The organism is Enterococcus sp. AZ171 (assembly GCF_051714005.1).
GTDB lineage: Bacteria > Bacillota > Bacilli > Lactobacillales > Enterococcaceae > Enterococcus_B > Enterococcus_B pernyi.
Genome location: NZ_JBIORA010000001.1, coordinates 288,130 through 403,472 on the forward strand (window position 1 = coordinate 288,130; position 115,343 = coordinate 403,472).

Here is a 115,343-nt window from a genome sequence, read left to right on the forward strand (position 1 = left end):
CCAGAAATGTTACGAGCAGCCAAAGAAATGGGTGCGCCGATCATTATCCAAACAAGTGTGGATACGGCGAAATATATTGGGATGAATGTCTTAGTCAATGTAGTGAAAACGATCGCTGAAGAAGAAATGGTGGACGCTGTTCTTCATCTGGATCATGCGCGTGATTTCTCTGATATCAAGCAAGCAATCGATAGCGGTTATACTTCAGTAATGTATGATGGTTCCCATTTACCTTTTAAAGAAAATATCTTGAAAACAAAAGCAGTCGTTGAATACGCCCACGCTCGTGGTGTCTCAGTGGAAGGGGAGCTAGGGACGATTGGTGGGACGGAAGAAGGAATCCATGTGGCAGAAGATGATAAAGTGTATACGAAACCCGAAGATGCGGTAGAATTCGTAGCAGCAACTGGAGTAGACGCATTAGCAATTGCTATTGGAACAAATCATGGACAATTCAAATCAAAAACAGAAGTCAATCTACCACTCCTGAAAGAAATCGACGCAGTAGTCGATGTTCCCTTGGTCATCCACGGCGGTACTGGAGTGAAAGAGGAAGATTATCCAGAGTTGATCAACCATGGAATCCGTAAATTCAATGTTGGGACAGAGCTACTTGTTAACTGGACGAAAACAGCAAAAGAAAGCTTTGGGGAAACAGAAGTCAGCCGATCATTACGCCACAACGTGATTCCAGCCAACGAAGCAGTAAAGTCAATCATCAAACATAAAATCGGCCTGTTTTTGAATACAGGAAGTGAGATCTATGCAGGAAAGAGCTAAAATGAAAAAATATTTGTTTCTTTTGGCAGGAAGTCCTGGGACAGGAAAAACTTATTTGATGGAACGACTGTTCGAACGTTTTCCAACGATGTATCGTCTTACCTTAGATGAAGTCAAAGAGTATTACGCTGAATCAATTGGGTTCGATAATTTAGCTGAACGAGCAGAGCAAGAAAAAAACAAGGTGTATCCATTCTTTTATCAGGCATTGGAACTGTACATGGAAGCAGGGAAGAAAGTGATTGTTTCAGAGTATCCTTTCAGTGTTAAACAAAAAGGACCATTAGAAGCCTTATCAAAAAAATATGGATATGAAGTGATCACGATTCGCTTGCACGCAGACTTTGATGTACTATGGCAACGACGTTATAAAAGAGATCGTGATCCTGAACGTCATTTGAGTTATATCATGGACCATTATCATTATGGGGATACATTGGACGATCGATCGTTAGGAACCAATCATATCACCAAAGAAGAATTTAGAGCTGTTATAAATGATCGAAAGTATGAACACTTTGAACTTGGAACGCTTTATACATTCGATGTGACTGATTTCACCAAAGTGGATTATACACCGCTGTTAGACGAATTAGAGTGGCGAGTGGCGAATGACCAATAAAAAATAATATCTAGTTGATTGATTCAAGTTTTGAATGAATCGTAAAAAGTGAAAGCCTATCCTCCTATTTATCGAGAGATAGGCTTTTTCATTTTTATTACTAGATTTCTGTGCCATATGTCAAAGTGACTCTTTGGTGGATAACCAATCTGATAATTCCTTTAAGACTGTTTGGACTTGGGGCTCGTTTGTTTGTTTCAAAAAGTCATGTTCTAAATCATAAACAGGTTTGAATCGACTATTCGGGATCTGTTTGCTTATCCTTTTACTTGAAGCAAAAGGTACTTCTTGGTCTGAGGTGCTGGCGGTACTATAGCAAGGAGGAAAAACTGCAAGTTCTGTTTCACTAATGGCATAATCCGACCAATCCAGTGATTTCGGTAAGCGATAGTAATCGGCTAAGATTCCTTGTTGTCGTCCATAGTAATAAAGTAAGGCGCGACCCATCAGTGGATCGTCTGCCGTGGGTGTTTGTTGATCAATGTCTATAAGCATTTCTTCTGTTAATGTGTGTGTGGTGGGAGTGGTTTGTTTCTTCAGAAATTCAAAATCAGCATAGCCATAAAAATTGATTAGGAAATTGGGTGAAAGCCCTCGATCCACACACAAATATTTGGTTAGGTGGAACATCAAATAACTTCCGGCAGAACGCCCGCAAATACCAAAGGGGTGTTCATGAATGATTGTCTTTTTTAAGGCATCAAAGCTTTCATTTAGTTTTGCAATGATTTCTGTTACAGATGTATTTGGTGCCAACAGGTAATCAAGAGCTAGCAGAGTGTAGCCATGAGCTAAAAAGAGATCTTTTAGCCTATTGGGTATGTCACCTTTTGATCCGTAAATCAATCCGCCACCATGCAAATAAAGGATATATTTCGGTGTATCACTCTGAGCAGGATAAATGGTTACTGTAATGTCATCGAGTAGTTGTTTGGTTTCTTTCATTTGCCTGTCTCCTCATTTTGATAATATAGGTGCCAATCTCATGATTGATCATTTGTAACGGATTTGTTAAATCAATTGATAGATAATTGGAAATTTTGTGGAGACGATAACGAATCGTTTTAGCATGTAAAAACATTGCTTCTGCTGTTTGTTTGTAGTTCCGATTGTGTTGTAAAAAACAATAAAAAGTTTCAAATAAGTCATAGTCTGTTTGAGCCAACTGCGCCAATTTTAGAGGGATTGCTTCTTGCAATGTTGCTATCTGATTTTCTCGAATAAAATGTTTGAATATGCCGATATCTTCGGATGTCACAACAGGACCATTGTAAAATGAGGTATTGAAATTCAAAATATCCAAACATTCAAACAACAATTCCTTGATTTCCTGTCGTGGTTTTGCTTGGCTGATGGCAAATGTTACTTGTTGATTTTCTGCGAGTATTTCTACCATCAGACGTGAAATCTGATCTTTAGTGATAGGCCCTTCCGATTGAGCAAAGTTGAATAAAACAGCTGAATATTGATGTTGGTCAAAGAAAATCGCCTCTTTTTTCAGTGTCCGTAAAAGTGTAAGGATGCGATTTTTCATTAATTGCGTTTGCATCTCTTTAGTTGAAAAGACGATTGTCTGGTAAGTATCTTTTGACTGCATATGCGCTTCTTGTAGCAAGCTATCTAGTTCTTCAGGATTTCGTGGTGTATTTTGTAAAATCGCATCAGCTAAATTATTTAAACGAGTATAGCGTTCTTTTTTCAATAGGCTTTCTGTATTGAATTTTTCTTGCAAGGCGTCAATGGCATTTTCGATAATGACTAGGTCGGTTTCTTTGATTTGTTGGTTGTTCAGATAAACAAGCAATAAGCAATTGAGAGAATAGTTATTGAAAATCGCAATCTCTAATGCATAGCGTTTTTTCGAGTCTGTTTGAGCATAAAGTGTCAGTAAAGAATAATCGTTTTTCATGAAATCTGTTTGTGGCAGCGATTCACGTGAGAGTACGATGGCATCGGTTGGAATCATCCCTTCGCAAATTTCGATTTCTTTATCAAGCAATTTTAAGGAAAAAGGAAGTTCGATGATTTGATAAAACTCTTGCATGATCGTTTCTAAAGAAGAAAACTGTTTTTCTAGACGGTTGAATCTTTGGCGTGCTTCATAGTAGGTTCGTAAAGTATGGGCATGTGCATTGAGTAACGGCTCATAAATCGTTAATAGAATTTTTTCATAGCTGATCTCTTGACTGATTTTGATCAATGGGATTTCATATTTGAAGCATAACTCAATAAACCATTCGGGGATCACCTTGATAAAACGATCGGTTTTTAACACAAGACCGCTGATCCCGATTTGACACATCTTGATGAAAAAATCTTCCAGTTCTTTTTCTGACAAGTCGTTCAATGCATAAAACGAGGTCAGGATCAGCTGATTTTGTTTGCTCCAATTTTCGATATCAATGGCTTCTAAGACCATTGCAGTTTCGACTTCATTATCTAAACCAATCTCATTCGTTAGAATCTTCCCTTTTTTTAGTTCACCTAGCAATAATAACTCCCTTAATTTCATCATATTCTCCTTTTTTCCTTTTATGGATAAAAAGTATAGCATTCTTTTAGAAATACGTCCGATGAAAACACTTTCTTAATCTTCTACAATGACAGTGTATGAATGAATAAGGAGGGGCATTATGTTAGAAACGGTTGTTTTACCAAATAATTATCAAGATTCCATCAACTTGATGCTATTGACTAATCAAATCAATTCGCTTGAGGAAGTCAACATGAGCCAGATCATGATGGGAACGGATGCTAATAAAGATATTTTGAATAACACGTCACTTTTAACAGAAAAGGCACAAACTGCGTCTGCGAACGATTTAATGATCGTGGTAGAGAGTGAGGATGAATCAATCATGGAAAAGGTACTGCCAATGATTGATGATTTTTTAGCGGATCTATCAGCAAAAGAGACAGCACAACCGAATAAATCAGTGACCACGTGGAAAGAAGCATTGAAACAATTACCAGATGCAAATGTCGCCTTGTTTAGTATTCCGGGGGAATACGGCGTAGCAGAAATGGCACGTGCGTTGAAGAATAATCTGCATGTTTTTTCATTTACGGATAATATTGCGATCGAAGATGAAGTCCGTCTGAAAAAACTAGCGCATGAAAAAGGATTACTGATGATGGGGCCAGATTGTGGGACAGGTATTTTATCGAGTATCCCAATTGCTTTTACGAATGTTGTCGCACCTGGAAATATTGGCGTAGTTGGTGCATCTGGTACGGGTATCCAAGAAGTGACGACAATCATTGATCGTCTAGGTGGAGGTGTGGTTCATGCCATTGGTACCGGTGGTCGTGACTTGAGCGACAAGGTGGGAGCAATAACGGTCAAAGATGCAATCGTGGCACTTGAAAACCATGAACCAACAGATGTGATCTGTGTGATTTCTAAGCCACCTGCAAAAGAGGTACGTGACGAGGTAGTGCAATTATTGCAGAGTATTTCAAAACCAGTCGTCGCTATATTTTTAGGAGAAAAACCAACGAATCACGAAGGAAAAGTCTATCTGGGACACACGTTAGAGGAAACTGCCCGTATCGCTGTGGATTTAGCAAACGAAGCAACAGTGAAAAAAAATTACTTTGAAGCACTAGAACAGCCGGGTGTCTTGACGCTTGCTAAAGAAAAAGTCGTCAAAGGGCTATATTCTGGAGGAACGCTCGCAGCTGAAGCAGGCATGCTGATTTCAGAAGCATTAGATTTAGGTGGTCTGGTCAAAGAAGATGGGTATATCTTGAAATCTCAAGGGTATGAAGTGATTGATTTAGGAGATGATCGTTATACACAAGGTAAACCACATCCAATGATCGATCCGGAAGTCCGGATCCATAAAATAGAAGAGTACGCCAAGGAAGAAGAAACTGGCGTCATCTTATTTGATATTGTTTTAGGATATGGTGCCCATGAAGACATGGTGGGTGCATTGTTACCAACGATCCAATCTGTGCAGTCAGAAGCGGAAAAAGCAGGACGTGAACTTTATTTCGTGGCGACAGTGTGTGGGACGAAGAATGATCCACAAGACTACCAAAAATCAGTGGAACGCTTGAAAGAAGCAGGTGTTTTTGTCGCAGAGAGTAATGCTAAAGCGGTTCAACTGGCGTTGTTGTTAAAAGGCATCAGATTGTCTGAAGCAGATAAAGAAGTCTTAGCATATGATGGAAAAACAGTTTCTGTACCACAACCGAGTGAGCAAGTCATGGAGTTGTTGACGACGAAACCGCGTGTAGTGAATGTCGGTTTGAAAAGCTTCAACGAATCGATTGTCACCTATGGTGGACAAACAGTCCAGTTGGATTGGCGGCCTCGCGCGAGCGGTAACAAGAAAATGATCAAAATTTTAGATGCGTTGGAAGAGCATCAGGAGCAAATTGATGAAGAAAATCAGAAAGTGACAGAAAAAATCAAGAACGCACAGCCGTTTCTGGTCGATGTGGTCCCTGCAAAAACGGTGATTCCTGAATTAAATGATCCAAAGCAAAAAACACTATTGCATGCAGGCCCGCCAATCACTTGGGAGGCGATGACCGGACCGATGCGAGGCGCGTGTCTAGGTGCAGCGTTATTCGAACGTTGGGCAGAAAACGAAGAAGAAGCATTAGCACTTTTTGAAGCAAATAAAGTGCGATTCATTCCTTGTCATCATGTACAAGCAGTAGGACCGATGGGAGGGATCACTTCTGGTGATATGCCGGTCTTCATTGTTGAAAACCGGAAAGAAGGCAATCAAGCCTTCTGTATCTTGAATGAAGGTATCGGTAAGGTATTACGTTTTGGTGCGTATTCCCAAGAAGTCGTTGATCGCTTAGATTGGATCAAAGAAGTACTAGGACCAACAATCCATCAAGCATTGGCATTCACCGAGGAAGGATTGAATCTAAATGTTTTGATCGCCCGGTCGATTACGATGGGGGATGAATTCCATCAAAGAAATATTGCTGCTTCTTTGAATTTCCTGAAAGAAATCGCTCCATTGATCATTCAAACGGAGATTCCTGAAGAACAAAAATATGATGTAATCAAGTTCTTAGCAGATACGGATCAATTTTTCTTGAATATCATGATGGCTACGGGAAAAGCAATCGTCGATGGTGCGCGCCAAGGGACTAAAGGAACAATCGTGACAACGATGACACGTAATGGTGTCGATTTTGGTGTCCGAATCGCAGAAACAGGCGATACATGGCATCTAGCGCCTGTAAATACACCAAAGGGCTTGTACTTTACAGGATTCAATGAAGAAGATGGTAATCCCGATATTGGCGATAGTGCTATCACTGAAACTGTCGGTGTAGGTGGAATGGCCATGGTCGCAGCACCAGGTGTGACCCGTTTTGTTGGTGCAGGTGGTTTTGAAGATGCGTTAGCAACCTCAAATGAAATGGCGAAAATCTGCGAAGGGCATAACCCAACGTTTTCGATACCAACTTGGGATTTTCAAGGAACTTGCTTAGGAATCGATATTCGCAAAGTGGTGGAAACAGCAATCACTCCTGTTATAAATACTGGGATCGCGCACAAAAATGCTGGAGTGGGGCAAATTGGCGCAGGTACAGTTCGGGCACCACTCGCTTGCTTTGAACAAGCCTTAGAGGCCTATGCTAAGGAGCTAGGGATCAACGTTGAGTAATCAAGAAATTCAAATGAGCGAGTATCTATCTCCACTTTTGCAATTTGGAAAAATAGGTGTGATCCACAGCGTATTTGAGCATTCCTTTAATGTTGAAATCAAGCAACAATTGATCAATATCGCCTGTTTTCATGACTATCTATCTAGTTTTGGTATCAATCTTCCTGAAGATCGATTTAACACACTTGCTTCGGCTCTTCAAACAGGAAATCGTGTAAAAATAAGTGATGATGTATTGACGATTTACAGTATTTCAAGTGTCAGACAAGTGACATTAAAACCGTGTCGGCTGGTTCCTCTCAACGTCTTCACGTTAGGGCTATCGAAAAAACAACTACTTTTATTGAAACCATTTTTGGCTGAAAAAAACTGGCAGACAAAAATCGGGTTACCGGTAGATAAACGTGCATCCACGCTGTTTGCTCGAATGGCACAACCAAACAGAGAGTGGACGACAACTGAATGGCAAGAAGTCGTTGGTTATCTTTTAGGCAGAGGCAAAGGGTTGACGCCTAGTGGTGATGACCTATTGATGGGTTATCAGCTTGTTTTAGGGACTGTTTCAGATCCCAGAGGAATCGCGCTAGCGGTTGCTCTGGGAGAAGCCCAAACGGCAACGACTGCAATCAGCCAAGCATATCTAACTTGTGCGACAAAGGGGTACGCCAATTCACTAGTGTATCAATTATTTTCAGACTTAGCACAAAACCAAGAGGAGAAAATAGAAGAACAGTTAGAGAAAATCATGAGAATTGGTCATTCTTCGGGAAAGGATCTAACTTTTGGTATTTGGTTGGCGCTACAAGCAATCGAAGGAGAAGAAAGTGAGGGTGAAACATGGAAGCGAGTAAACAAAAACAAGCAGTAAGAGTCAGTGATACTTACTGGATCAAAGTAGTAGCAATCTTTTTTATTGGTTGGATCTTGATGTATGCCACACGAACGATTTTTAACCCGATCATGGGAGTGGTCGGGGAAGAATTCGGTTTAAGCAATACGCAATTAGGCTTAGCAAATAGTATCTTCTTTCTGACATATGCCATCGCTCAGATTCCTTTTGGGATCGTCGGAGACAAAATTGGACGAAAGTTAGTCATCACAGTGGGATTTTTACTTTTGGCAGTAGCGACATACTTCACCGGATTAGCCACGACGTTTATTTTATTCTTAGTGATTCGTGCCATCGCTGGGATCGGGCAAGGTGCTTACTACGGTCCACAGTTTGCCTTGTCGACAGAAGCGATTCCAAAGAGTAAACGGACGATTGGAAATGCCATCATTAATAGTGGTATGGCTTTTGGAACATCAGGCGGTTATCTTCTATCAAGTAAATTGGTCTTAGAAAACGGGGATGATTGGAGCAAGCCATTTTATCTGATGGCGATTCCTACATTGATTGTCGGCATTTTGTTTTATGTATTGTTGAAAGAAAAAGTGATCCGTCCGGGTGAAGAAGCAGAAGTGGAAGAAGGTCCAAAAGAAAAAATTTCTTTGAAGCAGATTTTTACAAATCGTAACTTAGTAGCAGCCTTTATTTTATGTTTTACCAGCATTTATGCTAATTTTGTGATTCTTACTTGGTTGCCGCAGTTTTTGATTGCAGAACGTGGATTTACTGGAGCGAGTGTTGGCTTTATTTCTTCTTTGGTCCCTTGGGCATCGATACCAGGCGCCTTACTCTTTGCACGGATCAATGATAAGACAGGAGCGACGAAGAAACTAGTCTTTGTTTTGGTTCCATTAGCAATCGTTTCGGTTTTTGCTATCGCTTTTGTTACCAATCGTACCTTATTGATCACAGTGCTGATTCTTTATGGATTGACTGGGAAATTAGCACTTGACCCGATCATGGTGACGTTTGTCACGAAACATGCACCAAGAGCAGCCTTAGGAACGACGTTAAGTGCGTATAATTTTATCGGGATGTCAGGATCGATTTTAGCTCCTTACGTTACTGGTTATTTAGCAGATACTTCAGGTTCGATGCAAGTTGGTTTTTACCTCTCTTGTGTCTTGTTGATCATCGGGTTGATTCTCTTTGCCCTATTGGCAAAAGAGGATCGTACACAAACGCTGAAGTAATAGAAAGAGGTGTAGGAAAGACATGGGATTAAATGTGATTGCTTTAGGTGGGAATGCTATTTTAGAAACTGATCCAACCGATAAAGGACAAAAAGCCATAGTCGAACAGGCGGCTGAAGCTATCGCAGCTTTTGTTGAACAAGGAGAACAAGTCATTCTTTGTCATGGCAATGGTCCGCAGGTTGGCAATTTATTATTGCAGCAACAAGCAGGAATAAGCACAAAAAATCCTCCAATGAGCTTGGATACATGTGTCGCAATGACACAAGGAAGTATTGGCTATTGGTTACAACAAGCGTTAACCAATGCGTTTACGCAACATGGGATCACCCAACCGGTCGTTTCCATCGTGACACAAGTGTTAGTTGATCCGAATGATCCATCGTTTCAGAAGCCAACGAAACCGATTGGACCATTTTATACAGAAGAGGAGGCAAAAAAATCGGTACAAAAAAATGAAGGAACATACGTGGAAGATGCAGGACGTGGTTATCGTAAAGTCGTTGCATCTCCTCAACCAAAAGAAATTGTGGAAAAAGAAGCACTTCAAGCGTTAGTAGCAGCTAATGTTGTCACGATTTGTGCAGGTGGAGGTGGTATCCCAGTAATTGAATCATCTGGGCTTTATCAAGGCGTGGAAGCGGTCAATGATAAAGATTTCTCAGCAGCCGTATTGGCAGACGCTGTGGGTGCCGATCGTTTGATCATTTTAACTGGTGTCGAGCATATCTATATCAACTATGGAAAACCAGAAGAACAAGCCTTAGAGACGATGACTCCCGAAGAAGCAAAAGAATACGTAGCTGGTGGTCATTTTGCAGCTGGAAGTATGTTGCCAAAAGTAGAGGCAGCGGTCCGTTTTGTTGCAAGTGATCCAAAACGTCAAGCAGTCATTACTTCCATTGAAAAATTGAACCATTTGACTGAAGGTGCGGGAACAGTGATCCAACAAACGAGGTAACGAGTGATGAAAAAAAATGCCATGATCATTCAAATTAGCCTTGCATTGGCTTTAGGTATTTTGGTAGGGATGTTCTGGCCAATGAGTGCGTCTGTGTTAAAACCGATTGGCGAAGTATTTTTACGACTGATGCAGATGGCGATCCCATTATTGATTCTTGGTCAGATCATTCAAGCTTTAGGTAGTATTGATTTGAAGGAATTAGCAAGTATTGGGACACGCACCTTGCTCATCTTTGGGATTTCCTCCTTATTGGCAGCTTTATGGGGTGTGTTATTGGCTGTTTTGTTTACGCCTGGATCTGGCATGGAACATATAGAGCGATTAAGTCCTACGATCGAGGCGCAAGAGCTGTCGATTCAAGAAACGTTTCTCCAGTTTGTGCCTAAAAATATTTTTGAATCCCTTACGCAAGGTTCGATTATCCAAATCATTGTTTTCGCGATTTTTTTTGGCCTAGCCTTGAATCAATATGGACAAAAACAGCCCCAATCGAAGTTGTTTCAACTAATCATTGATTTTAACGAAGTGATTATCCAAGTCATCAAATATGTGATGCATTTTGCCCCTATTGGGATATTTGCCTTGGTGAGTAGCAGTATCAGCCAATTAGGCGCACAAGTCATTCTGCCAATGGTAAAATATCTACTGGTGTATAGCTTAGCTACAGTATTGTTCTTACTGGGATGGTTAGTTGTTGTCAGTATATACGGCCGATTACATCCGTTAAAATTGATCATGAATATGAAGAATATGTCGATCATGGCACTTGCAACGACTTCTTCAGCCATCACTTTACCAATCGAATTAGAAGAAACACAACATAAATTAGGGTTGAGTAAGCGAATCAGTCACTTAGTCTTACCATTAGGAATGTCATTGAACAGTAATGGTTCAGCAATGCACATGGCACTGACGGTGATCACGATCGCCCAGATGTACCAAGTAGAGTTTCGATGGACGACCATGGTCTATCTTGCGATTTTAGCCACTTTTATTTCTTTAGCCAATGCGGTAGTTCCTGGTGCGGGGCTCGTTTCTTTAGCCATCATCGTGCCGCAAATGGGGTTACCTATTGAAAGTATTGCCATTTTTGGCGGTGTTGAATGGTTGGTAGGGATGTTGCGTACGATTTTGAATGTCAATTCTGATGTGTATTCAGCAATCCTCGTGGCGAAATCAGTCGATGAAATCGATTATGAGATTTTTAGCCGTGGCTAAATGAATAAAAAGAAAGGGGTTGCAATTTTAAAAAATACTTGTTATAGTAAATGTAAATAAAACAGGCATGTGACTGGTAAAGCAGGCAGGACCTAAAGAAAGACACACAAAGAATCCTTTGTTGTTATTTCTTATGGTCTTGCCTGCTTTTTTCTTTTTTGTCTGCGCAGCGAAAAAGAAAAACGAAAGAAGGAGTGGAAAAAATGGATCATCAAACTTTAGCAAAGCATATTTTACAATTCGTTGGCGGAAAAGAAAATATCATTCATTTGGAACATTGTTCAACTAGACTTCGTTTTACGTTGAAAGATGTCAAACAAACAAATCGTGAAGAGTTAGAACGCTTAGATGGGGTCATTGGTGTTCGGAGCAATGCTCAATTCCAAGTAATCATTGGGAATGAAGTAGTGGAAGTTTATGACGAATTAGCCAAACTGATCGGAGAAATTTCGGCAGATCAGAACATAAACAAAGAAAAGAAACCTATTGGAACAATTTTACTTGATTTTATCATTTCAGTCTTTCAACCGTTGGTCCCTGCGATTGCAGGTGGCGGTGTCTTAAAATCACTTTTACTGCTCTTATCTTTATTGGGTGTGATGGATGCAAACTCATCTACTTACCTGCTATTGAATTTGATCGGAGGAGCGCCTCTTTACTTCTTACCGATTTTAGTTGCGATGACGACGGCAAGAAAGCTAAAAGTCAATGAAATCGTAGCTGTTTCAGCAGTGAGTGCTTTGCTTTTACCAGAAATGGCAACCCTTCTAGCAGACGGAACCTCCTTTCTAGGGTTCTCAATTGAAAATATTGCGTATGCTTCTCAAGTCTTCCCAGCAATCTTAACGGTGTTGTTTTACAGTATCGTCGAAAAATATGTCACGAAAATTTCTCCGAAGCCGATTCGTATTTTCTTTGTTCCGATGGTTGCTTTATTAGTGACTGTCCCAGTTGCACTGCTGATTTTAGGACCGTTAGGCTATAACGTTGGTAGCGCATTCTCATATTTGATCGTCGAGTTATATCAACGATTAGGCTGGTTAGCGACAGGCTTACTTGCCGCAGTTCTACCATTGATGGTCGTTACTGGCATGCACAAAGCGATGATTCCTTATGCTGTTTCTTCAATGGGAGAGTTAGGAAAAGAGATGCTCTATTTACCGGCTTCTTTGGCACATAATATCGCTGAATCTGGTGCATGTTTTGCCGTAAGTTTAAAGACAAAAAATACAAAATTGCGACAAACAGCGATTTCTGCAGGAATCTCAGCTTTATTTGGTATCACTGAACCCGCATTATATGGGGTCACGATCTTACACAAACGGGTATTGAGTATCGTGATGGTTTCTAGTTTCATCGGCGGGATATTTGCCGGGATCATGGCTTTAGAAGCCTTCGCATTGGTTGGACCAGGGATTGCGAGTATCACGATGTTTGCTAGTGCAGATCAACCGATGAACCTTGTCTGGGCATTTGTCTGTACAGCTCTTTCTTTTGTCGTGTCGTTTGTAGGTGGCTTGGTATTTTTTAAAGATCAAGAAGAAGCAACTTCACAAGAAGAGAACGAGAGTCGTAGGGGAGGAACTTGGGGTATCGTGAGCCCAGTCAAAGGTCAAGTGATTCCTCTTGAAACAGTCCCAGATGATGTCTTTTCTAGTGGGATGGTTGGCGAAGGTGTCGGAGTCATTCCAGAAGAAGGTATTGTTTTTTCTCCTGAAGAAGCACAAGTGACCATGCTATTTGAGACAGGTCATGCCATCGGCTTACGAACGGTGAGCGGAGTAGAATTACTGATTCATGTAGGAATCGATACAGTCAAGTTACAAGGTGAAGGCTTCCAGGCTTTTGTTAAAGAAGGTCAGATGGTACAACCAGGCGAGCGTTTGCTTGCGTTTGATATTGAAAAAATCAAACAAGCAGGATTTGATCCAGTCGTTGTGGTGGTCGTGACCAATCAGAAGGAGTATCACATCGATCATCAAGTAGAAAATCAATCAGTGACACCCGAAACTGAGTTATTGATGATTTCTGCTTTAGTAAAATGAAGAAATGAAAGTGAGGAATAGAAAAATGGATATGACACAAACAGGTTTTCCCGAAGGATTTCTATGGGGAGGTGCAATTGCAGCAAACCAAGTAGAAGGAGCATGGGATATTGGTGGAAAAGGGCTATCTGTGGCAGATGTTGCAACTTATAAAACTAATGTAGACAACAAAGATTACGCAGCCCATGTAGGGGTGACAATCGAAAAAGTAGAAGAAGCAATAGCCGACCCTACAGACAAGTGGTTCCCTAAACGACGAGGGGTCGATTTCTATCATCGTTACAAAGAGGATTTAGCTTTATTTGCAGAAATGGGGTTTACTACATTACGTTTGTCGATTGCGTGGTCCCGACTCTTTCCAAACGGGGATGAAAAGACAGCTAATCCTGAAGGTGTCTCATTTTACAAAGAAGTTTTTAAAGAAATGAAGCGCTTAGGAATCGAACCGATTGTGACCTTGTCTCATTATGAGATGCCATTAGCATTAGCGATGAAAGGCAACGGTTGGATTCAACGAAGTGTGGTGGATGACTTTGTTCGATTTGTAGATACTTGTTTTGACGAATTTGGGGAGTACGTTCATTACTGGTTGACGTTCAATGAAGTGGATAGTATTTTTAGACATCCATTTACGACTGCCGGGATTTTGACTGATACGATCGAACCAGACAAAATCGAAGCGGTTATCTATCAAGCGTTACATCATCAATTTGTGGCAGGGGCTTTAGCAACGAAACATTGCCATGAAAAGATCCCTGGTAGCCAAGTTGGTTGTATGTTGACCAAATTGATGACCTATCCGTTGACGAGTCGACCAGAAGATGTGGAACGAACATTGAAAAAGAATATGAACAATCATTTTTATGCGGATGTTCAAGTCAAAGGTACGTATCCGCCACTCGTTTTGAAAGACTTAGCCAACCGTCATATCACGATCGACATGTTACCTGGTGATAAAGAATTATTGAAAGAACATACGGCAGACTTCCTATCGTTTAGTTATTATATGTCTATGTGTGAATCCGCAGATCCAAAGGCAGAGCGGACACCGGGGAATACCGTTTTGGGTGTTAAAAATCCTTATTTAGAAGCGACAGATTGGGGCTGGCAAATTGATCCTTTAGGCTTGAAAATTTCTTTACTAGAATTATATGACCGTTATCAAGTACCCTTGATGATCGTTGAAAATGGCATGGGGGCTTTTGATGAAGTGATTGACGATGAAATCCATGATCCCTATCGAATCGCCTATTTTACTGCACATTTCAAAGCAATGAAAGCAGCCATCGATGAAGGGGTTGATTTGATTGGGTATACAAGTTGGGGACCTATTGATTTAGTCAGTGCCGGAACCTCTCAAATGTCAAAACGTTACGGATTCATTTATGTAGATGCAGATGATGAAGGAAATGGAAGTTATGATCGCTTGCGTAAAGATTCATTTTACTGGTATAAAGAAGTTATTGGAACGAACGGTCGATCCATCGAGTGAAGGAACTGTTCGATGCGCTCAAGGAGTAACCATGAGCGAAGGAGGATATCATGAGGAAAATACTAAAGGTGCTTAACTCCAGTGTGGTATTGATCGACAGCAATCAGCAAAAAATGATTGCTTTAGGAAAAGGGATCGGTTTTGGCAAAAAGCCCGGTGAGATCATCTCGGATGATTCGATTGATGAGATCTATCTGCCCTATGATGAAGGCAAAGCCATGCAATTATTGGATTTGATCAAAGAGGTTCCTTTGACCTATTTTGAATTAACGAAAGCAATGGTCTCCAGTATGGAGAAACGACTAGGGAAACGGTTAAACTCTAGTATTTATTTAACATTACCTGATCATTTACATTTTTCAGTTGAACGTATGGCCAAAGGAATCATCATCACCAATCGGTTATATTGGGAGATCAAGAATTACTATCCGGAAGAATATCAAGCAGCGGAGCAAGCGCTAATGATCTTCAATGAAAAATCCGATGTCGAGTTACCCATTGAAGAAGCGGCAAATATCGCCTTTCATGTCATTAATTCATTGTCTCAAGAAAGTCAGGGAACCGATAGTATGAAGCAAGCGAAAATGATTGGTGGCATCGTCAACTTAGTAAAATATTCGATTCGAATCGACATTGCTCCAGACTCGATCCATTATAGTCGTTTTATCACTCATGTTCGTTTTTTCGTTGAACGGTTGTTTGCGAATAAAATGCTGGATGGACAAGATGATGGGCTATATCAGCAAATGTGTACCTTGTATCCATTGGCGATGGAAAATGCAGACAAAGTAAGGCAGTATATCCAGAAAATGATCCAACAGGAAATCACGAAAGAGGAAGTTACCTATCTAGGTGTGCATATCAATCGATTGATGCGGCACCCTGATTGAAAAAAATAGACAAGATTGCGTAATGAATAGCAGCAAGCCAGTGATCCTTTCTGGTAGCTGCTTTTTTTTAAAACAAATAGGAGGAATAGGATTTTTTAGCGAAATATATGTTTATAAAGTACCAGATAACCTGTTTTTTGGATCGGATCGTGTGGTAGTTCACAATTGTATCTGATTAGTTATATAACGTAGTTGATTTGAAAATTAACAAAAATAATCGAGGTTATATTAAAAAAACGGGTTGTTTTTAGTGTATAATACTCCTTAGTGTCGTACGACAACCCATCTACTAGGGCTTAAAATGGATAGATAACGCTTACGTTTGTGAGTAATCAATCAGGCTATTTGAAATAAATCAAAGGAAATGGGAAAATGAGTCAAGTAAAATAGTTTTTCAAGCGAATGATCAGTCATAACTAGTGGACATTGTGAATGATTGAATGATCGTGAGAGGAATTATTTGCTTATTCGTCGTATAACCAAATTAAAGGGGGAGAACAAAGAAATGAAGATAGCAATTGCTGGTGCAGGTGCAATGGGGAGTCGGTTTGGACTCATGTTGCAAAAAGGTGGAAATGACGTGACATTGATCGATGGTTGGAAAGACCATGTAGAAGCGATCAAAGAAAACGGATTGAAAGCTAACTTTAACGGTGAGGACATCGTTGTCGATATCCCAGTCGTTCTTCAATCAGAGATCAATGACGTAGAAAAAGTTGATTTGATCGTCTTATTCACGAAAGCAATGCAACTAGAAAAAATGTTGGAAGATATCCGTCCAATGATCAAAGATGAGACAAAAGTTCTTTGTTTATTGAATGGAATCGGCCATGAAGATATTATTGAAAAATTTGTACCAATGAAAAATATTTTTATTGGTAATACAATGTGGACGGCAGGCTTAGAAGGTCCTGGACGTGTGAAATTATTCGGTAGTGGTTCAGTAGAACTACAAAACTTAGGAGACGGTCAAGAAGAAGCTGCGAAAGAATTGGCAGAAACTTTAGCTGACTCTGGTTTGAATGCGAAGTATTCAAGTAATATCCATTACTCGATCTATCGTAAAGCTTGTGTCAATGGCACGATGAACGGCTTATGTACGATTTTAGACGTGAATATGGCAGGACTTGGTCGTACTTCTACAGCTCATGATATGGTTGTTGCTATCGTAAATGAATTTGGTCAAGTAGCAAAAGCCGAAAATATTGATTTAGATGTGGAAGAAGCAGTCGCCCACTGTGAAACTTGCTTTGATCCTGAAACGATCGGTATGCACTTCCCATCAATGCATCAAGATTTGATCAAAAACAACCGTTTGACAGAAATCGACTATATCAACGGTGCGATTTCACGTAAAGGAAAGAAATACGGGATCGCTACGCCTTACTGTGACTTTTTGACAGCGCTCGTGCATGCAAAAGAACAGATTTTAGAGGCGAAATAGGAGGAACAAATAAATGGATACGACGAATAAATTAACGCCAAGAATTTTTTTGAACAAAGTATTAGCTGGAACAGCAACAGGGATCATCGTAGGACTGATTCCAAATGCTGTTTTAGGAGCTATTTTAAAGTATTTCAGTGAATATCCTGTTGCTGTGACGATCGCACAACTAGCTGTGATCTTCCAATTAGCGACACCGTTGATCATTGGTGGTTTGATCGGGTTACAATTTGGGTTTAATCCGATGCAAATGATGGTAGTAGCTGGTGCTGCATTTGTCGGCTCTGGTGTTGTCCGCTTTATGCCAGACCTTGGTGAAGCAGGAGTATATGTAGGGGCAGGTACAGGAGATATCATCAATACGATGATCACTGCAGCGATTGCTGTTGGTCTGATCCTATTGATCGGTGACCGCTTTGGCTCAGTCGCAATCGTATTGACACCAATCGTAGTCGGTGTGGGCGCAGGTCTTATTGGGTTTTATTTATTCCCTTATGTGACAGCGATCACCTCTGCAATTGGTGAAGGTATCAATAACTTTACGACATTGCAACCTATTTTGATGTCTATTTTGATCGGTTGTTCATTTGCCTTTTTGATCATTTCACCGATTTCAACAGTTGCGATTGGTTTAGCGATCCAATTGGATGGAGTTTCTGCAGGAGCTGCTGCTATGGGTGTTGCAGCCACAACATTTGTGTTGATCGTCAATTCTTGGCGTGTCAATAAATCAGGTGTCACGATCGCGATTGCGTTAGGTGCGATGAAGATGATGATGCCGAACTTATTCCGTAAACCGATCATCTTGCTTCCATGTTTAGTAAGTGCGGTTATCACAGCGATACCTGTCGCACTTTTCTCTGTATCAGGAACACCAGCTTCTGCGGGCTTTGGGATCGTAGGTTTAGTTGGCCCTCTTGCTTCATTAGATGCTGGACTAAATATCGTGATGGTGTTGATTTGTTGGTTCGTCGTACCAGTCGCGGCTGCTTTATTTACGCAATTAGTATTTGAAAAAATCTTGAAACTTTACGACCGGGAAGAAGTCTTCAAATTCTTAGGTTGATCAAAATTATAAAAGAAAAAAACGCAAAACAGAGAAATCTCTGGATTGCGTTTTTTTTTGAGAAGAAGATGGTGTTATCTGCTATACTGACACTAAATGAAAACAATGGATCATTTGATCCAATAGAAGGAGAATACATGAGAAATATAAAATTAACGATCGAATATGATGGAAAAAGATATTCTGGTTGGCAGCGACTTGGTAATGATGAAAAAACGATCCAAGGAAAAATCGAAGCGATCATTTCGCAAATGACCGGGGAAACGATTGAGATTATCGGTTCTGGCCGAACAGACGCTGGAACACACGCCAGAGGTCAAGTAGCTAATTTCAAAACAGCTAGTACAATGAGTCGAATGGAGATGCTGGATTTTCTTAATCGTTATTTGCCAAGAGATATTGTGGTAAAAAAAGTGGAAGAAGTACCTGAACGTTTTCATGCTAGATATAATGCAAAAGGGAAAAAATATAGTTACTACGTTTGGAATGCTCCAATTCCAACAGTGTTTGAAAGAAACCATAGTTTTGATTATCCGAAGGCACTTGATTTGGAGAAAATGGAAGAAGCTTGTCGGAAACTAGAAGGAAAACATGATTTTATTGGATTTTCAGCATTGAAAAAAACAAAAAAATCAACAGTACGTACAATTGAAAAATTATCGGTCCAACAAGAAGGTAATATGCTTCATTTTACATTTGTAGGGGATGGTTTTTTGTATAAAATGGTACGGATCTTAATGGGAACGATTTTAGATATTGGTTCAGGTAAAGCTGAATTATCTTTGATCGATACGATTTTTGAAACGAAAGTCAGACAGCAAGCAGGCGAGACAGTTCCCGCACATGCGCTTTTTCTAGATGAAGTGTATTATTAAGAGACGTTAAATGATTCAAAGAAAATAGGGGAAAAGCAATCTCAGCTTTTTCCTGTTTCCTTGGATCGGCAGTGGACACTTTGGGAGGGGGAGACCCGATGAAGAAAGAGGAAGAAATCACCACTCTCTACAATTTGATTTTAAACCCAAACACGCGAGACTGGGAGCGACAACAACTAATGACAGCGAAAGAAGAGTTAGCAACTTCTGTTTCTCTAAAAGAGGTACTTGAAAAGTTGGAAGTTTCTTTGCGACCATTGGCTTTACGACAAAATCTAACTCCAGATGTCATGGATTTCTATTTGCAAATGGTCGGCGATCCGTTAGGGGAAGCGCGGTATGATTTTTCTAAACACGAACTGACAGATCCGACAGTTCAAGAACGAGCAGTGTTTGCTGGCGGTTGTTTTTGGTGTATGGTAGAGCCTTTTGAGAAAAAAGCAGGAATTATTTCTGTGATGTCTGGATACACAGGCGGGCAGTTTGATTCCCCTAATTATGACCAAGTCAGTGGCGGCTATACCGGTCATGTGGAAGCAGTGGAGATCATATTTGATAAGCGATTGATCAGTTATCAAGAGCTAGTCGAGATTTACTGGCAAGTAACGGACCCGACGGATGAATTTGGACAATTCCAAGACCGCGGAGAACAATATCGTCCAATCATTTTTGTTCAAAATGAAGAGCAACAAAAAACTGCTGAAGCGTCGAAACAAGCATTAAGCGCATCAGGTCGCTACAGAAAACCGATAGTTACGGCTATTTTACCAGCGACAGCTTTTTGGCCGGCAGAAAATTACCATCAGCAATTTTATCGGAAGCAACCAAAACGTTACAAAAAAATAAAACAAACTCGTCGTCAATTAGCATTTTTGCAAAAAATGACTACCAATTGGGGAAAAAAAGCGAAGAACTAAAACAAGCAACATAATTTTGGTAGCGTTTTCTATTGAAGAGATATAAATTTGAAAGTAATCTATGGGGACTTGAAATAGAGATGGCTAAAAAATCTTGGTCAGTAGTCATCTGCTATCCTTGAAAATGAAAAACGGCATTCCAGAAGTAACTCTTTATTTTTTGGAGTGGAAGACTTCTGTGATAATCATAAAATAAGGAGTGAATGAAATGTATGTAGCTGATAAAACGCGTTATGAAAACATGGAGTATCGTAAAAGCGGTCAATCTGGATTAAAACTGCCTTTACTTTCCTTAGGATTATGGCAAAATTTTGGGGAATATGATCCCATCAGTAATCAGCGGGAAATTTTAAAGGGGGCTTTTGATTTAGGCATCACCCATTTTGATCTAGCCAATAATTATGGTGGACCTGCTGGAGCAGCTGAAACAAACTTTGGACGACTTTTTAAAGAGGATCTCAAACCCTATCGAGATGAACTGATTATCTCTAGTAAAGCAGGCTATTATATGTGGGATGGGCCTTACGGCAATTGGGGGTCTCGTAAGTCGATCATTGCCAGTTGTGACCAGAGTTTGCAACGTATGGGTTTGGACTATGTGGATATTTTCTATCATCATCGTCCAGATCCTGAAACGCCTTTGGAAGAAACCGCAGAGGCATTGATGCAATTAGTTCGACAAGGAAAGGCCCTTTATATCGGTATCTCTAACTACAATGGGGCGGACACGCAGAAAATGGCGGAAATTTTACGCAAAAAAGATGCGCCCTTCGTGATCCATCAAATGCGTTACAATCTGTTTTCAAGAGAATTGCTTGAGACGGACTTAGCACCTGTCCTTGCTGAAAATGGACTAGGTGCAATCACGTTTAGTCCATTAGCACAAGGCTTGTTAACGAATCGCTACTTACATGGTATTCCTGAAGAATCACGTGCGCATCGAAAAGAAATCCCTTTTCTTTCAGAAGAACAGATTGCACCGACACTACGTAAAATTACACAGTTACAGGAAGTGGCGGAAGCGAGAGGACAAACATTGGCTCAGATGGCATTGGCGTGGAATGTGCGACAACCATCAGTGACAAGTGTTTTAGTCGGTGCTAGCCGTTTGAGTCAGTTGCAGGAAAGTGTCAAAATGAAAGATAATCTCGTCTTTGCACCAGAAGAACTAGCAACGATCGAAACGATTTTGGCAGAAAATTAACGTGTGAGAAAATCACGTTGAAGTGGATACAACAAAAGCAAGCGTGTCTGGGGGATTAGTCCTCATGCATATTCTAAAACCGAATAAACGGCAGGGACAGAAGTAACCTCTTCGGAAATAAGGCGCCAGCCACGAAAATTTGTAGAACAATTTTAGTGGCTGGCGCCTTGTTTATCGAGGCTGAATACTTCTGTTCCGACCTCCTCTTGCTTATGCTATCATATCTTGTGTTTGAGAGGTGATGTAGAGACAGACGGCGTAGCTTGTTTTTCTTCATTTTTACTTGGTACAATAGCTTACCTTCTTGTTCTTCTAAAGTGAAGATTTTATCGTCTTGCTTTTTTGTTCCTTTTCTATTTGTTTCAAATTCGTTTCCGACGCAGCAGAAAGAGCCTTAACATACAAAATACGTCTATCCTCTCCGGTTTGTATTAAAGATTCGGGGGACGAGTAGCTATCGGTTCCTGTTTTGTTTTCTGACACTATCGCTGTTTCTAGCGTTAGCTCACTTATTTTTTTTGTGAATGGTTCATTTGCGCAACTACTTCTGGACTCAGCCAAAAAATCTCTGTAGGAGAATGTGGCTCGTTTCCCAAATGCAAGGTCAGTTCATTGTCATGTACTTTTATAGAATCTCCTGGGATTCCGATGATTCTTTTAATGATTTCATCCGTAGAGGATCGCTGAATAGCGATGATGATATAACGTGTGAGTGCCGAAAACTTGTCTACGATCACAATATTGCCGTTGGCTAAATTGATGTTCCAGTAACTTGACGAAAGTGATAGCGATGAAGTGAATAAGTAAAAACGACACATAAAAGCAGCCATATTAAGATATATGGCCCAGACTGTAGACAAAAAGGAGTGGCTTAATTGCCAACTCCTTTTTATTAGTCTTTGTAGAAATTTGAAATAAAAAGCCATAGGCTTTTTTGCTTTCCATAGCCATGAGGCTAGTTTTTTTAAATTCATGGCAGCAAACGTAAGCATCGTGTGCGTGGCGACTTTTTCGAGACCTCGATATTTTGTCCAACGCATACCATGCTTTTCTTTTGCATCTGCAAATATTCGTTCAATAGTTTGTTTTCTCTTTTTATAAATTTCTCTATTCAACGCCGTATGGCGTTGGTGTTCAAGTTCATCCATAAGATCCGCCCAAACATGTCGAGTTACTATTTTTTGATGTTTTGTACTCAAAGTACAGTTTTTAAGTAATGGACAACTCCTACAGAATTTTGGATTTGATTTATAGGTTCGATAACCATCACGAGTGATAGTTGAAAATAACAACGGTTGATTATTGGGACATAAATAGCAGTCAAAATAGGCATCATAAACAAAGTCTTTTTTACGAAACATTCCTTTTACTCCATGAGGTACAGTATATGGAAGAATCGGGTAGAGTTTCAAGTGTGACAGAAAATGAACAAATTTAGGCGTCTTATATCCTGCATCAGCGACAACACGCTTTATATTTGGAAAAGCTCTTTTCGACTGTTTGACCAGATCGATTGCGACTTGGCTGTCATGTACATTTCCTGGTGTGATTAATGTAGATAAGATAAAACCATTATCTTCACAGGAAGTATGCGCGGAATAAGCAAATTGTTTTTCTCGTTCACCTTTAACATAGTAACCACTTTCTGGATCTGAATGACTTATTTTTTGAAGACTCAACTCACTTTCTGTGTCCCATGTAAAAGGACGTTTTCCTACAGCAATACGTTCTTTATTTATTTCATCTTCTAATTCATCTTGATAAGCTTTAGCTTGACCGTAGGTCATTTCTTTTGTGAACTTATGTTTATTGGCATTTGCCTTAATATGAGTAGAATCAATATAAAGGTTGTCTTCCGTAACGAAGCCAGCTTTTACAGCTTGTTCTAGAATATGAGAGAAAATGTCTTCAAATAAAGTTGTTTCTCTAAATCTTCGAACATAGTTTTTACCAAAAGTAGAGAAATGCGGGATAGGATCCTCGAATGAATAACCTAAAAACCAACGATAAGCAACATTTGTTTCAACGTCTTTAATGGTCTGTCTCATCGAACGGATACCAAATAAATATTGGATAAATACTAATTTAATTAAGACCACTGGATCAATACTGGGACGACCATGGGTCGAATACGTAGATTCTACAATGGGATAAATGAAATCAAACTGAATCGCAGCATCAATCTTTCGAACTAAGTGATCTTTAGGTACAAGATCATCAATTGTTAACATAGCAAATTGATTTCTACCTTCAATCGATTGTTTTCTCATCATTAGAATCACTCCCAGAATAGTTTATACAATGAGTATAAAACAAAAAAACTGCAAACAACACTCCAAATTTAGGAGTTTGTCTACAGTCTGAGCCATATTAAGATATATGGCCCTTTCTTTTTTTGAAGTTGACCATTTGCCCAGATATACAAGAAAACAATCCCCTTTTTTTACTTGAATGGTCCTGTTAGTTATTCCAAACGATTTTTTGGTTCTTTGACCTGTTCAACAAACTCGAGAATGGTCTGATGGGCATTTATTCGCGCATTTTCTAGTTCAAATAGTATGTAGACGCAAAAGGTCAATGCAATAGTTAGCAAACTGTTGATGATCAAAAGTTAAAAAAATGGTTTTTTCAATAATTTCAGTTTATAAATACTGATTTTTTAGATAAAATCGTATGGGCTTACAAACGACAAAAATTTGAAGTCTTGGCAAAAAAACGTGTTACTTCTATAGAAGTGTTACAAGAATTGAAATTTATGAGAAGAATCAATGCGATTGAATCAAAAAATCAATCAACGAAGTAACTACTTGTTGATTAATTCTAGCAAGCAATCATTGAAATCTACCAAGTGAGGAGCAGACTTACTTTTTACTTGGTGGTTTCTGGTGTTCCATTCTTTTTTTGCACACTAAAAATAGTGTGCGATAGAAAAATTAGAGTGTGTTTGATAAAAAACAACATGAAAACCCTTTTATATCAAAGTGGTAAAGCGATTTCAAAGTTGGCACGATACTTGCATTATATAAAAATGTAAGAAGAAGAAAAGGAAGTGTTCAAAATGGAGAAAAGAACAATCATGCTTGTCTGCTCTGCAGGAATGAGTACAAGTTTATTAGTGACAAAAATGCAAAAAGCAGCAGAAGAAAAAGGTGTAGAAGCGGACATCTTTGCAGTTTCAGCATCAGAAGCTGATAGCCAACTAGAATCAAAAAATGTAGATGTTTTATTATTAGGGCCACAAGTACGTTTCATGCAAAGTCAATTTGCTGAAAAACTAGCACCAAAAGGGATTCCGTTAGATGTTATCAACATGCAAGACTATGGCATGATGAACGGGGCAAAAGTATTGGAACAAGCAGAATCATTGATCAATAAATAAAAACAAGAAAAAGAGGAAAGAAAATGGAAGATCAAAAAAATTTAGAAGCGATCATGGGTTTGATCATGTTCGGTGGCAACGCAAAAAGCGATGCAATGGAAGCGATTGCTGCTGCGAAAAAAGGTGACTTTGAATTAGCAGATGCAAAAATCAAAGATGCAGAAGAATCATTGGTTCAAGCGCATCATTCGCAAACAGGGTTATTAACACAAGAAGCACAAGGGGAACATATGGAAGTTACTTTGTTAACCGTTCATAGTCAAGATCATTTGATGACATCGATCGCGTTTACAGATTTAGCAAAAGAAATCATTGATCTATACCGTCGTATAGATGCTTAAATAAAAGTTTTTTAAAGGAGAAAAGAGGAAAAGATATGGATAGCTTTGTAGCATTTATGGAGAAACACTTTATACCAGTCGCATCAAAAATCGGTGCACAACGCCATTTAGTGGCCATTCGTGACGCTTTTATGGTCAGTATGCCATTAATGATCTTAGGCGCTTTAGCTGTAATGATCAATAACTTGCCGATCCCTGGATTCCAAGAATTGATGAATTCGATTTTTGGTGGTGAAGCATGGAAAGGATTCGGTGCGGCTGCTTGGAACGGAACGTTTGCGATTCTTTCTGTTTTGATTGCGTTCTTATTAGCTTATCATTTAGCAAACGGTTACCGTAAAGATGGCGTATCTGCTGGAGTGATTTCATTAGGTTCATTCTTCGCACTAGGCGGCGCTTTAGGTATGAGTTCAAACGGATTATTTATTGCAATTATTGTCGGAATTATTTCAACAGAGATTTTTGTTCGTTTAAGTGGAAATGAAAAATTGATCATCAAAATGCCAGACGGAGTGCCACCAGCAGTAGCAAAAGCATTTGCGTCATTATTACCAGCAATGATCACGATCTCATTTTTCGCACTAATCGCTGCGATTTTTGCAGCATTCGGTGTTGCTGATATTGTTGGCGCATTCTACACGGTGGTTCAGGAACCATTTATGGGGCTTGCTAACTCTTACCCATCTGCATTATTGCTTGCATTTATTACACCGTTCCTTTGGTTCTTCGGATTACATGGAGCAAACATGGTCGATCCATTGATGCAAACCATCAATGCGCCAGCGATCCAAGCAAACGTCGAAGCGATTGCCAACGGTCAAAGTGCACCATTTATCGTCAATAAACCTTTTTTTGACAGCTTTGTCAATTTAGGTGGTACAGGTGCGACACTAGGATTACTGATTGCGATCTATTTAGTAGGACGTAGAAACAAACCTTATATGGTCGTAACGAACTTATCGATTGCACCAGGAGTATTCAATATCAACGAACCAACAATGTTTGGTCTACCAATCGTTTTGAATCCAGTGATGTTTATTCCATTTATTTTAACACCAATGGTTTTAGTAACTGTTGCGTACTTTGCGACATCAACAGGACTTGTACCAGCAGCTACAGTAATGCCACCATGGGTAACACCACCAGTGATCGGCGGATTTTTAGCAACAAACAGTTTTTCAGGCGCAGTGTTATCTGCGGTCAACTTACTGATTTCAATTCTGATCTATCTACCATTCGTTAAAGTAGCAACGATCCAAGAAATGAAAAAAGACGCATTGAACGCGTAAGAAATAATAAACGGAGAGCAAGTGATTGCTTTCCGTTTTTTTTTTTTACTACTGTTATCATTGCTATTTTTCAGAAAGCAACGTATAGTTTTTGTAAGTATTTTTTTTGAATAGGAGGATAGCGTATGAATACAACAGATATTCAAAAAAGGATCGAACGATTCCAAGCATATGGGAACACACTTCCAGGAGCTAGGGTATATTTTCGTGAAGATTGGGAAACGCTTTATTTTGATTTGGATGGTAAACAGTTTGGGATGATGAGTCCAGAAGAGAATGAAAAAGCATTGATTACGTTAAAACATTTTCCAGAAAAAAACGAGGAATTACGAACGATGTACCCTGGGATCATTATACCTGGTTACTATGCCAATAAGAAACATTGGAATTCGATCATGTTAGGCAAAGATGAATTGTCAGACGAGGAAATCGAGAAAATGATTTTGATTTCTTATAAATTGGTACTAGCTAAATTCGCTAAAAAGAAACAAGAAGAAATCAAAAACTCAGTGATAGAAAGTGATTGAAAGCTTGAAGGGGCATCAATCATTTTCTAGTCGATGAAAAAGGTCTGGAAATAGGGACACCCTATTTCCAGACGCTTAATAAAATTTGTGCAGATGGACTAAGAATGTTTGGATCGATGATTCGCCTCTACCTCTTTGTCACAGAAATAATCAACATCATCGGACGTCTTAATTCGTCTTTCATACCAGGCATATCTAACATATGTGACGGTGGCGTTGGTTCAAGCACATGGTTGATTTGAAAGTCATTAGACAATAATGTCTCAAGATAAGTTGTAATCGTTCGATGATATTTTTTTACAGAAGATCCTAGGAAGTTTGTGTCACGCTCCCCTTCGTCAAAATAATGATTAACTGGAAAGTGCATGATCTGACCGTTGTCTGTATAAATCCAGTCTTGCCGACCATCTGCTGTGAAAATAGGATGTTCAACTGAAAAAAGAAATTGCCCATTCGGTTTTAGGAAGTGATGGACATGCTGGACGAGTTGTTCCCAATTTTCTACATAATGGATAGCTAAAGAACTGAACACGAAATCAAATGAGTCTTTCGCAAACCGGATCGTTGAAATATCGTCTTGCATATAACTGATCGTGGTATCGTTTGTTCGAGCTCTAGCTTCTGCTAGCATCTTCTCAGACAAGTCGACACCAATGATTTTTTTTGCCCCTTGCGAAGCAGCGTAACGACAGTGCCACCCATAGCCACATCCAAGATCAAGGACTGTTTGACCATGGAGATTGGGGAAGATAGATGCAAGCGTTGGCCATTCTCCAGCACCTTGTAAGCCATTTTTGCTACGAGGCATTTCTTTGTATCGGTCAAAAAATTGTTGATCATCGTAAATATTTGTCATGTTTGATTCCTCCATGTAATTTTTTTATTTGCTTAAACTACATGGAGTCCGTCTCTTTTGTGTGCAATCATCTCGCTCACTCCTTTGACATCTATTCTAGCTTAGGTCGGAAGAAGAAGCAAAAATTCAAACATAGATAAACATGCTTAGGCATCTATTTTACACGACGCATGAATAATGAATGGAGATTTAAAAGTTGAATATGTATCAATGGATCAAATTAAATGAACACCCAGATTTACTGGAAGAAACCGCAAGTTGGTTTTCCTCAAAGTGGGGCATCCCTGCTGAGGTTTATGCGGAAAGTATACGTACTGCAATCATCGAGAAGGAAAGTATTCCTCAATGGTATGTCATTCTCGATGAAAAAGGTGCAATCGTTGGAGGAGCAGGTGTCATCGAAAATGACTTCCACGACCGCCCAGATTTAGCACCTAATCTTTGTGCTTTATATGTTGAACCGGAGCATCGGAATCAGGGATTAGCAAAATGGATATTAGAACAAACCAGAGAAGAGATGCATCGATTAGGGTTCAAGAAACTTTATTTGATGACAGACCACACCTCCTTTTATGAACGATATGATTGGTCATTTTTAACTATGGTCAAGGAAGAAAGTGGAACAACTACCCGGTTGTATCAAATCACTACAACAACATAAAGAGAAGCATGAGATGTTGAATCAAATCTCATGCTTCTCTTTTTTCGCTTGTTCTCTTCGTTGTTTCTTTTCATCGTAAATAAAGACATTTCGCACGATACGTAAGATGGGGCGAGTGGTCAAGAAGATGGCGCCTGCTAAATACAAGTAATTACTGTAATAATCAGGGATTTTCGTGAGTAAAGCAATACTCCCTAAGACATAAAAAATCCCTGTGAGTAAATCAACCGCTAAAGAAATCAATGTGTAACGATTTTGAAAATACAAGCGAAAACGCCGTCCGCGGATCTCAATATCTTCTTCTTTGCCAATCTCGACATCATGGGTATTTCGTTTGATTCTTGGCATATAAAATCACCTAACTAGTTTTTATTTCTACGGTTTCAAGACAACTTTGATATTTTTATCTTCTTTTTTATCAAAAATCTCGTATGCTCGAGCCGCTTCTTCTAACGGCATCGAATGAGTGATGATTTGAGTTGGATCAAACAGTCCTTCTGCAATCATGTCATAAATTTTTGGCATCAAATGGACAACTGGTGCTTGCCCATGTTTGACGTCAATATTGCGCATAAAGAATTCTTGAAGTGGATAGGAAGAAGCAGGTGTCATATAAACACCAGTGATTTGCACTGTACCAAATTTTTTCACCGCTTTAGCAGCCATTTGGATAGGTGAGATCGTTCCACTTTGTAAGCTAACTAAATTTTTAGCTTTTTCTTTTGTTGGCTCTAAACCATCCATTCCGACACAATCAATGATGACATCTGCACCGCCACGAGCTAACTCATATAAATCATCTCCGGCTTGGTTCACGTCGTCTAATAGATAGGTTTCGATTTGATTATAGCGGACTGCTTTGTCTAATCGGTGTTTGACTGGATCGACCGCAATGACACGTTTTGCTCCTGCCATCACAGCAAATTTTTGTGCAAATAAACCAACAGGACCTGAACCTAAGACGACGACTGTATCATCTTTTTTAACCCCTGCATTTGCAACGCTCCAATAAGCGGTGGGTAAAATATCAGATAAAAATAAAACTTTTTCATCAGGTAAATCATTATCTGGAACGATAAATGACGTAGAGTCGGCGAAAGGTACCCGAAGATATTCTGCTTGCCCACCCCAGTGATTTCCGTTCAATTTACCAAAACCGAATAATCCGCCGTATAATTCTTCCTGATTGGAATTATCACACTGACTTTCCATATGGTTTGCACAAAAATGGCAATGGCCACAACTAATATTAAAAGGAATAACGACACGTTGTCCTTTTTTCAACTTCTTCACTTCAGAACCAACTTCTTCAACAATCCCCATAGGTTCATGTCCAACGACATAGCCTTTTTCCATAACGGATTCCCCATGGTGATAAAGATGGAGATCAGATCCACAAATCGCTGTTGCAGTGATACGGATGATTGCATCGGTTGGTGCTAAAATTTTTGGATCATCAACATTTCTAATTTCCATTTTTTGCTTTCCTTGCCAAGTGACTGCTTTCATCGTAGTGCTCCTCTCCTGTTTTCATTAATAAAACTAACGATAGTTATTTATAAACTCATTCTAAGGGAATGTTACTTTTTTTCACAATGAAACGCGCTTTTAGTTTTAGTTTAAAACAGTAAAATAACTTTTGACGAAAAAAGGAAGTTGTAGTTTTATTGACTGAAAGTTATAATTATAGTAGTTGATTTTCAACAAAATAAAACGTAAAAGAACAATTTTTTGTGCTGACCTAGGAAAGGAGAGAAATGAGAAATAGTCGATTAATCAAAATAATTATAGGAGTTGTGTGTACAGTCTGGCTCTTTTTTTTGTCGATTGGCGGACTTTTTTATACGTCTTTAGCAAATGAAGGATTTATGAATGAACAAATCAAACAAGCAAACTACATACAAAAGGTAACGAAAGAGATCAATGGTCGTGTCCAGAGCTATCACCAAGAAGCAAGAGTCACTCCAGAGGTGCTTGCCGACAGTATATCTGAGGAATTAGTCAAAAAGAATATCGAGCATTTTGTCAAAGAAACTTATCGTGACAAGCAACCAAGCTTGATCCAAGCAACGGAGCTGGAAGAACATATCAAAGAGACGATCCATACATATAAAACAGAACATGAGATCAATATTGAAGAAGGGATTGCGGGAGAAGAACTCGCTTTACATATGATCGGCGGGATCTTTGAACGAAGTGTCCAACCAAGTTATCTGCATCTTTTTATTCGAGGAATCAATGACCTGAGCCACCAGGTACTTCACTATGCTTGGGGCATTGTGAGTGTGAGCCTATTGATCTTAGCAGGGTTCATTTATTTCAATCCAGGTTCTATCCGTTCGCGTATCAAAAAATTTGCGTGTAGTCTGATGGGCGCTGGACTGATAAGTCTAGCATTTGCCGCAACTTTATACTATGCGCAGATTTTGCAGACGGAGGAGCAAATGGAGTCACTTCAAGGCTTGATACGAATATATCTCACTAACTTTACCCTGATTGTTTTATTGATCGGAGGAAGTGAGATTGTTGTGGGCGGCTTCGCATGGCTCCTTGCAAAAAGAGAAAACAAAAAAAGAACTGTCGGACAAAATCAAAAATAGCAAAAAAACAAAAGTCTTCCGCCTATTTCCATAGGTGGAGGACTTTTGTTTTAGGACTGAAGTAGCACAGGAAAGTGAATTCCTTTAGTGAACCTCAATCAAACATTTTTTTCGCTGCACGCATCAACGTAGGGATATCTTTGTCATAACGTGGTGTTTTCACCAAACGTGACATTGGAATACCTGCAAAATGGAATGCCGCAATTTCTCCTGAACGAACAGCACTTTGTTCGGTAAAGATCATTTGATAAGGCTGTTCAACGAACTCACCAGTAAAGGCAAGGTTTGTTGAATGTTTAGGAATGACTTTTGGTCGATCACTTTTCGCACGATTGTTAAATAAGGCAGAAGCATATGGCATGTAAACCGGAATATTATTGATGACACTATCGTAGATTTCGGTTTCTTTTTCGCGAATGTTTACTGGACCAGGATCAACTTTTGAAAGCTGACCAAGTAATTCTTCTAACATTTCTTTTCCGTTCATTTTAATATACTCTTTGTCGACAAATTCACCACGACGTCTTGGATACAAGAAGTAGCCCCAAATCACTGTTTCATTCGGTTTTTGTGAAGTGAAATGCGGTTGGTGATGCACGACGATCGACATATTGACATCTTTTTGACCAAGTGGGGTAATCGGTGTTGTTGAAATAAATGAATTCAACGCATTACCTGGTTCTTGTGTCGTGATACGTGTGATCTCATTTAGCAACACATGATTTTTCGTTGTCAACGTAAAGCTGACCCATTCACTTGCATCACGATCTGCGAAAAATTTATCTGGATTGCCTAAATTGTAGAATTTTTCACTGGCTTTTTTCCACAAACTCGAAGCAGCACCGTAATCCATATTTTCCTCTGCGGGTGTTTCGTAGTCGCCAAGTGTTGCCGAATCAGTGATCGAACCATTTGTAAATAATACGCCAGTATCTCCATCAACGACGACATGTTCTTCTTCTTGTGTTTTTGTATTGATCATCTTCAAGCCAGTCACAGTGATTTCATCTTGCATCGCTGTTTCTTTGAATTCCCAGTCAACGACACGACGATTCAAAATGATTTTACAACCTTGTTCTTTCAAATAATTGATCAGTGGCAACATAATACTTTCGTATTGATTATAGCGTGTTCGATTGACCCCAACTAAATGCTCGATTTGAGTAAACTCATAAATCATTTGGTGCATATAGCGACGTAATTCTTGTGCAGAACTACGTGTTCGAAAAGCAAAAGTCGTTTCCCACATAAACCAGAAGTTTGTTTCAAAGAAATGGGGATCATCTTTGAAATACTCAGCAATCGTCACATTATCTAATTTTTCTTCTTCTGAATCAGGCATGGCGATTAGTTTCGTTAATAATACGCGATCTTTATTATTGAAGCCTAATTTACCGCCATCAACGATTCCCTTGCCACCTTCCAATAAGCGAGCTTTATCAAATGTCGGATGTTTGGCATCGAAATCTCGTGTATCTTCTTCGGCTGTCATGCCCGGTTCTGTGGCAGAAGGGATACGACTGAGTAGATCCATCAAATCGACATACGTACGGTAATTCAGCATACGTCCACCACGTGCAACGTAGCCTTTTTGATTTTCTAATGGGTGATTTTTGTTCCAATATTCATCAGTCACTGTGTCCACAGGAGCGCCATCATTTGATCCATGGTCATCTAAGGAGTAGAAAGTGATTTGATCTCCACGCCATTTGCCTTCTTGGATCAAATAAACAGCAGCTGCCATATTCGCGATTCCTGCACCAATCATAATTGCTTTCTTTTTTTGCATCATGCGTTCCTCCAATATTTACCAATTCATTTTCACAGCGATTTTTCTAGATGGATTCAAATTCATCATAAAGGTGACGATCATCTTCTAGTAAGCCTGTTTTTTTGCCAAGATAAACAGCACCTATAGCGACTAGTCCTAAGCCAATGCCTACTTTCAACCATTTCTTGCTCATAAAAAAACCTCCTTTTGGTTTGTGAACTGTTTCTACTTCAAAGCATAAAGCGTTTAGAAAAATAAGCCAAATGATAGGGTAAGGAAGCAACCTGGATTTTTGACAGTTTAGAGGAAGTGTCTGTTTTTCACAATAAAGTGTAAGAAAATGTTAAATGAATCAAAGAAGAATTAGTGACGATCACTGAGGCAAAAAAAGGGGAAAGAGATAATGGCTGAAAAAAATAGAACCAACATTTGCTGATTTCTTGAAAAAACTTCGTAGTTTCTGGTTTAGAGAGAAAGAATATGTTTCATCGACTAATAGATACAAGTAATTGAATCTCATTTTTGTTATTTAAAAAAAGGTGGTTTGATTATTTAAAATATTCTTCCAGTGGATAATCAACTAGGATCAGTCATTTTGGTTTTTTTTATTATTATGATGATTTTGAGAAAAGAGTGTGATAGGATGAATGAAAAGGGTATCATAGTTGTTTTTGTATAGTTTTTAGACGGATGAAGTCAAAAAAAGCGCCGAGACAGCGCTTGCTCCTAGAAGCTGATGACGGACAAAGCCTTATTTTAACTTGCTATATTGAATTGAATGCTTCCAAAACGGTGCAATTACACTAAATGACGTTGCTACTGTTTTAGAGCTATGTTGAATTGAATGCTTCCAAAACAGAATAGAAGCTTCTTCTATTGACAACATTGTTTTAGAGCTATGTTGAATTGAATGTTTCCAATAGAGTATAAGAGTCCATTACACTATGAACGTTTTTAAATCTATATTGAATTGTCTGCCATTACTAGCTATACTGGATCTCAGTAAAAAGATGATAGTGGGATTCACTAATAAAAAAGTACAGAGTCAGAAGAAAACACAGACACTTGTGTTTTCTTTTTTTGCTCAAACTGGACGAAACTCTTTACTCTTAGTAGGATAGGAGTAGAAGAAAAAGTGGGGTGTAAAGATGTTTAGTGAAACGTTAGTCCATTTGTTGGAATGGGTGACTGCGATTTTGAATATTTTCTCGATTTTAGTCTTGTTGGTTGGTATTTTTTTAGTTTTAAAAAATTTGATGTTGGAACGTCCCTTGATTAAAGATTATGCGACGCGTAATCGGCGCAATGCGGATATTCGAAAACTACTAGCTAGTTACATTTTGTTGAGTTTAGAAGTACTGATCGTGGCAGATCTCATCGAATCTGTCATTAAACCAACTTGGACAGACATTTTAAAATTAGCATTGATCATTATCATTCGCACGATCATCTCTTATTTCTTAAATTTAGAAATTGCGAGTCATGTATCGCATGAAAGAAGGGAAGTTTGATGGAGATCAGTTGGATGACACTGCTTTATCCATATCTTGAATGGTTGGTCTTGATTTTAGATATTTTTGCCATTGTGGTCTTATTATGGGGAGGCTTTCTTTCAATCAAAGATTTTTTGAAAGATTCCTTGAACCCGTCATTCAAACAAAATGAACGGATTCATCAAAATAATGGCATCAAAAAAATGCTGGGTGGGTATATCTTGTTGAGTTTAGAGATATTGATTTCTGCTGGGATCATCGAGTCGATCATCAAACCGACATTACAAGATATTTTTCAGTTGGCCGCATTAGTTGTGATTCGTACGATCATCTCTTACTTCTTGAATAAAGAAATCGGCCCAGCAGATGTCTAAGTTTGCATCATCATAGGCAGAATGGGTAAATGATATTAGTGATCACGTCTCTTAAAATTGAATAGTTTTTCAGAAAGTAACGATTATAAAAAAAGCTAGAAAAGCCAAAATCTTGTAGGATGAATTTTTGGTTTTCTAGCTTTTTTTATGGAACTGTCTAGCTTTTCACACACTTTATACGACAGAATAAATGTGTGCAAGAGTTACTATTACGAAAGTATGCCTTCCTCATGAACTACTTTTTACAAGCAGTATAATTGCTTGTTCCACTGTTTCGACTGAGATTGGAATAATTTGTTCCATGGACAAGGCCACAGGTGTGTAGAGTGTACGTTCACACAACAGCCGGTTAGATGAGGCTGCCACAAAATCGATAGCTTCTTTACTTAATTGTTTATAAATCATTGGCTCGACGGAAATGTCACATGTCGTAACAGCCTCTAAAGCTTCGCGATAAATCAGGTATTTGATATCTGAGTTGGTCACGATCCGCACAGTTAATTTTTGTTTATCTAAGCGTAAAATGCCAGTCAATTCAATAACGAATGACCGCAGACAATTTGGATTGATCTTTAATTGATAAGGAAGTGCATGGCTCCAATCGCTAACGATCCGTTTTACTTCTTCAAATAACTCTCGTTGTTCATCGGTCAATAAATAAAATTTTTCAGGTAAGAACAATTGATAGTTTTTCCAAGCAGAACGCAAAATACGTATCAAAGCACGTTCAAAAGCTTTGTTTCCAAGAAAAGCATGATCAAAATGTTGTTCAAATTGTTGGATCAATTGTTTTGTCTCTGGATTATTTTCAATAAATACCTGATGCAGTTGGGCAAAATCCTGCTCGATTGCTTCATACGAATCAAATCCATAATCACATAAATTGAAGAGTATCAGAATAAAATAAAATTCATTTGGTTGAAAAAATTGCTTAAACGGACTTTCTTCCCAAGCTGCAAGAACGAAATGATAAATCGGTCTCTTTTTGATTTCATCGATGAAGGATTGATCGATTGATAGTGGGGCATTTTTTTGATAGAACAGACTGATCAGAAAGCCTGTTTGCAAAATCTCTTGGGTATCCCGATCATAGATCCGCCCACTTTTTTTCGTGACTGCTTGAATAAACTCTTGCGCTTGGACATCAAAGGAGCAAGGAAGAGAGAGGTCAGGCAATGTGCCTGTCCGATAGCTCACATTTAGCAAAACCAAGCGTCTTTCGATGTCAGTAAAGTGAGGGGAATGATGTTCAATGGCGATATCGCATGCTTGAAAGTAGTCTAACACTTGTTTCTTCAATGCGTAAGCTTTGCTGACTGAAACAAATTCGAGTTCGGTCAATTGGATATAATCTGGTTCATCTTCTAAGTAAAGAAGGCAAGTTTTTAAAAATAAAGACGGCCGAGAGAGTCGTTGCATCAATTGGAAGCGAGAAGTTGTTGGTGCGAAGTATAAAGAATAGGTTTCTTTTTCTTTTGATTGATAAATGATTTGGTCGCTCAATTCTCTACTTAATGATTTGATATCATTCAACAGAGTGGTTTGACAAACATGTAACAAAGTAGCTGTCGTTGGAAGATGGACTTCCTTATTTACATAAAACTGTCCACAAAGAAAGAGTTGGCGTAAGAGATTTTTCTCAAGATAATGTTCAATCATGGGGAATCCTCCCTATTTGTATAGTCATGCACAAGCACTTAGCTATTATGCCATGTTTTTTGTAGATACGCATCTATCACCCAATCTTTCTTAGCAAACAAGATGCTAAATTTACTTATTTTTGTTATTGTATCTGTTTTAATTAAAAAAATTGGGAACTGATTGATAAAAAGAACCAAATAGAAAAAACAAATATGAATATTTTTCAACGAATAAGTGCATTTGATTTCTTTTTTTTGTTCGTGACTTAAACGTTATAATCAATAAATTGAACCATTCTTAGATAGGGAGTTTAGTCACATCGTTCGTTTTTTTGAGCTAAAAATACAGAATAATCAGACTTTATTTTTTTGTCTTCAAAGTAAGAAATATAAAGATATGTTATTAAAAAAATTTTTTTAAAATTTGAGCGTATAGTCAAACACGTAAACTGATCAAGCAACAACAGCCGGCTGAGTATTTCCTGTGATCAGGTAACAAGAGAGGAGAAATGAATCATGAAAGATATGGACATCAAAGCCGTCTTTATTGGCGACAAAGCAGAAAATGGCCAAGTGTATAAAATGTTATTGAATAAGATGTTGGATGAACATTTAGGTTGGCGTGAAAATTATTTACCAGCTGACCTTCCCGCAATCAGTGAAGCAGACAAATCAACAACGTCTTATCTTACGACTCGACAACATATGATGGAGGTCTTAGATGAAGTCAGTGAACGAATGCGTGCCGGTTCAATTCCTTGGCATTCAGCCGGACGTTATTGGGGACAAATGAATGCAGAAACATTGATGCCAGCTTTGTTGGCTTATCACTTTGCGATGCTTTGGAATCCTAATAACGTGGCATTGGAATCCTCAATGGCCACGTCACAAATGGAAGCAGAAATCGGAGAAGACTTTGCGAAGCTGTTCAGTATGCCGAATGGTTGGGGCCATCTGACAGCGGATGGTTCAATTGCGAATTTAGAAGGTCTATGGTATGCCCGTTGTATCAAATCGATTCCTTTAGCGGTCAAAGAAACTTACCCTGAAAAAGTGAAAGACCTATCGGATTGGGAATTACTTAATCTATCTGTAGAAGAAATCTTAGAAATGATCGAAACATTTACTGATGAAGAATTAGATCGAGTCAAAGCTGCATCTTCACGAAGTGGGAAACACATCCAAGAATTGGGCAAATGGCTTGTTCCTCAAACCAAACACTATTCATGGATGAAAGCATTAGATATTTGTGGTGTCGGGTTGGATCAAATGATCGCGATCCCCGTTGATGACTGCTACCGAATGGATGTCCAAGTATTGGAAAAGACGATTCGTGAACTAGCTATCCAACATATCCCCATCCTAGGTGTGGTCGCTGTTGTAGGTACAACAGAAGAAGGACAAGTCGATCGTGTCGATCAAATCGTTGAACTTAGAGAAAAATTGAAAGATGAAGGCATTTATTTCTACCTTCACGTGGATGCAGCTTATGGTGGCTATGCCCGTTGCTTGTTCATGAATGAAGCGTATGAATTTGTACCTTACGCATCATTAGCAGAATTTTATGAAGAACATCATGTTTTCCATCATGAAGTGAAAATCGAACGAAGTGTTTATGAAGGATTCAAGGCAATCAGTGAAGCCGAATCAGTGACTGTTGATCCCCATAAAATGGGCTATGTACCTTATGCGGCAGGAGGAATCACGATCAAACATAAAAGTATGCGGAATATCATCTCTTATTTTGCACCTTATGTGTTTGAAAAATTCGTTAAAGCACCAGATATGTTAGGTGCTTATATTTTAGAAGGTTCAAAAGCTGGGGCAACGGCTGCGGCAGTTTGGACGGCACACCGAGTTCTGCCTTTGAATGTCACTGGCTATGGTCAATTGATTGGTGCATCGATCGAAGCCGCTCAACGTTTCCGAGAATTTCTTGATCAATTAAGCTTTACTGTCAATGGGAAAACAATCGAAGTCTATCCATTGAATCATCCAGATTTCAATATGGTCGATTGGGCATTCAAAGTCCAAGGTTGTACAGATTTAAAAGAAATCAACCGTTTGAATGAAGAAATGTTTGATATGTCCTCTTATATGGAAGGTGATGTGTACGCAGAACGCTTTATAACTTCTCATACGACCTTCACGCAAGCGGATTATGGCGATTCTCCAGTAGCATTTGTTGAAAGCATGGGTGTTCCAAAAGAGGAATGGCAAAAAGAACAACAAGTTACTTTGTTGCGAGCTGCGATCATGACTCCGTATTTAACCGATGACAACATCTTTGCTTATTATACCGAAGCCATCAAACACGCAATGGAAGAAAAACTAAGAGAAGTTCTTGCGTAGTTTTAGTGATAGAAAGAAGGATCAATCATGACAGACTCAAAATCTACCAAACAACTGTCAACGTTAACGTTTATTGGGATGACTTGCGCTTTAGTCGCAAGCGTCCGCAATATTCCTGATGTCGCTGCCACTGGTTGGACGATGTTGTTTTATATGTTAGTTGCTGTACTCTTTTATGCGTTTCCGATCTCTCTGATCTCAGGAGAGTTTGCAGGGATGTTTCCTCAAAAGGGAGGGCCAGAACTGTGGGTCTCTCAATCCCTCGGTAGAAAATGGGGATTTGTCGTCTCTTGGCTTTTATGGGTTCAAATGTTTCCAGGGATGGTCATGGTTGCCTCAGCACTTGCCCCATTGTTTGGCAACATGGTCAATAACGTCCCATTGGGCTTGAATAGTAAATTCACATTGCTCGTGATTTTAGTCGTTTATTGGATCATCACACTATTGAACTTAAAATTCGACATGGCAAAAATTGGCGGGAAAATCGGTGTCTGGTTGGGGTTGTATGTCCCGTTGGCATTGATGCTCCTATTAGGTGCCGCAGCATGGATCAAGATCGGTATTATGCCAAATGGAACATTAGGGAAATTTTCTTGGGATCTTTTAGTTCCCGATCCAAGTACTGCAAAATCATTCGTTTATTTTGCACCGATCATGTTCATTTTTACTGGAATCGAAATGTCTTCTGTTTATATCACTCGATTGGCACATCCAGTTAAAACTTATATACGCGGTATTTTCGCTGCGTTAGTCTTTTTATTTGTGGTAAATACGCTGAATGCGTTAGTCGTTGCCAATGTGGTACCAAAGGGTCAAATGGAGTTGAATAATATTGCTCAATCCATTTCGATCGATTGCCAAATTCTTGGCTTGCCACATATGATTGTGAACCTATTCAGCTTACTTGTATTTGTCGGTGTCGCTGTACAATTGTCTGCTTGGGCTTCTGGTCCAGCCAAAACTGTTACAGAAAGTGCAAGAAAAGGCGCGTATCCTCCTCGTTTCAATTTTTGGAAAACCAATGAATTTGATGTGTCAAAAGCGGTGATCTTGACACAATCCATTATCATTTCTGTATTTGCACTATTCTATTTATTGATTCCCGGAGTCAATCAAGCATTTTTGATGTTAGTAAATGCAACGACAGTGATTTATTGTATCGTCTATCTTATCATGGGTGTCGCATTCTTACGTTTTAGAAAAACAAATCCAACTATCCCTCGTCCATTTCGCATCGGTAAAAAAGAGGGAAATGGGAATCTCGGTGCATGGCTTGTTGTGTTAGTCTTATTTGCAGCAATCGTTTTTTCTGTCGGACTTACATTAAAAGCTGGTACATGGATCGACTTTGTGGCTGTCGCATTGATCAGCGGCATTCTTTTTGTTGCCCCATTATGTATCGAAAAAATTAGAAAACCTTCTTGGGAACAAGAAATAAAGAACAAATTGAGTGAACAAAAATCAACGAAGCAATCGGAGTAAAGGCAAAAATTTTCGTTTGAAAAGCAAACCTAGAAACCTGGCTCATATTAAATCACACTAATTATTTCATGTTTGCCTGAAATAATCGGCATAAGAAACCCTCCTTTTTACGTATAATAAGTATTATCAAATGAAATACAGGAGGGATTGCCGATGACATGGTACAAAGAAACTGCTGAAGAAACAATGAATAAATTAAAGACGACCAAAGATGGTCTTTCAAATCAAGAACGTACCAGTCGTTTAGAAATACAAGGAAGAAATGAAATAGAGGTAAAAAAGAAAGTCAGTCCGCTTCGGAAATTTTTGAAGCATTTTACGGATTTGTTGATGATCATCCTTATGGTGGCTTCTGTCTTGAAGTTTTTAACGGGTGATTATATTGAAGGTAGTATTATTTTACTTGTAGTGATCATCAATAGTTTTGTTGGTTATTGGCAAGAAAGAAAAGCAGAAGAGTCACTCAATGGGCTAAAAAGTTTAATGAGTCAAGACGCAGTGGTTCTTTCTGAAGGCGTCAAGAAAAGTATCCCTGCCACTGAGATCGTGCAAGGGGATATAGTTAGTTTAACAGCTGGAGATGTCGTGCCTGCCGATATTCGTTTAGTCGAAACATATGGTTTGATGATCGAAGAAGCTGCGTTGACCGGTGAATCCGATGCGGTCGAGAAAATAAGTGAGCCGTTAGTCGACGAATTAGGCGCAGGAGATCAACTCAATATGGCTTTTTCAGGTACACTTGTCCAAGCTGGATCGGCACTTGGTGTCGTCGTTGAAACAGGGAATACGACGGAGATTGGAAAAATCAATCAAGCATTACAATCAGTCCAACAACAAACAACCCCTTTGGTTCGCAAGATCCATCAGTTAAACAAGCAAATCTTCAGAGGAATCGTTTTTCTAAGTTTATTCTTGATTTTCTTTACCTCATTTAGGTATGGCTTAGAGTGGAACTTTTTATTCTCAACAATCATTGCGTTGATCGTTTCTATGATCCCAGAAGGCTTGCCAGCGGTATTGACGATGATCCTCTCACTTGGGGTCAATGAAATGGCACAAGAACAAGCGATTATCAAAGGATTACCTTCTGTTGAAACACTTGGTTCAATGACGGTGATCTGTTCAGATAAAACGGGTACGTTGACCAAAAATGAAATGACTGTTGTGGAAACAATGACAGAAGATGAGACACGCTTACTTGAAATCATGAAAAATTGTCAAGAAGTGCAAACGAAAGAGGATCAAGTAGTGGAAACGTTGAGTGGCAATCCAACTGAGCTAGCTTTATTACGATACACAGCTGAACAGAATCTTCCCCTAAAAACGTCGCTTGCTAAATTGCCATTTAGCTCAAGTTATAAATATATGGCAACATTGCATGAAGAACAGGACCATGCAGTAGTGTTTGTCAAAGGAGCGCCAGAAGTTTTATTATCGAGATCTTCTTTGTCACAATCAGAACAGCAACAATGGATCAACCAAGCATCACAACTAGCGAAAAAAGGCCAACGTGTATTAGGGTTCGCCTACAAGCAAATGCCTATTGAGCAAGAGTTAGACCATGCACAGTTGCAACAACTGACATTTGTTGGGAATGCAGGAATCATTGATCCACCAAAAGAGAGTGCGATCCAAGCGGTAAGAGAATGTCAGCAAGCAGGGATCTCAGTGAAAATGATTACCGGTGACCACAAAGACACAGCCCAAGCAATTGCGGATCAAATCGGATTGAAGCATACGAGTAATGTCCTTGAAGGAATCGATATCGATCGACTCTCTGATCAAGATTTAGCGAAGAAAGTGAGCAAAGTCGATGTCTTTGCTCGAACGACTCCGGAGCATAAATTGAGGATCGTAGAAGCTTTGCAGAAGAATGGTGAAATCGTTGGGATGACCGGTGATGGTGTCAATGACGCGCCCGCATTGAAGCGAGCAGATGTGGGAATCGCTATGGGGATCAAAGGAAGTGAAGTCAGTAAACAAGCCGCAGATATGGTCTTAGGCGATGACAACTTCCATACGATCGCTAAAGCAGTCAAAGAAGGACGGCGGATTTTAGATAATTTACAAAAAACGATCAGCTTCTTCTTACCTACATCTTTAGCACAAGGCTTGGTGATCATCTGGGCATTACTTGCGAATCAGCCATTGCCTTTGACACCGATCCAAATCTTATGGGTCAATATGGTGACAACAATCACGTTATCCTATGCTTTAGGTTTTGAACAAGCAAGTAAAGACACGATGAGTCGGCTACCAAGAGATCCTAACCAAGGGATTTTGACGAAGTACAATGTTTTCCGGATTTTCTATGTGTCCCTCTTGATCATTATCCCAGCTTATTGGTTGGCAATGCAGTTTGAAGGTCAAGCCTTACAACAAACTGTTCTTTTACAAAATATTGTTGCTGCCCAAGCCGTCTATATGATCAATTGCCGTGAGCAAGTCGATGCTTCATTGAATAAAGGCTTCTTCCAAAATAAATTCTTATTTATTTCATTAGGTATTTTATTTGTCCTCCAAACTGGAGTCATTTATCTACCCTTTGCGCAACAAGTCATTGAAACAACAAGTTTGAGCTTTGCTCAACATTTACCAATCCTTGTAAATGTACTTCTATTATTTACAATCGTAGAAGTCGAGAAACGAATCAGTAAAACATGGATTAAAAGAAAAGAAAGAGAAGCTTTTGCCGGTAACTGAGAATCGTCGATCGTTTAAGAGATAAAGTCAAAGCGACAGTCTTCCCCCTAGGTTACTGTAGAGGAAGGCTGTCGCTTTTTATGGTTTAATACTTGGAGCTGAACGCTTCTTTTAAAACCTGATAAACGGTGTTCGAAAAGCTGACCTTCAACATTAAGCTAAAAAATCAAAAAATATGGGGAGCTATTTTCTGATTTTCTATCTTACTGCTCAGGTCAAAGCGCTTTTCTCACAACCTTACAAATAACTTCTAAATGTGAGTTCGGTCAATTGGTCGAGCTCATTTTTTGTTGGTATGGTAGAGATGTAGATGATTGGTATCGGGACTTGGTCGAGGGGGGTGTTTGAGACGAACAAGTCGTTTTTATGGAACGTGATGTCAGAAAGTTGAGATAATTCTACTGGAATCAATTGAACTCGTTTCCCAAAGTAATCATTTAATTCTTGTTGCAAAAAGGCTTTCCAAGAGGGTTCGCCTTGAAAGAAGAAATACAGGTTCAATTTATTTGGACGAACGGATAAGATTGCTTGTTGGATCAAGAAGGATAGTAGGCGTAGAAAGTATTCGTCTTCTTGAATAGGCAACTCTTGTTTCAGTTGCTCAAGTAATTCTTGTTTGAATGGGTACAACTGCGGATATTGTTGCTCATATTCTTCCAAAAAATAGTGATATTGCAAATTCAGCTGCTCGATCAAGATAGATGATTCATGGTATTTCAACAGTAACAAAATCAGGTTATCAGCAAGTTTTGTTTCGTTTAGTTTTTCTAAGTGCAAGGTATCAGCTAAATCCTGAACGAATTGTTTGATCTTGCCTGAAAAAGGATAACTTTGCAAGATATCTGCCACGGGTTCTTGGTATTGATTGTTGTAATTCCAACTTTCTAAAAAGCAAAAGAAAGCAAAAATCAATTCATCTTTTTGTAAATACACGCCTTCTAATTCATAAAGTTCGGTTAATTCAGTAGCATACGTGGAGTAAAGAGTATCTTCAGGTTTAAAGAAAGAGTCCTTGATACGGCAATTTGCCTTGACACGTATCGTGTTGATGAAAAACCAGCAAATTCCAAAGATCTCTTCTGTTTCAACAGAAAAAGGGGTTTGCTTCAAGCGTTTCAAAAAACGAAAGTAATGGGATTCATGGATGGAATAATCTTCAAAAAAATAATTATTATGAGTAAATGGCATCAAAAGACGATGATAAAACAAGCGGATCGCATTCTCAGAACCACTCATCGTACTTGTATATTTTGTCAGCTTGATCTGTAACCCATAACGAAGGAGTTGGCGATTGACTTTTCTTGTATGACGTTTCAGCGTTTCGTAAGAAAGTCCATTGACTGCTAAAAAATTGGTTGTGGAACATTCTTTTGTAAACAATAGTTCTTTGATCAATTGTACACTAACGGATTGTTTTAGAAACAATTCCCACAGATCATTGGCAAGTAGATTTTTTTGATTGAGTAAACGAATCCCTGACTGATCACTATCGATCAACCAGCCATCAGGTAATTGTGAGCGGATGACTTGTAAGTCGGAAAAAATCGTACGTTCCGTTGTATTGGTTTCTTCAGCAAGCTCATTGACAGTGAGTTTGGGATGGTTCAAAAGTAGTTCAATCAGCGTGACTTGTCGTTGTAAATCTTTTTCAGTGATGATTTGGTGCATGAGCGAGTACATCCAACATCCCTCCTTTTAAAACAAATTATAACACAATCCTTGACTTACATAAGCGGTTTCTTGTAGTTTTGGAGTAAGAGATAGCAACGCGGATTTATCGAAAGGAATGAATCAAAATGGCAACAAAAATCGAACAATACAAACGCTTATTAGCGATAGCAGAAGCCGGTCTCTTCTATGGCAAAGATCCATTTGACGAAGAACGTTACCAAGAATTGAAATCGATTGCTTTATCTTTATTGAGTAATGGCGAAAAGGAAATCGAAGAACAGCTTGCTTTTATTTTAGACCAAAATGAAGGATATCCCACACCAAAAGTCGATGTGCGTGCCTTCATCAAACAAGAGAATAAGATACTGCTAGTGGAAGATAGTCATACAAAAGAATGGGCATTGCCAGGTGGTTTTGCAGAAATCGGCTATTCACCAAAGGAAAATATTGGAAAAGAGGTGAAAGAAGAAACCGGGCTAACGGTGACGGTGGATCAACTACTGGCAATTTTTGATACCAATACCCGAAAAGATATTCCACAAGCCTTTCAATACTATAAAGTCATTTTTAGATGTTCGATAATCGGAGGTTCTTTTATCACGAATAATGAAACTTCAAATAGTGCCTTTTTTGCATTGGATGATTTGCCTATCCTTTCCCAAAAACGGACGACAGAAGAATAGCTTGTGATCTTAGCGAAAGGTGATTTGCCTTACTTTGAGTGATCAATATATTTTTGTTGCATTTGCAACAAAAATCAGTACAATAAAAGTACAACTAAAGGAGAGAAGAGATGGCTGAGATCATAAGAGAAATTGGCGCGATAGCACGAGCGTTAGATTCGATCAGTAATATTGAGTTCAAGGAAGTCGCTTTGACGAGGGGGCAATACCTGTATCTCGTTCGCATTTGTGAAAATCCAGGCATCATTCAAGAAAAAATAGCCGAAATGCTTAAAGTCGATCGAACGACAACTGCCCGTGCGCTGAAAAAGTTGGAAAGTAATGGCTTGATTCGACGGGTAACTGACGAACAGAACAAGAAAAACAAAAGGTGTTACCCGACAGGCCAAGGAGAAGCACTTTATCCGATGATCATCCGAGAACACCATTATTCTACGAAAGTCGCTTTAGCTGGCTTGTCTGAAGAAGAAATCCAACAGTTGGAAAGATTATTGACACACGTAAGGAAAAATATCAGCGAAGACTGGAATTTTGTAAAAAAGGGCAATAAACGCCTGTATTGAAAGGGATGTTGGAGTGGAGAAGGTAGAAATCAGACCGATTGTGGGGAGTGAAGTGGAACGTCTCCAAGCTATCAGCATTGAAACGTACACAGATACTTTTGGTGAATATAACACGCAGGCAGATATGGATGCATATCTTTCGCAAGCGTATGATTTGCAGCGATTGACAAAAGAACTGATCCAGCCAGACTCAGCTTTTTTCTGGGCGCTAGATCATGGCGAAATTGCAGGTTATCTAAAACTGAACATAGGAAAAGCACAATCCGAGGAAATGCCTGAGGATCATCTAGAAATCGAACGGATCTATATTCGACCACCCTATAAGAAAAAAGGGATCGGCACTCACTTGATGAACTGGGCGTTGGCTCAAGCGAAAGCACAGGGAAAAACAGCTGTGTGGTTAGGTGTGTGGGAACATAATGATCCAGCCCAAGCTTTTTACCGTAAGCATGGTTTCATACACCAAGGACAACATGTGTTTTATATGGGCGACGATGCACAGATCGATCATATCTTAGTCAAAAAAATCAATGAGGTGTAACGAATGAAAAAATTTGTAGCAGATCCATCATTTTGGGAAGTGTTCCCAGAAGCAAAAATCGAGATCCTAACGGTAGAAGGGATCAATAACGAAGTCGTTGAAGAAAACAAAGCAGATTATTATGACAAATTGAATCGTGCTGCTAAAGAAGCAAGAAATTATTTAACAGAAGAACCTTTTAGTCAAAATGAAGTGATTGCACAATGGCGTCAAGCGTTTACCCAGTTCAAGACAAAAAAAGGCGCACGTTCATCGATCGAGGCACTGCTAAAAAGAGCCAGTCAAGGTCGCGAATTTGTCCCGATCAGTCCGTTAGTGGATATCTATAATAGTATCTCTTTGCGCTTTGGCGTACCCTGTGGCGGAGAAGATCTTGACACAATCGTTGGGGATCTTCATTTGGGTAAAGCTCAAGGTGGAGAAAATTTCTTGCCATTAGGCGCAGAAGCAGATGCGCCCGCATTACCAGAAGAAATCATTTATTATGATAAAGAAGGCGCAGTTTGTCGCTGCTTTAACTGGCGTGAAGCGCAACGGACCATGTTAACGAAAAAAACGACGAACGCTGTGTTGGTGATCGAGGCAGTCAACGCACAACAAGCAGAAGTTGCCGGAAAAGCAATGACTGCTTTACAAGAAGACATTGAACGAACATTTGGTGTAACGAGTACTAGACAAACAGTGACGAAAGAACAACCAGAAATCACTTTGTGACCGGACACGTAGTAAATAACCAAAACGATGGAGTCACTCGTAATCTTCAAACAAAGCAAACTTGAAGATTGCGGGTGATTTGTCTTTTGATAGCTTAACACGAAAATAAGCAACGTTTGCTCGATCATCTTGTGCTTAATAGCAGTGACTTCCACTAAGTGTGTTTCCGCTTTCGTGCTATAATGAAAACAAGCTTTTATTTAGAGGAGGCGTTGTCAAATGATCCATAAATCTCGTGTCATGCTATATGTTGAAGATGTCGCGTTAGTCAGTCGGTTTTTCGTTGAGCAATTGAAGGCAGAAATCGTTGAAACGTTGGAATTGCCAGAGGAATATCAAAGCATTGTCTTACGTATGTCGAAAGAATTGGAGTTGGCTATTTTTCCTCGGACATTCGTTGAACGATTTTCACCAGAAGTGTTAGGTCCACCACCGTCTATGATTTTCTTTACAGATAAGTTTGATGAACTTTACGAACAAATCGAAACAGCTGGTGAAATTTTGGAGAATAATGGCTTGTTGACGTTTAACTTTTCCGATCCTGAAGGAAATTTTTTTGTGATTGCAAAATTAGAATCGACAGAAAAAGTAGATGAAAGGGAGACAGAAGATGAAAATCTCGATCACTGAAACACTTGAAGATTATTTCAAAAAGCAACGGATGAAAAAGAGTGATAAATTGAGAATGAAGAATTTGAAATCTGGGAAAAATCCTGCCAAAGGATGGAATAAAATGGTCGATACAGGCTTCGGTGGTTTAAATTCTTTAGATTATCGTGGGAAAGGGAGTAATTTACCGATCAGCCAAATCGACAATCAGCAATTTCGTGCGGAAGAACAAAAGCGAATCGGTAAAGAAACCCATATATAGAAGCTTCTTCAACTATTGTGTACTTAGTTTTATTTATTAGTAATCGACATACTTTTCTCTAAATGAAAGCGGAATAGGTAAATAGTAATGTTCGGATTTTTGATTAAATCCGAATTTTTTGTTTACTTATTTCTATATTTGGGATAATATTAAACACGTTGTTTTATTAATAAATCTAATATAGTAAGAACTTTTTTATAAATGTTCGGTTTTAGGGGGATGAACGATGAAGGAAAAGATACTTTCCTACTTCGAGATTGACGCACTGAATACGACGGTGAAACGTGAGATACTGGCTGGGTTTACGACATTTATCTCTATGGCATATATCTTATTTGTCAATCCAACAGTACTTGGTGCTTCGGGGATGGATGAAGGGGCAGTGTTTACTGCGACAGCATTAGCCAGTGCCATTGGCTGTATTTTGATGGGGGTCGTTGCACGCTACCCGATTGGAACAGCACCTGCGCTAGGAATCAATGCCTTTTTTGCTTACTCAGTCTGTTTAGGTATGGGGATTCCATGGGAAACAGCATTGGCAGGGGTGTTTGTCGCTTCGTTGATTTTTATTTTGATCACCATTTTTAAATTACGTGAAATGATCATTGATGCGATTCCAACAGACTTGAAGTTTGCGATTTCTGGCGGGATTGGTTTGTTTATTGCCTTTCTAGGCTTGAGTGAAGGTGGCTTGATCGTGGCAAATGAATCAACTCTTGTTGGCTTAGGTTCATTGAGTGTCGGTTCCACTTGGTTGACGATTTTTGGTTTGATCGTTACTGCGGTATTGTTAGTTCGTCGCGTACCAGGAGGGATTTTTATCGGAATGGTAGCTACCACGCTTCTAGGACTAGTCACTGGACTGATTCCTATGCCTTCACAACTTGTTGCGGCAGCACCTAGCTTGAAACCTACTTTCTTAATTGCATTGAAACACGTTGGTGATATCAATAGCTTACAAATGTGGGTAGTCGTTTTGACGTTCTTGTTAGTGACATTCTTTGATACAGCTGGAACATTGGTTGGCCTAGCAAACCAAGCCGGTTTCATGCAAGATAACAAAATGCCACGTGTTGGGAAAGCATTGGCTTCGGATTCTACTGCGATGTTAGCTGGTTCATTGTTAGGAACATCGCCAGTTGGGGCTTTTGTTGAGTCATCCGCAGGGATCGCCGTTGGTGGACGATCTGGACTAACTGCAATCACAACAGGGATTTTATTCTTGTTCGGGTTGTTTTTCTCACCATTATTATCAGTCGTGACTTCTCAAGTGACTGCACCTGCGCTGATTTTAGTTGGTGTGTTGATGGCCCAATCATTACGTCAGATCGAATGGGGAAAAATGGAGATTGCGATTCCTGCTTTCTTGATCTTGATCGGTATGCCGTTGACTTATAGTATCTCAGATGGGATTGCATTAGGATTCATCTTTTATCCAATCACCATGCTAGCAGCAAAACGTGGCAAAGAAGTCTCACCAATCATGTACGCGCTATTCTTTGTCTTTATAGGATTCATGTGGATCTTGAATGTTTGATTGATTTAGGTAGAACTTGAGTGTTCATTCGCTTTTAAAAGAGTGTGGGACAGTCCAGTTGCCCTTTCTCAAAAATAAAAAACGAGTCTGATTTTGATGTTTTTTTGTCAAAATTGGACTCGTTTTTAGTCATATACACACTTTTTATCCATGTGTTGCCCTAATTTCCTTAGATCTAGTGCCATGAGCGTCAATCTGATATCACTCGCCCACGTTAGTGAAAAATTTAGCACCCCAAGTGAGCCTTTAGATGACCGGTCACTGGTTCGACGAGTTTGTGACAGAAGTGTTTTGACCTGAGCAGTAAGATAGAAAATTGAAAAATTACTTTTTATATTTGACAATTTTTTAGCTTAATGTTGAAGGAGCCGGTTTGCAAACACCGTTTATTCGGTTTTAAGGTATGCAACAAAAAATGAATTTTATTTTTTGTCCCACCCACAAATCGAACCGTTGAAAAATAAGGACTAGAATATGACGACATGAAATGAATCGATCTTTACGATAATAATCGTTTGAAATATATGTGGTCTTTTGAATACACGGATAAAAACTTTGTTAACTACGTAGCAGCAACCCCACAGTTCAAGTTTATACGATTAGTTGAAGAGATAGTTCTAACGACAATCGGCAATTTCCTTAACTATGTACCTGATCAAAATAGGTTAGAAAAAATTCGTCCTAGCTTGATTGCTAAATAATGCAAGAAGAGGTAGTAAATAAAGTGACGATATTTAATAGATACAAAGATGATAAATATTTTTAATATTATAATTAAGCTAACTCGATAGGTAATATTTGCTTGTCGAGTTATTTTAATGTATTTTTTCAGTTATTTTATAAAAATAATATCTTTAAATAACCCTATTAAGCGGAAATGTCATTAAAACAGCATGTTTTGATTAATATATTTTTCCGCTATATAAGTATGTTATTGTAACGATTGTAACAAATACAATTTGAGAAGTGGAAAAATGAAAAAGAAAATTACTGTTTTAGTTCTTAGTCCTTGCATGTTATTATCCACGTTGGTTCCAAGTAGTGTTGCATGTGCAGAAGAATTTATTGATGAGTCAACTGTAGTGGAGACTGTACATACTCCAGAGATGCCCCCTGGGGTTTACGCTGAAGTACATGAAGATGGAAGTATTTCTGTTGTAAAGACAGACCCAATGCTCAAAGCTAATGTATCTCGATGGGGTAGTTCAATCTACACGAACGTTGCAGTTTCTACTGGTGTAGCAACTAATGCAATTAATACAGCATTTTATTCAGGAATTGGTTCAGTATTGGGAATTTTTGGGGTAGTACCTCTGTGGGCTTTACAAGGACTATTAAATGCGGTTGGTTGGACTCAAATGGGATCTAAACCTGGTGCGTCGGTCGCTAAACTTTGGGATAAGAATAAAAATGGGTGGATTGGGTTCTATTTCCAAAGAGGTTACGATGCTGCTGGCAAAGAAGTGGCTACTAGGTATAGTACACTTTAAATATGAAATTCAAAAAATTTACTGAAGACCACCCATATTTAACCGTAATCTATTCGGGATTAATTGGAAGTGCATTTGGGATTACTGTTGAATATATCGTTAATCGAGATTTCAGACCTAGTGGAATTTATAGTCTAATATTTTATTATGTAATTGGATTATCTTCAGTAAAATTTAAGTCCAGAAAAAAATGAGTACTGTAAAACCCAAAATTATTAATTAATCGTTTAGTCCAACAGGGTATACTTTGTTGGGCTTTTTAGATTTCTTGATATATTTGAATTATAAAATACAAACTATGTTGGGCTATAGAAACTAAAGTATCAGTTAGAATTGCTGTTAATTTTGATAAAATGTTTGTTGGAATATAACATGAAAAGGAAGGGAGGTAAGGGACATAGAAAAAATCGAGTTAGAAACAATTGATATCACAGAATCAGCAAAGAAGTTTTCCGAATTAACTAAAGAGAAAAAAACATTATTTTTAAATGGACCATGGGGATCTGGAAAGACCGAATTTCTAAATAAAGTGGGAAGTGAAGCAACCGGAAAAAAATTTATATACTTGAATTTATGGGAGTTAAAGGATGAGAGAACGGTCATTCATATAGGATTTAGCCAATTATTTTCTGGTTGTTATATATTTACTAGATTTCTTTTTATACTGAGTGTAGCTATATCAATTTTAGCAACTCCAGCTATTAAATTAGGATTAGAAGAAGTATTCCTGGGCTTTATTATAAAAATAGCCGGAAGTATAGCTTTAGTAGTAGCAGTTGGCCAGTTCTTAAAAGTCAAATCAGATCAATTATTTTATTCCATATTAAAATTTCATAGAATAGATATATTTCTTCAAGATAAAGTATTAGTTGTAGATGATTTTGATCGTGTGTCTGTAGATACACAAAAAGAAACATATAAATTATTCAATATATTGCATAATCGATTGCCAATAATTTTTGTGGGTGATATTAATAAAATAGCTATGAATGGAGACAATTATTTGCAAAAAATTATTGATAAAAGAATCGATTTACCCTATGTATTACATTCTCGAGATATATGGGCCAATTAATTTGGTGGGATAGAAGAAAAATTTAATCTTAGTTTACCAGAGGGGTTAATAGAATTATTCGTTCACGAAAATAGAAACCTACGCGATAGGTTACAATTCAATGATTATCTAAATCAGGAGTTATTATTAAACGCTAAAAAAGATCGTGTGCAATGTGCCCAACAATTAGTGGTAATATACATGTATTTATTTCATTATAGCAAATACTCTTTGTTATTAAGGAATAGGCAGCTTTCGCCTAAAAAAGATTATCTCGAAAGAGTTTTTTAGTGAACTGCTACAAGATAATGATGACTCTCCCGTGTCATTTGCTAAAAGTAGAGAGATATATTTTATATCAGAACCTGTACAAAGAATCTTACCAAATACAAGAAAAATATTACTACAAGCAGAAGGAGAATCTGGGACAGGGACGTGGATCTATCGGTTTGGTGATGCAGAAACAGCAAAAGAAAGTGTAGCACTCAATGTACCAAAAGGAGCGAATCCAGAAGCAACTACTTATTCGACCAAGTTGACGTGGGAATTAAGTAGTGTGCCTGACAATTAGAAAAGCATTCCATTTTCTCTCCTCTTACTATAAATTTACACACTTTGATAAATCAAAAAATTGCTATCCAGAATGATGATCTAAATACTGCAGCTAGATCCATAAAAATAAAGACAAAGGGAAAGGAGAATGTAAGATGAAACCACTCTAACAAAGGATGAATATCTACGCCAGTTTCAAGAAAGAATGTCACATGATAAAAAAGAAAACGAAGAACTGAATACGTATTTAACACAACAGTTCGAGGAACTCAATCAATTGATAAGCACGATTTCACCAGACAATTTTTGGGAAAATCTCCCTAAAATTATAGGGATTGATGCGAAACTAACACTAATGGCAGAAATAATTTGTTACGACTATAGTAAATTGCCAATAAAAGAGATTCTGCGGCTTGTGGAAACGGACTACCGTACGTATTTTTAGGAACTTTGTGGCAATGATCTGAGTGCAAACAATAAATATTCGATGGTATTTAATATAGTATAAATTTCTAAGAAAAGGAAACACTTAAGAACTATTTAGGTGTTTCTTTTGTCTACAGTATGTGAAAAGATAATTTCTTATTTTTTAGTATAGATATTAATAAGGATTCTATAGTGTTTAATTAAAATTTATTTGTTACTAACCAAACTATAGTTTATAGAAACGAACACTAATTAAAGCATATTTTATTTTTGATTATAAACGATACCTTATTGTATATATAAGTTACCTGTTAAATATAGAATTTTTGTTTTTTTGTAGCTCTACTACTATTTTGCCCAGTTTTTTTATACCATAATCTATGTCACTGAAGGTAACTTTTGAAATACTTAAGCGAATTAAATTAGTTTCTTGAAATTTTGGTATAAAGCAATCATCTAAACTATTAACTAAGATTTTATTTTGTTTCAGAACATCAGCCAGTTCTCTAGAGGAGATATTATCTGGTAATTTTAAAGAGAAATAAAAACCAGTATCTGGAATGTAGGGATACATATTAGGAGGCAAATACTTATAACAGCACCTTTTCACTTCTTTCATTTTTAAATAATATAATTTTTTCATTTTAGTTAGATGTTGTACTAATATCCCATCTTCAAACTGATTAGCAATGATTTCAAGAGATAAAGAGGGCGTAGAAAAATCTCTACAAAATTTATAGTATCGAAAATCTTTGATTAGATCCTTTGGCAAAATAACTGTAGCAACACGTAATCCAGGAAATAAAATTTTTTAAAAACTTTTTACGTAAATAATTTTTCCATTGGGATTAAAAGTAAATATTGGATCAGATTTACTGTTAAGATCTAAGTCACCAAGAAAGTCATCCTCTAAGATATAAACATCATATTTATCAGATAATTCTGCAATTTTTTGTTTTGTTTTATTAGAATAAGAATGTCCTAAAGGATTATGAAATCTAGACATAATATAGAATAATTTAATGTCATTATTCTTAAAGATATCTTCTAATTCATCTAGATCAATATTATAGTTTTTTACAGAAATACCAATAACATCACTATTTGAAAGTTTAGCGGAGCATAAGGCTCCATAGTAGGAAGGTTGTTCAACTAAAATTTTTGTTTTTTTGTTCGGAAAAGGCATATTGATCAAAATATCAATTGCTTGCTGTGATCCAGTCGTAAATATTAGCCGATCTTTAGTTGTGAAAACTTGATGGTTAGATAAATCATCTAATACATATCGTTTTAGTCTGTCTGTCGTATTCTTATTCACATATGAGGATAGATCAATTTCCTTTATAGAAAGATAAAATTTTTGGAAGATAATATAGAATTTTCTGGTTCTGCAGATAAAAAATCAATTATCTCTGTAGTATTTTTATATTTATTTGTTGGCTTAGCTAAAAAATATCCTTTTTTCGGAATTGAGTAGATAATTTCTTTTTTTCCAGTTCTTCTAGTACTTTGATAATTGTGTTTTTGCTACAAGAATAGAGAGAAGCTAAATTTCTAATAGAAAGTAGTTTTTCTCCAGGTTGCATATTATTTTGTTCTATGTTTATTTGTATTTTTTTTTCTAATTTTTTATATAGCATGGCTAATTCCTCCACTCTGTATGGGTACAGTTAATAAAAATAGGCATTTACCAAAAAAGAACACTGACATATTATTTGTACATAACGTAAAATAATTCAAATTTATAATAGGTTAGTTTAGTATTCAGTAAATTTAAATATTTAACAAATAAAAGAGAGAGGAGATCAAAATATTTTTTATTGTAGCATAATTTATGCTTTTTCTATTTGTAATACTAAATTATAGATTGCTTTATTTGCAATTTATAATTTAAGCTAAGGAATTTATATAAAGTTGATAATATTTACAGTTCATTAATTATTACAAAGATTATATGAGAAAATAATACCGTGAAACGAGAGGATTATGATCAAATTGTTACGAAACGGAAGCATAGCTGGAATTCTAGCTTATACTTTATGGGGAATACTTGGGGTATTTACGTTACTTTTTTCTGACAAAAAAGGGTCATAACTCGATAGGTGGAATTTATAGTTTTCCCAAAGTACCTGAATACAATTTGAACCACCATATTGAAGTTACTAACTATCTCATTGAATCCATGGACTTGGCAAAGAAAAAGTCAACGTTTATACTGGCTCAATCGGAACGTAGGCAGATGTATGAGAAGAAGGATATGTCTAAAGCAAAAAAAGGAACACTGTTTCATGTTTCAGATTATGTTTTACGATTCGAAAACCAGATGGCAGAAGTTAGTAACTGGCATTTTGAAATTGAGCTAACACTTAAATCACAGAATCGATATACGAAAGCAATTTTTCCAAAGTATCTTCGGTTGCTTACACAAAAAAGAAATGCCCAATTGATTTATGTCACACCAAGCAATATAATTTATAACTCCTTAGATATGTTTAAAGAATATTTTATGCTCAAGAAACAAGACGAAGAGCTGAAATCAATCGATGCTTCTGCTTTTGATCGTCTTCATATTGTATCGAGTAAAGAGTTCAATGGAGTATTGAAAAAAATGTTAGAAGAAAATGATTTTATAAATGAGCGTTAAACTAATTTAAAGGATAAGTTTTTTTGTTGCCCCGACACTCCGACCACCACCACCGTTTACGGGGCAACAAAAAAAGGAAAGCAAGCTTTCCGGTTTTGGCATTTATGTAGTTTTTTTAGCAGTATCATGGTATAATCAGTATGTAAAGAGGAGTTGCGCTAACAACTCCCCTTAGCAGCACCGTTTAAGACGGTGACCGATTTAAATATATTTCAAAGAAAAATAATCGTCTACCGGCTAAAGCGGACGGTTATTTTTTTTTGTCTTTGTTATTGCTGATCGTCAGAACTAATGTAGCGAATGCTAACGCAAACATTAGAGCTTCGTAAACAGACAAGCTTATTCCTTTCTAGGGATAAAGCCACAAATCAACATAGGCGTCACCCCATTTCTATTGGGACTAGCCACCGTCACAAACCTTACTGCATAAACTATTATACCATAAAAACCAGTCTAAATGCTTAATTCTAAGGCATTTGGATTGGTTTTTTGTTTGTCAATTGGACGTATTTCTTCCTTCGCTCTGTCTGTCGTCGCTACGGAAGAAGGCGTTTATTTTCGCTAGGAAGGCAAAAGAAGAAAGCGAAAGTTCAAAAGAAAAGAGAAGCGGAACCTCATTGCAAGCAATGATTTCCGCAAGAAGTAAGATTCCGCATGCGGAATCTTTTTTTTATTTTTAAAAATGTCAGGGCGATGGGCCTTTATTTCACCTTCTCGCTGTTGTTTTGTCTCATGTCGATCTGAAGCCGCTGCTATCGGATTGGCGAGAGTGCTTATACACCTTCCGCATTCAGAAAAAAAGGGGCGGAAAAACTTTTAAGAAGCCCACTTAAAACTTTTCCCTACAGCACTCCCTTTTTTTCTGCCTGCTACAGGTGTAGGGCATAAGCACGCCGAGGATAACAGTTGTGAAGAAATGGAACGAAGTTTAATCAAAGAAAGGAGCGAAATCTAACGATCTGAAAATTGAAATTTTTTAAAACCTTTTTGCCTCAGAAAAACGTTAAAAAAAAATGTATGTTGAAAACCCAAAACCTTAAAAGAAATGAGCTGAATTTATGGAAAAAGTCTACGAAACCGCCAAAATTAAGCAAGAATGTCGTGTTTATGAAGAATTTCCACCTTTAAAGATTACCTCGTCTTATTCAATTGCAAAGTGGTTACAAGATGAAATTGGCTATGACACACAAGAAAATTTAGTGCTGTTATGTTTAGATACCAAGAATAATATTAACAGTTACTCAATTGTCCATAAGGGAACGTTAAACTATACTACTTGTCACCCAAGAGATATCTTTCAACGTGCGTTACTATCGAATGCTTGTCGAATTTTAATCGCTCATAACCACCCCTCGAACAAGCCGAATCCAAGCAAGGAAGATGATATTGTGACTGAAAATATTGAATCGTGCGGAAAAATGTTAAATATCGAGCTTTTAGACCATATCATTGTTGGACAAAATACTTACTACTCGTATCGAGAAAATAATCGGATAGGTGCTTTCTAGTTTATGGAAAGCACCACACAATAAGAAAGGAGAATAGAAATGAATGAATTAATGGAAAAGGCACATGCCAAGATGATGGAAGAAATGAGTGAGGAACGACCAAGGTCGGAAGATATCCTACACAATTGGCTGTGCCAACAGGTACAAGTAGATAATGAGCTTTTAGAGGGGATTCTAAAGGAAGGGAAAAGTATTAGAAAGGCAATGCAGTACTGTTACTCGCAGGCAATGAAGCAAGCAATTGGAGGGTGCGCACTAATCGTCCATGATGATGTTTTTCAATGGGTGACAGATTACTTTAAGAGTGAAGAAATTGAAATAAAGCAACCTAATATGAGCGTAACGAATCCATTAGTAACAGTAAGTAAGCAATCCGAAAAAGAAAACCATGTTCCTAAAAAAGAAAAAAAATTACCGGAAGGAGAGCAATTAAGTTTGCTAGATTTTCTATGAAAAAAATAAAAAATGCGAATGACTATGCTAAAGATTGTTTGAAACCACCAAAGGCATTCTTTGAATGGTGTTATCAACAATTTACAACGTACGTATGGAAAAACAAACGAGAAACGATTATCGCTTCGACTAGAAAACATAGTAACACGTACGAGAAACGACTGGCGAAAAATTCAAGATTGACATTTTTTGATAAGTGCCAATATTTCATAATTATCTTGTCATCGACCAAAAGAATTGAGATACAAACCTATGAAGTTTACTCTTTTTTTGAAGAAGGGAAGCAAATGTTTAAATATCATCTTTTTAACTTAGAGAGATTAGCAGAGAACAAGCACTTGAAGGTATGCAGAGAATCAAACGAGCATTACTGTTTTGGTAAGAAAGCGGTCACTGGGATGTTTAACTATTATGTTCCAGAGGTTTATCCTAATGGTTGGATAGAGAAGCTAGGTAGAAGTTCAGAGCTAAAATATCTTGACTTGAGAGGCGTGCAACCAGAACAATTAACCCACATTTACAAATACAGAGAAAGAATTGAATTTGCTCAAAAAATAGGGGCAAAACAGCTTGCACAGGATATTATGAACAAAATATACCTGATAGATATGCGTGTAATGACAAAAAATTGGCTAAGAAAGTTCAAGAAGTTTTTTCAAAAATCTTCTCGTGGATATGCCGACTTCTTGTTAAAAAAAGAAACGGAAACACGAGGCATTCAAATGATTTTAGGTATTGAAAAATATGTATCCAGATATGACATCAATGATTTTTTTGAAAACAATCACTTAATGAAGTTACAAGCGTATTTATTAAAGCAAGAGGTACGTTTTAGTATGTATCGAGATTATCTGAATATGTTGAACGACGAAGGAATCAAGGTGAATAATCAAAACAAGTATCCTGATGATTTTGAAGAAGCACATGATAAATTAGTAGATATTATAAATGCTAGAAAAACAGAAAATGAAAAAAAGAAGTTTGTAACACGAGCCCAAAATTTAGCTTATATGGAGCGACAAGTCGGCAATATCTTGTTCATACTACCTAAATCTGTAGAAGATATAAAACAAGAAGGAAAAGAACTAAAGCATTGTGTAGCTAGTTACATTGACAGGCACGCAAAGGGAGAAACCACCATTTTATTTGCAAGAAAGGTTGATAATCCAAGCAAACCATACTTTACATTAGAATTTAAGGACGGAAAAATTGTACAAGTTCAAAGTACTAGGAATAGAGTACCTGTTCCAGAAGAACTGAGGGAGGCAATAAGTATTTGGGAAAAAGAACTTAGAAAAAAGAAGTATGTAGCATAGAAACAAGGACTATCTTAAGTACGAATTAAGATAGTCCCATAACGTTTCTGATTTGTATAAGTTCAGTATATCATTGAGAGGATAGTCAATGCAAAAATCAGCTTGTAAAGCTTGAAGAAAACCGAAATGGAGGAGAATAAATGTATACGATCAAATCAGCAAAAGAAAAGTATCTTGTATTTAAAAATGAAAAGAAGATTGCGGAGTTTCTAACACGAAATGAAGCGGAAAGTTATTTAGATACGTTGACTGCCTATTCTGAAAAAATTAGTTGTGAACCAAAGGAGAGTATTCTTTATGACTAAAACTATAGGTGGGATTCACTTTAACAAGCCGAAATATTTATCGTTGAGTCAATTAGTCGATTTATTGGTAAAGCAACGCGTCTTAGATAAGGAAGTTGCTCGTGCATTGATGACTAAACATAGCTATCGATCAAATGCCTTGGAAGAAGAAGGACTACCTACCAGCTCTTATTATTTGATTTGGTAAAACTGACTGGACGAAAACTAAAAGTATATCCGAGTAAAGACAATACTATCTACTGGTTAGAGTAGATTTATATATATTCCGAAAAGTTATAAAATGATTATTACAATAGTTTCTGTAATCTTCAGCAGAAAACGATTATTGGACCCAACTGCTATTTAGCTAGATTAGTCGTTTATTAATATTTGAGATAATCAATCACAAAAACGCACATCGTGTGTACGTTGTACGTACAATATGTTATAATAATAACTAAAGGAGGGGTTAAATATGTCCAGATTAAGTATAAGAATTGATGATGAGCTAAAAGAACAAGCAAAAGAAGTTTATGAAGAAATCGGTATGGACTTATCAACTGCAGTCATTGTTTTTTTGAAACAAAGTGTGCGTGAGCGTAAAATACCTTTTCAGCCCGGTAACGAACCTAGGGAAGATATAATAGCCCGATATGAAGCAGAAAACGGTATTACTACTAGAGCAGCTTCCATAGATGACATGATGGAGAAATTGCATGCTGACGATTGAATTTACACCAAGCTTTAAACGAGATTATAAAAGAATGATGAAAAAACATTATTCTGAAATAGAATATAAAAAAGTAATTGAATTGTTGGTTAACATGGAACAAGAGATACTGAGAACCAAATATAGAGACCATGCACTGCAAGGGAATTGGAAAGGCTATAGAGAACTGCATATACAGCCAGATTGGCTACTTGTTTACAAAGTAGATAATAAAAAACTAATACTTACATTGGTTAGAACAGGTAGCCATGATAAAATTTTATAAATAAATGAAGAAAAGGTCAGAAACTTAAAGTTTTTGACCTTTAATTATTGTTTCTATTTACTGGTACTTCAGTAACTCACCTAAATATATAAGTAACCTGCTGAAAGAACTATGAAATAAGCAAGTAAAAAGGATCAAAAACTTAAGATGTTTGATCCTTTTTTATATTTCAATATGTAAAACAGATGGTCACAAACGAAAAAAACTTCCCAGTAACGGGAAGGATCATGAAAATAACAGCTTTTTAATATGTTTCGTCAATTTTTTTAGTAATCATTGGGAAGAATTTCATACAGTAGATTGCACAAATGCCTACGACGATATAAATGATTTTTGCAAAGATAGTTGTTGAACCACCAGCAATCATAGCAACTAAATCAAGCTCGAACAAGCCGACTAACAGCCAGTTCAGCCCTCCCACAATCAATAAAGTTAATGCAATAGCATCTAAAGTTTTCATTAGAATTCTCCTTTCTTAATTTGTTATAATAATTATGTACTAAAAAAAGAAACATTGCTTATATAACGCTCAGTAATTTTAGTAAACTACGCAAAAAGATGAAAACAAGGAAATGTATCACAGATAATGTATTTAAAAATACTATCAAACTTATAAAACGTTAGATTACAAATTTTAAGAGTAAAATCAGCTGAAAATCTAAAAATATAATACAATGTGGTTTTTTAGATGATAGATTATCAATATAAAGCAATAACATGTATAATTGTAGTTAGAATATCGATTGAGTTCTAAAAAATAAAAATAGGAGAACAGTATGCGAAAACTAATTATATTGTGCTTGTTGTTTTTTGGTGGTATAGCTTCGAGTATTGAAGCAGCAGAAATCCCTACAAATAGCTTTGGGTTTGCTGGCTATAGTACAGGAACAGTAGGTGGACAAGATGGTCGTCAAATTTTTGTTGATACGGCACATGATTTTCGGGAAGCTGTACGCGGCAATCAACCAGCGACGATTTATGTGAAAAGCAAAATTGATTTAACAGATTTATTTGTCTCTTCTCCAGGAGTAATAGTGGATGTGGGTTCAAACAAATCAATTATTGGTACCAGCCATCATGCAGAAATTACTGGTGGTGGTTTAAGAGTTCGTGGGCAAGAGCAAGTGATTATTAGAAATTTGAAATTAACCAATGCGCTATCTTTTGATGAAGGTGAGTATCCGGATGGTAGTGGAGGTATACAAACAAACGTGCAAAGTCGTTTGAATCCTGGTGATTTTACTGAAATCGATGCAATTACTATTGAGAATAGTCAGTATATTTGGATTGATCATAATTATTTTTCAGATGAACCTTGGACTGCAACTGAGGTACCTACTGGGAGCAATAGACATGATGGATTAATCGACATCAAACGAGGTTCGAATTGGATCACCGTTTCAAATAATATTTTTACCAATCACAATAAAACGATTTTGGTGGGTCATTCTGATTCAAATGGAGCGCAAGATATGGATAAATTAAAAGTTACATTTGCTTATAATTGGTTCAAGGGAACTGAACAAAGAAATCCTCGGGTTCGTTTTGGGGAAGTTCACGTTCTAAATAACCTTTATACGGATATTTCCAGCTATGGAATCGGTGTTGGTGTCAGCGCACAAGTCATTGCTGAAGAGAACACCTTTATTAATACGCGCCGATCTTGGGGGCACCCAGATGGCCCTCCTTCACCAATGGGATACCTATTGAATAAAAATAATCTTTTGATCAATAGTAGTTATGATCAAGATCAAACTGGAAAATACCAAGAAGTACCTTCATATGGTATCAATTGGAATCCGTCCGACTACTATAGGCTATCCTCAATTCCTGTAAATGAAGTTGAAGTATATGTGAAGGAGAATGCTGGACAATATACTGAGTAAGTCATGTATAACATACCTTAAGATGTGTTATTATTTCGAGTTAGTTAAAAGTTCACATAATTAGTAAGATTTAGATGTTTAACAGTAGTCCAACAGGGTATAGCCTATAGAACTTCTAATAATCATCCAATGAGTCTAGTTGAATTTACTTTTGAATGTAAAATAGGCCTTTATCAAAAATATTATTTTGCGTTTTAACCATGATGGTAAAAAGGAAAAACAATTTTTTCGCTTCCCTATGAAAAAATTGTTTTTTTTTTTAAATATATATTCTGTTATTATTACTGAAGTAAGAGATTTATAAAAACTTTAATCTTTGCGTATTAATTCTCGAAAACCTTCGTTTTTAAGAATGGTAATATGTTATTTATCTTCTTTAATATGAAACCTAATTTAATCACTTTTTCAAGACATCTGATGCAAACGGATGTCTTTTTTTTCGTCTCCTTAAAAACGAAGAGTTTCGAGAAAAATCAAGGAGGAGGGACATGATTAGGAAGAAACAACTCATTTTGACGGGCATACTGCTGTTCCTCTTTTTCTTTTCACTGCCTTCAGTGAGTGCGAAAGAAGTTCAACAAGTAGAAACCGAAGGATCAATTAGTTTTACTGGCACTTACGTGCCAATCGGGACACCGGATCCTACACCACCTGAAAGCATCAAAGAACCACCAATCACTGAAACTGCCAAACCAGAAAGCGCATTGCCCAAGACCAATACGACCACCAATCATTGGTTGATCGGGCTAGGATTCATAATTCTTAGTTTGGTTTTCTTTATCTGGAAAAAAAGAAACAATCATATACAGAAAATAAAACTAAAAAATGAAAGTAGGACTTATTAAATGAAATTAATCCGTTTAGCTACAATTGCTGTACTATCAACCACTGCATTAGCAGGAGGGGCTTCTACTGTTTTTGCCGATGAAGTTCAGAAAGTGACAACCCCGAAGGTCAGATCGAATTTCGCCCCGCTGGTGAAGAGGATGGGGACCTAGAAGTCATCAATCCTGAACCCGGTCCAGATGTCGAAATCGAACCAGAGGTACCAGGAACGACCGGCCCATTGTCCATTGTGAAAGCTGCGACAATGAATTTTGGGACACAAATTATTTCGAATCAAGATCAAACATACAGTATGGTGGCTGAAATGCAGAAACTAACAAATCCAGTCACAGATGGGCCAACACATGTTCCTTATGTCAGCTTCGCACAGGTCCAAGACTTACGAGGAAACAATGATGGCAGGGATCTAAAACTAAGTTTAAGTGCATTTGAATCCGGCACCCAAAATAAAACATTGACGGGAGCAGAAATCGAATTGGTAGGTTCACGTATTCAATACGAAGGGTCAAATGCTGCCAATGCTCCAGTGGCACATGCGGCCGGATTGAAACTGATCCCTAACGATGCGGCGCAATCTGTGATGACCGCAGAAAAAGGCAAAGGTGCGGGTGCTTCTTCCGTTGTTTGGGGAAATCAAGCGGAATTGAATGCTCAATTTTTGGATCCTACAAAAGAGGTAGTCGAAAACAACGCGATTCGCTTATCGATCCCAGGCTCAACTGCCAAAGATGCGACAACCTATAAGTCAACTCTGACATGGGAATTGACTATTACTCCAGAAAATCCACCAGTAGGTGTATAAGCCTTCTAACTAGATGAATTGACTCTCAACAGCGTTGCAGCTATTTGTAGCGCTGTTTTTTTAAAAGGAAGGAAGCATGCGATGAATAAACAAGTACGATTGAAGCTATTGAACAACGGGATTGGCTGGCTATTGATGCTCTTGGCACTAGTCATACTTTTCGTTCCCGTGATCGGCCATGCCGAAGAAGGTACATTAAATTTTTATGTGACGCCAGAATTTCCAGAGAGCCAGGTCGAGGGATCGAGTAGTTATTTTGACTTGAATCTGGCTGCTGGGGAAACCGAAAGGTTGTCATTAAAACTACAAAACGCCAGTAGCGAACCCATACAAGTTCAGATTACTCCCCACACAGCCTATACGAATGTCCATGGGGTGGTTGAATATGGCAAAGATGCAGAGGAACCTGATCCAACGTTATCTTACTCAGTGGATGCGTTGATTGAGACTTCTGAAGTGATTGACTTAGCAGGCAATGAGACTAAAACAGTTGAGGTGGCATTACGTATGCCGGCGGATTCTTTTGAGGGATTTCTAGCCGGCGGTCTACGCATCGCAGAAGTCAAAGATGAACAAGAAACAGCCACAAGTGAAGAAGAGGGTGTGGCGATCCAAAATGAGTTTGCTTACGTCGTGGGCCTCGTGGTCAGTAATACGCGCAATTCGGTTCAGCCGGATTTAGAATTGCATGATGTGTTTGCGGATCAATTGAACTATCGTAATGTGATCAGTGTGAACCTACAAAACTTTACACCTGCTTTTGTGAATCAACTGGCTGTCGAAGCGACGGTTCAACGTGCAGGAGAAGACGAGATTCTCTACACAGCGAATGAAGAAATGATGCAGATGGCACCAAACTCAAATTTTAATTTTCCAATCTCGTTAGAAGGGGATCGTTTCCAAGCCGGTGACTATGTGTTAAAACTAAAAGCCACTTCAGGAGAAGAAGAATGGTCGTGGGAACGGGAGTTTACGATTGAAGCTGATGAAGCCCGCAGATTTAACCGAGAAGACGTCACGATTGATACGAGCATCAACTGGTGGATGATTGGGACGATGATTCTAATTCTGCTTTTACTAGCCTTAGTTATTTATCTGATGGTTCAGAAGAAGAAGGTGCGTGAAAATGAATCAGAGAAGTAGAAAGGAGTGCGTTTGATGACGATGACCTGGAGAAAAACGAAGGTGCTTCTAAGTGTGACTTTAGTAGTTCTGCACGTACTCTTCTTGCCGGTAAGCATGATTTATGCAGAAACGGTTGAGGCACCCGCACATGAGACAGAAGAAGATCTTGAACCATTGGAACTTCCGAGAATAAAAAATTTTTTAGAAGAGGGAGAAATAAGGGAACCTCGCTTTTTCTTTACACAATCGCGTATGCAAGGAATGATAGAAGAACCAATCAAAGTGACTTTCTTTTCTGACCAAGAAGTGTCAGAAGCGCGAGTCACCTTACCTAATGAAGCGAAACTACTAAAAGAGAAGTTGCCAGCGGGGCTTACTGCAAAACAAGGAGCGCACTCTCATGAATGGATAATCCAGACTGGGCGTGTACGAAATGCCTTTGTCCTTCCAGTAGTATTTGACTCAATAGGAAACTATGAAGTCGTGGTGGAAAATGTGGCCGCGACTATTGAGGTGCAAGAACAAGAAGAGACGAGTGGGGAAGTCCCGGTCGAAGAAACAGAACCGTCCGATGAGAATTTTGTAGGACAAGAGGAGCTGAAAGAAGAAAATGGAATAGAAGGAGGGCAAGTTAATGAACAACCGACAGAAGAAGTTCGTGAGCCTGTGGTAGAAGCCCCGCAGGAGCAACAAATAGATGCGGAGTCAGAGGTGATTGAACCGACAGTCTTTGATGGAAAGACGGAAGAAGTCACTACGATGGCACAATTCAGAGCAGCCGTTGCCGATCCTGATATTGGGATCATTTCCGTTCAAGCCAATCTGACGGAAGCTACAGCAAATGTACTAACTGTGGATCGTCCGTTACTTATCCAAGGAAACGGCTATACCTTAACATTTGGCATAAATGGCTTTTATTTTCAACTAGCAGAAGTAGTGGAACCAAGTGCTTTTCGAATTGAAAATACAAGACTTACAAAAGTTGGTACAACACCATTGATCAACGCAACGGTAGAAAGCAGTAAAAATTGGACTGTTGAATTAGAAAATATTACCGAGGTGAATGCGAATACCATGCGATTAGCTTCTCTTCCTGAAGGAAATATTCATTTTACAGGTGGCGTATCAAACTTCACACGCACAACTTCTGCACAAACTTTCATCGTAGCAAAAGAAGTCTTAGCAACAAATCAAGCAGAGGTAACTATTAGTCGAGGGAATGCGACGGTCTTGTTTTCTTCTGCTACAGTAGCGGATCCAAAGATGACGGTAGAACAAGGTGCCACAGTTACGATCACAACTACTGCTGGGAATGCCAATACGATTGATCTAAGAGGAGAAAATCCAGAAATAGCCGTTCAAAATGGACATTTGTCAGTAGGTACAATAGGGCCAGCTACTGCAACTACAACTACACCAACAAATACAACTAATAATACGATCGTCCTTTCCGGTGTATCTCCTAAGTTTAATTTGGATCAAGAAAGTACATTCTCTCTTCGAACGACATTATCAAAAAGAGGAATATATCTTGCTGGAAACAATTCGCAACTTACGGTAAATAACTCGGAATTTTCTGTAACTTCTGCGACCGCAGAAGCAATTCGGTCAGAAGGGCAGAACGGGATTTTAACAATAGTAAACTCTAATATGAATTTAACGACAACAACTGGGAGAGCGATGAGAGTAAACGGAAAAATTAATATACTAAGGTCAAACCTTTCCACTAACTCTACAACAGGACTGCCTATATCTACGGATAATGCCAATGGAGAAATCGTTATTGATGAGAGTCAACTGAATTTAACCATGAGTAGTTCTAACAACGGTATCCTATTAAGCGGTACAGACTCATTATTAAAAATATCAAACAACAGTGAAGTAAAGTTAACCAGTGGAAGTGGAACAGCCCGAAATATATTATTTAATGGAGCACGTTCAAAGATGATTATTGAAAATCAATCCAAATTAATTTTGAACACAAGTGGACCGACAAGTGATGCAACTGATACAGCTAATAATGCCATCCAATTTATAGGAGAATCATCAGAACTAACAGTGAGCAATCAATCTATTTTAGATGTTAACGTAACGGCAGGGGCGAAGAGAGGTGTCTTCTTCCAAGCAAGTAATGGGTTATTTCAAGTGCTAGATAACTCTGAGCTAAATATTAAAGGTTTAACGGGACAAGCAGTACGTTTAAACGGTAGTAATTCAAATTATATATCCTCAGAATCAAAAAATACTATCGAGACAACAACAGCTCAAGCATTAAGGGTGTCCGGGAAAATTGAATTAATAAAAACCAATTTATCTTCAAACTCTACAACTGGGGTACCTCTATACACAGATAACGCTAACGGAGAAATCATTATTGATGAGAGCCAACTGAATTTAGCCATGAGTAGTTCTAATAATGGAATTCGATTAAATGCTGAAGATTCCATATTAAATATAAAAAACAACAGTGAAGTGAAGTTAACCAGTGGAAGTGGAACAGCCCGAAATATATTATTTAATGGAGCACGTTCAAAGATGATTATTGAAAATCAATCCAAATTAATTTTGAACACAAGTGGACCGACAAGTGCTGCAACTGATACAGCTAATAATGCCATCCAATTCGTAGGAGAATCATCAGAACTAACAGTGAGGAATCAATCTATTTTAGATGTTAATGTGATAGCAGGTGCGAAGAGAGGAGTTTTCTTCCAAAATTCGAGTAATAAATTTAATATTGATGAGGAATCAGAGGCTAAAATTAATACAGAACAAGCAAATTCACTGCATATGCAGGGGGCTAATCAAAAAACAACTATTTCCGGTAAATCTTCGCTAATTCTAAAAAGTAATTGGAATGTTCATGGCAGCACTAGCGAGCATAGCCAAAGATCTAGTTTGTATGTAGGGATGAATGGAGTCAGTAACTCTATAATAGAAGTTGATGAGCAATCAAGCATATTAACAGAATCTAATCTGTCTAGTTCTATTGTCTTGGAAGGAAGAGTTAATAGCTTTTACGTTAAAAATAAAAGTGAAATTAATTTGTATTCTGGGTCTACTACTTCAATCAGTACAGGGGCATTTGCTACACTTAGATTTTTAAATTCAGGCGATAGCTTGTTCAAAATTGAAAACAGTATGTTTTCGATTTTGAAGAGTGGAGGTTCTGCCCCAGGAATTCGTATGCTAGGAGATAAAAATTCCATAGAGGTGGTTGATGGTGGTATTTTTCAGGTGAAAAATCCAGGTAATGGAACCCCTAGTGATGGAAATACACAAGGTGGAAATCAAGGAGTCCATTTAACATCTGGAAATGATACGTCTTTTTCAGTAACAGATCCGGGGTCACAAGTTACTATTTTAGCTGAAAATGGACCAGCTATAGATCTATCTGGAACGGGGAAAGTAAAAAATAGCAATGGTGGTTATTTTGAAGCAGTGGGCAGAACTGCGACTGCTTCTGGTGGAGTATTTAGAGCAGGTGTGCTAGATGTAGAATTTGACAATCCTTTATTTATGGACTTCAGAAATAATCGATCTGGAGGAGGAAATCTATTTAATGTCGCAAGCGGATCTAGTTTAAAGGCATCAAATAGTGATCTAGCAGTCTGGAAAAATGGGTCAAACTTAGACGGTGATCCAGATTTAAATTTTCCAACTTTAGATTTTTCTTTCTCTGGGACAAATTTCAATACTTTAGGAGCCACTAGTCAACCAGACGTATTAAATACTGGGACTTTTGGTACCACAGGATTGACAACATATTCTAGATTAAGTTCAAATAATGCCCGGTGGGCAATTGCAGATGAACTCAGGGTCCCAACAAATGCCGATAAAAAGATTCATGGACATATCAGCATTCCAGTTGGATTAGAAGAAAGCCGTTCTGCTTGGGAGGGGGAAGCTACAGTCATTGTAGAAGTTGAACGTGCTAATGGAACGAAAACAGAACATACTGCTAAAACTGTGGGACACTCAAATGAAGAACCAGGCATCAGTATCTATGGCGAAGAGCCACGTGCTGGATTATTTGAAGTAGAGTTAGAAGAGTACCTACAAAAAGGAGATAAGGTCAAAATTAAAGACGTTCGCTTGACTTCTGGAGAGTTAACACAAGGATATGAAAATATTATCTTAACAGATACAGTAGAAGTCTTTCCCATCATTCCGCCAACACCAGCCAAGTTTTCTTCTTCTGTGGTTTCAAATGATAGTACAGCGATTAAAGGATTCACGGAAAATAAAGAAGTAACGGTTACTGCTACCCATAATGGAGAACCAATAAATACAGAAAATGTGGTTGTTGAAAATGATGGTACCTTCACATTAGACTTGAGTGATCTGTCATTACGAGAAGACGATAAAATTCAAGTGTTCTTAAGGGACCGTGAGGGTTCTGCTGCAGCTGCAGGGGTTATGAATCCGCCACTAACGAATGATGAACAAGGGAATATCAATCCAACATCACCGCTTTCTTTTCGTGATAAATTGTTTGATGAAGCAACGGTTTTAATGGTCCAGGACCTGCGACCTGTTTCACCTGTGGATCCATTAGATCCAGAAACAGAAATCAATCCAGAAAACAAACCACAGCTTCCTGAAGATCAGGGAAGGTTAAGTATTGATTTTGTCTCACAGTTACAATTTGGTACGCAAGGCATTTCAGTAACTGATCAAACCTATTATGCGCAACCGCAGCGATTATTGAATGAAGATGGGACGGTCAATGAGACAGAAGAACGGCCAAACTATGTTCAAATCAGCGATCGGCGACCAGAAAATGATCGCAATGGCTGGCAGCTTGCTGTGACACAAAATAATCCATTTACCTCAACCAATAATCGAGAATTGAACGGGGCGCGTTTGCGCCTGACAAACCAGCAACTGGCGACCGCCCAAGGCGGCAGTGCACCGGAATTCCAACAAACCAATCCATTGGCACTGGTTCCAGGAAACCGACGGATTCTGTTAATGGCCCAAGGAACGGAAGGGACTGGTACCTGGATCTATCGGTTTGGCGATCAAGAAACGGCTAATAAAAGTGTGGCTTTAGATGTGCCAAAAGGCGCAAACCCTGAATCCACTCGCTATGAAACAACCTTGACGTGGGAACTTAGCGCCGTTCCTGACAATTAAAAATAGGAACAGAGCGTAAGATTTTTCCTCTTTTACACTTAGAACGGATGAAGACGAGAAAGGAGCGGGTAGCATGGAAATACCTCTAATGAAGGACGAATATATGCGTCAGTTTCAAGACACCGTGACACAAGCTAAAAGAGAGACCAGGGAACTGGAGGAGTATCTGGTGCAACAATTCGAACGACTGAATCAATTGACGAGTGAGGTCTCGCCAGACAACTTTTGGGAGACACTTCCTGAAGTCCTGGGTATCGATGCAAAACTAACACTCATTGCAGAACTGATTCGGTATGACGATTTTTCGACGCAAGAGATTCTGCGACTCGTTGAAACAGATTATCGCACGTACCTTAAAGAACTTTGTGGTAATGAGTTAAGTGCGGAGACCAATCACTCACTAGTATTTCATGTCGTATAGAGTGAGCCTAGCATTAGGTCATTGTAAAAAAGTGTTCAGAAAATTATTTTCTGGACACTCTTTTTTATAAGTTTTGTTTGGACGACTTCATTATGTTTTGTGTCAATGAATCATTGTTCTAATTAAATTGTTTTCTGGATAATCTTTTTGAATGCACATAATTAAAAAATTATTTTTTCTCGAAACTCATCAAAAAAGAAACTGTTCAGTTAAGCGACATATTCGCTGTTTTTCAAAATAATTCTTCTGAAGAGTCAGAAACTTAAAAGTTTTTGATCCTTTTTTGATTCCTCATTTCAAAGCTCTTCTAGTTGCTCAATTAATTAGGTCAAAAAGTTATTATCTTTTTGGGACAACAGAGTATACCCTGTTGGACTTTCTATTTCGCTTTTAAACACTTAAATTAGAAAATGACATCGAAGTTGAGCAAGAAAAATAAAAGATAAGAATCAAAAAACTTAAATATTTTTGATCCTTACCTTTTATTTTTTTTGAGCACTAATTATTTTCTCCCATTCATTCTGATGAATCAATGATTTCATTTGTTTTTTTGGGTTATTTTCTAGATATGCATAACGAGGTGAAAATTGTGATTTTCAACCTTATATAAATTGTTATAAGATAATGAATATAAGGAAGGCTAAAGGTTAAGCCTTGTTTATTCACTAAAACGTATTAGAAACCATCGTTTTTTAGAATAACGAATACTTATGTATGCTAAGTCATCGAAACGCCAATTTAACAACATTACTTTAGACATCTGACAACTTCAGATGTCTATTTTGCTGTACACCCAAAAACGATAGTTTTTGAGATAGATGTTAAAGGAGGAGGGAAGATGCGAAAAACTATTGGTCTTATGATTGGTCTAATGTCCCTAATAATAGCGATACAATTTCCCCTGCAGGTGTATGGTACACAGGTCCAATCCGTCGAGTCAGAAGGATCTATTGGGTTTACAGGAACTTATGAACCAATCGGTCCACCAGATCCACCTCCCAGCACCAGCACACAAAAGCCAGGAGGAACTTTGCCAAAAACCAATATGACCGGTAGCTCACTTGGGCTATGGATTGGAAGTTTCTTAGTGGCAGGTGTTTTATTAGTCGTAGGGAATAAAAAAAGAAAAGAAACACAAGAAAATTAATTAAAAGAAAGCAGGAATTTAAGTATGAAATTTATTCGTTTAGCAACTGTAGCCGCATTATCAACCACGATTTTCGCAGGAGGTGTACAGGCTTTCGCTGAAGAGGGAAACCAAGAGTCAAAAGAAGTACGTAAAACAACAACGACCGGTCAGGTCACCTTCACTCCAAATATTGAAGACACAGTAGTAGAACCTGATCCTGAAGGTCCAGATGTGACGATCCCACCAATTCCTGGTACGGGACCACTAACGATTGCAACAGTTCCAACAATGAACTTTGGAACGAAAGTTATCTCAACTGCTGATGAACATTACAACATGATTGCGGAAATGCAACAGAAAGCCGGAACAACAGGCGAGGAAAATATGATTCCTTATGTCAGTATGGCACAAGTTCAAGACACCCGCGGAACGAATGAAGGATGGGAACTGAGCGTGAGTTTAAGTGAATTTCAAGCAAAAACAGATACCCTAAATAGTGTGTTAAAAGGCGCCAAAATTACGTTATTCGATCCTTCCCTTCGTTACAGTGTGAATGATGCAAATCAGGAACCGACGATTCACACAAGTGGTTTAGAGTTGATTCCAAGTGAAGAGGCCGTGCCGGTCATGACAGCTGCTAACCAAAAGGGTGGCGGAACTTCTTCCGTTGTTTGGGGAGATCATGATGCGCTCGCAAAACAAGTAGAAGATGGGGTAGATGTCGTTGAAAATAAGGCGATCCAATTGTTTGTTCCTGGTTCGACTGCCAAAGATGCAGTAACGTATACCTCTACATTGACATGGGAATTAGAACTAACACCAGATAATGAGGAACCTAATGCGGTTTAAGAAGTAAAACATTCCTATTTCCATGTTCCATTAGTCACTGGCAGCGTTACAGATTTCTGTGACGCTGCTTTTTTAGAAAGGATTATGACAAATGATACACAAACAAACGATACAAAAAAGTCTATGGTTGCTTATAGCGCTCTTCTTTTTCTTGCCACGGGCGGTCCAGGCCGAAGAAGCGAGTTTAAATACGTATGTTACCCCTCTTTTTCCAGAGAGCCAAGTGGATGAAAGTAAAGGATACTATGAGTTATTACTCCCTCCTGGACAAAAAGAGACTTTGCGACTAGAAGTCGGAAATTCCAGTTCAGAACCAATCAACGTTCAGGTGACACCGCATACAGCTTATACTAATACTTTGGGGAATGTCGAGTATGGCAAAGATGTTGAAGAAGCGGATCCATCCTTAATCCACTCCTTGGATGAGCTGATGACTCCTTCGGAGGTCATTGCTTTAGCTGGAAATGAAACAAAGGTTATAGAAATTCCTCTGCAAATGCCTAAAGACGCCTTTGAAGGGTATTTAGCCGGCGGTTTAAGGATCACCGAAGTAAAAGAAGAGGAAGATAGCGATGCCCCAGGAGGAGAAGGCGTAGCTATCAAGAATGAGTTTGCCCATGTGGTTGGTGTGGTCGTTAGTAATACTCGAGACTCGGTGCAACCAGAGTTGGAACTATTAGATGTGTTTGCAGATCAATTGAACTACCGCAATGTGATCAGCGCCACGTTACAAAACTTTACGCCCACTTTTGTCAATCAATTGGCGGTGGAAGCGACCGTAAAACGAGTAGGGGAGAACGAGGTTCTCTATAAGGCGGAGAAAGAAATGATGCAGATGGCCCCAAATTCTAATTTCAACTTCCCGATTTCTTTAGAAGGCGACCGTTTTCGAGGTGGGAACTATGTCCTAGAATTAACAGCTACATCGGGAGAGAATGAATGGTCATGGACGCGTGAATTTACGATTGAAGCCGAAGAAGCCCGCAAGTTAAATCGAGAAGACGTAATGATTGATTCTGGTGTCAATTGGTGGATGATCGGTTCGATTATTTTGCTTATTTTAATGCTTGGACTTGTGCTTTACCTGATGTGGCAAAAGAAAAAAGCACGTGAAAGCGAAAAAGAAGTATAAGTATACAAATTTTCCTCGCATAGAGATAGAAAGGAAATATCGTAATGAAAAATAAACTCTGCTATCTTTTGAGTGTTATTAGTATAGGATTACTATTTATTCAAGTGCTCATTTTTCCAGTTGCATCCGTCAGTTTATCTTCAGTAAATGCAATCGATATTCAAGAAAATCAACCCGAACTAGATGGCTTTAGTGAAGAAGTTCTACCTAATATTCCCAAGTTGAAGGAAATTGAAGATTTACCTCTTTCTTTTTCAACTATTGATTCAACTATTGTAGGCAAAGCTGGAGAAAATATCATTCTCTCATTTCATGCAAATAAAAAAATAAATGAAGCAACCGTAAAATTGCCTGAAGAAGCTAGGATTGTTGAAGAAGATATGCCAGTAGGCGTTACGATCGAAGAATCCAAGGAAGCAAATTACTGGGTGATTCATTCTGAAAAAATGCAAGAAACATTCACTTTTCCGGTGGTATTCGAAGAAGAAGGAAGTTATGAAGCCGCAATCGATGAAGCAAAAGTACAAATTTATATACAGTCGATGGAAACAATATCACCGGATGAACAAGGAGAAACTAATGTAGATAAAGATGAATCAACTGAAGCCGAAGAAAGTAAAGAAAATAAAGACACAGCTACAGGTGATCAAGTTGAAATTGACAAGGCTGTTTCCTATATTTCTCCTGAAGAAGGAGTAGCTGAGGTAACTAACTGGACAGACTTTGGACAGGCTTTAGGTACGCCTTCTATCACGACAATAGAAGTGACAAAAGACTTTGAAGTTCCAACAAACTCCACTGTACCGGGTTTTATTACTGGCGTAGGTTCTAATCCATCAGGAGGTGCACAATTTGTTTATTTAACACCTGCAAATAGTTCGAGAAAATTAGTAGTGAATGGGAATGGACATCATATAGATTTTGGCTCAGTGTCACTTGTTCCGATGGGGGCTACCCATAATGCACAATCACCTTGGGATATCACTTTTAACGATGCGACTATTTACTCAGGTAACTGGTGGGGATTTTGGTCAGTTCAACAGGGACTCTCGTTGGCTCAGCAACAGATCTCCAGAATAGCGTTGAAAGATGTGTCTGTTGTGGGAAATCAAATGCTTGCACCGTATTATACCCATGTAGATCTGTATGGTAAAATTGATAACCATGTAGTAGCAAGCTATAGTTCACCTTTTAGAACGAACTTTGCTGTGAATACTCCCAATTCTATAAATATTGAGTCACGCAGTTTAACAATTAAAGAAGATGCTGTTGTCAATTTTTCTACTTTAAACTCTGGTAATGTCGTAATTGGCGTAGGTAACCAGTCAGGTAGTCTTACACTTGAAAAAAATGCTACCTTCAACCTAGAATCAAACGGTACATTAGCCAGTGCGAATGCGAATGCGCAGACTGGATCCAGCATTGATATTGCAAATGGAAATTTGATAATGGATGAAGGATCAACAATCAATATTGATACGACTCGGAATTTTGCAGCACTAACTTTGCGTAGCACTACCTCTACTTTAGAGGTTAATGATGGGGCAAAATTCAATATTGAATCTACGAATCACAGTTTCACAGGTAATGGATCTAATCGCAACTTAGTTTCTATGAATGCGGGAAGTTCGCTTTTAGTGGGATCAGATGCTGAACTTAATATAAATGCTGAAGGTCGAGGAAGTGCATCTTCTAGCATCATTTATGTCGCAGGTGCTGCTAACTTTAAAATTGCTAAAGATGGATCTATGGACATAAAAAGTGACAGTAATTCAATCAATCAAAATTTACTATTTTTTGCTTCGGCAAATTCAATATTTGAATTTTCTGATGCAAAAAAGGTTAATTTAGAACGGACAAACCAGATCTCAGGTTCTGTAACTAATGGACTGATTAATATCACAGGAAGTACAGGGCAATTGGATATTGATGTCCAGTCTGTCAAACAATGGAATAGAGATAATTTTACAGAAGAGCCAGATTATTTTTGGACTCCCATCTTTAATTTAATTCTTCGTTACAATACGATAAATCCAACAATCACGAATGTTTCTTCTATCTTTCAAGAGACGATGACTAGCTTCAATGAAGGTTTCACTACACGTAACGTTCAGAGAATACTCTTTGAAAAAATACCCGATGTTGAAGTAAACATAGATCCTTTGACAGAGGATCCGATGGAAGTAAATTCTTATACTATTACCGGCAAGGCTTCTCCGCACAGTGTAATACGGTTCTCTGGTGACCCAGCAATACCAGATGGTGAAATTCAATCACCAAATTTTTCAGAAACCGATAAATATCATGTGACTGCTGATGAAAATGGAGACTATTTATATGAGTTACCTAAAGATTCACTATTCACTGAAGGAAACGAAGTGACGGCTTATGCCTATCTAAACGGAAAATCTGCTACCGCAAGTACGGTTGTTGAAAAATCGAGAAGACCACCTAATCCTAAGGATCCGATGAATCCAGAAATAGAAGTCGATCCAGAGAATAAACCTGAGCTCGAAGAAGACCAAGGCTTGTTAAGCATAGATTTTGCTTCTCGATTCACATTTGGCCAACAAGCAATCTCTACGCGAACGAAGCGGTATTATGCGCAACCGCAACGCTTGTTAAATCCGGATGGAACCGTCAATGAGGCTGAAGAGCGACCAAACTATATCCAGATCAGTGATCGACGGCCAGAAGAGGAACGTCACGGCTGGCAATTAGCAGTTACGCAAAACAGTCAATTTACGGATCTACAGGAAAATGAACTAAGAGGGGCACGTTTGTCTTTCACTAACCAACAATTGGAGTCTATTCACGGAAGTGATGAACCGATGTTGTATAATCAAGACGGTATTACCTTAATTCCAGGAGAAAAGACTAAACTTCTGACCGCGCTCAATGGCCAAGGAGCAGGTACCTGGATCTATCGGTTTGGTGACGGTGAAAGTGCAAGCGAAAGCGTGGCACTTGAAGTCCCTCCAACCGCGAATCCAAGAGCAAGCACCTATGAAACAACACTCACCTGGGAACTAAGTGTAGTTCCCGATAATTAGTCACAAGAAAGAAAAGGGCTGCGGCTCTTTTCTTTTTCTTCATAGAAAGGACAGAAAAAAATATGCACATTTTATTTGATCATTTAGTCATGGCAGATAAGACTAAACGTTGGCTGCTCTTATTGGCGACGTTAGAAGAAGAGGAACATGTTACCGCACAAACCTTAGCTAAACAGACTGGGTTTGGGCGACGGACGATTATTGAGGATATAAAGGCGATCAAGGACTATTTTGGTGAGCGGATCCATTTGATCGGCGATGAGAAGGGCTATCACTTTTCCTTTCTGAACCCTAAAGAGTATTATGAGAAGAAACAAGCGTTACTAAATGAAGAGAAACTTTTTCTCTTTGTGGATCAGTTGGCTGCGGGAAAGTGTTTAGACAATCAACAGTGGATGGCGTATCTTGATGTGTCGAGTGCAAGCTTCCAACGGATGAAACGGCAGCTTCAAACGTTATTAACGACCTATTATGGGATAAAAATTGAATCTAAAACCAATCAATTATGGGGAGAAGAAGCGGGGATTCGCCAATTCCTTTATGATTTTTATTTCACCTTACCATTGTATCCTAGGTTTCTTTCAGAGCATATTCAGGACCTACATCAGGAGAAAGTGGCGATTCAAGACGGACCTTGGTACCTAGATCAAACCTTGTTTAATCAATGGCTGAAACTAGCTAAGCAACGAGTCGACCAAGGACATTGCTTACAAGAACAAGTGGCACATAAACAAGCCCAAACAACTCTAATCCAGGCTTTGGATCAACAGGTGAGTGTGGTTCTGCCAGGACCAGAAAAAGCTGCGTTGTTTCTTCTCACGTTAGATGAGAGTCAATTTTTGAACCCTTTGACACAACAGGCATTTACCCGCACATTTTCACCTGCGAGTGAGTATGAGTTACCGATGCATAAGACCGAAGGACTGACTTATGGTTTTTTCGAAACACTCCTTTTTTTAATGGAGGCCTTTTTCCAGCTACCTACACTTGAAGCACCAGAACAAGTGCCATATGCAAACAGTGAGAAACCGTCTCCTTTAGAAGTACTCATGAAACGTTTTTTAGCTGAGAAGAAAAAATATAGCCAGACGATTTATGTTTCCTATCAGCTAGTAGGACCACGTGCTTTGACACGATGGATCAAACAGGAAGTTGAAACGATTTTAAAAAAATCTGGCTTACAGGTGGTGGAAGCTGCCCAAATGAATCCACTTGGACTAGTACGTCATGTACAAATCGTGAATCAACCACAAGCTAGAAACGCTCGTGAAACGATTGAACTTCCCTATGTACCTAGCAAGGAGAAAATCGATGAAGTGCTCTCTGCATTTTCTGAGTAAAGATGAGTGAACAAGCATAAGAGGGAAATATTTGAAAAAGTGAGGGGGAAAAAATTGCGTGAGTTTCAGATGGCGTTTATTACAAGCGCAGAGGTCAAGCGATGGATGCAGGTGTTAAGTGTGATGGAACAAGAACGGCGTTTTACGATTGGAGAGCTGAGTGAACGACTGGCTATTTCACAACGTACCTTGATAAAAGATATTCAAGCATTCAAAAACCATTTTGGCACAAGCATCGAATTACGTTCGAATTATAGTGGGTATTATTTTGAAGAACGAAATCGTAGGGACTACCAAGAGAAAAAAGAACAACTGTTGGAAAACGAAGTGTTATTTGAAATCGTGGGAAATGTTTTTTGGGGAAAAGATTTTACAGTGGCTGACTTGGCTCACCAGCACAGTTATGCAGAGAGTACTTTACGAAGGTTTTTATCAAGAATCCGACCGGTATTAGCTGAGTATGAGTTAACGTTGGCTTTTAACCCAGTCAATTTTTTAGGGGAAGAAGCCAATATCCGAAAGTTCTTTTTTGATTTTTATTATAGCAGTGAACAAACTCCGTATACAATCCGTCCGCCAGAAGACTTACATACGTTGGTCTTGAACGAACTGTCTGGCAAATTGGGAAAGTATGAATTGGGTACGGGAATCACGATTTCAGCCTTTTATTACCAGCTTTATATCGCAATGGTCCGAGTTCATCAAAACCATTTTATGTCCTTACCTGAATGGGTAAAAGTAAGCATTTATCAGGAAAAAGATTTTCAGTTGCTTTATTCTTTACAAGAAAGAATCAAAGATGAATACGAGATCTATCTATCAAAGGAAGAATTCGCTTGGATCCATTTATCGATTATTTCCAAACGGACGATCCATCGTGTGGACCAAGAACAAACTTTTAACCAACGATTCAACCGCTGGAAGGATCTTCAGTTCATCGTGTCAGATTATCTTTCTGATCCTTTCTTTGAACAATGGGATACGGATACTTTAGAACCGTTTATGACCTCTTTTTTCATTTCGCGCTTGATGAATGAAGCAGTGAGTCCAGTGTTGAACAAAGAGCTAGAAGAAATCCATTGGATGGTAAAGAAAAGCGATAAACAGATTTATGAAGCCCATAAACAATTTCTCTTAAAACATGCCCGAGTACTCAGTTTTTCTGCCCGATATTTTGAAGATATCGTGGTGAGTTTTACGGCATATATGAACTTATTGTTCCACTATTACCAACCGGTCAAAAAAGTTTTATTTTTATTAGAAGGTGACTATTTAGTGGTTCAATCCATCCGAATGCAGGCACGTGTACTATTAGGGGAATATCATAAGCTATTGTTTATGCCGCTTCAGGAATTGACGCCGGAACATTTAAATGATGCACACGTTGATTTGATTGTAACGAACTATCGACCGTACCTTTTGGATTACGCTCTTGACACGGATTATGTTCTTATGGGCAGTATTCCTACGGCGCAAGATTGGGCAAGAGTCAAGCATCAATTGAATCCACTGATCGATCATGAAACATTTTAAAAGAAGGAAGGAAAAAAACAATGCCTACATTTTTTACAAAAGAAGCGTATTTGGAGGGCTTTCAAAGTACCTTTGAAGAGGCAGAAAAACGAGCAAGTGAAGACCTAAAGGTCTATTTAAACACCCAGATCCAACGATTGGAGACCTTAGTAAGTCAGATATGTCAGGAGAATTTTTGGGAACTATTGCCGGAGATCTTAGGAATCGATGCCAAGATGAGTCTAGTAGCAGATCTGATCGACTTTGATCACTGTTCAGATGTGGAAATCCTTCGAATCGTCGAAAGTGACTATCTCATCTACTTCAAAGAACTATGTGGGTACAAACGCAGTATGGACCCGAAACATTCCATGATTTTCAATGTGGTATGATGGATTTGATGGCTGATGGGAATAACTTAAATGTGTAGGCTCTTACTTTAGTAAGAGTTAACTATTGAACGAATATTTGCAGATGCAAAAGAAAAGCATGGTATGCGTTGGACAAAATATCGAGGTCTCGAAAAAGTCGCCACGCACACGATGCTTACGTTTGCTGCCATGAATTTAAAAAAACTAGCCTCATGGCTATGGAAAGCAAAAAAGCCTATGGCTTTTTATTTCAAATTTCTACAAAGACTAATAAAAAGGAGTTGGCAATTAAGCCACTCCTTTTTGTCTACAGTCTGGGCTCTTACTTTAGTAAGAGTTTTTATAATGGTTAATGATTATTTGTCTTTATATAGGTATTCTTATTGTTTATTTCATTTTTAATTCTATAAACTGTTTGTCTAGTAATATTGTAGTCTTTTGCAATTTTTGAAATAGCAATTCCCTTATTAAGATCTTCAACGATGCTTTTGTAAACAAGGCGACGTTGGGGATCTTTTGTGTCTGCGCTGTACAACTTAGGACGTCCTTTATAAACACCATTTGCTTTTCCAATCTTAATTCCTTGTGCCTGGCGACGTTTAGATTCAGAACGCTCTTGCTCGGCAATCATAGCCAATATCTGAATAATTAAATCTTTGATGAATTTATCCAGGAGAGGATTTCCGATTGCTTCAGCCATGATTGGTAAACTAGTGATGATTAGTTGTACATTTTTCTTTTTGAGGTAATTGACTGAGTCAATGATTTCGTCATAATTTCTGCCTAATCGATCGATAGCTTCGACAATAAAAATATCTTGTTCTCTGACAAACTCTAAAGCTTTCTGAAAAATCGGTCGTTGGGTGATCGTTGCTCCAGATTGTTTCTCAATGAAAATTTTTTCTGCGCCGAACTTTTTCATTTCTTCAATTTGCCGTTGTTCATTTTGATCAATCGACGAAACTCGAATATAAGCAATTTTCAAAATTTACCCTACTTTCTCGAACTATTTAAAATACACCCTAATCATACGTTAGAAAACTAGATTTTTCAATGATCGGGTAGTGTCTATTTAGGGTAAGCTACCTTGAAAAAGTAAGGAAACACCTAGGTTTTACTTAAGTATTTCCGCATTTTTTTCTTCTATTTTATTAAGGTAACGATAAATAGTTGTTCGAGAAACATTCCACCGCTCGGCAATTGTTTTGATCGGTGTTCCGCTGTCAACTAACGTCTTTAGTAAGTCTAAGTCTTGTGTTGTTAATTTTTCAGGACGACCGCCAAATCTTCCTCTTGCACGAGCAGCTTCTCGTCCAGCAGCCGAGCGTTCCAAAATCAAATTGCGCTCAAATTCGGCAAAAGCTGCAAACAAATGAAACATTAGCTGACCAGTCGAACTAGATTTATCCATTGTAATATTTTCCTGAAGACTATGAAAACTTACGCCGCGTTCATTCAATCGATTGACAATTGAAATCAAATCTTCCATATTCCGTCCTAATCGATCCAATCGCCAAACGACAAGTGTATCGCCAGAGCGAACAAAATCAATCGCCATTTCTAATCCTGGTCGATTACTTTTTGCCCCACTCATATGATCGGTAAAAATCTTCTCACAACCAAATTTGTTTAAACTATCTTCTTGTAAATCTAAATTTTGTAATCCGGTGGATACCCGGGCATATCCTATTTTCAAAAAATCACTCCTAACTAAAATCTATTGTAACATAACTTTATCCATACAGATTAATTGAACATAGATTTTGATATGGGTTTATGAACACTAAAAATATAGAAAAACTTAAATTTAAGATAAAAAATTCAAGTGTCCAGAAACGGGTGATTTTCTGTACACTATATACTAGTGTACATTTAAGCTATTTTAAGCTATTATATTTATATACTTAAAATTACTTATTTTTTTACGAAGGGGATTGAATAGGTGAATCAACAAAAAAGATTGATGATAATTATGGAAAGACTGGAAAAAGAAAAATCATTGACTTTACAAGACATTATGCAACTCACAGGTGTTTCTAGAGACACGGCTAGGCGAGATACAATAAAGTTAACGGATAGTAACCTTGTGATCCGAACTTATGGAGGTATTAGTTTAGCAAATTCGTTTAATAAAATAGATGGATATTTAGGAAGAACAGATCAAGAACTTCAAGTGAAAAAGCAAATTGCTAAAGAAGCAAGTAAACTATTACTTGAAAAGCAAACCGTATATTTAGATGTGTCGACCACAATCTCACTTTTGCCTCAATATTTAGCGAATAGAAATATAAACTTAGCTGTGACAAACTCGATTGACATTGCCGATCAATTCTTAAAGACCACTTCAATACCTACTACGATTCTTGGAGGAACTTTAAATAGAGAAAGCCGTTCAGTTACTGGTGGATACCCAATCTGGGAATTAACTAAGTATCGGTTTGATAGTTCTTTCTTAAGTTGTGCGGGTATAAATAATCAGGGAATCTATTATGCCCATGAAGAAGACATCGCAATGAAACAGGCAGTTAGAGAGAAAAGTAATAAAGTCGTATTACTATGTGATCATACAAAAATTAATTTATCACACAATTACCTTGTCTACTCGTTTGAAGAAATTGATTATTTGATAACTGATAAAAAAATTCCTGAAGAATTAGTCGTTAGAATAGGAAAGAGCAAAATCATCTACACAAAGGAGAATAGCTATGATTAAAACGATATTATTTGATGTTGATGGAACGATTATTGATACAGAATATGTTATGACACATTCTCTGCAAAAAACATTGCGTGAAGAATTAGAGAAGGAAATCCCGATTAAAGAATTACATTATATTTTAGGTATTCCTGGAAAAGAAGCTATTAAAAAGTTTGTAAATACTGAAGAAGAGGAAACTCTCTTATCAAAATGGGGTGAAAACGTACTTTTATTAGCAGACAATGCTCAAGTTTTTCCGCATATAGAAGAAACATTACAGACATTGCATGTAAAAGGGATTCAATTAGGACTTGTCACATCTAAAACAAAAGAAGAAATGAAAAATGAGTTTGATCGATTTAATTTAAATCTATATTTTGATATACAAATTACAGCTTCAGATACTAAGTTGCATAAACCTTTTCCGGACCCCATACAAAAGGCAATTGATGAATTGGGCATAAAAAAAGAAGAAACGATTTATATTGGTGATTCATTATATGACATGCAAAGTGCGAAAGCTTGTGGGATAGCATTTGGTTTAGCTAAATGGGGAGCCAAAAATATAGAAAATTTTCAAAGTGTAGATATAATTATTGATTCTCCTCAAGAAATACTTGATTTGTTAGAAAAATAGACAAAGAGCGTGAGATAAGGATAGGGTCTCACGCTCTTTGTCTTTCGCCATTTAAAGCTTGAAATCTTTGCCATTTAAAAAGAAAAGTGACAAATAATCGGCTAGTGTCTATTTAGGGTACACTCTAAACGGACATGTTGATAGCAAATTCTACTTATTTCAATCGATGGTTTCTGTTTTCAGGCATACTCCATGAATTGAAACTTTCCCCACGCTCTTTTTTATTTCTAAACCCCAGATTTTAATGTTATCGGTAACATGTTTGTACCTGTTTACTCTTGTTTTTGTAAGCGTTACAATTCTTTAAGAATAGGACAAAACAAATGGAGGATCATATGGAGAAAAAATGGTGGCACCAATCAGTGGTATATCAAGTGTATCCACGTAGTTTTCAAGATACGAATGGAGATGGAATCGGTGATTTAAGAGGGATTATTTCAAGATTAGATTATTTAACCTATCTAGGAATCGATACGATCTGGCTTTCCCCAGTCTATGAATCCCCAAATGATGATAATGGTTATGACATCAGCGATTATGAAGCAATCATGGCTGAGTTTGGGACGATGGCTGAAATGGGCGAACTGATTGAGGAAGCGAAGAAATCAGGCATCAAAATCATTTTGGATTTAGTCGTCAATCACACTTCTGATGAACATCCATGGTTTATCGAATCACGAAAAAGCAAAGACAATCCATATCGAGATTATTATATCTGGCGTGATCCAGTAAATGGTGATGTGCCTAATACATTACGTTCGATTTTTAGTGGACCTGCTTGGGAATTTGATGATGCGACTGGTCAATATTATTTGCATCTATACAGCAAGAAACAACCCGATTTGAATTGGGAGAATGAGCTAGTCAGACAAGAAGTCTATGACATGATGAATTTTTGGATCGATAAAGGAATTGGCGGGTTCCGCATGGATGTCATCGATACGATCGGCAAACTACCCGATCAAGAAATCACCAATAATGGACCTCGGCTTCACGAATACCTACAAGAAATGAATCAAGCAACCTTTGGCGACAAAGATTTGATGACGGTAGGTGAAACTTGGGGCGCAACGACAGAAATCGCGAAGCTTTATTCAGACCCTAAAAGAAATGAACTATCCATGATCTTCCAATTTGAACATATGAGTTTGGACCAACAAGAAGGTAAGGATAAATGGGATCTAAAAGCTTTAGATGTTTCTGAACTGAAAAAAGTTTTGTCAAAATGGCAGACAGCGTTAGGTGATGAAGGTTGGAACAGTTTGTTTTGGAATAATCATGATTTACCGAGAATTGTTTCACGTTGGGGGAATGATCAGGAATATCGTGTAGAAAGTGCAAAAATGTTTGCTATTTTACTACACATGATGAAAGGGACTCCTTATATTTATCAAGGGGAAGAACTAGGCATGACAAATGCGCCAATCCGGGACATCTCAGAAGCAAAAGATATCGAAACGATCAATATGTATCACGAACGACTTGCAGCTGGCTATCATAAAGAAGATATCTTGCAGTCTATCAATGCCAAAGGACGTGACAATGCACGTACACCAATGCAGTGGGATGAAACAGCACATGGTGGATTTACGACAGGAATGCCCTGGCTATCCGTCAATCCAAACTACAAAACCATCAACGCGGAACAAGCAGTCGCAGATTCCTCTTCGATTTTCTATACGTACAAACGCTTGATCGAGTTACGCAAACACAATGAGATCATCGTTTGGGGAGAATATGAATTGTTGACAGAAACGCCAGTTGAGGTCTTTGCTTATTATCGTACACTAAATGAAGAACGTTGGTTGATCGTCTGTAACTTATCCGAGCAAACACATGAATGGACTATTCCGCAAGAAGCAACGGAACTAATCATTGCCAACTATGATCGAGAAGTACCTGTAGGAGAAATCGAATTACGTCCTTATGAAGCATTTGTAGTGAAAATTGGGTGATGAGTGATAGAATTGCTCAGCTCCGAGAAATAAGTGTGAAGTATCGGAAATTTTTCTTTTCATTTTTTATATTTCACACTTATTTCTGGAACACCGTTCATTTGGTTTTAGGTGTGCAAGCTACCTAATGTCTCGAGCCTAGTGTTGTATTTTTTTTAGGCTTGGAGATATTGAATAAAAAGCTATGTTCTCTTCTTTATGATCAGTCAATGAAATCAAATGATAAAGCCTATGTTAACAAGAGATATAAGATGAAATTTATCAGGTTTATGATTATTGGTGCACGCTTGTATGTACGTTATACTTAGCAATAAAGAAGGGCGTGAATAGGAAAGTGTAGTAATCATAAGTAAATCAGATTGGAATGCAATTCAGGAAACGCTCTATTTACAAAATACAGGGGTGCTCAATCAGATTAAGCAATACGAAGAGGAAGAAACGGAAGAGTTAGATGAGATTGATTGGGATACATTATAGAAATTAAAAAAATTACGAAAAAGATCTTACTAAACTTAAAGGAGCTGGGTTACATAAGCAGTTTGATGAATGACTCAAGGTCATTCGAAAGAATCCTTTTCAGTCACTGGCACCGTATGAAAAAACTAGTAGGAATTCGTATTACTCAATAAGAATCAACATTAAGCATAGACTAGTTTATAGTGTGGATATTTTGAGGGAAATAGTAACCATCCTTTCCGTCTGATCTCATTATGAGCGTGGGTTGTTTTTAAATGCGTGAACTGAATTGCTCATTGCATGCTATATGAATGTCTAGATACGACAATGGGGATTTGTCCTTAGTTGTTTTACACCTTCTAAAAACGAATAGATGCTTCTACATATCATTGTATTTTTATAGATGATCATTTGAACTACATATGAATGCTATTCTCCTCTTTGACAAATCAACTAAATCATACTATGATATGTACGCTAACAGGAGGTGTAAAAATGGGGAAATCAATTGAACGTTCGTTAGAAGAATGTCTTTTTTTTAGTGTGAAGAAGCTCGATCGAGTATTGAATAAATTAGCTGATGAAGCTTTCAAGAAAACGGGACTTGCACCTACTTATGGATTTATCTTACTGATTTTGAAAGAAAAAAACGGTATTCCTCAAAAAGATATCGCGCAGATGTTGTATTCAGCGCCTTCAACGATTGCACGTTTTGTAGAAAAGTTAGAATATAAAGGCTATGTCAAAACGGTTACAGAAGGACGGTTATCTTTGGTATTTTTAACTGATGAAGGTCGTGAATTTGTCAAAGAGATCGACAGTAGTTGGGATGAGTTGCACCACGCATATAAAGTTGTTTTAGGTGCTGCCGAGAGCGAGCGGCTTTCTCAAGAGCTGAATGAAGCGACCAATAAATTACAAAAAAAATAAAATTTTTTAAACATAACAGTTGCATGTACAACTAATCGTATGGTTAAATAAATACGAGAAAAAATAAGTGACATTCGTCATATTGGAGGAAGAAGAATGGCAAAATTCAATGAATCAATCACATTTCCATCAGGTAGTGAGCTGAAAAATCGGTTGATGCTATCACCAATGACTACAGAACTTAGCTTTTTTAATGGGGTAATCACAAAAGACGAGATCGAATACTATGCACAACGCTCAAAAGGATTAGGAGCAGTGATCACTGGTGCAGCAAATGTGCAAGACATCGGTAAAGGTTGGCCAGGGGAATTGAGTATCGCCCATGATGAAATGCTTCCTCGTCTAAGCGAGTTAGCACAAGCCATTCAAGGCGAAGGCGCCAAGGCAATCGTGCAGATCTTCCATGGCGGTCGTATGACAAGCCGTGCGACATTATCAGGAGAACAAACAGTATCTGCTAGTGCGATTCCGGCAGAACGTCCAGCTGCCGAAACACCTCGGGCATTAAGTGATGAAGAAGTTAGTGAAACGATCCAAGCATTTGGAGAAGCAACACGCAGAGCCATTGAAGCAGGATTTGACGGAGTAGAATTACATGGTGCGAATACTTACTTGATCCAACAATTCTTTTCTCCTCATTCGAACTGTAGAGAAGACCAATGGGGTGGTTCTTTAGAGAAACGTTATCATTTTATTGAAGAATTATTGAAATCTGTCTTCCAAGCAGTTGAAACACACGCAACCAAACCATTTATTGTTGGCTATCGTTTTTCACCAGAAGAATTTGAAACACCAGGTATCCGTTTTGAAGAAACGATTTGGTTGATGGAACAATTACGTGAAACGAAATTAGACTATCTGCATGTTTCATTGAACACATATGATCGTGTGGCTCGTTCTGAGACCTACAACGAAAAATCAATTCTTGAATATGTCCACGAAGCGATTCAAGGGAAAATCCCGTTAGTAGGTGTCGGGAATGTCCGTAACCGCAAAGATGTCGAGTCTGTGTTAGCTCATGCGGAACTCGTAGCAGTAGGTCAACAAATGTTGGTAGATCCTGAATGGGCAGTCAAATTATTAGAAGGTCGAGATGCTGAATTTGTGACGAAACCTTTTTCTGAAGCATACAAAGACTTGTATTTACCAAGTCCGTTGTATAATTTTCTTGATCAACGCTATGGATCAACCATCAATATCTAAGAAAGAAGCTGAAAAAATGAAAGTTTTGATTGTTTTGACAAATGTAGAAAAATACGACAATATCGAGCGTCCAACAGGTTTATGGTTAAGTGAATTGACTCATTTTTATGATGTATTAGTCAAAAACAAGATCGAAGCTGATTTTGTTAGCCCGAATGGCGGATACGTACCATTGGAACCAAAAAGTATATTAGATATGGACCAAGTAGATTGGACCTATTACCAAGATGAAGACTTTCGTAATCGTGCGTTAGGGCAAACGTTACGTCCGGATGAAGTGGACCCAACAGAGTATACAGCGATTTATTATGCCGGTGGACATGGAACGATGTGGGATTTCCCCGGATCAGAAAGATTAGCAGAGATTGGTTCTGCGATCTACAAAAATAATGGGATCGTATCAGCGGTTTGTCATGGTGTCGTAGGCTTATTACCTGTCGTTGATGAAAACGGACAGTCCATTTTAGCTGGACGTAAAGTGACTGGCTTTAGTAATGAAGAAGAGGAATTAAATGGAACAACGAATAACGTACCATTCCTAACCGAAGATTCATTGAAGGAAAAAGGGGCCGATTATCAGGCAGGGAAAGCTTTTACTGAAGTTGTTCATGCAGATGGGCGTTTATTAACAGGACAAAACCCACAGTCTGCACATTTATTAGGAGAAAAAGTCGTTGCTGAATTGACGAAATAACGTGGAGTTTGGAGAGGAAATCAATGATGGAAACACGGACCTTGAACAACGGATTGACAATTCCTGTACTTGGATTTGGTGTCTTTCAAATCTGGGATCAAGAAGAATGTGAGCAAGTCGTTTTAGAAGCGCTGAATGCTGGCTATCGCCTGATTGATACTGCGGCTGTTTATTACAATGAAGAAGCCGTTGGTCGGGCAATCAAAAAAAGTGGGATTCCAAGAGAAGAGATCACTATTACAACCAAGTTATGGGTCACTGATGCTTCTTACGAGGGCGCATACAAAGCGTACGAACGTTCTTTACAAAAATTAGGGGTAGACTATATTGATATTTTCTTGATCCATCAGCCTTACAATGATTATTATGGCGCATGGCGTGTCATGGAAGAACTCTATGATGCAGGAAAAGTAAAGGCAATCGGAGTCTCTAATTTTTCAACCGGTCGTTTGACTGATTTGATTTTGAATCATCGGATCAAGCCAGTGATCAACCAAATCGAACAACATCCATACCGTCAACAAAAACAACAAAGAGAAACAGCCACTCATTTTGACGTCGTGACTGAAGCGTGGAGTCCCTTCAACCAAGGAAAAGATGGGATTTTTGATGAACCAGTTTTAAAGGAATTAGCTGAAAAATACCAAAAAACTGTCCCACAAATCATCCTACGTTGGCAAACACAACTAGGGATTATCACAATTCCTAAGTCTGTCCATGTGGATCGTATAAAGCAAAATATCGCCATTTTTGATTTCCGATTATCAGAAGAAGAATTGACTTTGATCGAACAGCTCGATCAAGCACCAGAGTCAACCGGACCTCGTGAACATCGAACATTAGTTGAAAACCTGCATAATATCTCCATCAATCAAGCGAATTAATAATCGATGTGCTGATGTGTAAAAAAAGAGAGCATAGAAGCTTGTAGTGTTTCTAAAAAGTAGTTCTTTAATATTTAGTGCTAGTAGAAAACAGTCTTGTTTTCTACTAGCACTTTTTTTGTTGAAAAACTTAGACAATTGGGATCATATCATTCTCCAAACAATTGGATAGGATCGAAGTATCAATCAAGATAGATTGGTGTGTGATTTTAAAGTATAAGGGTGGTACATTTAGTTTTTTCTTTTCTAATCAACCAGCTTTTCTAGCTATCTAATTGATTTGCATGATGATGACTTTGGTGGCAATAAAGGTATCGCCAACTTGTTGACCATAAAGATTGACGGATTTTTCAAGCTGTAAGTCTGCTCTTGAGCCTTCAACGATTCGAGAGTTTTGAGTTTGTGCATCATAAATAACGAATGTAATCTCAATCTCACTGGTAATAGTAAAGCTTAATTTTTCGTCAGAGGAAACGGCCATGTCATAGGATTCTTCATCTTCATTTTTTTGATAAAATTTTGTGATCTCTAGTTCAAATTGATCACCATTCATAGACACAAGAATCCCAGGCTCATCTGCTTGATCAAGTAAATCATTGGCACAATCAAAATCTGTTTACTCGTTGTTGTTTTGCTCATCATCGCCACTTTGACTCGTTTCGATTTGTTTTTGTGGGGGAGTGATTTGTGCATTGTGGAGGGCGTTGTCATTGTTCACCTCTGTTTGGGGCATTGGCTATAAAATTTAAAGCTAAGATCAGAAAGCGTGGCATAAGTCAGGCAGTGTATACGCACAAAAACACAAGGGACATTCGAAAACCAACAAATTTCGAGTGCTCCTTGTGTTTTTATCTTCGATGTTTCAACTAATTTTTTCGTTCTTCTAGTTCAATAGCGTGGCTTAGTGAAAGGGATTATCTGATTATTTCCAGCGAGCGTCCACCACGATATCCTTTACTGATTGAAACGTTTTCTAAGAAATGATACTCTAAGGATAACAGATGAAAAAGAGGAGAATAACATATGAGGATCGTAATCGTCGGTGGCTCATTTGCGGGCATTCAGACAGCTATTTCTTTGCGCAACGACTGTCCAGAAAGTGAGATAATCATTATTGAGAAGCAAGCGCGGATAGGTTTTATCCCGAATAGTGTCAATTTGATTTTAAAAGGGGAATTTCATGAAGAAGCCCATCATTATTGGATCAATAAAGAGCAATTGACTCAAGAACATCAGATAGCAGTACGGGTAGAAACAGAAGTGACTGCGCTAAACAACGATAAAAACCAAATCCAATTAAATGATGGGGAAATATTGTCTTTCGATTTTCTTGTGATTGCGACAGGCTCACAACAACGCTTCCGTTTTAGTACACAAGAAAACGACACGATTTGGACAATCAAAGATCCTAAAACTTCGCAACAATTCCAACAACGTATTGGAAATGCAAAAAAAATCGCAGTGGTCGGTGCAGGGCAAGTTGGCTTGGAACTCATCGAAGGATTAGCGAACCTGGGAAAAGAACTTCATCTGTACGAAAGCCAATCGACAGTTTTATTCCGATATTTTGATCCAGAGATGATCAAGCCGTTGTATTGCGAGCTGAACAATCGAGGTATTCGATATTTCTTAAATGAACAAGTACAAGAAATCATTGAAGCAGAACAAACAAAGATCTTCACGGAAAAAAGAAGTGAGACGTATGATTTAGTCTTGTTAGCAAATTACACCCGACCAGATAATCAGTTATGGGAAGAATCCTTGCGATTGAATGATGATGGGACGATCTGGGTAAATGACTACCTGCAAACATCCCAGGAAAATATTTATGCTATTGGCGATGCCATCCAAGTAACCTATCGACCAACGCAAGAAAAGATGTACGTGTCTTTAGTCAACAATGCGATTCGAACGGCGAAGATCGCCAGTAAAAATATCAGTGGGCAACAAAAGAAGGATTTAGGTACGTATCGTCCAATCGGTAATCACTGGTTCGGACATTATTTTGGGAGTGTCGGTTTAACAGAAAGCGAAAGTATCTTTTATGCTGGGGAAATCAACACACAATATTTAACCACCAGAGCTTCTGCTGCGAATCAGGAGTTGATCCAAATAAAAGTGCTATTGACGGAAGAAGGAAAACTGATTGGCGCGCAATGTCATAGCCAAGCAGTTATTTTCTATCTTTTAGACCGACTGACTTTAGCAGTTGAGGAAGGATGGACACTCGCAGACTTGGAAGCGCGCGAATTCTTCTTTCAACCAGAGTATCGAGCGCCAACAGCTCTTGTAAAGGTGGTTGATTCTTTCGATGAAGATTGAAGAATTTTTAGAAAAAAAAGAGCAAATCCAAATTGAGATTTTACGAATGCTTGTATTAGAAGGTGGTTCCGCTTCAATCAATGAGTTGCGCTCCTCTGTGAAATTATCAAAATCTGCCTTCGACCAATATATCGAAGACCTTGAATTGATCGGTCGTATGATGAAAACAAAGATTTCTGTCCGAAAAAATGAATTTCAAGTCGTCCTTGAATTAGATGAGCATACGAGTTTAGAAAAAATCATGCTTTTTTTGGTACAACAAAGCGTGAAATATCAGATCTTGACGTATCTTCTTGAACACCAACAAGCTTCAAGTGTTCGTTTGGCAACAGCTTTTACGATCAGTGAATCCTCTGTCTTTAGAAAAACCAAAGAATTGAATCAGCTATTGAAAGAGTTCTCTCTACAGATAAAGAATGGACAAATCCAAGGAGAAGAGCTCCAGATCCGTTATTTTTATTATTCCTTATTTCAATTTTTCCCAGAGTCACAAAGACCACAGTATTTACAAGATACTCCAGATAAGCGTCCGTTGATAGTAGGATTGGCGCATGTGTTGAATACAACTTTTTCCCCACAATCATCGACAAAAATTGCGACATGGATCGGTATTACACGGAAAAGGTTACTGTCAGATAAGATGAAGTTTTCTAGTACAAAAGAGAAAAAAGAAATATACCAAGAGGATCAACTGTACCAGACCATCCATCCGGTGATTTCCTTATATCTTAGTCGAACAGCAGCTGATGTTACGGCGTATGAGTCGATGATGTTTTATAGTTTTCTCGTTACTTTCTCGGTACTGGAGGAAGAGACATTTTATCAATACGAGTTGACTCGTAGCAAAAAGTTACCTACAGCGGTGTTGGATACGTATATTCGAGAAACCATGCTGTGGCATTATCGACCAAGGCGTCTAAAAATCAAGGAAGAGAAAACAATTGGGTATCACTTGGCACAAATCAATAATGAGTTATACTTTTTTTCTGGCTATTTAACCATCTATGATCCGCCACACTTACTCATCCAACAACAACGGATGTTGGGTGATTCGTTGACTCAATTACTTGAACGATTGAAAAAAACGACAGTCGAACAGCTTCCTATGAAAAAATTGACCAATCAAGTTTTGGATAATCTGATGAGTCAATACGCGAATATTTTGATGATGATCGATTTCTATATTGAAAAATCTGTGGTTATTGGCATTGATCTACAATCATTACCGATCTATCGGGTTGCTTTCCAACAGTTCTTGATTCGAGAGTTAAAGGGGATCAGCGGGATCGTGATCGAAGAAGTCCAACCAGAAAAAAGTTATGATTTTGTGATCACCTTCAATCAGGATAAAAAAGGTCAAGAGTACTATTATCTATCGGAGTTTGCTTCAAGTTATGATATTTTAAGGTTAAAGCAAAAAATCGAGCAAGAAAAAAAAGCCAAAAATTAAAAAACTGTCAAAAAAAAAGTGAATTGCTATTTTTTTGGCAGTTTCTACTCCTTAAATAGGTGTACCATAAAAGTAGTTAAAGAAAGCGTTTGCAAAAATGGAGGAGATTATAATGACAGAATCAACGTATATCATGGCGATTGACCAAGGGACAACAAGCTCACGAGCGATTATCTTTGATAAAAAAGGAAGACACATCGGTAGTTCGCAAAAGGAATTCACACAATATTTTCCCCGGGAAAGCTGGGTAGAACATGATGCGAATGAAATATGGAACTCCGTACAATCAGTTATCGCAGGTGCGTTTATTGAATCTGGTATCAAGCCAACACAAATCGCCGGTATTGGTATCACGAATCAACGTGAAACAACAGTGATTTGGGAAAAAGATACAGGACGTCCGATTTATCATGCTGTAGTTTGGCAATCGCGTCAATCAGCTGGTATTGCTAACAAATTAAAAGAAGACGGACACCAAGAGTTTTTCCATGAAAAAACTGGTTTAGTCATTGATGCGTATTTCTCTGCTACTAAGATTCGCTGGATCTTAGACCATGTAGAAGGTGCACAAGAGCGAGCAGAAAAAGGCGAGTTGATGTTTGGAACGATCGATTCTTGGCTTGTTTGGAAATTGACAGATGGGCAAGCACATGTAACCGATTACTCGAATGCGAGTCGTACAATGTTGTTCAATATCCATGAATTGGATTGGGATCAAGAAATCTTAGATCTACTGAATATTCCACGAGTGATGTTACCGAAAGTAACCTCAAATTCAGAGGTTTACGGTTATACACAAGGGTACCACTTCTATGGTAGTGAAGCACCGATTTCTGGGATGGCAGGAGACCAACAAGCGGCCTTATTCGGTCAAATGGCTTTTGAGCCAGGAATGGTCAAAAATACGTATGGTACAGGTTCATTTATTGTGATGAACACAGGTGAAAAACCACAATTATCTAAAAACAATCTGTTGACGACGATTGGTTACGGAATAAATGGAAAGGTTTACTATGCGCTAGAAGGGAGTATCTTCGTTGCCGGTTCTTCCATCCAATGGTTGCGTGACGGTCTGCAAATGCTACAAAAAGCGAGTGATTCAGAAGATGCAGCGAAACGTTCAACTAGTGATGACGAAGTTTACGTTGTACCTGCTTTTGTTGGACTTGGCGCTCCTTACTGGGATCAAGCAGCACGTGGTTCTATGTTTGGTCTTACTCGAGGAACAACGAAAGAGGATATCATCAAGGCGACATTACAATCCATTGCCTACCAAGTTCGAGATATCATCGATACGATGCAAGATGATACCGGCATCCAGATTCCTGTGTTAAAAGTTGATGGAGGTGCAGCCAATAATGAATACTTGATGCAGTTCCAAACAGATATCTTGAATGTACCGATCCAACGTGCCGGTAACTTGGAGACCACTGCATTAGGTGCTGCCTTTCTTGCAGGATTAGCAGTTGGTTACTGGAAAGATACGGATGAAATTCGTGAGTTTTATGAAGCTGGTAAAATCTTCGAGGCGGAAATGCCAGAAGAGCGTAGAGAAAAACTTTACACTGGTTGGAAAAAAGCAGTGAAAGCAACTCAAGCATTTGAGTAAAGGGAGGGAACACAAGATGTTTTCAAAAAAAACAAGACAAGATAACATTGACCACATGAAACAAGAAGAATTAGATCTTTTGATTATTGGGGGCGGAATCACTGGTGCAGGTGTAGCAATCCAAGCAGCTGCTTCAGGTATTAAAACCGGTTTGATCGAAATGCAGGATTTTGCAGAAGGAACTTCTTCACGCTCAACCAAGTTAGTTCATGGGGGGATTCGTTACCTAAAAACGTTTGACGTTGAAGTGGTCGCAGATACAGTAGGCGAACGTGCAGTGGTACAACAAGTGGCACCGCATATCCCTAAACCAGATCCGATGTTATTGCCGATTTATGAAGGAGAAGGCGCAACGACATTCAATATGTTTTCTGTAAAAGTAGCGATGGATCTTTATGATAAATTAGCAAAAGTAACTGGAACGAAGTATGAAAACTATACGTTGACACCTGAAGAAGTTCTTGAACGTGAGCCGTTTCTTAAAAAAGATGGCTTAACAGGTGCCGGTGTTTACTTGGATTTCCGGAATAATGATTCCCGTTTAGTGATCGATAATATCAAAAAAGCGGCAGAAGACGGAGCATATCTGGTCAGCAAAATGAAAGCTACCGGTTTTATCTATGAAGGTGACCAGATCATCGGAGTCAAAGCGCGTGATTTGTTAAGTGATGAAGTCATTGAGATCCGAGCAAAAGTAGTGATCAACACAAGTGGACCATGGGTGGACAAGATCCGTAACCTGAACTTCAAGCGTGCGATCTCACCAAAAATGCGTCCGACAAAAGGCGTCCATTTAGTAGTAGACGCGAAGAAACTGCCTGTGCCACAGCCTACTTATTTCGATACAGGAAAACAAGATGGTCGGATGGTCTTTGCGATTCCTCGTGAAAACAAAACGTATTTTGGGACAACAGATACCGATTACCAAGGCGATTTTACAGACCCTCAAGTAACACAGGAAGATGTGGATTACTTACTAGACGTGATCAATCATCGTTATCCAGAAGCAAATATCACTTTGGCTGATATCGAATCAAGTTGGGCAGGATTACGTCCGTTATTGATCGGCAATGCTGGTTCTGACTACAACGGTGGTGATAACGGTACGATCTCTGATAAAAGTTTCCGTAAAGTCGTTGATACGGTGACGGATTACAAAGAAAGCAAGGTATCACGAGTAGAAGTCGAAGATGTGTTGAATCATTTAGAAAGTAGTCGTGATGAAAAAGCACCATCCACTGTTTCTCGCGGTAGTTCATTAGAACGTGAACCAGATGGACTAGTTACTTTATCTGGTGGTAAAATCACCGATTATCGCAAAATGGCAGAAGGCGCGATGAAATTGATCCGTCAACTGTTACAAGAAGAGTATGGTGTAACTGTAAAAGAGATTGATTCCAAGACTTATTCGATCTCAGGCGGCGATTTTGATCCGACGAAACAAGAAGAAATGGTCGAAGAATATACAAAAATCGGTGTGGAAGCAGGTCTTGATGAAAAAGATGCTGCATATATCGCAGATTTCTATGGAACAAATGCGAAACACATCTTTGAATTAGCAAAAGAAATGAATCCTTATCCAGGATTGACTTTAGCAGAATCTGCGCGTCTGCGTTACGGATTAAAAAACGAAATGGTCTTAGTTCCAGGTGACTATTTGATTCGCCGTACCAACCATCTACTTTTTGAAAGAGATCAGTTAGATGCCATCAAACAACCGATCATTGATGCGATTGCTGCATACTTTGAATGGACAGACGAAGAAAAAGAACGTGAAACACAACATTTAGAGCAACTGATCGCTGAGTCAGACTTACGTGACCTGAAAGGAGAAAAATAAAATGAATGCAGACATGACCCAAATCATGGGGGAATTTATTGGAACGATGATTTTGATCCTTTTAGGGGACGGCGTATGTGCAGCAGTGAATTTAAACAAAAGTAAAGCGCAAGCCTCCGGTTGGATCGTCATTGCATTTGGTTGGGCAATGGCTGTTACGATGGCAGTATTTATTTCAGGATTCATGGGACCCGCTCATTTAAATCCTGCGGTGACACTTGGGATGGCAATGACAGGGGCAATCGGTTGGAATTTGGTTTTCCCATTCATCATCGCGCAATTACTAGGTGCAATCGTCGGTGCGGTACTTGTTTGGTTATCTTATTTGCCACATTGGTCAGCAACAAAGGATCAAGGGGCAATCTTAGGAACCTTTGCGACTGGACCAGCCATCCGCAACTATCCTGCTAACTTTATTACAGAGTTGATCGGTACGTTCGTTTTAGTCTTAGGACTATTGGCATTTGGCCAAACAGAATTTGCGGGTGGAACAAATGTCTTTGCTGTTGGAGGATTGATTTTAGCTATCGGGTTATCACTAGGTGGTTCAACAGGATATGCGATCAATCCAGCTCGTGATCTAGGTCCACGTATCGCTCATGCGATTTTACCAATCGCTAATAAAGGTGGTTCTGACTGGGGTTATTCATGGGTACCGATTGCAGGACCAATGGTTGGTGCAATCGTCGCAGTAGGTATGTACACGTTGATGGTTTAATGAAATAAATTTTCTATATTAAAATAAATGGTTCTCTTGGTCGTTATTCACAAACCAAGAGAACCATTTTTAATTGATCAGTCAAGTCGTAACAACAAGAGAGTCGATAAACTTACATCAAGCTTTGATAGATGTCAATGATCTCTGACACGTTCGTTTCTCTTGGATTTCCTGGGGTACAGACATCATTGAACGCATCTTCAGCAATTTTTGCAATATCCGCTTCTTTGACACCTAGTTCGGAGATCGTCGCAGGGATGCCAACTTTCTTCGATAAAGCGTCAATCGCTTCACAAGCGGCATCACGAATATCTTGGATGGAACGAGATTCTGCGTCTTTGATGTTCAGTGCCTTCGCGATTTCTCGATATTTATTGCCTGTAAACTCTTTATTGTATTTCATGACCGTTGGTAATAAGGCAGCGCAAGCGACACCGTGGGGGATGTCATACCATGCGGATAATGGATGAGCCATTCCATGCACAAGACCTAAACCAACATTTGAAAAACCCATTCCTGCAAGGTACTGTCCTAAAGCCATATCTTCTCGACCTTTTGGATCACCATTCACGGAATCGGCTAAACTACGACCGATGATCTCAATGGCTTTGAGATGGAACATATCACTCATTTCCCATGAACCTTTCGTGATCAATCCCTCGATAGCATGAGTCATCGCATCCATCCCAGTTGCCGCACACAAGGCTTTCGGCATGCCCATCATCAAATCACTGTCAACAAAGGCAACGATTTGAATATCATGAGGATCAACACATACAAATTTACGAGAACGCTCTTTGTCAGTGATCACATAGTTGATCGTGACTTCAGCGGCCGTACCAGAAGTCGTCGGAACAGCTAAGATTGGCAAGCTTGGATGTTTTGTATCTGCCACACCTTCTAGACTACGGACATCAGAAAACTCTGGATTCGTTACGATGATTCCAATGGCTTTGGCTGTGTCGATCGGCGAACCTCCGCCAATTGCCAGGATCACATCCGCTTTTGCTTCTTGAACGAAAGTCACGCCCTCTTTGACATTCTCGATCGTTGGATTAGGTACGATACCGTCGTAGATTTCATAAGCAATCTCTGCCTCATCTAATAAGGTGGTGACTTTTGCTACGACACCGATTTTATGCAGCTCTTTATCGGTGATCACCACTGCTTTTTTGAAATTTCTGGCATGAAATTCCGTTGGGATAGCTGCAATAGCCCCTTTTCCATGATAGGATGTTTCATTTAAAATCATTCGATTTGCCATTTGGTTTACTCTCCTTTAGGTAGGTCGGTTTCAGAAATTATATATTCTGATGGATAACGCAGTTTTTTGAAATAATAGGTGCGATCCTTTTTATTGAATGTTCGCACCACATGACAAGGATTTCCTACTGCTAAAGAATTAGCTGGGATATCCTTCGTGACGACACTTCCAGCTCCAATCACTACATGATCACCGATTGTCACCCCGGGCAGTATGGATGTATTTGCACCGATCCAGACGTTGTCGCCGATCGTAACAGGCGCCCCAAATTCTGCTTGGTACTCTTGACGTAAAACAGGATCTAAGGCATGGCCGGCTGTGTAGATCCCCACATTTGGAGCAAGTAAGACATCCTTACCAATCGTGATCGGAGCAACATCAAGTAACGTGCAATTATTATTGGCTAAAAAGTTTTCTCCAACGGTGATGTTGATTCCATAGTCGCAATGAAAGGGTTGTTCAACAAAGAGTTTGTCCCCAGTTTGCTTGAACATTTTTTTGATCAATTGCTGACGCTCAGATAATTTTCGAGGATGGATATGATTGAATTCATAAAGGAGATCTCTCGTGACCAAACGAAGCTGCAATAATTCTTCATCTTGACGATAGACCTCACCAGCAATCATTTTTTCGACATTGGATTTCATTTTGCACCTCACGATTGTTAATCGTTCAAATAGCCAGCACGTGGGACAACCCTAAACGCATCAGCCAGTAATTTCAAATTGTCATCTTCTAACGTTTGTTTGATGCCACCTTGGGACATGACGATCGTATAGACTTGGGCAGCTTTTTCAGCTGTTTCGATCAAACCAAATGTTTCATCCATATCTTTTCCAGAACCATAGATTCCATGTTGTGGCCAAACGACTAAACGGGTTTCTTTCATTTTTGCAGCAGTTGCTTCGCCGATTTCATTCGAACCGGGAACTAACCATGGAATGACCGAGATGCCTTCTGGGAAGACAACTAAGCACTCTGTACACATTTGCCATAATGTACGAGTCAATTCGCGTTCAGAAAGTGGATGGCTAAAAGTCATGGCTAACAAGTGTGTTGCGTGACAATGCATGACGATGCGGTTATCTGGATCGACACTTAATCGAGCGATATGGCTCATGAAATGACTTGGTAACTCAGAAGTCGGAACAGCATCAGGGCTTAATCCCCATAAAATGTCGATCGCATGACCATCTCCGGTCACACGGATCAATCCAAGATTTTCTTCTGGCTCTGCCTGTACATTTTTAAAATATTTTCCAGACCCTGTCACTAAGAAATACCTTCCGGCTAATTGTTGGGCATCAAATGGCAACGGCAGTGTTCGTAAAACTTTCGTAGGATCGATAAAAGGTAAGACTTGTGCTTCTTCTAATAAGTAGGTGATATTCCCACCATTACGTTCATCCCATCCTAGGCGGTACATATTGGTTGTTGCTTGAATCATCTCTTGTACAAATGGAGCAGTGAGCATCGCTGATTTTTTCACGAGTGAGACCTCTTTTCTTTTTCTGATGAATAGAAAGAACATGTAGTATGTGGTTATTTTGTAAATCAACAGAAAGAACCTCAAAATCAGTTAGACGGATTCTCGAAGGCTTCTGTTGATAGGTGAAGGGCTTTTTTTACAACTTGATAGTTAGTGTTCATGAAGCAACACTTCGGTCATAAGCCAGAAAAATCAAAAATGAACCAGCCATTTTCGATTTTCTATCTTACTGCTCAGGTCAGAGCGCTTCTTTCACAACCTGTGATAAATGGTGTTCGAAAGCCAGCTCCTTCAATATTAAGTCAAAAATCGAAAAAATATGAGGAACTATTTTCTCGATGTCCGTCTTAATACTCGGAGCTAAACGGCTTTCTCACAACCTCTTACTTTGTACGTCTTTTTCGTATTGTAGGACTTCTTGGTACCAGTCCATGCCTACTGGGACGTTGTTGATTTCACAGAAGTAATTCCAAACGTCGGCGTATGGGAAGTCTTTTAATTCTTCAGTGAAGGCTAAGCGTTTGGTGAAGTCGAAGTTTAGTTCGGCTTCTTTTAATTCTTCGATTGGTTCAAGCATGGCTTTTAACAATGCCTTTTGCGTATTTCTTGTGCCGATTGCCCATGCGGCGATCCGGTTGATGGTTGCGTCAAAGAAATCGAGTCCGATCGCTGTTTTTTCAAGTAAATGATTGCGGACTAATTCTTTGCCGATTTCTTGTAATTCATCATCCATGATCACAACATGGTCTGAATCCCAACGCACAGGACGAGAGACGTGGAGCATGATCCCTTTTGAGAATAAGGCTAAAGACGAAAGTTTATTGGAGATGACTTCAGTTGGATGGAAGTGTCCTGCGTCTAGGCAGATCAATTTGTTACGTGTCAATCCATAGCCCATATAAAATTCGTGTGAACCTACTGTGTAAGCTTCGGCACCAAGTCCAAATAGTTTGGATTCTACGGCATCTTGTGTATATTCTTCGTTGAGTTCTTCTGAGAAAATCTCATCTAAAGATTCCATCAACCGTTGGCGTGGAGATAGGCGGTCGATTGGATTGTCTTTCATTCCATCAGGCATCCAAAAATTATCGATACATGTTTGTCCGATTTCTTTTCCCATATACTCGGCGATTTTACGAGCACATTTCCCATGTTCGATCCAGTAATCCCGTACTTCTTTGTCTGGATGAGCAAGTGTCAAGCCATCTTTCATCATTGGGTGAGAGAAGAAGGTTGGGTTGAAATCAAGACCGATGCCTTGTTCTTTTGCCCATGCGACCCATTTCTCGAAATGTTTTGGTTCGATCTCATTTAAATCGACCGGTTCGTCTGTATCTAGATACATGGCATGTAAATTCAATTTATGATTCCCAGGAATCAATGAGAAAGCTTTTTCTAAATCTTGGCGTAATTGGTCCGGCGTATGTGCGGCTCCAGGATAGTTTCCTGTAGCCATGATGCCACCTGTTAATTCTCCATCTGGTGTCAAGAAACCTTTGACATCATCGCCTTGCCAACAGTGCATCGAAATCTTCACTTCTGCGAGTTTCTGCAAGACCTCCTCAGTATCGACACCGATACTCGCATATTTTGCTTTGGCTTCTTCATAACGTTCTTTGACATTCATCATATTGAATCTCTCCTTTTATATTAAAAATTCTTTATATCTAGCAAGTGCTTGTGTCATTTCCTCGGTATGTCGAGGGTGAAAAGTGGCTAATGAAACAGAATCTCTGATCGCTTCACGCGCCAGTTGCAACGTACCGTAGCCGTTCGTTGCAATCATTTGGACCATTAGATTGCCAATAGCGGTCGCTTCATCTGGTCCTGCTTCGACTTCGATATTGCAAATATCGGCTGTCAGCTGATTAAGGAAGGTATTATTTGAACCTCCACCGACGATGTGTAAATGATGAAATTCTATTCCGGTGATCCGTGCTAAGTTCTCTAGTTCGACAGCGTAGTATAGAGCTAAATTGTCATAGATACAGCGAGCCAGCTGACTAGGGGTTTGAGGGATAGATTGGTTTGTTTCTTTACAATAATCTTGTAATTCTTGAATCATATTTTGGGGATTCAAGAAACGTGGGTCGTTGACATTGATCAATTGTTGGAAAGGCGCTTCCTGTTCTGCCAGTTCTGCCAATTCAGCAAAACTATAGGCACCATCTTGCAAACGAGCAACTTCTTGGATCAACCACATACCCATGATATTTTTTAAGAAGCGAATGGTTCCTTGCACACCCCATTCATTTGTAAAGTTAGCTTCAAATGCTTCTTTTGTTGAAATGCCTTCAGGAATCTCTACACCCATCAACGACCAAGTGCCTGAGCTGATGTATGCCCAATCTTTGCCAGTCGCGGGTGTGCCGACAACTGCTGAAGCAGTGTCGTGAGAAGCAATCGTGATAAAGGTCGCTTTTGGCAGATCATAGGTCGGAAATTGGGCAGTTTGTAATTCGCCTAGAATCTGTCCAGGCTCGGTGATTCGTGGGAAAAGCGAAGCGTCGATGCCTAGAACAGCTAAAATATCTGAGTCCCATTTCCGAGTTTCTAAGTTCAGAAGCTGCATAGTAGACGCATTAGTCTTTTCGGTGACTGCTTCTCCAGTGAAGAGGTAACCGAGTAGATCAGGCATCAATAACAAACGATGGGCATTTATTAACGTTTCTTTTTCTTCAACAAGTAATTGAAACACCGTGTTGAATGGTTGCATTTGGATACCTGTTTTTTGGTAAAGTTCATCTAGTGGCATGTTTTGTTCAAATTGTGGGATGGCTTCTTTCGTTCGCTCATCACGATAGCTCGTCGGGGCGTCGATCAAATGACCATCAACATCAAGCAAGCCATAATCGACACCCCAAGTATCGATGCCGACATAACATTCTGCGATACCTTGTTGCTTGGCTTTTTCCAAACCTTTTAAGATTTCAGTGACTAGATGTGTGAGCGGCCACTTTGCGACACCATCGATTTTTTCAAATCCATTTTTGAAGCGATGGACTTCCTGTAAGTCAAAACGGCCTAATTCATTAAGATTGGCATGGATCAAACGACCACTTGAAGCGCCAATATCGATAGCAAGATAATTCATCAAAATTCCTCCAATTTGTTTTTACTTGAATCAATGAAAACTAGACTTCATTTGGGAGTGGCTTCTTTTTAAAAGTAAGGAGAAGAAAAAGAATACCTAAAACGGTCATCAAAATGCAGCCATTGATAAAAATATTTTGTAAAGCATCAGAACCGATACCGAATCTTTCTAAAAGTCGATGTCCATAGGGTGAAACAAAGTTACCGATATTTGCTAGAACGAGAATAAAGGAAGTGGTGCTTGCTTTTGCTACTTGCGGAACTGAACGAGTAGCTTCATTGAAGATGTAGGGAACGAACAGAGCAAAGGCGATACCGTTCAGTGCAGCCCCAACACCGATCATAAATAAATGATTGGCTGTCAAGATGAGGAATAAGCTTGCTGCCATGATGAAAAAAGAAATAGGCAACGTCCATCGTTTCAATCCTTTGTAAATCAACCCGAATAAGAAACCAGCAACCATGTTAGCAATCTGCATAAAAGAAAGAAGCGTTCCGGCATCTGATTCTGTTCCTAGATTTTCAGTCACGATGAAGGTCGAAAGCTTAACGACAACGATCATGTAGAAAATACAGAGAAAGAAGATCAAAATGCCATACATGAGAGTAGTCGGACGGAGTGTTCCTTTTTGTGCTGTTTCTTTTTTAAAGGTGGAGTTTTGTTTTTTCTTTGGCGGTTCAGGGACGAAAGCCATAAATAAGAAAATGATCGGAATGGTGATCAAGTAAACTAAGAATGCTTTTTGCCAGCCAAAAGTGAGGAGACGTCCGGCAGTGAAGGTCATGACTGCAGCTCCTAAACCTTGAAAGGCGGATTGGAAGCCAATCAAGGTGGCAGCTTCTTCGCCTTCAAAAAATTCGCTGATCATACTGACTGCCAACGAGTTGAAGAGACCAAAGCCCGCACCTAATGCTGCGCGGGAGATCATCAATAAATAGAAGTTGGCAGTGAAGACAGGTAACACGCCAGCAACTCCAGCAAGCAACAACCCAAGTAAGACAGTTTGTTTCTGTCCGATGGCTTTGGCAATCAAACTACTCAAAGCAATAAAAATCACAACAGTTAGTTGAGGAATGGTCATCAGTAGTTCGACGGATGAAGCCGATTGATCATTGAAGTAGCCTAACATCATCGGTAAAGCGGATGCGATAGCAGTATTTGACGTTAAAACTAAGGAAATGGATAACAGCGACAGTTTCATCAACCAAGTCTTTCTCATAGCTTGTTCCTCCAGATGAAGATGTATTTGTTGCACTCATCATATCTTGTAACCCTTTTCACAACAATGTCAGTATGTTACTATATTGGTGTCAAATTTACATATCAAGGGGGAGTAAAACGATGAATCCGTTTGTACAAAAGATCTTTCTGCCGTATACACCCGAAGAGTTAGAACAGCGAAAGACGGGGCAATGGATCAAGGAATTTGAAGGAGAAAACTTAGACGAACAAGACCAGCAATTCAAATTAGACGATCACCATCTTTTTCAAGAAAATAATATTTTGATTCGCCAACATCGACGCTTCGCTCATTATCCACTACATTCCCACCATTTTTTAGAATTCAATTATATGTATTGCGGTACTTCAGAACAGATCGTCAACGGTCTGCCAATCACTTTGAAAGAAGGACAATTATTACTTTTAGATACAAATAGTCGCCATGAACTGATGCCTTTGGGTGAACATGATATTTTGCTGAATTTCTTATTCAAAACGAATGATATCAATATCAATCTTCTGAAAAAAATCGATCATCGCAGTGGGGGATTGACCTATAATTTTTTAATGAACGCCATTTTAGAACCTGGCTATAATGAGACCCATCTTTTGTTACACTTATCAAAAGAACCAGAGATCCAAGTCACCTTGGATCAAATGATCCTCGAATATTTTTCAAAAAAACATCTAGGAAATGAAATCATGAATGCTTTTTCACAAGTGTTATTTTTACAGCTTTCTAGAGTCTATCACTCCCAATTAGCAAAAATATACAAAAAAGATGGACAAAGCAACTTAATGATCAAAATTCTGCAACGGATCGAAAGTGACTATCGAACATTGAACCTAAAAACATTGGCAGATGAGTTAGGGTATAATCCAAATTATCTGTCTAATTTGATCAAACAACAGACTGGGAAATCCTTCAAACAATTGATTACGAACCAACGCTTACATGAAGCACAGGATCTAATTTTAGCTACCCGCTTCTCGATTGAGGAGATTGCGGCCAATGTAGGTTTTTCCAATAAGACACATTTTTACAAAAAATATCGAGAATATTTTGGGGATACGCCAATCGCCATTCGCAAACAACGTTGAGGACGTGGGCGATACATAAAAAAAAACAACTGCGAAGGGAGTGAGACATTAGTTCTCCCCCCACCTATAACCGAATAAACGGCGGGAACAGAAGTAACCTCTTCGAAAAATAAGGCGCCATCCACAAAAATTTGAAAAACAATTTTCGTGGATGGCGCCTTATTTCTCGAGGCTGAACACTTCTGTCCCGACCTCAGATCGCAGTTGTTTTTTGTTAATTCAAAGCAGTTAGAACATTATTTGGTACTTGATTTTCATTGATCGTCGTTGGTCCAGAGGTTACTCGTTTTTGGCTGACCTCTGCTTTGACATAACTATTAGGTTCTAACGGTGTTGGATTTTCTGAGGCGATCGTATAAGGTAATTTGATCGTTTTGCCATCCTTAGTAACAAAGGATAATTCATAGTCATACGCTTTCCAATCCCACATTTTTTCTCCGCTATCATTTCGTGCATCTGTCAAAGGTGGAACCTTTTCCGGTACTTTTGCGTAGGCAACTTGGCTATTGTAGGTCTGATCATAATATTGATAACCTTTGTAGCCACCAAACAATAACAATAAGAGAGCAATTGCTCCAATCAATTTTTTCATCATATCCATCCTTTTATGTTTCTTGATATATCCAATTATCGCCGATTGATACAGTGTTTGAAAATCGAAAAACGTGACAATTTTGAAATATTATTAAAATAATACCATTCAGACTCGTTCAGTATCTGTTTGACATTCTGGCAACCGCTTGCTATAGTAAAAAAGAAAAATAAATAAAACCTAGATGAACGAGGTATTTTGATGAGTGTAGTAGGTATCTAATCGAGTAAGTTGAATAACCAATAAAGCAGTAGGCTTATTTGGTGTGCTTATAGATGGTACCTGTCTGAAACATTTCTTGTAATCAAATCAAGGGGAGGACATGTCTTATTTTAGCTGTGTCCTGCCCTTTTATTCTATTTTAGGTCTTTATTTATTTTGGGGACAGGTATCTCTTCAAGAAAAGGAGAGAATATGAATCATACAATCAAACAATTACAATTTGAACAAATCAGAAAAGAAGTGATTGCCCGAGCAATCGGAGATCACACGAAAGAACGTCTGGCAGAAATGTCAATCCCGACAAATCTTCAGACCGTAGAAACAAGACAAACAGAAACGAAAGAAGCCCGTACGATTTTAGAAAGTAGCCAGCACGTGCCCTTTATGGGGCTAACACGAATTGTGGCATTAACTGACCAAGTGAAAAAAGGCTTGATCTTAACCCCCGCTGAATTGATTGAATACGCTGATTTTTTGAGAAGCAGTCGAATGATCACTCGCTTCTTTGAAAAAAACCAATATCAAACGCCATTACTGTATGCGTACAGTAAAAATCTACCGGATCTTCAAGCGGTGGAGGACTTAGTTTATGAACAAATCAAGAACCAACAAGTCGCAGATGAAGCATCAAAAAATCTACGTAAAGTACGAAAACAAATCCAAACGGTAGAAAAAGAAATCCAAGATCGTTTGCTAAAATTCTTGCGTCATCCTGGGAATAAAGAAATGATCCAAGAAGTGATGATCGTTCAAAAAGGGGAACACGCAACGATCCCTATCAAAGCGAGTTATAAAAATAAAGTAGCCGGAACGATCATTGAACAGTCGAATAAAGGTACGACGGTATTCATCGAACCAACAGCAGTCGCTAAAGCAAGCGCACAACATCAATTATTGAAAGCAGAGGAAATTGCTGAAGAATATCAGATTCTAGCAAGTTTGACTGGGGCATTAGCTGAAAATGAACAGGCAATCGATCAAATCATCGAAACGGTCACCGTTTTCGATATTATTTTCGCACGTGGGAAATACAGTAGAGAGATCAATGGCATCACACCTATCATCAATAAATCAGAACGCATCCATCTGAAACAAGCGAGACATCCACTGTTATCAGAAAAAGCTGTGCCCTTAGATTTTGATTTGGGTGCAGAATATCGTGGATTAGTGATCACAGGTGCAAATGCTGGTGGGAAAACAGTTGTTTTGAAAACAGTCGGATTGCTGACGTTGATGGCAATGTTTGGTCTGCAAGTACCAGCAAAAGATGGGACAGAGCTTGCCGTATTCGACGAAGTTTTTGTCGATGTCGGCGATCAACAAGATTTAGCGAATGCATTGAGTACTTTTTCTGGGCATATGCAAAATATCGCACAGATTTTGAATAAAGTGGGTAGAAATACCCTAGTTTTACTTGATGAGATCGGTAGTGGAACAGAACCAACGGAAGGGGCAGCTTTAGCAATCGCCATCATGTCTGCAATGTATGAGAAAGGTGCGCTGATGGTTGCAACGACCCATTACGGCGAAATCAAAGAGTTTGCGGAACGACATGAAGATTTTGTGCCGGCAGCAATGGCTTTTGACCGAGAAGCCTTGCAACCAAAGTATCAATTACAGGTAGGAAAAACAGGGGAAAGCCAAGCATTGTGGATCGCTAAAAAAATGCAAATGTCAGAGGACTTGATCCAACAAGCTCAGCAGTATCTTTCTACGAAAGACTATTCAAGTGAAAAACGCTTATTCAAACAACAAGTGAAGACGCAAGAAGTCAAGAACGAAGAAAAGGTTTTATTTTCAAAAGGGGATCGGGTATATGCCACCCAATACAAAAAAGAAGCATTAGTCTTTGAAGACACTGGCGAAGAGACGATCGTGATTTTTGTCGATAACCAAAAAGAAACGGTCCTTCGACAGCGTGTCCTTTTAAAAATGAGAGCAGAAGAACTTTATCCTGTAGGCTATGAGATCGATCAGCTATTTACAGATTTTAAAACGAGAAAATGGGAACGAGATATTGAACGAGGTTCAAAAAAAGCCCACAAAAAATTATTAAAAGAAACCCGTCAGCGTCAGGCTGCACGAAATGGAAACTCCGAAAAAACATAATAACAGATTCACAATGGCATACGAAGGATTGGAAGAGCTCGCAATAAAAAACCGACAATTAATTGGTTCCACGTGGAAAGTACGGTAAAATAGATGAAATGACATTTTGGGAGTTGTTAAGTAATGAATGGAGCATCTGATTGGCGAAAAGAAATTCGCACGATTCCGAATCTACTATCGATTATAAGAATTCTTTTATTGCCTTTTTATTTGTATTTTATGAGTAAGCAAGCTTTCTATCTGGCTGGATCGATCATCCTCTTTTCAGGAGTCACAGACTTTTTAGATGGATACATCGCCCGAAGATTCAATCAGATCACAGAACTTGGAAAAGTTCTTGATCCAATCGGTGATAAGTTGACCCAATTGGTCTTAATCATCTCCATGGCATGGGAACGTCCGTATATCTGGCTCGTTTTAGCTTTATTTATTGTGAAAGAAGCATTTATGCTGATTGCTGGGATCGTTGCTTTGCGTAAACAGGTCAAATTAGATGGAGCAAAGTGGTATGGTAAATGGGCGACAGCTGTGATTTATGTAGGGATGATCCTGTTATTGCTTTTCCCAACGATTCCTGAAGGATGGGTCATGGTGATATTTGCAATCATTACCTACAGTTTGGCTCAGTCCTTTGTTTTATATGCTTTGGAGTATCGTAAACTACTGAAGCGCTAGGTAGTTTGGTGTATCTTATTGTTGTAACAGCGAATGAGAAGAGTACCATTGCAATTTAAGTGAAGAATTTATCGAAAATCAATCGAAGTCAAAACTGGCTGAGATTGATTTTTTTTTAGTTTAAGATAAAAAAAATCAACTGAATGCAAAAAAATAGCTGGTAATATGCCGAAGCATAGACGTAGCAATGATTCAAGAGTAAATATTTCAAGGAGTTAGGCAATATGTGAAGTTGAAATTACACAGAGAAGACTATATGATTTTATTATAATCTATTCGAGAAACAGGTAGTTCACAAAAAATAAGGTCGATTCAATCAGTCATATGTACATATTTTAGGTTTTACTATCAATCATCAGAAGGAGAGGTAATTTATGAATTTATCGAATATTCAATCTAGTGAAGAATACTTAAAACATTATAGAGAATTTATGGAAAACTGTTTTTCCATCAACTATCCACTTTTAGCTTCTTTTTACAAAGAACTTCATCATCGTTTTTTAGAGGTCGTCTCTCAAAAGGACGGACCTGTGTTTGAACAATTACAAGAGCTGTTGGGGATCGATGCACAGCTACAGATACTTTACGAAATGGCGGAATGTATCGAATCGTTGAAATTAGAAATGAATGAAGAGAAAATCATTGAAATGATCAAGAGAGATAGCTTTTCTTTTTATAGAGAACGGATAGGGTTAACGAAGAAAGATCCTATTCCGCGCGGATTGATCTATCTGAGTGAAAAATAGCCAGTCAATCTTACAGCTATTTCTCTATCAAGGGAAAAGATTCGACATAGTTTTTAATACACATAATCAGCGACTGTTTGTTTAGTAGAACATCTCTTTTGTCCTATTCTTGTGATAATTATCATGTATTCTAGTATGGATTGGATTTTAATATACAGAAAAGCTGTGACCTAAGTGTTCAGCCCTGAGAAATAAGCGTGAAACCCAGAAAATTCCTCTTGGAATTTTTGAGGTCTCACGCTTATTTCTGAAGGAGCTACTTCACATTATCGCCAAATAATTACTGGATCTTCTGCTTGCACGATCCTGTCACTCTGGGATAAGAGAAAATCTACTGCGGAGGCGCCGATTTTTTTAGGGGAGAAATCAATAGTTGAAAAGGCTAATATCTCACTATATGGTAGATTTCCTTCACCTATGACAGTGAAATCTTTTTTATGAATGAATCCTGCCTGTTTCATTCCTGAAATTACACCGGCTGCTGTATCATCGCCATTGACATAGATTACCTCTGGAATAGAGGCGTGAGTTGTGATCTCTATTGCGAACGCATAGCCATCTGCATAGGTTTCGATACCAGTGAAATAGTTTTTTCCTTCAATCGCTTTTCCAAAATACATTTCATAAGCAGTCAATTTGTTTTTTGTGGTCTGGCTTTGTGAGGCACTGCGTTTAGTAGTAAAGATGACCCTGGAAATACCACGGGTATGCAGGGTAAGAAACAATTGATCATACGCTTTTTTTCGATCTGGATAAATCATGGCAAGGTCGTCATTGTCCATCTTTTCAGTTGAGACGATTTTTCCTTTGAAGCGAAGAGGTTCAAGTAGTTCATCAATTTTTGTTCGTGACGTCAGAATAAGACCGTCGATCATTTTTTGCTCTAGTAATGTGTAATAGTGACTCTCCGTCTCCTTTTCATAATAAGTAGGAAGTAATAATACTTGATACCCTTTACTTTTTGCCTGATACAAGATACTATCCACCAACTGATTATAACAAGAACTGTTGTTAGGCAAGGTAACACCTAAAGTATAGGTTTCTCCTTTACTCAATTTTACAGCATTGCCGTTCACCACATAGTTCGTCTCTTCAATAACGGATTGGACTTTTTTTCGTAAATCATCGGATACGTAACGGTCGTTATTTATCACTCTGGAAACGGTAGATTTGGATACTCCTGACATTTTTGCGATCTCTCGAATCGTAACGATGGGATTTTCCTCCTTTTCTCTTGACTTGGGACGCGTCCCAGTAGGTATACTTTTTCTGAAAGGTGGTAATAGAATGACAATCAAAATGATCGCTGTAGATATGGATGGTACATTTTTGAATGATCAAAAGAAATACAATGAAGAACGCTTTAAGAAACTTTTTGACTTACTACAGGAAAAAGAAATAAAGTTTGTTGTAGCAAGTGGAAATCAATATTTCCAGTTGCGTTCATTCTTCCCTGATCTTTATAAAAGTATAGCATTCGTAGCAGAAAATGGGGCAAATATTTTAATTGGTGAAGACCATGTGTACAATGCAGAATTACGTCCTGAAAAAATCGTTCAGACATTAGATGTATTGGAAGAGTTAGCGCCAATGAACTTGATCTTATGTGGGAAACAGAGTGCCTATCTCTCTAATAAAGTTTCTAAGGAGTTGTTTGAACGTGCAAGTTTTTACTACCCTAAGCTTGAAAAGGTAGAAGACCTGTATACGTTAGCTAGGGGAGAAGAAACGATTTTCAAGTTTGCTTTATCCTTCGATGAGCAAGAAGCGGTAGAAAAACTAACTGCCTTAAAGCATTCTTTAGGAGAGGGATTGATACCGGTCTCTAGTGGTCATGGAGATGTCGATTTGATCATCCCTGGTGTCCACAAACTAAACGGGTTACGCTTGTTAGGCAAAAAATGGGGAATCAGCGATGATGAGATTGCTACGTTTGGCGATAGCGGGAATGACTTTGAAATGATCCAACAGATCAAGCACAGTTTTGCTATGGAAAATGGACAGCCCAAGATCAAAGAAGCAGCTACGACGATTATCGGATCAAATAATACAGAGGCTGTACTCGATACGATCCAAGCAATTGTAGAAGGGAAATATACGTAACTTAGTGGTGGTAAATTACCGAAACATTGAGCTATAAGAAATAAGGCATCATCCACGAAAATTGTTTTTCAAATTTTTGTGGATGATGCCTTATTTTTCAAAGAGGTTCCATTTGTTTCCACCGTTTATTCGGTTTTAAGTAGTGCGAGATAGAAACTTGCTGCGTTTATTTTTTGATGATCATATTGATGGCTTGTTCCATTTTTTTTGCTTGTTCCTCCACACTGTTTTCTGGATGCTCCAAGCAGTTTTTTAAATTTTCGGCAACGATCATCCCCATGACACGATCAATACTCGAACGAACAGCGCTTAATTGTGTAATGATATCCATGCACTCTTTTTCCTCGTCAATCATTTTTTGGATACCACGAATTTGTCCTTCTGTACGTCTCAAGCGATTTAGAATTGTTTTGTTGTCAATAGTCATCATAGAACCTCCCACTCTTTTTTTGCAAATAATACCCTATATAGGTATTATTTGCAAATGAAAACTGCAACTTTTTGAAATTAAAAGTTTTAATGGTTGACATAATCACATTTATCGTGTTGAATATACCCCTGTAGGTATATTTTTCTAAAAAAAGAGGAGAGAATGAAAATGGGATTATTTCAACTTAGTCAATCAATAACAGTAAAGGATTTGCAAGATAAATTAAAAGAAAACATCCAATTGATCGATGTTAGAACACCGTCTGAATACCGAGGTGGGCATATTAAGCAAGCGGAAAATATTCCTTTACACCGTATTAGTACGTATAATGGGGATAAACAAGCACCAGTATACGTTATTTGTCAGTCAGGAATGCGTAGTAAGCAAGCGACGAAAGAATTAAAAAATCTTGGTTATCAGGCAATCAATATTCGTGGCGGGATGAATCAATGGTTTGGGGAAAAGATTGGAGGAAGATAAAAAATGAAATTTGTGATAATTGGCGGTGTTGCTGGAGGGATGTCTGCGGCCACTCGTTTAAGACGACTGCAAGAAGATGCAGAAATCGTTGTTTTTGAAAAAGGGCCCAATGTTTCTTTTGCTAATTGTGGCCTTCCTTACTATCTTTCTGGTGAAATCGATGAAAGAGAAAAGCTCTTGATCCAAACACCTGAAAGTTTAGCTGCACGCTTTCGTCTGGACGTTCGAGTGGAGCATGAAGTCACAGCGATTTTTCCAGAAACAAAAGAAGTGGAAGTTTCTCATGGAGGGGAATCCCGCAAAGAAACGTATGATGCCCTTTTGCTTTCTCCAGGAGCTAAACCCTTTATACCTGAGATCACAGGCTTGTCTGAGGCAAAAAATGTATTTACTGTGAGAAATGTTCCAGATGTTGATGCTATCATGGGAAAATTAGAGGAACAACCTCGTAAAGCGGTAGTTATTGGCGCCGGTTTTATTGGGATCGAAGTAGCAGAAAATCTAAAAAAGCGTGGATTGGATGTAACGATCGTCGAACGGACTCCGCAAGTCGTACCGACGTTGGATGAAGAGATGGCTTCTTTTGTACAAAAAGAATTAGAAAATAATGATGTTCAAGTTTTAACACATTGTGCTGTTACTAGTTTTGAAGAACAAGGAAACATGCTTCGTCTAGAAAATGGCGAAATGTTAGAGTCAGATTTGACGATTCTTTCGGTGGGAGTCCAACCAGATAGTCGCTTAGCTGAGATGGCAGGTTTAACGTTGGGATTACGTGGCGGTATCGTTGTGGATGAGCATTATCAAACGAGTGATTCGGCAATCTTTGCAGTAGGAGATGCGATTGTCGTGAAACATCAAATCACGAAGGAACCTGCATTGATTTCTTTAGCTTCGCCTGCGAATCGACAAGGACGACAAGCTGCTGATAACATGGCTGGGCGGCCACGCCTGAATCAAGGCAGCCTTGGAACGGCTATTGTTCGAGCATTTGGTCAGACAGCTGCCTCCACAGGTATCACTGAACGACAAGCAAAAAAAGCAGGTTTATCTTTTCAAGTCCTCCATGCTTCAGGTAAAGATCATGCTGGCTATTACCCTGGTGCAACGGACTTGTTGTTGAAATTGATCTTCCATCCGGAAACTGGGGAAATCTATGGAGCTCAAGGAATCGGTCAAAAAGGGATAGATAAACGAATCGATATTCTTGCGACAGCCATTAAAGGGCATTTGACAGTCTTCGACCTGCCAGAGTTAGAACTGACTTATGCACCGCCTTTTGGTTCAGCGAAAGATCCAGTAAATATGCTAGGCTATATTGCGATGAATGTCATCGAAGGATTGAGTGAGATGATACAGTGGCATGAATTGCCAGAAGAATTAGCACATGGGAAACAATTGCTTGATGTTCGGAATAAAGAAGAGTGGCAGAATGGTTATTTCCCAGAGGCCATTCATATTCCTTTATCTGAATTACGTCAACGATTGGGCGAATTGGATAAAGAGCAAGAATATATCGTCAGTTGTCATAGTGGATTACGTAGCTACTTAGCAGAAAGAATCTTGAAACAAGCGGGATTCACTGTGAAAAATTTAGATGGCGCTTTTTCTCTGTACCAAGCCGTCAGACCAGATGAATTATGCTATCCTCAAGGGTAGAACTTGAGGGTGTGACCGACGAGCTTTGTAAGGGAAGTAGTAAGCTTGGATGATCGTTTTTCTATTTTTAGAACTTGGCGCTTTTTTAGGCTATTTTTTTGAAGGATAGGAGCTGACGAATGACAAAACTCCAACCTTTCATCGATACAACTAGACAGAATACGTCAATTGTTTATAGGCGATTCCTCAGTTTTTTTCTATAATGAACAACTAGTGAAAATGAAAGGGGATGGCAGAGATGCACAAAATGAAAAAAGTACTTTTTGCTGCACTGATCGCCAGCAGTTTCTTTCTTTGTCAGACAGTCAGGGCAGATTCAAGTCAGCCACCATCAGAAACCAGTGAGTCACAGATCCAGGAGAGTCAGGAGCCACTAGACTCGTCACGTACACCTCCTAACGAAGCTGATCCATCAGATTCGACTCGCTGGGAGAAGTTGGAGCAACAACGTAAAGAATTGGAAGATACGTTGGAACAAGCGAAACAACAACTTATCGAAAAACAAAAGGAAATCGATCAAACAGTGAACGATTTAGCAAATCAAGCAGTGAGTGATCGCGATGAGTTAGCTGAGAAAATAGCTGAAGAGCGAGAAAAAGCCGAATTAGCAAAACAAAAAATAGCATCTGCGACCCAACGGGCAACCGAAGTACAAACGGAATTGCAAGATTTAGCAACGTCTACGGTTGCGTCAGTGGATCAGACACAAGCGGATATTCAAGCAGCTCGTACGGAAATCCATGAAAAAGCAGCAGAAGCTCAAGCGGCAATGGCCGATTTCGAAGTAAGAAAAGCGGATTTGTCTGCCAGTATCGAAAGAATCAAGGCGACCTTACATTCCGCCGGAAAACGGTCGGTAGAAGCGGGGACAGTTACTAAAACAGAAACAAAAGTAGTGGAAGAACAACCCGCGAAGACATTACCAAAAACGGACGATCGCCGGTCAATTTATTTGTCAGTGATCGGTAGCTTGTGCTTGCTGGTTGTTTTTGTCGGTGCTGTGTATCAAAAAAGAGTTTGAGAGTGACATCTCAAACTCTTTTTTTGTTGTTTGAAAATAACGGATTGATTATTGGTCTATATTTATTTTAAAAAATAAATGGTTGGATAATAGATTTTTCCGTTCGTTTTCGTTGCTTTTAC

Annotated in this window: 102 protein-coding genes and 3 pseudogenes (1 of these 105 running past the window's edge); 79 read left to right on the forward strand and 26 right to left on the reverse strand. The window is 38.6% G+C overall.

Annotation, left to right across the window (positions count from 1 at the left end):
- Together IGJ49_RS01410 and IGJ49_RS01415 are read left to right on the forward strand one after the other, a co-directional pair.
- Positions 1-780, forward strand: partial view of a class II fructose-bisphosphate aldolase gene (locus tag IGJ49_RS01410; RefSeq protein ID WP_062805820.1) — the 3' portion only. Its footprint begins 90 nt before the window's first position; 780 of the gene's 870 nt are visible here — the last part of the coding sequence; its start codon lies beyond the left edge, outside the window; its stop codon occupies positions 778-780.
- A gap of 1 nt (position 781) precedes the next feature.
- Positions 782-1,402 carry an AAA family ATPase gene (locus tag IGJ49_RS01415; RefSeq protein WP_062806262.1) on the forward strand — a complete coding sequence of 207 codons (621 nt, stop codon included), beginning with the start codon at positions 782-784 and terminating at the stop codon, positions 1,400-1,402.
- Positions 1,403-1,522: 120 nt separating this feature from the next.
- On the opposite strand, the gene IGJ49_RS01420 is transcribed toward IGJ49_RS01415, so the two are convergent.
- A complete protein-coding gene (locus IGJ49_RS01420; protein ID WP_010736503.1) occupies positions 1,523-2,347 on the reverse strand; it encodes an alpha/beta hydrolase in 825 nt (274 codons plus the stop codon).
- A complete protein-coding gene (locus tag IGJ49_RS01425; RefSeq protein WP_077151207.1) occupies positions 2,319-3,914 on the reverse strand; it encodes a PucR family transcriptional regulator in 1,596 nt (531 codons plus the stop codon). The genes IGJ49_RS01420 and IGJ49_RS01425 overlap by 29 nt, the downstream gene beginning before the upstream one ends.
- A gap of 121 nt (positions 3,915-4,035) precedes the next feature.
- On the opposite strand from IGJ49_RS01425, the gene fdrA reads away from it, so the two are divergent.
- The 13 genes from fdrA (at position 4,036) to IGJ49_RS01490 (ending at position 21,244) form a co-directional block, all read left to right on the forward strand.
- Complete coding sequence (fdrA, locus tag IGJ49_RS01430) at positions 4,036-7,047, forward strand: DUF1116 domain-containing protein (protein ID WP_077151206.1); 3,012 nt, start codon at positions 4,036-4,038, stop codon at positions 7,045-7,047.
- On the forward strand, positions 7,040-7,915 hold the full coding sequence (locus tag IGJ49_RS01435) for a DUF2877 domain-containing protein (protein ID WP_062805818.1): 876 nt from the start codon (positions 7,040-7,042) through the stop codon (positions 7,913-7,915). Before fdrA ends, IGJ49_RS01435 begins: the two co-directional genes overlap by 8 nt.
- Complete coding sequence (locus tag IGJ49_RS01440) at positions 7,885-9,129, forward strand: MFS transporter (RefSeq protein WP_023519001.1); 1,245 nt, start codon at positions 7,885-7,887, stop codon at positions 9,127-9,129. The genes IGJ49_RS01435 and IGJ49_RS01440 overlap by 31 nt, the downstream gene beginning before the upstream one ends.
- Positions 9,130-9,151: 22 nt before the next feature.
- Entirely contained in the window at positions 9,152-10,090 is a 939-nt protein-coding gene (arcC, locus tag IGJ49_RS01445; RefSeq protein WP_438722211.1) for a carbamate kinase, read from the forward strand.
- 6 nt (positions 10,091-10,096) lie between these two features.
- The gene (locus IGJ49_RS01450) at positions 10,097-11,311 is read left to right on the forward strand and encodes a dicarboxylate/amino acid:cation symporter (RefSeq protein WP_010736497.1); all 1,215 of its coding nucleotides are present in this window, start codon (positions 10,097-10,099) and stop codon (positions 11,309-11,311) included.
- Between the two features lie 203 nt (positions 11,312-11,514).
- Entirely contained in the window at positions 11,515-13,356 is a 1,842-nt protein-coding gene (locus tag IGJ49_RS01455) for a beta-glucoside-specific PTS transporter subunit IIABC (RefSeq protein WP_023519004.1), read from the forward strand.
- Positions 13,357-13,387: 31 nt separating this feature from the next.
- The gene (locus tag IGJ49_RS01460) at positions 13,388-14,848 is read left to right on the forward strand and encodes a glycoside hydrolase family 1 protein (RefSeq protein ID WP_438723953.1); all 1,461 of its coding nucleotides are present in this window, start codon (positions 13,388-13,390) and stop codon (positions 14,846-14,848) included.
- Between the two features lie 50 nt (positions 14,849-14,898).
- Positions 14,899-15,738, forward strand: a complete 840-nt coding sequence (locus tag IGJ49_RS01465) for a PRD domain-containing protein (protein ID WP_010736494.1) — start codon at positions 14,899-14,901, stop codon at positions 15,736-15,738.
- A 505-nt stretch (positions 15,739-16,243) separates the two neighbouring features.
- Complete coding sequence (locus IGJ49_RS01470; protein WP_010736493.1) at positions 16,244-17,182, forward strand: 2-dehydropantoate 2-reductase; 939 nt, start codon at positions 16,244-16,246, stop codon at positions 17,180-17,182.
- Positions 17,183-17,195: 13 nt separating this feature from the next.
- Complete coding sequence (locus IGJ49_RS01475; RefSeq protein WP_438722212.1) at positions 17,196-18,248, forward strand: PTS transporter subunit IIC; 1,053 nt, start codon at positions 17,196-17,198, stop codon at positions 18,246-18,248.
- Positions 18,249-18,385: 137 nt separating this feature from the next.
- Entirely contained in the window at positions 18,386-19,123 is a 738-nt protein-coding gene (gene truA / locus IGJ49_RS01480) for a tRNA pseudouridine(38-40) synthase TruA (RefSeq protein ID WP_062805815.1), read from the forward strand.
- A 98-nt stretch (positions 19,124-19,221) separates the two neighbouring features.
- Entirely contained in the window at positions 19,222-20,040 is an 819-nt protein-coding gene (gene msrA / locus IGJ49_RS01485; protein ID WP_010736490.1) for a peptide-methionine (S)-S-oxide reductase MsrA, read from the forward strand.
- Between the two features lie 208 nt (positions 20,041-20,248).
- Entirely contained in the window at positions 20,249-21,244 is a 996-nt protein-coding gene (locus IGJ49_RS01490; RefSeq protein WP_224434446.1) for an aldo/keto reductase, read from the forward strand.
- Positions 21,245-21,753: 509 nt separating this feature from the next.
- Here IGJ49_RS01490 and IGJ49_RS01495 read toward each other — a convergent pair.
- On the reverse strand, positions 21,754-23,517 hold the full coding sequence (locus tag IGJ49_RS01495; protein WP_438722213.1) for an IS1182 family transposase: 1,764 nt from the start codon (positions 23,515-23,517) through the stop codon (positions 21,754-21,756).
- A 785-nt stretch (positions 23,518-24,302) separates the two neighbouring features.
- Between IGJ49_RS01495 and IGJ49_RS01500 the strand changes: the two genes are divergently transcribed.
- The 4 genes from IGJ49_RS01500 to IGJ49_RS01515 all read left to right on the forward strand — a co-directional run bounded on the left by IGJ49_RS01500 (position 24,303) and on the right by IGJ49_RS01515 (position 26,780).
- Positions 24,303-24,623, forward strand: coding sequence for a PTS sugar transporter subunit IIB (locus IGJ49_RS01500; protein ID WP_010736487.1), 321 nt, complete (start codon positions 24,303-24,305; stop codon positions 24,621-24,623).
- 23 nt (positions 24,624-24,646) lie between these two features.
- Positions 24,647-24,964: a PTS lactose/cellobiose transporter subunit IIA gene (locus IGJ49_RS01505; RefSeq protein ID WP_010736486.1), complete on the forward strand. Its 318-nt coding sequence runs from the start codon at positions 24,647-24,649 to the stop codon at positions 24,962-24,964.
- Positions 24,965-24,999: 35 nt separating this feature from the next.
- Positions 25,000-26,253 (forward strand): PTS sugar transporter subunit IIC, encoded by a 1,254-nt coding sequence (locus tag IGJ49_RS01510; protein ID WP_438722214.1) that lies wholly within the window; start codon positions 25,000-25,002, stop codon positions 26,251-26,253.
- Between the two features lie 125 nt (positions 26,254-26,378).
- Entirely contained in the window at positions 26,379-26,780 is a 402-nt protein-coding gene (locus tag IGJ49_RS01515; protein WP_224434447.1) for an MmcQ/YjbR family DNA-binding protein, read from the forward strand.
- A 127-nt stretch (positions 26,781-26,907) separates the two neighbouring features.
- Here IGJ49_RS01515 and IGJ49_RS01520 read toward each other — a convergent pair whose 3' ends face one another.
- Positions 26,908-27,636, reverse strand: a complete 729-nt coding sequence (locus IGJ49_RS01520) for a class I SAM-dependent methyltransferase (RefSeq protein ID WP_438722215.1) — start codon at positions 27,634-27,636, stop codon at positions 26,908-26,910.
- Positions 27,637-27,838: 202 nt separating this feature from the next.
- Between IGJ49_RS01520 and IGJ49_RS01525 the strand changes: the two genes are divergently transcribed.
- Positions 27,839-28,297, forward strand: coding sequence for a GNAT family N-acetyltransferase (locus IGJ49_RS01525; RefSeq protein WP_194928325.1), 459 nt, complete (start codon positions 27,839-27,841; stop codon positions 28,295-28,297).
- A gap of 21 nt (positions 28,298-28,318) precedes the next feature.
- Here the strand turns inward: IGJ49_RS01525 and IGJ49_RS01530 are convergent, their stop codons facing one another.
- Positions 28,319-28,645, reverse strand: a complete 327-nt coding sequence (locus tag IGJ49_RS01530) for a YrhK family protein (RefSeq protein WP_010736481.1) — start codon at positions 28,643-28,645, stop codon at positions 28,319-28,321.
- Between the two features lie 27 nt (positions 28,646-28,672).
- A complete protein-coding gene (locus tag IGJ49_RS01535) occupies positions 28,673-29,806 on the reverse strand; it encodes an alcohol dehydrogenase catalytic domain-containing protein (protein ID WP_010736480.1) in 1,134 nt (377 codons plus the stop codon).
- A gap of 359 nt (positions 29,807-30,165) precedes the next feature.
- Between IGJ49_RS01535 and IGJ49_RS01540 the strand changes: the two genes are divergently transcribed.
- Positions 30,166-30,897, forward strand: a complete 732-nt coding sequence (locus IGJ49_RS01540) for a hypothetical protein (RefSeq protein ID WP_438752475.1) — start codon at positions 30,166-30,168, stop codon at positions 30,895-30,897.
- Positions 30,898-30,991: 94 nt separating this feature from the next.
- On the opposite strand, the gene IGJ49_RS01545 is transcribed toward IGJ49_RS01540, so the two are convergent.
- A complete protein-coding gene (locus tag IGJ49_RS01545) occupies positions 30,992-32,686 on the reverse strand; it encodes an oleate hydratase (RefSeq protein WP_062805806.1) in 1,695 nt (564 codons plus the stop codon).
- A gap of 46 nt (positions 32,687-32,732) precedes the next feature.
- Positions 32,733-32,861 carry a hypothetical protein gene (locus IGJ49_RS01550; RefSeq protein WP_010736477.1) on the reverse strand — a complete coding sequence of 43 codons (129 nt, stop codon included), beginning with the start codon at positions 32,859-32,861 and terminating at the stop codon, positions 32,733-32,735.
- Between the two features lie 955 nt (positions 32,862-33,816).
- Between IGJ49_RS01550 and IGJ49_RS01555 the strand changes: the two genes are divergently transcribed.
- Both IGJ49_RS01555 and IGJ49_RS01560 read left to right on the forward strand, forming a co-directional pair.
- A complete protein-coding gene (locus tag IGJ49_RS01555) occupies positions 33,817-34,179 on the forward strand; it encodes a DUF1622 domain-containing protein (protein WP_010736474.1) in 363 nt (120 codons plus the stop codon).
- The gene (locus IGJ49_RS01560; protein ID WP_019724648.1) at positions 34,179-34,535 is read left to right on the forward strand and encodes a DUF1622 domain-containing protein; all 357 of its coding nucleotides are present in this window, start codon (positions 34,179-34,181) and stop codon (positions 34,533-34,535) included. Before IGJ49_RS01555 ends, IGJ49_RS01560 begins: the two co-directional genes overlap by 1 nt.
- A gap of 228 nt (positions 34,536-34,763) precedes the next feature.
- Here the strand turns inward: IGJ49_RS01560 and IGJ49_RS01565 are convergent, their stop codons facing one another.
- Positions 34,764-36,194 (reverse strand): DNA-binding protein, encoded by a 1,431-nt coding sequence (locus IGJ49_RS01565; RefSeq protein ID WP_438722217.1) that lies wholly within the window; start codon positions 36,192-36,194, stop codon positions 34,764-34,766.
- 497 nt (positions 36,195-36,691) lie between these two features.
- Here IGJ49_RS01565 and tdc point away from each other — a divergent pair, with 497 nt between their 5' ends.
- The 3 genes from tdc (at position 36,692) to IGJ49_RS01580 (ending at position 42,712) form a co-directional block, all read left to right on the forward strand.
- A complete protein-coding gene (gene tdc / locus IGJ49_RS01570) occupies positions 36,692-38,527 on the forward strand; it encodes a tyrosine decarboxylase (protein ID WP_438722218.1) in 1,836 nt (611 codons plus the stop codon).
- A 27-nt stretch (positions 38,528-38,554) separates the two neighbouring features.
- Positions 38,555-40,009 carry an amino acid permease gene (locus IGJ49_RS01575; RefSeq protein ID WP_438722219.1) on the forward strand — a complete coding sequence of 485 codons (1,455 nt, stop codon included), beginning with the start codon at positions 38,555-38,557 and terminating at the stop codon, positions 40,007-40,009.
- A 153-nt stretch (positions 40,010-40,162) separates the two neighbouring features.
- A complete protein-coding gene (locus IGJ49_RS01580) occupies positions 40,163-42,712 on the forward strand; it encodes an HAD-IC family P-type ATPase (protein WP_438722220.1) in 2,550 nt (849 codons plus the stop codon).
- 237 nt (positions 42,713-42,949) lie between these two features.
- Here IGJ49_RS01580 and IGJ49_RS01585 read toward each other — a convergent pair whose 3' ends face one another.
- Positions 42,950-44,392 carry a helix-turn-helix domain-containing protein gene (locus tag IGJ49_RS01585; protein ID WP_438722221.1) on the reverse strand — a complete coding sequence of 481 codons (1,443 nt, stop codon included), beginning with the start codon at positions 44,390-44,392 and terminating at the stop codon, positions 42,950-42,952.
- A 116-nt stretch (positions 44,393-44,508) separates the two neighbouring features.
- Between IGJ49_RS01585 and IGJ49_RS01590 the strand changes: the two genes are divergently transcribed.
- From IGJ49_RS01590 to IGJ49_RS01640, 11 genes and pseudogenes are all read left to right on the forward strand, one after another.
- Positions 44,509-45,066, forward strand: a complete 558-nt coding sequence (locus tag IGJ49_RS01590; RefSeq protein ID WP_438722222.1) for an NUDIX hydrolase — start codon at positions 44,509-44,511, stop codon at positions 45,064-45,066.
- 110 nt (positions 45,067-45,176) lie between these two features.
- Positions 45,177-45,629, forward strand: a complete 453-nt coding sequence (locus tag IGJ49_RS01595; protein ID WP_010736464.1) for a MarR family winged helix-turn-helix transcriptional regulator — start codon at positions 45,177-45,179, stop codon at positions 45,627-45,629.
- 13 nt (positions 45,630-45,642) lie between these two features.
- On the forward strand, positions 45,643-46,170 hold the full coding sequence (locus IGJ49_RS01600) for a GNAT family N-acetyltransferase (protein ID WP_010736463.1): 528 nt from the start codon (positions 45,643-45,645) through the stop codon (positions 46,168-46,170).
- Positions 46,171-46,173: 3 nt separating this feature from the next.
- Positions 46,174-46,884, forward strand: coding sequence for a B3/B4 domain-containing protein (locus IGJ49_RS01605; RefSeq protein WP_010736462.1), 711 nt, complete (start codon positions 46,174-46,176; stop codon positions 46,882-46,884).
- A gap of 219 nt (positions 46,885-47,103) precedes the next feature.
- Positions 47,104-47,514 carry a glyoxalase gene (locus IGJ49_RS01610; RefSeq protein WP_438722223.1) on the forward strand — a complete coding sequence of 137 codons (411 nt, stop codon included), beginning with the start codon at positions 47,104-47,106 and terminating at the stop codon, positions 47,512-47,514.
- Positions 47,495-47,755, forward strand: coding sequence for a hypothetical protein (locus tag IGJ49_RS01615; RefSeq protein WP_438722224.1), 261 nt, complete (start codon positions 47,495-47,497; stop codon positions 47,753-47,755). Before IGJ49_RS01610 ends, IGJ49_RS01615 begins: the two co-directional genes overlap by 20 nt.
- A 226-nt stretch (positions 47,756-47,981) precedes the next feature.
- Positions 47,982-49,292, forward strand: a complete 1,311-nt coding sequence (locus tag IGJ49_RS01620) for an NCS2 family permease (RefSeq protein WP_224434454.1) — start codon at positions 47,982-47,984, stop codon at positions 49,290-49,292.
- A 974-nt stretch (positions 49,293-50,266) separates the two neighbouring features.
- On the forward strand, positions 50,267-50,782 hold the full coding sequence (locus IGJ49_RS01625) for a hypothetical protein (RefSeq protein ID WP_062805796.1): 516 nt from the start codon (positions 50,267-50,269) through the stop codon (positions 50,780-50,782).
- Positions 50,783-51,209: 427 nt separating this feature from the next.
- Positions 51,210-51,857, forward strand: a complete 648-nt coding sequence (locus IGJ49_RS01630) for a P-loop NTPase fold protein (protein ID WP_244062918.1) — start codon at positions 51,210-51,212, stop codon at positions 51,855-51,857.
- Positions 51,858-52,158: 301 nt separating this feature from the next.
- A complete protein-coding gene (locus IGJ49_RS01635) occupies positions 52,159-52,407 on the forward strand; it encodes a WxL domain-containing protein (protein WP_010736456.1) in 249 nt (82 codons plus the stop codon).
- Between the two features lie 171 nt (positions 52,408-52,578).
- A pseudogene (locus tag IGJ49_RS01640) lies at positions 52,579-52,833 on the forward strand (DUF7006 family protein); the annotation flags it as partial.
- A gap of 285 nt (positions 52,834-53,118) precedes the next feature.
- On the opposite strand, the gene IGJ49_RS01645 reads toward IGJ49_RS01640, so the two are convergent.
- The 3 genes from IGJ49_RS01645 to IGJ49_RS01655 all read right to left on the reverse strand — a co-directional run bounded on the left by IGJ49_RS01645 (position 53,119) and on the right by IGJ49_RS01655 (position 54,454).
- Positions 53,119-53,586 carry a hypothetical protein gene (locus tag IGJ49_RS01645; RefSeq protein WP_438722225.1) on the reverse strand — a complete coding sequence of 156 codons (468 nt, stop codon included), beginning with the start codon at positions 53,584-53,586 and terminating at the stop codon, positions 53,119-53,121.
- A gap of 39 nt (positions 53,587-53,625) precedes the next feature.
- The gene (locus IGJ49_RS01650; protein WP_224434457.1) at positions 53,626-54,132 is read right to left on the reverse strand and encodes an aminotransferase class I/II-fold pyridoxal phosphate-dependent enzyme; all 507 of its coding nucleotides are present in this window, start codon (positions 54,130-54,132) and stop codon (positions 53,626-53,628) included.
- A gap of 127 nt (positions 54,133-54,259) precedes the next feature.
- Positions 54,260-54,454, reverse strand: a complete 195-nt coding sequence (locus tag IGJ49_RS01655) for a GntR family transcriptional regulator (RefSeq protein ID WP_010736454.1) — start codon at positions 54,452-54,454, stop codon at positions 54,260-54,262.
- 410 nt (positions 54,455-54,864) lie between these two features.
- Between IGJ49_RS01655 and IGJ49_RS01660 the strand changes: the two genes are divergently transcribed.
- From IGJ49_RS01660 to IGJ49_RS01695, 8 genes are all read left to right on the forward strand, one after another.
- Entirely contained in the window at positions 54,865-55,458 is a 594-nt protein-coding gene (locus IGJ49_RS01660) for a hypothetical protein (RefSeq protein ID WP_228760898.1), read from the forward strand.
- Between the two features lie 1,058 nt (positions 55,459-56,516).
- Positions 56,517-56,966 carry a JAB domain-containing protein gene (locus tag IGJ49_RS01665; protein WP_438722226.1) on the forward strand — a complete coding sequence of 150 codons (450 nt, stop codon included), beginning with the start codon at positions 56,517-56,519 and terminating at the stop codon, positions 56,964-56,966.
- 39 nt (positions 56,967-57,005) lie between these two features.
- Complete coding sequence (locus IGJ49_RS01670; protein WP_224434460.1) at positions 57,006-57,419, forward strand: Cas9 inhibitor AcrIIA9 family protein; 414 nt, start codon at positions 57,006-57,008, stop codon at positions 57,417-57,419.
- A gap of 287 nt (positions 57,420-57,706) precedes the next feature.
- Entirely contained in the window at positions 57,707-58,735 is a 1,029-nt protein-coding gene (locus tag IGJ49_RS01675; RefSeq protein ID WP_224434461.1) for a PcfJ domain-containing protein, read from the forward strand.
- Positions 58,736-58,875: 140 nt separating this feature from the next.
- On the forward strand, positions 58,876-59,040 hold the full coding sequence (locus IGJ49_RS01680) for a hypothetical protein (protein WP_161643678.1): 165 nt from the start codon (positions 58,876-58,878) through the stop codon (positions 59,038-59,040).
- Positions 59,033-59,227 (forward strand): hypothetical protein, encoded by a 195-nt coding sequence (locus IGJ49_RS01685; protein ID WP_349521491.1) that lies wholly within the window; start codon positions 59,033-59,035, stop codon positions 59,225-59,227. Before IGJ49_RS01680 ends, IGJ49_RS01685 begins: the two co-directional genes overlap by 8 nt.
- A 267-nt stretch (positions 59,228-59,494) precedes the next feature.
- Positions 59,495-59,749 carry a type II toxin-antitoxin system RelB/DinJ family antitoxin gene (locus tag IGJ49_RS01690; protein ID WP_010736448.1) on the forward strand — a complete coding sequence of 85 codons (255 nt, stop codon included), beginning with the start codon at positions 59,495-59,497 and terminating at the stop codon, positions 59,747-59,749.
- Positions 59,736-60,014 carry a type II toxin-antitoxin system RelE/ParE family toxin gene (locus IGJ49_RS01695; protein ID WP_081308386.1) on the forward strand — a complete coding sequence of 93 codons (279 nt, stop codon included), beginning with the start codon at positions 59,736-59,738 and terminating at the stop codon, positions 60,012-60,014. The genes IGJ49_RS01690 and IGJ49_RS01695 overlap by 14 nt, the downstream gene beginning before the upstream one ends.
- 244 nt (positions 60,015-60,258) lie before the next feature.
- On the opposite strand, the gene IGJ49_RS01700 is transcribed toward IGJ49_RS01695, so the two are convergent.
- Positions 60,259-60,474, reverse strand: a complete 216-nt coding sequence (locus IGJ49_RS01700) for a DUF378 domain-containing protein (RefSeq protein ID WP_066026593.1) — start codon at positions 60,472-60,474, stop codon at positions 60,259-60,261.
- A gap of 316 nt (positions 60,475-60,790) precedes the next feature.
- Between IGJ49_RS01700 and IGJ49_RS01705 the strand changes: the two genes are divergently transcribed.
- From IGJ49_RS01705 to IGJ49_RS01770, 14 genes and pseudogenes are all read left to right on the forward strand, one after another.
- Positions 60,791-61,900: a pectate lyase family protein gene (locus tag IGJ49_RS01705; protein WP_349521488.1), complete on the forward strand. Its 1,110-nt coding sequence runs from the start codon at positions 60,791-60,793 to the stop codon at positions 61,898-61,900.
- A 488-nt stretch (positions 61,901-62,388) separates the two neighbouring features.
- Positions 62,389-62,745 carry an LPXTG cell wall anchor domain-containing protein gene (locus tag IGJ49_RS01710; protein ID WP_153829932.1) on the forward strand — a complete coding sequence of 119 codons (357 nt, stop codon included), beginning with the start codon at positions 62,389-62,391 and terminating at the stop codon, positions 62,743-62,745.
- Positions 62,746-63,548: pseudogene (locus IGJ49_RS01715) on the forward strand (WxL domain-containing protein).
- Positions 63,549-63,629: 81 nt separating this feature from the next.
- Entirely contained in the window at positions 63,630-64,691 is a 1,062-nt protein-coding gene (locus tag IGJ49_RS01720; RefSeq protein ID WP_153829930.1) for a DUF916 and DUF3324 domain-containing protein, read from the forward strand.
- A 15-nt stretch (positions 64,692-64,706) separates the two neighbouring features.
- Entirely contained in the window at positions 64,707-69,812 is a 5,106-nt protein-coding gene (locus IGJ49_RS01725) for a WxL domain-containing protein (RefSeq protein ID WP_438722227.1), read from the forward strand.
- Positions 69,813-69,885: 73 nt separating this feature from the next.
- Positions 69,886-70,233, forward strand: a complete 348-nt coding sequence (locus tag IGJ49_RS01730; RefSeq protein WP_224434467.1) for a DUF7006 family protein — start codon at positions 69,886-69,888, stop codon at positions 70,231-70,233.
- Positions 70,234-71,071: 838 nt separating this feature from the next.
- Positions 71,072-71,380 (forward strand): LPXTG cell wall anchor domain-containing protein, encoded by a 309-nt coding sequence (locus IGJ49_RS01735; RefSeq protein WP_224434468.1) that lies wholly within the window; start codon positions 71,072-71,074, stop codon positions 71,378-71,380.
- A gap of 24 nt (positions 71,381-71,404) precedes the next feature.
- Entirely contained in the window at positions 71,405-72,211 is an 807-nt protein-coding gene (locus IGJ49_RS01740; protein ID WP_224434469.1) for a WxL domain-containing protein, read from the forward strand.
- Between the two features lie 91 nt (positions 72,212-72,302).
- Positions 72,303-73,343 (forward strand): DUF916 and DUF3324 domain-containing protein, encoded by a 1,041-nt coding sequence (locus IGJ49_RS01745; RefSeq protein ID WP_224434470.1) that lies wholly within the window; start codon positions 72,303-72,305, stop codon positions 73,341-73,343.
- A gap of 44 nt (positions 73,344-73,387) precedes the next feature.
- On the forward strand, positions 73,388-76,396 hold the full coding sequence (locus tag IGJ49_RS01750; RefSeq protein WP_438722228.1) for a WxL domain-containing protein: 3,009 nt from the start codon (positions 73,388-73,390) through the stop codon (positions 76,394-76,396).
- A 62-nt stretch (positions 76,397-76,458) separates the two neighbouring features.
- Positions 76,459-77,736, forward strand: a complete 1,278-nt coding sequence (locus IGJ49_RS01755; RefSeq protein ID WP_438722229.1) for a helix-turn-helix domain-containing protein — start codon at positions 76,459-76,461, stop codon at positions 77,734-77,736.
- 54 nt (positions 77,737-77,790) lie between these two features.
- Entirely contained in the window at positions 77,791-79,269 is a 1,479-nt protein-coding gene (locus tag IGJ49_RS01760) for a helix-turn-helix domain-containing protein (RefSeq protein WP_224434473.1), read from the forward strand.
- A gap of 20 nt (positions 79,270-79,289) precedes the next feature.
- Positions 79,290-79,640: a DUF7006 family protein gene (locus IGJ49_RS01765; protein WP_178946916.1), complete on the forward strand. Its 351-nt coding sequence runs from the start codon at positions 79,290-79,292 to the stop codon at positions 79,638-79,640.
- Between the two features lie 60 nt (positions 79,641-79,700).
- Positions 79,701-80,021: pseudogene (locus tag IGJ49_RS01770) on the forward strand (transposase); the annotation flags it as partial.
- Here the strand turns inward: IGJ49_RS01770 and IGJ49_RS01775 are convergent.
- The gene (locus tag IGJ49_RS01775) at positions 79,969-80,604 is read right to left on the reverse strand and encodes a recombinase family protein (protein ID WP_349520883.1); all 636 of its coding nucleotides are present in this window, start codon (positions 80,602-80,604) and stop codon (positions 79,969-79,971) included. The pseudogene IGJ49_RS01770 and the gene IGJ49_RS01775 sit on opposite strands and share 53 nt — an antisense overlap.
- Before the next feature lie 129 nt (positions 80,605-80,733).
- Positions 80,734-81,315, reverse strand: a complete 582-nt coding sequence (locus IGJ49_RS01780) for a recombinase family protein (RefSeq protein WP_349520885.1) — start codon at positions 81,313-81,315, stop codon at positions 80,734-80,736.
- A gap of 246 nt (positions 81,316-81,561) precedes the next feature.
- Here IGJ49_RS01780 and IGJ49_RS01785 point away from each other — a divergent pair, with 246 nt between their 5' ends.
- The 7 genes from IGJ49_RS01785 to IGJ49_RS01815 all read left to right on the forward strand — a co-directional run bounded on the left by IGJ49_RS01785 (position 81,562) and on the right by IGJ49_RS01815 (position 89,076).
- Positions 81,562-82,332 carry a DeoR/GlpR family DNA-binding transcription regulator gene (locus IGJ49_RS01785; RefSeq protein ID WP_010721059.1) on the forward strand — a complete coding sequence of 257 codons (771 nt, stop codon included), beginning with the start codon at positions 81,562-81,564 and terminating at the stop codon, positions 82,330-82,332.
- Entirely contained in the window at positions 82,325-82,954 is a 630-nt protein-coding gene (locus IGJ49_RS01790; protein WP_438722230.1) for an HAD family hydrolase, read from the forward strand. The genes IGJ49_RS01785 and IGJ49_RS01790 overlap by 8 nt, the downstream gene beginning before the upstream one ends.
- Before the next feature lie 335 nt (positions 82,955-83,289).
- Positions 83,290-84,909, forward strand: a complete 1,620-nt coding sequence (locus tag IGJ49_RS01795; protein ID WP_010736433.1) for a glycoside hydrolase family 13 protein — start codon at positions 83,290-83,292, stop codon at positions 84,907-84,909.
- 951 nt (positions 84,910-85,860) lie between these two features.
- A complete protein-coding gene (locus IGJ49_RS01800; protein WP_010736432.1) occupies positions 85,861-86,295 on the forward strand; it encodes a MarR family winged helix-turn-helix transcriptional regulator in 435 nt (144 codons plus the stop codon).
- 96 nt (positions 86,296-86,391) lie between these two features.
- The gene (locus tag IGJ49_RS01805; protein WP_438722231.1) at positions 86,392-87,498 is read left to right on the forward strand and encodes an NADH-dependent flavin oxidoreductase; all 1,107 of its coding nucleotides are present in this window, start codon (positions 86,392-86,394) and stop codon (positions 87,496-87,498) included.
- Positions 87,499-87,514: 16 nt separating this feature from the next.
- Positions 87,515-88,192, forward strand: a complete 678-nt coding sequence (locus IGJ49_RS01810) for a type 1 glutamine amidotransferase domain-containing protein (protein WP_224434477.1) — start codon at positions 87,515-87,517, stop codon at positions 88,190-88,192.
- A 26-nt stretch (positions 88,193-88,218) separates the two neighbouring features.
- On the forward strand, positions 88,219-89,076 hold the full coding sequence (locus IGJ49_RS01815) for an aldo/keto reductase (RefSeq protein ID WP_224434921.1): 858 nt from the start codon (positions 88,219-88,221) through the stop codon (positions 89,074-89,076).
- A gap of 271 nt (positions 89,077-89,347) precedes the next feature.
- Here IGJ49_RS01815 and IGJ49_RS01820 read toward each other — a convergent pair whose 3' ends face one another.
- On the reverse strand, positions 89,348-89,629 hold the full coding sequence (locus IGJ49_RS01820; RefSeq protein ID WP_349520894.1) for a hypothetical protein: 282 nt from the start codon (positions 89,627-89,629) through the stop codon (positions 89,348-89,350).
- Positions 89,630-90,099: 470 nt separating this feature from the next.
- Between IGJ49_RS01820 and IGJ49_RS01825 the strand changes: the two genes are divergently transcribed.
- From IGJ49_RS01825 to IGJ49_RS01845, 5 genes are all read left to right on the forward strand, one after another.
- Complete coding sequence (locus IGJ49_RS01825; RefSeq protein ID WP_438722232.1) at positions 90,100-91,398, forward strand: NAD(P)/FAD-dependent oxidoreductase; 1,299 nt, start codon at positions 90,100-90,102, stop codon at positions 91,396-91,398.
- Positions 91,388-92,848, forward strand: coding sequence for a helix-turn-helix domain-containing protein (locus IGJ49_RS01830; protein ID WP_062805749.1), 1,461 nt, complete (start codon positions 91,388-91,390; stop codon positions 92,846-92,848). The genes IGJ49_RS01825 and IGJ49_RS01830 overlap by 11 nt, the downstream gene beginning before the upstream one ends.
- 112 nt (positions 92,849-92,960) lie before the next feature.
- Positions 92,961-94,457 carry a glycerol kinase GlpK gene (gene glpK / locus IGJ49_RS01835; protein WP_034690589.1) on the forward strand — a complete coding sequence of 499 codons (1,497 nt, stop codon included), beginning with the start codon at positions 92,961-92,963 and terminating at the stop codon, positions 94,455-94,457.
- 16 nt (positions 94,458-94,473) lie between these two features.
- Positions 94,474-96,297: a type 1 glycerol-3-phosphate oxidase gene (gene glpO / locus IGJ49_RS01840; RefSeq protein WP_438722233.1), complete on the forward strand. Its 1,824-nt coding sequence runs from the start codon at positions 94,474-94,476 to the stop codon at positions 96,295-96,297.
- 1 nt (position 96,298) lies between these two features.
- The gene (locus tag IGJ49_RS01845) at positions 96,299-97,015 is read left to right on the forward strand and encodes an MIP/aquaporin family protein (RefSeq protein WP_010736418.1); all 717 of its coding nucleotides are present in this window, start codon (positions 96,299-96,301) and stop codon (positions 97,013-97,015) included.
- Positions 97,016-97,127: 112 nt separating this feature from the next.
- On the opposite strand, the gene fucO is transcribed toward IGJ49_RS01845, so the two are convergent.
- From fucO to IGJ49_RS01875, 6 genes are all read right to left on the reverse strand, one after another.
- Positions 97,128-98,279 carry a lactaldehyde reductase gene (fucO, locus tag IGJ49_RS01850; protein WP_438722234.1) on the reverse strand — a complete coding sequence of 384 codons (1,152 nt, stop codon included), beginning with the start codon at positions 98,277-98,279 and terminating at the stop codon, positions 97,128-97,130.
- 5 nt (positions 98,280-98,284) lie between these two features.
- Positions 98,285-98,926 (reverse strand): sugar O-acetyltransferase, encoded by a 642-nt coding sequence (locus IGJ49_RS01855; protein WP_062805746.1) that lies wholly within the window; start codon positions 98,924-98,926, stop codon positions 98,285-98,287.
- Between the two features lie 17 nt (positions 98,927-98,943).
- The gene (gene rhaD, locus IGJ49_RS01860) at positions 98,944-99,768 is read right to left on the reverse strand and encodes a rhamnulose-1-phosphate aldolase (protein WP_349520904.1); all 825 of its coding nucleotides are present in this window, start codon (positions 99,766-99,768) and stop codon (positions 98,944-98,946) included.
- Positions 99,769-100,141: 373 nt separating this feature from the next.
- Entirely contained in the window at positions 100,142-101,398 is a 1,257-nt protein-coding gene (gene rhaA, locus IGJ49_RS01865; protein ID WP_438722235.1) for an L-rhamnose isomerase, read from the reverse strand.
- A gap of 15 nt (positions 101,399-101,413) precedes the next feature.
- Complete coding sequence (rhaB, locus tag IGJ49_RS01870; protein ID WP_438722236.1) at positions 101,414-102,862, reverse strand: rhamnulokinase; 1,449 nt, start codon at positions 102,860-102,862, stop codon at positions 101,414-101,416.
- A gap of 40 nt (positions 102,863-102,902) precedes the next feature.
- Positions 102,903-104,081 (reverse strand): MFS transporter, encoded by a 1,179-nt coding sequence (locus IGJ49_RS01875; protein WP_438722237.1) that lies wholly within the window; start codon positions 104,079-104,081, stop codon positions 102,903-102,905.
- Between the two features lie 122 nt (positions 104,082-104,203).
- Between IGJ49_RS01875 and IGJ49_RS01880 the strand changes: the two genes are divergently transcribed.
- Positions 104,204-105,184, forward strand: coding sequence for an AraC family transcriptional regulator (locus IGJ49_RS01880; protein ID WP_224434482.1), 981 nt, complete (start codon positions 104,204-104,206; stop codon positions 105,182-105,184).
- Between the two features lie 214 nt (positions 105,185-105,398).
- On the opposite strand, the gene IGJ49_RS01885 is transcribed toward IGJ49_RS01880, so the two are convergent.
- Entirely contained in the window at positions 105,399-105,776 is a 378-nt protein-coding gene (locus IGJ49_RS01885; RefSeq protein WP_153829914.1) for a DUF1093 domain-containing protein, read from the reverse strand.
- Between the two features lie 414 nt (positions 105,777-106,190).
- Between IGJ49_RS01885 and IGJ49_RS01890 the strand changes: the two genes are divergently transcribed.
- From IGJ49_RS01890 to IGJ49_RS01900, 3 genes are all read left to right on the forward strand, one after another.
- On the forward strand, positions 106,191-108,107 hold the full coding sequence (locus IGJ49_RS01890; RefSeq protein WP_438722238.1) for an endonuclease MutS2: 1,917 nt from the start codon (positions 106,191-106,193) through the stop codon (positions 108,105-108,107).
- Between the two features lie 123 nt (positions 108,108-108,230).
- Positions 108,231-108,782 (forward strand): CDP-alcohol phosphatidyltransferase family protein, encoded by a 552-nt coding sequence (locus IGJ49_RS01895; RefSeq protein WP_010736407.1) that lies wholly within the window; start codon positions 108,231-108,233, stop codon positions 108,780-108,782.
- A gap of 374 nt (positions 108,783-109,156) precedes the next feature.
- Positions 109,157-109,528, forward strand: coding sequence for a DUF7006 family protein (locus IGJ49_RS01900; protein ID WP_019723867.1), 372 nt, complete (start codon positions 109,157-109,159; stop codon positions 109,526-109,528).
- A 266-nt stretch (positions 109,529-109,794) separates the two neighbouring features.
- Here the strand turns inward: IGJ49_RS01900 and IGJ49_RS01905 are convergent, their stop codons facing one another.
- Complete coding sequence (locus IGJ49_RS01905; RefSeq protein ID WP_375152655.1) at positions 109,795-110,742, reverse strand: LacI family DNA-binding transcriptional regulator; 948 nt, start codon at positions 110,740-110,742, stop codon at positions 109,795-109,797.
- 73 nt (positions 110,743-110,815) lie between these two features.
- On the opposite strand from IGJ49_RS01905, the gene IGJ49_RS01910 reads away from it, so the two are divergent.
- A complete protein-coding gene (locus tag IGJ49_RS01910; protein ID WP_438722239.1) occupies positions 110,816-111,631 on the forward strand; it encodes a Cof-type HAD-IIB family hydrolase in 816 nt (271 codons plus the stop codon).
- A 166-nt stretch (positions 111,632-111,797) separates the two neighbouring features.
- Here the strand turns inward: IGJ49_RS01910 and IGJ49_RS01915 are convergent, their stop codons facing one another.
- A complete protein-coding gene (locus IGJ49_RS01915) occupies positions 111,798-112,058 on the reverse strand; it encodes a metal-sensitive transcriptional regulator (protein ID WP_010736403.1) in 261 nt (86 codons plus the stop codon).
- Positions 112,059-112,229: 171 nt separating this feature from the next.
- Here IGJ49_RS01915 and IGJ49_RS01920 point away from each other — a divergent pair, with 171 nt between their 5' ends.
- The 3 genes from IGJ49_RS01920 to IGJ49_RS01930 all read left to right on the forward strand — a co-directional run bounded on the left by IGJ49_RS01920 (position 112,230) and on the right by IGJ49_RS01930 (position 115,221).
- Positions 112,230-112,541, forward strand: coding sequence for a rhodanese-like domain-containing protein (locus tag IGJ49_RS01920; protein WP_010736402.1), 312 nt, complete (start codon positions 112,230-112,232; stop codon positions 112,539-112,541).
- A 3-nt stretch (positions 112,542-112,544) separates the two neighbouring features.
- On the forward strand, positions 112,545-114,200 hold the full coding sequence (locus IGJ49_RS01925; RefSeq protein WP_349520914.1) for an FAD-dependent oxidoreductase: 1,656 nt from the start codon (positions 112,545-112,547) through the stop codon (positions 114,198-114,200).
- A 238-nt stretch (positions 114,201-114,438) separates the two neighbouring features.
- Positions 114,439-115,221 carry a hypothetical protein gene (locus IGJ49_RS01930; RefSeq protein WP_375152058.1) on the forward strand — a complete coding sequence of 261 codons (783 nt, stop codon included), beginning with the start codon at positions 114,439-114,441 and terminating at the stop codon, positions 115,219-115,221.
- Positions 115,222-115,343 lie beyond the last annotated feature (122 nt).

What these genes read in the sequence shown, in the direction of transcription:
- IGJ49_RS01540 (WP_438752475.1), top strand. Translation starts at nt 30,166, where the DNA reads ATGAATGAACAAATCAAACAAGCAAACTACATACAAAAGGTAACGAAA.
- IGJ49_RS01450 (WP_010736497.1), top strand. Translation starts at nt 10,097, where the DNA reads ATGAAAAAAAATGCCATGATCATTCAAATTAGCCTTGCATTGGCTTTA.
- IGJ49_RS01815 (WP_224434921.1), top strand. Translation starts at nt 88,219, where the DNA reads ATGGAAACACGGACCTTGAACAACGGATTGACAATTCCTGTACTTGGA.
- IGJ49_RS01475 (WP_438722212.1), top strand. Translation starts at nt 17,196, where the DNA reads ATGGATACGACGAATAAATTAACGCCAAGAATTTTTTTGAACAAAGTA.
- IGJ49_RS01920 (WP_010736402.1), top strand. Translation starts at nt 112,230, where the DNA reads ATGGGATTATTTCAACTTAGTCAATCAATAACAGTAAAGGATTTGCAA.
- IGJ49_RS01735 (WP_224434468.1), top strand. Translation starts at nt 71,072, where the DNA reads ATGCGAAAAACTATTGGTCTTATGATTGGTCTAATGTCCCTAATAATA.
- IGJ49_RS01845 (WP_010736418.1), top strand. Translation starts at nt 96,299, where the DNA reads ATGAATGCAGACATGACCCAAATCATGGGGGAATTTATTGGAACGATG.
- IGJ49_RS01665 (WP_438722226.1), top strand. Translation starts at nt 56,517, where the DNA reads ATGGAAAAAGTCTACGAAACCGCCAAAATTAAGCAAGAATGTCGTGTT.
- IGJ49_RS01880 (WP_224434482.1), top strand. Translation starts at nt 104,204, where the DNA reads ATGAATCCGTTTGTACAAAAGATCTTTCTGCCGTATACACCCGAAGAG.
- IGJ49_RS01615 (WP_438722224.1), top strand. Translation starts at nt 47,495, where the DNA reads ATGAAAATCTCGATCACTGAAACACTTGAAGATTATTTCAAAAAGCAA.
- IGJ49_RS01440 (WP_023519001.1), top strand. Translation starts at nt 7,885, where the DNA reads ATGGAAGCGAGTAAACAAAAACAAGCAGTAAGAGTCAGTGATACTTAC.
- IGJ49_RS01685 (WP_349521491.1), top strand. Translation starts at nt 59,033, where the DNA reads ATGACTAAAACTATAGGTGGGATTCACTTTAACAAGCCGAAATATTTA.
- IGJ49_RS01690 (WP_010736448.1), top strand. Translation starts at nt 59,495, where the DNA reads ATGTCCAGATTAAGTATAAGAATTGATGATGAGCTAAAAGAACAAGCA.
- IGJ49_RS01700 (WP_066026593.1), bottom strand. Translation starts at nt 60,474, where the DNA reads ATGAAAACTTTAGATGCTATTGCATTAACTTTATTGATTGTGGGAGGG.
- IGJ49_RS01895 (WP_010736407.1), top strand. Translation starts at nt 108,231, where the DNA reads ATGAATGGAGCATCTGATTGGCGAAAAGAAATTCGCACGATTCCGAAT.
- IGJ49_RS01455 (WP_023519004.1), top strand. Translation starts at nt 11,515, where the DNA reads ATGGATCATCAAACTTTAGCAAAGCATATTTTACAATTCGTTGGCGGA.
- IGJ49_RS01930 (WP_375152058.1), top strand. Translation starts at nt 114,439, where the DNA reads ATGCACAAAATGAAAAAAGTACTTTTTGCTGCACTGATCGCCAGCAGT.
- IGJ49_RS01465 (WP_010736494.1), top strand. Translation starts at nt 14,899, where the DNA reads ATGAGGAAAATACTAAAGGTGCTTAACTCCAGTGTGGTATTGATCGAC.
- IGJ49_RS01655 (WP_010736454.1), bottom strand. Translation starts at nt 54,454, where the DNA reads ATGCTATATAAAAAATTAGAAAAAAAAATACAAATAAACATAGAACAA.
- IGJ49_RS01610 (WP_438722223.1), top strand. Translation starts at nt 47,104, where the DNA reads ATGATCCATAAATCTCGTGTCATGCTATATGTTGAAGATGTCGCGTTA.
- IGJ49_RS01825 (WP_438722232.1), top strand. Translation starts at nt 90,100, where the DNA reads ATGAGGATCGTAATCGTCGGTGGCTCATTTGCGGGCATTCAGACAGCT.
- IGJ49_RS01625 (WP_062805796.1), top strand. Translation starts at nt 50,267, where the DNA reads ATGAAAAAGAAAATTACTGTTTTAGTTCTTAGTCCTTGCATGTTATTA.
- IGJ49_RS01670 (WP_224434460.1), top strand. Translation starts at nt 57,006, where the DNA reads ATGAATGAATTAATGGAAAAGGCACATGCCAAGATGATGGAAGAAATG.
- IGJ49_RS01530 (WP_010736481.1), bottom strand. Translation starts at nt 28,645, where the DNA reads ATGCCAAGAATCAAACGAAATACCCATGATGTCGAGATTGGCAAAGAA.
- IGJ49_RS01590 (WP_438722222.1), top strand. Translation starts at nt 44,509, where the DNA reads ATGGCAACAAAAATCGAACAATACAAACGCTTATTAGCGATAGCAGAA.
- IGJ49_RS01810 (WP_224434477.1), top strand. Translation starts at nt 87,515, where the DNA reads ATGAAAGTTTTGATTGTTTTGACAAATGTAGAAAAATACGACAATATC.
- msrA (WP_010736490.1), top strand. Translation starts at nt 19,222, where the DNA reads ATGAAGAAAGAGGAAGAAATCACCACTCTCTACAATTTGATTTTAAAC.
- IGJ49_RS01495 (WP_438722213.1), bottom strand. Translation starts at nt 23,517, where the DNA reads ATGATGAGAAAACAATCGATTGAAGGTAGAAATCAATTTGCTATGTTA.
- IGJ49_RS01605 (WP_010736462.1), top strand. Translation starts at nt 46,174, where the DNA reads ATGAAAAAATTTGTAGCAGATCCATCATTTTGGGAAGTGTTCCCAGAA.
- IGJ49_RS01545 (WP_062805806.1), bottom strand. Translation starts at nt 32,686, where the DNA reads ATGCAAAAAAAGAAAGCAATTATGATTGGTGCAGGAATCGCGAATATG.
- IGJ49_RS01620 (WP_224434454.1), top strand. Translation starts at nt 47,982, where the DNA reads ATGAAGGAAAAGATACTTTCCTACTTCGAGATTGACGCACTGAATACG.
- IGJ49_RS01730 (WP_224434467.1), top strand. Translation starts at nt 69,886, where the DNA reads ATGGAAATACCTCTAATGAAGGACGAATATATGCGTCAGTTTCAAGAC.
- IGJ49_RS01680 (WP_161643678.1), top strand. Translation starts at nt 58,876, where the DNA reads ATGTATACGATCAAATCAGCAAAAGAAAAGTATCTTGTATTTAAAAAT.
- IGJ49_RS01695 (WP_081308386.1), top strand. Translation starts at nt 59,736, where the DNA reads ATGCTGACGATTGAATTTACACCAAGCTTTAAACGAGATTATAAAAGA.
- glpK (WP_034690589.1), top strand. Translation starts at nt 92,961, where the DNA reads ATGACAGAATCAACGTATATCATGGCGATTGACCAAGGGACAACAAGC.
- IGJ49_RS01720 (WP_153829930.1), top strand. Translation starts at nt 63,630, where the DNA reads ATGAATAAACAAGTACGATTGAAGCTATTGAACAACGGGATTGGCTGG.
- IGJ49_RS01805 (WP_438722231.1), top strand. Translation starts at nt 86,392, where the DNA reads ATGGCAAAATTCAATGAATCAATCACATTTCCATCAGGTAGTGAGCTG.
- IGJ49_RS01505 (WP_010736486.1), top strand. Translation starts at nt 24,647, where the DNA reads ATGGAAGATCAAAAAAATTTAGAAGCGATCATGGGTTTGATCATGTTC.
- IGJ49_RS01875 (WP_438722237.1), bottom strand. Translation starts at nt 104,081, where the DNA reads ATGAGAAAGACTTGGTTGATGAAACTGTCGCTGTTATCCATTTCCTTA.
- IGJ49_RS01490 (WP_224434446.1), top strand. Translation starts at nt 20,249, where the DNA reads ATGTATGTAGCTGATAAAACGCGTTATGAAAACATGGAGTATCGTAAA.
- IGJ49_RS01740 (WP_224434469.1), top strand. Translation starts at nt 71,405, where the DNA reads ATGAAATTTATTCGTTTAGCAACTGTAGCCGCATTATCAACCACGATT.
- truA (WP_062805815.1), top strand. Translation starts at nt 18,386, where the DNA reads ATGAGAAATATAAAATTAACGATCGAATATGATGGAAAAAGATATTCT.
- IGJ49_RS01910 (WP_438722239.1), top strand. Translation starts at nt 110,816, where the DNA reads ATGACAATCAAAATGATCGCTGTAGATATGGATGGTACATTTTTGAAT.
- IGJ49_RS01520 (WP_438722215.1), bottom strand. Translation starts at nt 27,636, where the DNA reads ATGACAAATATTTACGATGATCAACAATTTTTTGACCGATACAAAGAA.
- IGJ49_RS01500 (WP_010736487.1), top strand. Translation starts at nt 24,303, where the DNA reads ATGGAGAAAAGAACAATCATGCTTGTCTGCTCTGCAGGAATGAGTACA.
- IGJ49_RS01795 (WP_010736433.1), top strand. Translation starts at nt 83,290, where the DNA reads ATGGAGAAAAAATGGTGGCACCAATCAGTGGTATATCAAGTGTATCCA.
- IGJ49_RS01890 (WP_438722238.1), top strand. Translation starts at nt 106,191, where the DNA reads ATGAATCATACAATCAAACAATTACAATTTGAACAAATCAGAAAAGAA.
- tdc (WP_438722218.1), top strand. Translation starts at nt 36,692, where the DNA reads ATGAAAGATATGGACATCAAAGCCGTCTTTATTGGCGACAAAGCAGAA.
- IGJ49_RS01515 (WP_224434447.1), top strand. Translation starts at nt 26,379, where the DNA reads ATGAATACAACAGATATTCAAAAAAGGATCGAACGATTCCAAGCATAT.
- glpO (WP_438722233.1), top strand. Translation starts at nt 94,474, where the DNA reads ATGTTTTCAAAAAAAACAAGACAAGATAACATTGACCACATGAAACAA.
- IGJ49_RS01710 (WP_153829932.1), top strand. Translation starts at nt 62,389, where the DNA reads ATGATTAGGAAGAAACAACTCATTTTGACGGGCATACTGCTGTTCCTC.
- IGJ49_RS01550 (WP_010736477.1), bottom strand. Translation starts at nt 32,861, where the DNA reads ATGAGCAAGAAATGGTTGAAAGTAGGCATTGGCTTAGGACTAGTCGCT.
- IGJ49_RS01790 (WP_438722230.1), top strand. Translation starts at nt 82,325, where the DNA reads ATGATTAAAACGATATTATTTGATGTTGATGGAACGATTATTGATACA.
- IGJ49_RS01800 (WP_010736432.1), top strand. Translation starts at nt 85,861, where the DNA reads ATGGGGAAATCAATTGAACGTTCGTTAGAAGAATGTCTTTTTTTTAGT.
- IGJ49_RS01900 (WP_019723867.1), top strand. Translation starts at nt 109,157, where the DNA reads ATGAATTTATCGAATATTCAATCTAGTGAAGAATACTTAAAACATTAT.
- IGJ49_RS01915 (WP_010736403.1), bottom strand. Translation starts at nt 112,058, where the DNA reads ATGACTATTGACAACAAAACAATTCTAAATCGCTTGAGACGTACAGAA.
- IGJ49_RS01925 (WP_349520914.1), top strand. Translation starts at nt 112,545, where the DNA reads ATGAAATTTGTGATAATTGGCGGTGTTGCTGGAGGGATGTCTGCGGCC.
- IGJ49_RS01525 (WP_194928325.1), top strand. Translation starts at nt 27,839, where the DNA reads ATGTATCAATGGATCAAATTAAATGAACACCCAGATTTACTGGAAGAA.
- IGJ49_RS01750 (WP_438722228.1), top strand. Translation starts at nt 73,388, where the DNA reads ATGAAAAATAAACTCTGCTATCTTTTGAGTGTTATTAGTATAGGATTA.
- IGJ49_RS01580 (WP_438722220.1), top strand. Translation starts at nt 40,163, where the DNA reads ATGACATGGTACAAAGAAACTGCTGAAGAAACAATGAATAAATTAAAG.
- IGJ49_RS01535 (WP_010736480.1), bottom strand. Translation starts at nt 29,806, where the DNA reads ATGAAAGCAGTCACTTGGCAAGGAAAGCAAAAAATGGAAATTAGAAAT.
- IGJ49_RS01560 (WP_019724648.1), top strand. Translation starts at nt 34,179, where the DNA reads ATGGAGATCAGTTGGATGACACTGCTTTATCCATATCTTGAATGGTTG.
- IGJ49_RS01745 (WP_224434470.1), top strand. Translation starts at nt 72,303, where the DNA reads ATGATACACAAACAAACGATACAAAAAAGTCTATGGTTGCTTATAGCG.
- fdrA (WP_077151206.1), top strand. Translation starts at nt 4,036, where the DNA reads ATGTTAGAAACGGTTGTTTTACCAAATAATTATCAAGATTCCATCAAC.
- IGJ49_RS01705 (WP_349521488.1), top strand. Translation starts at nt 60,791, where the DNA reads ATGCGAAAACTAATTATATTGTGCTTGTTGTTTTTTGGTGGTATAGCT.
- IGJ49_RS01855 (WP_062805746.1), bottom strand. Translation starts at nt 98,926, where the DNA reads ATGAAATCCAATGTCGAAAAAATGATTGCTGGTGAGGTCTATCGTCAA.
- IGJ49_RS01675 (WP_224434461.1), top strand. Translation starts at nt 57,707, where the DNA reads ATGTTTAAATATCATCTTTTTAACTTAGAGAGATTAGCAGAGAACAAG.
- IGJ49_RS01595 (WP_010736464.1), top strand. Translation starts at nt 45,177, where the DNA reads ATGGCTGAGATCATAAGAGAAATTGGCGCGATAGCACGAGCGTTAGAT.
- fucO (WP_438722234.1), bottom strand. Translation starts at nt 98,279, where the DNA reads ATGGCAAATCGAATGATTTTAAATGAAACATCCTATCATGGAAAAGGG.
- IGJ49_RS01725 (WP_438722227.1), top strand. Translation starts at nt 64,707, where the DNA reads ATGACGATGACCTGGAGAAAAACGAAGGTGCTTCTAAGTGTGACTTTA.
- IGJ49_RS01420 (WP_010736503.1), bottom strand. Translation starts at nt 2,347, where the DNA reads ATGAAAGAAACCAAACAACTACTCGATGACATTACAGTAACCATTTAT.
- IGJ49_RS01470 (WP_010736493.1), top strand. Translation starts at nt 16,244, where the DNA reads ATGAAGATAGCAATTGCTGGTGCAGGTGCAATGGGGAGTCGGTTTGGA.
- rhaA (WP_438722235.1), bottom strand. Translation starts at nt 101,398, where the DNA reads ATGATGAATGTCAAAGAACGTTATGAAGAAGCCAAAGCAAAATATGCG.
- IGJ49_RS01830 (WP_062805749.1), top strand. Translation starts at nt 91,388, where the DNA reads ATGAAGATTGAAGAATTTTTAGAAAAAAAAGAGCAAATCCAAATTGAG.
- IGJ49_RS01755 (WP_438722229.1), top strand. Translation starts at nt 76,459, where the DNA reads ATGCACATTTTATTTGATCATTTAGTCATGGCAGATAAGACTAAACGT.
- rhaB (WP_438722236.1), bottom strand. Translation starts at nt 102,862, where the DNA reads ATGAATTATCTTGCTATCGATATTGGCGCTTCAAGTGGTCGTTTGATC.
- IGJ49_RS01820 (WP_349520894.1), bottom strand. Translation starts at nt 89,629, where the DNA reads ATGAATGGTGATCAATTTGAACTAGAGATCACAAAATTTTATCAAAAA.
- IGJ49_RS01765 (WP_178946916.1), top strand. Translation starts at nt 79,290, where the DNA reads ATGCCTACATTTTTTACAAAAGAAGCGTATTTGGAGGGCTTTCAAAGT.
- IGJ49_RS01885 (WP_153829914.1), bottom strand. Translation starts at nt 105,776, where the DNA reads ATGAAAAAATTGATTGGAGCAATTGCTCTCTTATTGTTATTGTTTGGT.
- IGJ49_RS01425 (WP_077151207.1), bottom strand. Translation starts at nt 3,914, where the DNA reads ATGAAATTAAGGGAGTTATTATTGCTAGGTGAACTAAAAAAAGGGAAG.
- IGJ49_RS01575 (WP_438722219.1), top strand. Translation starts at nt 38,555, where the DNA reads ATGACAGACTCAAAATCTACCAAACAACTGTCAACGTTAACGTTTATT.
- arcC (WP_438722211.1), top strand. Translation starts at nt 9,152, where the DNA reads ATGGGATTAAATGTGATTGCTTTAGGTGGGAATGCTATTTTAGAAACT.
- IGJ49_RS01565 (WP_438722217.1), bottom strand. Translation starts at nt 36,194, where the DNA reads ATGATTGAACATTATCTTGAGAAAAATCTCTTACGCCAACTCTTTCTT.
- IGJ49_RS01510 (WP_438722214.1), top strand. Translation starts at nt 25,000, where the DNA reads ATGGATAGCTTTGTAGCATTTATGGAGAAACACTTTATACCAGTCGCA.
- IGJ49_RS01415 (WP_062806262.1), top strand. Translation starts at nt 782, where the DNA reads ATGAAAAAATATTTGTTTCTTTTGGCAGGAAGTCCTGGGACAGGAAAA.
- IGJ49_RS01555 (WP_010736474.1), top strand. Translation starts at nt 33,817, where the DNA reads ATGTTTAGTGAAACGTTAGTCCATTTGTTGGAATGGGTGACTGCGATT.
- IGJ49_RS01460 (WP_438723953.1), top strand. Translation starts at nt 13,388, where the DNA reads ATGACACAAACAGGTTTTCCCGAAGGATTTCTATGGGGAGGTGCAATT.
- IGJ49_RS01585 (WP_438722221.1), bottom strand. Translation starts at nt 44,392, where the DNA reads ATGTACTCGCTCATGCACCAAATCATCACTGAAAAAGATTTACAACGA.